Annotated in this window: 101 protein-coding genes, 2 tRNA genes and 2 pseudogenes (2 of these 105 running past the window's edge); 60 read left to right on the top strand and 45 right to left on the bottom strand. The window is 55.5% G+C overall.

Annotated elements, in window-relative coordinates:
• A protein-coding gene (locus AB8880_06225) for a peptidyl-prolyl cis-trans isomerase (protein ID XDZ66974.1) crosses the window boundary here: on the bottom strand, positions 1–1252 show its 5' portion. Its footprint begins 620 nt before the window's first position; 1252 of the gene's 1872 nt are visible here — the first part of the coding sequence; its start codon is at positions 1250–1252; its stop codon lies off the left edge, out of view.
• A gap of 196 nt (positions 1253–1448) precedes the next feature.
• On the opposite strand from AB8880_06225, the gene tpiA reads away from it, so the two are divergent.
• From tpiA to AB8880_06165, 12 genes are all read left to right on the top strand, one after another.
• Positions 1449–2192, top strand: coding sequence for a triose-phosphate isomerase (gene tpiA / locus AB8880_06220; GenBank protein ID XDZ66973.1), 744 nt, complete (start codon positions 1449–1451; stop codon positions 2190–2192).
• A gap of 61 nt (positions 2193–2253) precedes the next feature.
• Complete coding sequence (gene secG, locus AB8880_06215; protein ID XDZ66972.1) at positions 2254–2574, top strand: preprotein translocase subunit SecG; 321 nt, start codon at positions 2254–2256, stop codon at positions 2572–2574.
• Between the two features lie 56 nt (positions 2575–2630).
• Positions 2631–4259 carry a CTP synthase gene (locus AB8880_06210; protein XDZ66971.1) on the top strand — a complete coding sequence of 543 codons (1629 nt, stop codon included), beginning with the start codon at positions 2631–2633 and terminating at the stop codon, positions 4257–4259.
• A 31-nt stretch (positions 4260–4290) separates the two neighbouring features.
• On the top strand, positions 4291–5133 hold the full coding sequence (gene kdsA, locus AB8880_06205) for a 3-deoxy-8-phosphooctulonate synthase (GenBank protein ID XDZ66970.1): 843 nt from the start codon (positions 4291–4293) through the stop codon (positions 5131–5133).
• 18 nt (positions 5134–5151) lie between these two features.
• Entirely contained in the window at positions 5152–6417 is a 1266-nt protein-coding gene (gene eno / locus AB8880_06200) for a phosphopyruvate hydratase (GenBank protein ID XDZ66969.1), read from the top strand.
• Positions 6418–6517: 100 nt separating this feature from the next.
• Complete coding sequence (locus tag AB8880_06195; protein ID XDZ66968.1) at positions 6518–6829, top strand: septum formation initiator family protein; 312 nt, start codon at positions 6518–6520, stop codon at positions 6827–6829.
• A gap of 107 nt (positions 6830–6936) precedes the next feature.
• Positions 6937–7998 carry a pyruvate dehydrogenase (acetyl-transferring) E1 component subunit alpha gene (gene pdhA / locus AB8880_06190; protein ID XDZ66967.1) on the top strand — a complete coding sequence of 354 codons (1062 nt, stop codon included), beginning with the start codon at positions 6937–6939 and terminating at the stop codon, positions 7996–7998.
• Positions 7995–9377: a pyruvate dehydrogenase complex E1 component subunit beta gene (locus tag AB8880_06185; GenBank protein XDZ66966.1), complete on the top strand. Its 1383-nt coding sequence runs from the start codon at positions 7995–7997 to the stop codon at positions 9375–9377. Before pdhA ends, AB8880_06185 begins: the two co-directional genes overlap by 4 nt.
• A gap of 2 nt (positions 9378–9379) precedes the next feature.
• Positions 9380–10645, top strand: a complete 1266-nt coding sequence (locus AB8880_06180) for a pyruvate dehydrogenase complex dihydrolipoamide acetyltransferase (protein ID XDZ66965.1) — start codon at positions 9380–9382, stop codon at positions 10643–10645.
• 11 nt (positions 10646–10656) lie between these two features.
• Positions 10657–12057 (top strand): dihydrolipoyl dehydrogenase, encoded by a 1401-nt coding sequence (gene lpdA, locus AB8880_06175; protein ID XDZ66964.1) that lies wholly within the window; start codon positions 10657–10659, stop codon positions 12055–12057.
• Positions 12058–12085: 28 nt separating this feature from the next.
• Positions 12086–13081 carry a lipoyl synthase gene (gene lipA, locus AB8880_06170; protein ID XDZ66963.1) on the top strand — a complete coding sequence of 332 codons (996 nt, stop codon included), beginning with the start codon at positions 12086–12088 and terminating at the stop codon, positions 13079–13081.
• Positions 13078–13530 (top strand): type II toxin-antitoxin system RatA family toxin, encoded by a 453-nt coding sequence (locus AB8880_06165; protein XDZ66962.1) that lies wholly within the window; start codon positions 13078–13080, stop codon positions 13528–13530. Before lipA ends, AB8880_06165 begins: the two co-directional genes overlap by 4 nt.
• Here the strand turns inward: AB8880_06165 and AB8880_06160 are convergent.
• The 3 genes from AB8880_06160 to ispD are packed head-to-tail and all read right to left on the bottom strand — an operon-like array spanning position 13500 to position 15731.
• Positions 13500–14027 (bottom strand): CinA family protein, encoded by a 528-nt coding sequence (locus AB8880_06160; protein ID XDZ66961.1) that lies wholly within the window; start codon positions 14025–14027, stop codon positions 13500–13502. The two genes, AB8880_06165 and AB8880_06160, sit on opposite strands and share 31 nt — an antisense overlap.
• Complete coding sequence (locus tag AB8880_06155; protein ID XDZ66960.1) at positions 14024–14506, bottom strand: phosphatidylglycerophosphatase A; 483 nt, start codon at positions 14504–14506, stop codon at positions 14024–14026. The genes AB8880_06160 and AB8880_06155 overlap by 4 nt, the downstream gene beginning before the upstream one ends.
• Positions 14499–15731: a 2-C-methyl-D-erythritol 4-phosphate cytidylyltransferase gene (ispD, locus tag AB8880_06150; GenBank protein ID XDZ66959.1), complete on the bottom strand. Its 1233-nt coding sequence runs from the start codon at positions 15729–15731 to the stop codon at positions 14499–14501. The genes AB8880_06155 and ispD overlap by 8 nt, the downstream gene beginning before the upstream one ends.
• Positions 15732–15873: 142 nt before the next feature.
• Between ispD and dusB the strand changes: the two genes are divergently transcribed.
• The 8 genes from dusB (at position 15874) to hfq (ending at position 25939) form a co-directional block, all read left to right on the top strand.
• Complete coding sequence (gene dusB / locus AB8880_06145) at positions 15874–16896, top strand: tRNA dihydrouridine synthase DusB (GenBank protein XDZ66958.1); 1023 nt, start codon at positions 15874–15876, stop codon at positions 16894–16896.
• The gene (locus tag AB8880_06140; GenBank protein XDZ66957.1) at positions 16893–17981 is read left to right on the top strand and encodes a nitrogen regulation protein NR(II); all 1089 of its coding nucleotides are present in this window, start codon (positions 16893–16895) and stop codon (positions 17979–17981) included. The genes dusB and AB8880_06140 overlap by 4 nt, the downstream gene beginning before the upstream one ends.
• 2 nt (positions 17982–17983) lie before the next feature.
• Positions 17984–19501, top strand: a complete 1518-nt coding sequence (gene ntrC, locus AB8880_06135; GenBank protein ID XDZ66956.1) for a nitrogen regulation protein NR(I) — start codon at positions 17984–17986, stop codon at positions 19499–19501.
• A 210-nt stretch (positions 19502–19711) separates the two neighbouring features.
• Positions 19712–21922, top strand: a complete 2211-nt coding sequence (locus tag AB8880_06130; protein ID XDZ66955.1) for an ATP-binding protein — start codon at positions 19712–19714, stop codon at positions 21920–21922.
• A gap of 21 nt (positions 21923–21943) precedes the next feature.
• A complete protein-coding gene (locus tag AB8880_06125) occupies positions 21944–23320 on the top strand; it encodes a sigma-54-dependent transcriptional regulator (GenBank protein XDZ66954.1) in 1377 nt (458 codons plus the stop codon).
• Positions 23321–23332: 12 nt separating this feature from the next.
• Positions 23333–24709, top strand: a complete 1377-nt coding sequence (gene trkA, locus AB8880_06120; GenBank protein ID XDZ66953.1) for a Trk system potassium transporter TrkA — start codon at positions 23333–23335, stop codon at positions 24707–24709.
• Positions 24710–24739: 30 nt separating this feature from the next.
• Positions 24740–25594 (top strand): D-amino-acid transaminase, encoded by an 855-nt coding sequence (locus AB8880_06115; protein XDZ66952.1) that lies wholly within the window; start codon positions 24740–24742, stop codon positions 25592–25594.
• A gap of 75 nt (positions 25595–25669) precedes the next feature.
• Complete coding sequence (gene hfq / locus AB8880_06110) at positions 25670–25939, top strand: RNA chaperone Hfq (protein XDZ66951.1); 270 nt, start codon at positions 25670–25672, stop codon at positions 25937–25939.
• A gap of 15 nt (positions 25940–25954) precedes the next feature.
• Here hfq and mazG read toward each other — a convergent pair whose 3' ends face one another.
• The gene (gene mazG, locus AB8880_06105; GenBank protein XDZ66950.1) at positions 25955–26803 is read right to left on the bottom strand and encodes a nucleoside triphosphate pyrophosphohydrolase; all 849 of its coding nucleotides are present in this window, start codon (positions 26801–26803) and stop codon (positions 25955–25957) included.
• A gap of 79 nt (positions 26804–26882) precedes the next feature.
• Here mazG and AB8880_06100 point away from each other — a divergent pair, with 79 nt between their 5' ends.
• Positions 26883–27641 carry a DUF502 domain-containing protein gene (locus AB8880_06100; protein XDZ66949.1) on the top strand — a complete coding sequence of 253 codons (759 nt, stop codon included), beginning with the start codon at positions 26883–26885 and terminating at the stop codon, positions 27639–27641.
• 13 nt (positions 27642–27654) lie between these two features.
• On the opposite strand, the gene recG is transcribed toward AB8880_06100, so the two are convergent.
• On the bottom strand, positions 27655–29772 hold the full coding sequence (gene recG, locus AB8880_06095; GenBank protein XDZ66948.1) for an ATP-dependent DNA helicase RecG: 2118 nt from the start codon (positions 29770–29772) through the stop codon (positions 27655–27657).
• Between the two features lie 103 nt (positions 29773–29875).
• Here recG and AB8880_06090 point away from each other — a divergent pair, with 103 nt between their 5' ends.
• Both AB8880_06090 and mfd read left to right on the top strand, forming a co-directional pair.
• Positions 29876–30145, top strand: coding sequence for a succinate dehydrogenase assembly factor 2 (locus AB8880_06090; GenBank protein ID XDZ66947.1), 270 nt, complete (start codon positions 29876–29878; stop codon positions 30143–30145).
• On the top strand, positions 30146–33634 hold the full coding sequence (gene mfd / locus AB8880_06085; protein ID XDZ66946.1) for a transcription-repair coupling factor: 3489 nt from the start codon (positions 30146–30148) through the stop codon (positions 33632–33634). It abuts the gene before it with no gap.
• On the opposite strand, the gene AB8880_06080 is transcribed toward mfd, so the two are convergent.
• Positions 33631–34257, bottom strand: coding sequence for a DsbA family oxidoreductase (locus AB8880_06080; protein ID XDZ66945.1), 627 nt, complete (start codon positions 34255–34257; stop codon positions 33631–33633). The two genes, mfd and AB8880_06080, sit on opposite strands and share 4 nt — an antisense overlap.
• Positions 34258–34358: 101 nt before the next feature.
• Between AB8880_06080 and hflX the strand changes: the two genes are divergently transcribed.
• Both hflX and AB8880_06070 read left to right on the top strand, forming a co-directional pair.
• The gene (gene hflX, locus AB8880_06075) at positions 34359–35636 is read left to right on the top strand and encodes a GTPase HflX (GenBank protein ID XDZ66944.1); all 1278 of its coding nucleotides are present in this window, start codon (positions 34359–34361) and stop codon (positions 35634–35636) included.
• A 51-nt stretch (positions 35637–35687) separates the two neighbouring features.
• The gene (locus AB8880_06070) at positions 35688–36137 is read left to right on the top strand and encodes a glyoxalase (protein XDZ66943.1); all 450 of its coding nucleotides are present in this window, start codon (positions 35688–35690) and stop codon (positions 36135–36137) included.
• A 10-nt stretch (positions 36138–36147) separates the two neighbouring features.
• Here AB8880_06070 and AB8880_06065 read toward each other — a convergent pair whose 3' ends face one another.
• Positions 36148–37734, bottom strand: coding sequence for a phytoene desaturase family protein (locus tag AB8880_06065; GenBank protein XDZ66942.1), 1587 nt, complete (start codon positions 37732–37734; stop codon positions 36148–36150).
• Between the two features lie 140 nt (positions 37735–37874).
• On the opposite strand from AB8880_06065, the gene AB8880_06060 reads away from it, so the two are divergent.
• The 4 genes from AB8880_06060 to AB8880_06045 are packed head-to-tail and all read left to right on the top strand — an operon-like array spanning position 37875 to position 41872.
• On the top strand, positions 37875–39086 hold the full coding sequence (locus AB8880_06060) for an aromatic ring-hydroxylating dioxygenase subunit alpha (GenBank protein ID XDZ66941.1): 1212 nt from the start codon (positions 37875–37877) through the stop codon (positions 39084–39086).
• Positions 39083–39949, top strand: a complete 867-nt coding sequence (locus tag AB8880_06055; protein ID XDZ66940.1) for an ABC transporter permease — start codon at positions 39083–39085, stop codon at positions 39947–39949. Before AB8880_06060 ends, AB8880_06055 begins: the two co-directional genes overlap by 4 nt.
• Positions 39946–40761, top strand: a complete 816-nt coding sequence (locus tag AB8880_06050) for an ABC transporter permease (protein ID XDZ66939.1) — start codon at positions 39946–39948, stop codon at positions 40759–40761. The genes AB8880_06055 and AB8880_06050 overlap by 4 nt, the downstream gene beginning before the upstream one ends.
• Positions 40762–40768: 7 nt before the next feature.
• Positions 40769–41872 carry an ABC transporter ATP-binding protein gene (locus AB8880_06045; GenBank protein ID XDZ66938.1) on the top strand — a complete coding sequence of 368 codons (1104 nt, stop codon included), beginning with the start codon at positions 40769–40771 and terminating at the stop codon, positions 41870–41872.
• 82 nt (positions 41873–41954) lie between these two features.
• Here the strand turns inward: AB8880_06045 and AB8880_06040 are convergent, their stop codons facing one another.
• From AB8880_06040 to betC, 12 genes are all read right to left on the bottom strand, one after another.
• Positions 41955–43004 carry an extracellular solute-binding protein gene (locus AB8880_06040; GenBank protein ID XDZ66937.1) on the bottom strand — a complete coding sequence of 350 codons (1050 nt, stop codon included), beginning with the start codon at positions 43002–43004 and terminating at the stop codon, positions 41955–41957.
• Between the two features lie 64 nt (positions 43005–43068).
• A complete protein-coding gene (locus AB8880_06035) occupies positions 43069–44454 on the bottom strand; it encodes an aminotransferase (GenBank protein ID XDZ66936.1) in 1386 nt (461 codons plus the stop codon).
• Positions 44455–44458: 4 nt separating this feature from the next.
• Positions 44459–44872, bottom strand: coding sequence for a DUF6691 family protein (locus tag AB8880_06030; protein ID XDZ66935.1), 414 nt, complete (start codon positions 44870–44872; stop codon positions 44459–44461).
• A 10-nt stretch (positions 44873–44882) separates the two neighbouring features.
• Positions 44883–45320, bottom strand: a complete 438-nt coding sequence (locus AB8880_06025) for a YeeE/YedE family protein (protein XDZ66934.1) — start codon at positions 45318–45320, stop codon at positions 44883–44885.
• A gap of 85 nt (positions 45321–45405) precedes the next feature.
• Positions 45406–46338: a DMT family transporter gene (locus tag AB8880_06020; protein XDZ66933.1), complete on the bottom strand. Its 933-nt coding sequence runs from the start codon at positions 46336–46338 to the stop codon at positions 45406–45408.
• A complete protein-coding gene (locus AB8880_06015; GenBank protein ID XDZ66932.1) occupies positions 46338–46532 on the bottom strand; it encodes a hypothetical protein in 195 nt (64 codons plus the stop codon). Before AB8880_06015 ends, AB8880_06020 begins: the two co-directional genes overlap by 1 nt.
• Positions 46529–47464, bottom strand: coding sequence for a 3-hydroxyacyl-CoA dehydrogenase NAD-binding domain-containing protein (locus AB8880_06010; GenBank protein ID XDZ66931.1), 936 nt, complete (start codon positions 47462–47464; stop codon positions 46529–46531). Before AB8880_06010 ends, AB8880_06015 begins: the two co-directional genes overlap by 4 nt.
• 20 nt (positions 47465–47484) lie before the next feature.
• Positions 47485–48243, bottom strand: a complete 759-nt coding sequence (locus AB8880_06005; GenBank protein ID XDZ66930.1) for an SDR family NAD(P)-dependent oxidoreductase — start codon at positions 48241–48243, stop codon at positions 47485–47487.
• 111 nt (positions 48244–48354) lie between these two features.
• Positions 48355–49290, bottom strand: a complete 936-nt coding sequence (locus tag AB8880_06000; protein ID XDZ66929.1) for a 3-keto-5-aminohexanoate cleavage protein — start codon at positions 49288–49290, stop codon at positions 48355–48357.
• Positions 49291–49300: 10 nt separating this feature from the next.
• On the bottom strand, positions 49301–50086 hold the full coding sequence (locus AB8880_05995; protein XDZ66928.1) for an SDR family NAD(P)-dependent oxidoreductase: 786 nt from the start codon (positions 50084–50086) through the stop codon (positions 49301–49303).
• The gene (locus AB8880_05990) at positions 50083–51225 is read right to left on the bottom strand and encodes an SRPBCC family protein (GenBank protein ID XDZ66927.1); all 1143 of its coding nucleotides are present in this window, start codon (positions 51223–51225) and stop codon (positions 50083–50085) included. Before AB8880_05990 ends, AB8880_05995 begins: the two co-directional genes overlap by 4 nt.
• A 2-nt stretch (positions 51226–51227) precedes the next feature.
• Complete coding sequence (gene betC, locus AB8880_05985) at positions 51228–52739, bottom strand: choline-sulfatase (GenBank protein ID XDZ66926.1); 1512 nt, start codon at positions 52737–52739, stop codon at positions 51228–51230.
• 214 nt (positions 52740–52953) lie between these two features.
• On the opposite strand from betC, the gene AB8880_05980 reads away from it, so the two are divergent.
• The 4 genes from AB8880_05980 to AB8880_05965 all read left to right on the top strand — a co-directional run bounded on the left by AB8880_05980 (position 52954) and on the right by AB8880_05965 (position 58241).
• A complete protein-coding gene (locus AB8880_05980) occupies positions 52954–53949 on the top strand; it encodes a GlxA family transcriptional regulator (GenBank protein XDZ66925.1) in 996 nt (331 codons plus the stop codon).
• 165 nt (positions 53950–54114) lie between these two features.
• Positions 54115–55077 (top strand): ABC transporter substrate-binding protein, encoded by a 963-nt coding sequence (locus AB8880_05975; protein ID XDZ66924.1) that lies wholly within the window; start codon positions 54115–54117, stop codon positions 55075–55077.
• 55 nt (positions 55078–55132) lie between these two features.
• Positions 55133–56170, top strand: a complete 1038-nt coding sequence (locus AB8880_05970; protein ID XDZ66923.1) for an ATP-binding cassette domain-containing protein — start codon at positions 55133–55135, stop codon at positions 56168–56170.
• 16 nt (positions 56171–56186) lie between these two features.
• Positions 56187–58241, top strand: coding sequence for an ABC transporter permease subunit (locus tag AB8880_05965; protein XDZ66922.1), 2055 nt, complete (start codon positions 56187–56189; stop codon positions 58239–58241).
• Here AB8880_05965 and AB8880_05960 read toward each other — a convergent pair.
• The gene (locus AB8880_05960; GenBank protein ID XDZ66921.1) at positions 58238–59137 is read right to left on the bottom strand and encodes a DMT family transporter; all 900 of its coding nucleotides are present in this window, start codon (positions 59135–59137) and stop codon (positions 58238–58240) included. The genes AB8880_05965 and AB8880_05960 overlap by 4 nt on opposite strands.
• A gap of 8 nt (positions 59138–59145) precedes the next feature.
• Positions 59146–59757 carry a class I SAM-dependent methyltransferase gene (locus AB8880_05955; GenBank protein XDZ66920.1) on the bottom strand — a complete coding sequence of 204 codons (612 nt, stop codon included), beginning with the start codon at positions 59755–59757 and terminating at the stop codon, positions 59146–59148.
• A gap of 154 nt (positions 59758–59911) precedes the next feature.
• Between AB8880_05955 and AB8880_05950 the strand changes: the two genes are divergently transcribed.
• Positions 59912–60898, top strand: coding sequence for a quinone oxidoreductase (locus AB8880_05950; protein ID XDZ66919.1), 987 nt, complete (start codon positions 59912–59914; stop codon positions 60896–60898).
• Complete coding sequence (locus AB8880_05945) at positions 60898–61326, top strand: cupin domain-containing protein (protein ID XDZ67033.1); 429 nt, start codon at positions 60898–60900, stop codon at positions 61324–61326. Before AB8880_05950 ends, AB8880_05945 begins: the two co-directional genes overlap by 1 nt.
• A 69-nt stretch (positions 61327–61395) precedes the next feature.
• Here AB8880_05945 and AB8880_05940 read toward each other — a convergent pair whose 3' ends face one another.
• The 3 genes from AB8880_05940 to metC form a co-directional block, all read right to left on the bottom strand.
• The gene (locus tag AB8880_05940) at positions 61396–62439 is read right to left on the bottom strand and encodes an aldo/keto reductase (GenBank protein ID XDZ66918.1); all 1044 of its coding nucleotides are present in this window, start codon (positions 62437–62439) and stop codon (positions 61396–61398) included.
• 10 nt (positions 62440–62449) lie between these two features.
• Positions 62450–63529, bottom strand: a complete 1080-nt coding sequence (locus AB8880_05935) for a tartrate dehydrogenase (GenBank protein ID XDZ66917.1) — start codon at positions 63527–63529, stop codon at positions 62450–62452.
• A gap of 131 nt (positions 63530–63660) precedes the next feature.
• Positions 63661–64779, bottom strand: coding sequence for a cystathionine beta-lyase (metC, locus tag AB8880_05930; protein ID XDZ67032.1), 1119 nt, complete (start codon positions 64777–64779; stop codon positions 63661–63663).
• Positions 64780–65047: 268 nt separating this feature from the next.
• Here metC and AB8880_05925 point away from each other — a divergent pair, with 268 nt between their 5' ends.
• From AB8880_05925 to AB8880_05910, 4 genes are all read left to right on the top strand, one after another.
• Complete coding sequence (locus tag AB8880_05925) at positions 65048–66037, top strand: amino acid ABC transporter substrate-binding protein (GenBank protein XDZ67031.1); 990 nt, start codon at positions 65048–65050, stop codon at positions 66035–66037.
• A gap of 84 nt (positions 66038–66121) precedes the next feature.
• Entirely contained in the window at positions 66122–67339 is a 1218-nt protein-coding gene (locus tag AB8880_05920; protein ID XDZ66916.1) for an amino acid ABC transporter permease, read from the top strand.
• 1 nt (position 67340) lies between these two features.
• The gene (locus tag AB8880_05915; protein ID XDZ66915.1) at positions 67341–68786 is read left to right on the top strand and encodes an amino acid ABC transporter permease; all 1446 of its coding nucleotides are present in this window, start codon (positions 67341–67343) and stop codon (positions 68784–68786) included.
• A 21-nt stretch (positions 68787–68807) separates the two neighbouring features.
• Positions 68808–69596 (top strand): amino acid ABC transporter ATP-binding protein, encoded by a 789-nt coding sequence (locus tag AB8880_05910; protein XDZ66914.1) that lies wholly within the window; start codon positions 68808–68810, stop codon positions 69594–69596.
• Between the two features lie 18 nt (positions 69597–69614).
• Here AB8880_05910 and AB8880_05905 read toward each other — a convergent pair whose 3' ends face one another.
• The gene (locus tag AB8880_05905) at positions 69615–70469 is read right to left on the bottom strand and encodes a sulfurtransferase (GenBank protein ID XDZ66913.1); all 855 of its coding nucleotides are present in this window, start codon (positions 70467–70469) and stop codon (positions 69615–69617) included.
• 5 nt (positions 70470–70474) lie between these two features.
• A complete protein-coding gene (locus AB8880_05900) occupies positions 70475–71479 on the bottom strand; it encodes a cysteine synthase A (protein ID XDZ66912.1) in 1005 nt (334 codons plus the stop codon).
• Between the two features lie 165 nt (positions 71480–71644).
• Between AB8880_05900 and AB8880_05895 the strand changes: the two genes are divergently transcribed.
• Complete coding sequence (locus AB8880_05895; protein ID XDZ66911.1) at positions 71645–72166, top strand: histidine phosphatase family protein; 522 nt, start codon at positions 71645–71647, stop codon at positions 72164–72166.
• 30 nt (positions 72167–72196) lie between these two features.
• Here the strand turns inward: AB8880_05895 and AB8880_05890 are convergent, their stop codons facing one another.
• Positions 72197–73378, bottom strand: coding sequence for an acyl-CoA dehydrogenase (locus AB8880_05890; GenBank protein ID XDZ67030.1), 1182 nt, complete (start codon positions 73376–73378; stop codon positions 72197–72199).
• 95 nt (positions 73379–73473) lie between these two features.
• On the opposite strand from AB8880_05890, the gene AB8880_05885 reads away from it, so the two are divergent.
• Positions 73474–74631, top strand: coding sequence for a hypothetical protein (locus tag AB8880_05885; protein ID XDZ66910.1), 1158 nt, complete (start codon positions 73474–73476; stop codon positions 74629–74631).
• A 225-nt stretch (positions 74632–74856) separates the two neighbouring features.
• Here the strand turns inward: AB8880_05885 and AB8880_05880 are convergent, their stop codons facing one another.
• Positions 74857–75582, bottom strand: a complete 726-nt coding sequence (locus AB8880_05880) for an FkbM family methyltransferase (GenBank protein ID XDZ66909.1) — start codon at positions 75580–75582, stop codon at positions 74857–74859.
• 47 nt (positions 75583–75629) lie between these two features.
• Positions 75630–76280 carry an IS1595 family transposase gene (locus tag AB8880_05875; GenBank protein ID XDZ66908.1) on the bottom strand — a complete coding sequence of 217 codons (651 nt, stop codon included), beginning with the start codon at positions 76278–76280 and terminating at the stop codon, positions 75630–75632.
• 145 nt (positions 76281–76425) lie between these two features.
• On the opposite strand from AB8880_05875, the gene AB8880_05870 reads away from it, so the two are divergent.
• Entirely contained in the window at positions 76426–78783 is a 2358-nt protein-coding gene (locus AB8880_05870) for a tetratricopeptide repeat protein (protein XDZ66907.1), read from the top strand.
• 549 nt (positions 78784–79332) lie between these two features.
• Here the strand turns inward: AB8880_05870 and AB8880_05865 are convergent.
• Entirely contained in the window at positions 79333–81327 is a 1995-nt protein-coding gene (locus AB8880_05865) for a hypothetical protein (protein ID XDZ66906.1), read from the bottom strand.
• Positions 81328–81441: 114 nt separating this feature from the next.
• Here AB8880_05865 and AB8880_05860 point away from each other — a divergent pair.
• The 3 genes and pseudogenes from AB8880_05860 (at position 81442) to AB8880_05850 (ending at position 83800) form a co-directional block, all read left to right on the top strand.
• Positions 81442–81717, top strand: a pseudogene (locus tag AB8880_05860) (isoaspartyl peptidase/L-asparaginase).
• Between the two features lie 437 nt (positions 81718–82154).
• Positions 82155–82508 carry an HGGxSTG domain-containing protein gene (locus AB8880_05855; protein ID XDZ66905.1) on the top strand — a complete coding sequence of 118 codons (354 nt, stop codon included), beginning with the start codon at positions 82155–82157 and terminating at the stop codon, positions 82506–82508.
• Positions 82509–82691: 183 nt separating this feature from the next.
• A pseudogene (locus AB8880_05850) lies at positions 82692–83800 on the top strand (IS3 family transposase).
• Positions 83801–83959: 159 nt separating this feature from the next.
• Here the strand turns inward: AB8880_05850 and AB8880_05845 are convergent.
• Genes AB8880_05845 through AB8880_05835 form a run of 3 tightly spaced genes read right to left on the bottom strand, consistent with a single transcriptional unit; the run spans position 83960 to position 86065 of the window.
• Complete coding sequence (locus AB8880_05845; GenBank protein ID XDZ66904.1) at positions 83960–85069, bottom strand: AAA family ATPase; 1110 nt, start codon at positions 85067–85069, stop codon at positions 83960–83962.
• Complete coding sequence (locus AB8880_05840; GenBank protein XDZ66903.1) at positions 85069–85830, bottom strand: bifunctional DNA primase/polymerase; 762 nt, start codon at positions 85828–85830, stop codon at positions 85069–85071. Before AB8880_05840 ends, AB8880_05845 begins: the two co-directional genes overlap by 1 nt.
• Positions 85814–86065, bottom strand: a complete 252-nt coding sequence (locus AB8880_05835) for a helix-turn-helix transcriptional regulator (GenBank protein XDZ66902.1) — start codon at positions 86063–86065, stop codon at positions 85814–85816. Before AB8880_05835 ends, AB8880_05840 begins: the two co-directional genes overlap by 17 nt.
• 653 nt (positions 86066–86718) lie before the next feature.
• Between AB8880_05835 and AB8880_05830 the strand changes: the two genes are divergently transcribed.
• Positions 86719–87120 (top strand): carboxymuconolactone decarboxylase family protein, encoded by a 402-nt coding sequence (locus AB8880_05830; GenBank protein XDZ67029.1) that lies wholly within the window; start codon positions 86719–86721, stop codon positions 87118–87120.
• A 99-nt stretch (positions 87121–87219) separates the two neighbouring features.
• Here AB8880_05830 and AB8880_05825 read toward each other — a convergent pair whose 3' ends face one another.
• The 7 genes from AB8880_05825 to AB8880_05795 form a co-directional block, all read right to left on the bottom strand.
• Entirely contained in the window at positions 87220–88218 is a 999-nt protein-coding gene (locus AB8880_05825) for an aromatic ring-hydroxylating dioxygenase subunit alpha (protein XDZ66901.1), read from the bottom strand.
• Between the two features lie 163 nt (positions 88219–88381).
• Positions 88382–89536 (bottom strand): DUF6538 domain-containing protein, encoded by a 1155-nt coding sequence (locus tag AB8880_05820; protein ID XDZ66900.1) that lies wholly within the window; start codon positions 89534–89536, stop codon positions 88382–88384.
• 85 nt (positions 89537–89621) lie between these two features.
• Positions 89622–89696 (bottom strand) — tRNA-Asn (locus tag AB8880_05815).
• Between the two features lie 61 nt (positions 89697–89757).
• Positions 89758–90816 carry a tRNA 2-selenouridine(34) synthase MnmH gene (gene mnmH / locus AB8880_05810; protein ID XDZ66899.1) on the bottom strand — a complete coding sequence of 353 codons (1059 nt, stop codon included), beginning with the start codon at positions 90814–90816 and terminating at the stop codon, positions 89758–89760.
• Positions 90816–93050: a selenide, water dikinase SelD gene (selD, locus tag AB8880_05805; GenBank protein ID XDZ66898.1), complete on the bottom strand. Its 2235-nt coding sequence runs from the start codon at positions 93048–93050 to the stop codon at positions 90816–90818. The genes mnmH and selD overlap by 1 nt, the downstream gene beginning before the upstream one ends.
• A complete protein-coding gene (locus AB8880_05800) occupies positions 93047–93952 on the bottom strand; it encodes a DMT family transporter (GenBank protein XDZ66897.1) in 906 nt (301 codons plus the stop codon). Before AB8880_05800 ends, selD begins: the two co-directional genes overlap by 4 nt.
• A gap of 21 nt (positions 93953–93973) precedes the next feature.
• Positions 93974–95206, bottom strand: coding sequence for an MFS transporter (locus AB8880_05795; GenBank protein ID XDZ66896.1), 1233 nt, complete (start codon positions 95204–95206; stop codon positions 93974–93976).
• A 175-nt stretch (positions 95207–95381) separates the two neighbouring features.
• Between AB8880_05795 and AB8880_05790 the strand changes: the two genes are divergently transcribed.
• Together AB8880_05790 and AB8880_05785 are read left to right on the top strand one after the other, a co-directional pair.
• The gene (locus AB8880_05790) at positions 95382–96764 is read left to right on the top strand and encodes an MmgE/PrpD family protein (GenBank protein ID XDZ66895.1); all 1383 of its coding nucleotides are present in this window, start codon (positions 95382–95384) and stop codon (positions 96762–96764) included.
• A gap of 4 nt (positions 96765–96768) precedes the next feature.
• Positions 96769–98319, top strand: coding sequence for a trimethylamine methyltransferase family protein (locus AB8880_05785; protein ID XDZ66894.1), 1551 nt, complete (start codon positions 96769–96771; stop codon positions 98317–98319).
• Positions 98320–98344: 25 nt separating this feature from the next.
• On the opposite strand, the gene AB8880_05780 is transcribed toward AB8880_05785, so the two are convergent.
• Positions 98345–98418, bottom strand: a tRNA-Cys gene (locus AB8880_05780).
• 222 nt (positions 98419–98640) lie between these two features.
• On the opposite strand from AB8880_05780, the gene AB8880_05775 reads away from it, so the two are divergent.
• The 6 genes from AB8880_05775 (at position 98641) to AB8880_05750 (ending at position 107181) form a co-directional block, all read left to right on the top strand.
• The gene (locus AB8880_05775) at positions 98641–99306 is read left to right on the top strand and encodes a protein-L-isoaspartate O-methyltransferase (protein XDZ66893.1); all 666 of its coding nucleotides are present in this window, start codon (positions 98641–98643) and stop codon (positions 99304–99306) included.
• Positions 99296–100669, top strand: a complete 1374-nt coding sequence (locus AB8880_05770; GenBank protein XDZ66892.1) for a TolC family protein — start codon at positions 99296–99298, stop codon at positions 100667–100669. The genes AB8880_05775 and AB8880_05770 overlap by 11 nt, the downstream gene beginning before the upstream one ends.
• Positions 100670–100676: 7 nt before the next feature.
• Positions 100677–101336 carry a hypothetical protein gene (locus AB8880_05765; GenBank protein ID XDZ66891.1) on the top strand — a complete coding sequence of 220 codons (660 nt, stop codon included), beginning with the start codon at positions 100677–100679 and terminating at the stop codon, positions 101334–101336.
• Between the two features lie 97 nt (positions 101337–101433).
• Positions 101434–104070, top strand: coding sequence for a valine--tRNA ligase (locus tag AB8880_05760; protein ID XDZ66890.1), 2637 nt, complete (start codon positions 101434–101436; stop codon positions 104068–104070).
• A gap of 29 nt (positions 104071–104099) precedes the next feature.
• On the top strand, positions 104100–105821 hold the full coding sequence (ilvD, locus tag AB8880_05755; protein XDZ66889.1) for a dihydroxy-acid dehydratase: 1722 nt from the start codon (positions 104100–104102) through the stop codon (positions 105819–105821).
• Positions 105822–105996: 175 nt separating this feature from the next.
• Positions 105997–107181, top strand: coding sequence for an ankyrin repeat domain-containing protein (locus tag AB8880_05750; GenBank protein ID XDZ66888.1), 1185 nt, complete (start codon positions 105997–105999; stop codon positions 107179–107181).
• 227 nt (positions 107182–107408) lie between these two features.
• Here AB8880_05750 and xth read toward each other — a convergent pair whose 3' ends face one another.
• Genes xth through AB8880_05735 form a run of 3 tightly spaced genes read right to left on the bottom strand, consistent with a single transcriptional unit; the run spans position 107409 to position 108895 of the window.
• Positions 107409–108224 carry an exodeoxyribonuclease III gene (xth, locus tag AB8880_05745; GenBank protein XDZ66887.1) on the bottom strand — a complete coding sequence of 272 codons (816 nt, stop codon included), beginning with the start codon at positions 108222–108224 and terminating at the stop codon, positions 107409–107411.
• Entirely contained in the window at positions 108214–108576 is a 363-nt protein-coding gene (locus AB8880_05740; GenBank protein XDZ66886.1) for a HesB/IscA family protein, read from the bottom strand. Before AB8880_05740 ends, xth begins: the two co-directional genes overlap by 11 nt.
• Positions 108569–108895, bottom strand: coding sequence for a hypothetical protein (locus tag AB8880_05735; GenBank protein XDZ66885.1), 327 nt, complete (start codon positions 108893–108895; stop codon positions 108569–108571). The genes AB8880_05740 and AB8880_05735 overlap by 8 nt, the downstream gene beginning before the upstream one ends.
• A gap of 92 nt (positions 108896–108987) precedes the next feature.
• Between AB8880_05735 and AB8880_05730 the strand changes: the two genes are divergently transcribed.
• The 6 genes from AB8880_05730 to AB8880_05705 form a co-directional block, all read left to right on the top strand.
• On the top strand, positions 108988–109338 hold the full coding sequence (locus AB8880_05730; protein ID XDZ66884.1) for an ankyrin repeat domain-containing protein: 351 nt from the start codon (positions 108988–108990) through the stop codon (positions 109336–109338).
• A gap of 12 nt (positions 109339–109350) precedes the next feature.
• Positions 109351–110745 (top strand): ankyrin repeat domain-containing protein, encoded by a 1395-nt coding sequence (locus AB8880_05725; GenBank protein XDZ67028.1) that lies wholly within the window; start codon positions 109351–109353, stop codon positions 110743–110745.
• Between the two features lie 261 nt (positions 110746–111006).
• Positions 111007–112200 (top strand): deoxyguanosinetriphosphate triphosphohydrolase, encoded by a 1194-nt coding sequence (locus AB8880_05720; GenBank protein ID XDZ66883.1) that lies wholly within the window; start codon positions 111007–111009, stop codon positions 112198–112200.
• Between the two features lie 3 nt (positions 112201–112203).
• On the top strand, positions 112204–113928 hold the full coding sequence (argS, locus tag AB8880_05715) for an arginine--tRNA ligase (GenBank protein ID XDZ66882.1): 1725 nt from the start codon (positions 112204–112206) through the stop codon (positions 113926–113928).
• A gap of 5 nt (positions 113929–113933) precedes the next feature.
• A complete protein-coding gene (locus tag AB8880_05710; protein XDZ66881.1) occupies positions 113934–114899 on the top strand; it encodes an SPOR domain-containing protein in 966 nt (321 codons plus the stop codon).
• On the top strand, positions 114896–115343 hold the 5' portion of the coding sequence (locus AB8880_05705) for a ScpA family protein (GenBank protein XDZ66880.1). It continues 350 nt past the right edge of the window; only the first 448 of its 798 coding nucleotides appear in the window; the start codon lies at positions 114896–114898; its stop codon lies beyond the right edge, outside the window. The genes AB8880_05710 and AB8880_05705 overlap by 4 nt, the downstream gene beginning before the upstream one ends.

The raw sequence follows: 115343 nt of genomic DNA, 5'->3' as shown, positions 1-115343 counted from the left end.
CGCGGCCGTTGCGGTCCATGCCGGCGATGATGACAAGTTCCGCATCCGAGGATTTTGCCGCTTCCTCGATGGTGGCGCCGCTTGCCAGGGCATCTTCAAGGCTGGCAACACGCTGATAGACAAGATCGGTGGCTTGTTCACGCTTGAGTTCATCTTCAAGCTCCGCGCGGACATCATCGAGCGAAAGCACCGTTGCAGGCGTGACGCTTTCCACGAGAATGAGATGATGGCCAAGGGCGGTCTTGACCGGCCCGGCCCACTGGCCTTCGCTTGCGGAAAAGGCCGCCTCGGCCAGTTCTTCGGTGAGATCATCACGGCTGAGGGTGCCGAGGTCTGTATCATCCCCGTCAAGGCTTAGCATGTCTTTGGCGATCGCCGTGAATTCTTCGCCGCCATCAAGCCGTGAGCGGGCGGTGTCAGCATCACCGGCATCGGTAAAGATCATCTGGCGGAGTTTGCGTTCTTCCGGGGAGCGGTAGGTATCAATCCGGCTTTCATACGCGTCGTTGAGGCTCGCATCCGAAAGGGTCACCTTTTCCATCAGCACATCCGGCGACAGGACGGCCGCGGTTACATATCTGAGATCAGGGCTGTCAAAGCCTGAACTGTTTTCCGCATACCAGGCATTGAGCTCCGCCTCGCCCGGCGCCGGAACGGCGTCGATATCAACCGGAATATTGCCGACCGCAACGACACGATGCTCAAGCCGCCAGCGGGCCAGCTCTTCCGAAATCGAAGCAGGGTAGACAATCCCGATATTCAGTGCCGTCAGGACCTGATCCCGCATCAGCGCGTCATTGATATATTCAAGATACCGGGTTTCGGTCAGGCCGGCCCGGCTGAGCGCATCCTGAAATCGGATGACGCTGAACTGCCCGGCATCGTCGAGGAAAGCCGTTTCACGCCCGAGGGTATCTTTCTGCATCTTGCGGGTGACGGCAAGACCGATACGCTCACCTTCGGCCACGAAAAGGGCGCGGCGGGCCATTTCGGAGACGATATTGTTGAGCAGCCCCGAGGCGATGGCTTCGCTGTTGTTTGCACCGGGAAAATAGGTCCGGCGGGAGCGATCGAATTCTTCGGCAACCTTGAGCGGGGTGACATTGACATCGCCGATGCGGATCGCGCTGTCGCTTGTTGAAACAGCCCGGAACACATCACCAATACCCCACATGGCAAAGCCAACGGCAAGGGTGATGAGAAAAATACGCATGGGAAGAGATTTGGCGCCGGTGCGAAGAGAATTGAGCATGGAGTGACCCGTTGTCTTTCCTGGAATTGATAGAGATATTCTTCGTAAAACCTACCTAGCATGGCTGGCGCGTCAAGTCACGCGCAAGGGAGACTGAATGCATGTTTTGTTTCATCTTCTGCCCCCTTCCATCCGCGGGTGGTTTTCTGCCGGTTTTTTTGATAGACAAATAAACATAAAGGCAATGAGGGCAGTCATGATAATTGCAGGCAACTGGAAAATGAACATGAACCGTCAGGACAGCGCAGGGCTGATGGCGGATCTGGCGGCGTATCAGCGCGAGGCGGCAAAGCAGGTAAACATGATCGTCTTCCCGCCTGCGGTGCTGATTGATACTGTCGTTGCGGCAAATTATTCAGGTCAGATCGCTGTTGGCGGGCAGGACTGCCACGCCAGCCTTTCCGGCGCGCATACAGGAGATATAGCCGCCCCGATGCTGGTGGAGGCGGGATGCAGCTGGGTGCTCACCGGTCATTCCGAAAGGCGGGCTGATCACGGCGAGACGAGCGCGGATGTGGCAGCAAAGGCAGGTCAGGCGGTCTCTTGCGGCCTCAAGGCCATGATCTGTGTCGGCGAAACCCTTGCAGAAAGGGAAAGCGGTGCCGCCAATGACGTGGTTGAAACCCAGGTCATCTCTTCGCTTCCCGAAGGGGTGGCGGCATCTTCCGTTGCTGTCGCTTATGAACCTGTATGGGCTATCGGCACCGGCAAGGTCGCCAGCCCCGGGGATATCGAACTCATGCACGCGCATATCCGCGCGGTGCTCTGTTCTGTCTCATCGGAATACCGGGATGTGCCGATACTTTACGGCGGCTCGGTCAAGCCGGACAATGCCGCTGATATTTTCAGCCTGCCGGAGGTGGGCGGGGCGCTGGTTGGCGGGGCCAGCCTGAAAGCAGCGGATTTCATTGCAATCGCCCGGGCGGCAGAGGGCCGCTGATTTTACTGGCATTGACGCGGTGGATTGGCTATAACCGCCCGAGATTACAGGAGTTTCCATCATGATGACGATCATGCTGACCATTCATATCATCATTGCTGTTTCGCTTGTTGCCGTTGTGTTGCTTCAGCGCAGCGAAGGCGGCGGGCTTGGCATCGGCGGCGGCGGCCAGGGTGGCGGCTTCATGACGGCGCGCGGGACGGCAAACATGATGACGCGCCTGACAGCTATTCTGGCGGCATGTTTCTTTGTAACATCGATCGTGCTGGCGATTCTTTCCGGTGTCGACCGCAACGCCCCTTCAGTTATTGATGAGGTCATTCAGGAGAATTCATCAGTGCCTGCAATCCCTGCTGTACCAAGCGTTCCGACAGATCAGTAAAAAAACTTAAAATTAAGTCTCCCCGTTTGCCTTATCCTCTGATATAGGATACGTCCATGCCTCGTTTTGTTTTTATTACCGGCGGTGTGGTTTCCTCTCTAGGAAAGGGGCTGGCATCCGCAGCTCTCGGATCCCTGCTTCAGGCACGCGGATACAAGGTTCGTCTCCGCAAACTTGACCCATATCTCAATGTTGACCCGGGCACCATGTCGCCGACCCAGCATGGCGAAGTCTTTGTGACGGATGACGGCGCGGAAACGGATCTCGATCTCGGCCATTACGAGAGATTTACCGGCGTCCATGCCCGCAAGACAGATAATGTGACAACGGGGAAGATCTATTCCGACGTGCTGGCCCGGGAAAGGCGAGGGGATTATCTCGGGGCGACGATACAGGTCATCCCGCATGTTACCAACGCCATCAAGGAATTCGTTCTTGCCGATGTCGAGGAGGAGGATTTTGTCCTCTGTGAGATTGGGGGAACGGTGGGGGATATTGAATCCCTGCCGTTTCTGGAGGCGATCCGCCAGCTTGGCAATGAGTTGGGCCGGGGCAAGACATGTTTTCTGCATGTGACGTTGCTTCCTTATATTGCCGTTGCAGGTGAGTTGAAGACCAAACCGACCCAGCATTCGGTCAAGGAGCTGCAATCCGTCGGTATCCAGCCTGATATCCTTCTTTGTCGGACGCAGCAGGAAATTCCCCGCGAACAGCGTGAGAAAATCGCACTTTTCTGTAATGTCAGGCCAGAAGCGGTCATCAATGGCTGTGATGCCGAAAGCATCTATCATGTGCCGCTGATGTACCACAAGGAAGGTCTTGATATGGAGATCTGCCGGCATTTTGATCTGCCGCTGAACGCGCCGGATCTCAGCGTCTGGCAGCATATCGCCGATCGGATGCAGAACCCCGAAGGCGAAGTCAATATCGCGGTGGTGGGGAAATACACAAGCCTCCTGGACAGCTACAAGTCCCTTGCCGAAGCGCTGGTGCATGGTGGCCTTCACAACAAGGTCAAGGTCAATCTCGAATGGGTGGATAGCGAATTGCTCGAAACCGCTGAAAACCCAATCCACTTGCTCGAAAATGCCGATGGAATTCTGGTGCCGGGTGGTTTCGGTGAGCGCGGATCAGAAGGCAAGATCAAGGCCATCACCTTTGCCCGGGAAAAGAACCTTCCTTTCCTCGGGATCTGCTTCGGGATGCAGATGGCCGTGATTGAGGCGGCACGCAATCTTGCCGGGCTTCCCGGGGCAAGTTCAACGGAATTCGGCCCGACCGATGAGCCGCTTGTCGGCCTGATGACCGAATGGACACGCGGCAATGCACGCGAAACCCGGGGACAGGATGATGATCTGGGCGGCACGATGCGCCTCGGGTCCTATGACTGCGTTCTGGGGGCGGATACCCTTGCCCTGTCGCTTTACGGCAAGACATCTATTCAGGAACGTCACCGCCACCGGTATGAAGTGAACATCAATTATCGGGATCAGCTTGAAGCCACGGGGCTGAGCTTCAGCGGCCTGTCACCGGACGGGGTGCTGCCTGAAATTGTCGAGCGCAAGGATCATCCGTTTTTCATTGGAGTTCAGTTTCATCCCGAGTTAAAATCAAAGCCGTTCGATCCGCATCCCATTTTCCGGGGGTTCATCAGCGCGGCAAGGGATCGATCCCGTCTCGTCTGAAACCTGCTAGATCAACCTGAACAGGCAAATCATGGCGCAACACAAGACTCTTTCCATTGGCCCGGTTGTCTGCGGCAACACCTCTCCGCTCATGCTTATCGCCGGTCCGTGCTCCATCGAAAGCCGGGACCACGCGCTCGACATGGCCTCGGCGCTGGTGGAGATCTGTGCTGATCTCGGGATCGGGTTCATCTACAAATCCTCATTTGACAAGGCAAACCGGACCTCGATCAGATCAAGGCGCGGGGTTGGCCTTGAAGAAGGGCTCAAGATACTCGAAGCGGTGCGCGCGTCGCTTTCCGTCCCTGTTCTTACCGATGTTCACCTGCCGGATCACTGCGATGAAGTCGGTGCGGTGGTGGATGTGCTCCAGATACCGGCGTTTCTCTGTCGGCAGACCGATCTTCTGATCGCGGCGGCAAAAACCGGGCGCGCGGTCAATATCAAGAAAGGTCAGTTTCTGGCCCCATGGGACATGGATCATGTCGCCGCCAAGGTTGAAGATGCCGGCAACACCAATATCATGCTGACGGAACGTGGCACCAGTTTCGGCTATAATACGCTTGTCTCGGATATGCGCAGTCTGCCGCGCATGGCGGCAACCGGCTGGCCGGTGATTTTCGATGCCACCCATTCGGTCCAGCAGCCGGGCGGGCTTGGCGGCGCCTCCGGCGGACAGCGCGAATTCGTGCCGGTGCTGGCGCGGGCGGCGGTGGCGGTCGGTGTGGCGGGGCTTTTCATCGAAACCCACCAGGATCCGGATACAGCGCCATCCGATGGCCCGAATATGGTGCCGCTCAATGAGATGAGGGCGCTTCTTTCATCGCTGGTCGCGCTTGATCAGGTGGTTAAACATGGGGGCGGCAAGCCCTGAAGGAGTTGAGGGAAGATCATGGCAACAATCAGAGACGTCAGGGCAAGGCAGATATTTGATTCCCGCGGCAATCCGACGGTGGAAGTCGAGGTGGAACTGGGTGATGGTGCCCTCGGTCGTGCCGCCGTTCCCTCCGGTGCATCAACAGGCGCGTATGAGGCCGTGGAGCGCCGTGATGGCGGAAGCGCGTATAACGGCAAGGGCGTCACCGGGGCGGTTGAAGCGGTCAATACCGAAATCTTTTCCATTCTTTCCGGGCGCGATGCCACCGATCAGCAGGGGCTGGATCAGGACATGATCGAGCTTGACGGAACGGAGAACAAGGCACGTCTCGGGGCCAATGCAATCCTTGGGGCGAGCCTTGCTATTGCAAGGGCGGCGGCGATCTCGACCGGCCAGCCGCTCTGGCGCTATATCGGCGGGGTTCATGCTCACCTGATGCCAACGCCGATGATGAACATTCTCAACGGCGGTGCCCATGCCGACAACGCGCTGGATATCCAGGAAGTGATGATCATGCCTGTTGGCGCGCCCAGCTTTACCGAAGCTCTGCGCGCAGGTGCGGAAGTGTTTCACGCGCTCAAAGGTCTTCTGCATGATGCGGGCCTCTCGACGGCGGTCGGGGATGAGGGCGGATTTGCCCCGGCGATCGGCAGCACGTCCGAAGCGCTTGATTATGTCATGAAAGCCATCGAGCTGGCCGGACGCAGGCCCGGGGATGATGTCATCATTGCGCTTGATGCCGCCTCAACCGAATTCTGCAAGGATGGCGCCTATCATCTGGCAGGTGAAGGAAAAAAACTTGATACCGATGGAATGATTTCCTACTGGCAGGATCTGGCGGCGCGCTATCCCATTCGGTCGATCGAGGACCCGCTCGATGAAGATGACTGGGCTGGTTTTACCAACCTGACCGCGAAGATGGGGGAGGTGGTCCAGCTGGTTGGGGATGATCTCTTCGTCACCAATCCGAAGCGTCTCGCCCGGGGTATTGCGGAAAACGCAGGCAACGCGATCCTGATCAAGGTCAACCAGATCGGCACGCTGACGGAAACCCTTGATGCCATCGCCATGGCCGGGAATGCCGGTTTCGGGGTTGTCATATCGCACCGGTCCGGGGAAACCGAAGACAGTTTTATCGCTGATCTTGCTGTTGCTACCAATGCCGGGCAGATCAAGACCGGTTCCATGTCGCGCTCGGACCGGATGGCCAAATACAACCAGCTCCTGCGCATCGAGGAATCCCTCGGTCGCAACGCCCGATATCACGGGGCGATCCGTTAAGAGGATTTGGCGAAAGCACTTGACCCATCTCATGCCTTATGATTCACTTAATCTTGCGAATCGTTACAAATACACGATTCGCAGGTTTATGGAGGCTTTCATGGGGCGCGCAGCTTCTACCCGTCTTCGGGTATTCGGTTTCTGGGTACTGACCTTTTTCATTGCAGGTTATTTTACGGTACACGGGCTCGGGCTCGGCAATGAGCGCGGGGTGCTGACCATCGACAAGCTTAACCATGATATTGTTGATGCCCGGGCGCGGCTGGCGGATCTCGTGACGGAACGTGCGTGGCTTGAACATAAGGTCAAACTCGTCTCCCGGGATCAGATCGATGCGGATATTCTTGGTGAGCTCGCCAGGAAAGAAGGTGGTCTTTATGCCCCCGATGAAATCGTCATTGAGTTTAACTAGTTTAAGTTAACATACCTTAACTTATTGTTTTTAATAAATTAAAAAAGGTTGTAAATTATATCTTTTCAGGCATTCTGTAGTGGTGTTGTGCTACAGGAGGCCAGATCATGGCACGTTCAACCTCACCATCCAGAACTACCGCCAAAAAAGCGATCAAACGCAACCCGGGACGACCGGCAAAATCGTCCCAACTGCCGGAACCTGATGAGAAAACCCTTCTTCATCTTTATGAGCAGATGCTGCTGATCCGCCGGTTTGAAGAAAAGGCAGGTCAGCTCTATGGCATGGGGCAGATCGGCGGCTTCTGTCATCTCTATATCGGGCAGGAAGCCGTTGTTGTCGGCATGCAGTCGGTGGCGGACCCGAAGGATACGGTGGTCACCTCCTATCGTGATCATGGTCATATGCTGGCCTGCGGCATGGATGCCAACGGCGTCATGGCCGAACTCACGGGCAGGTCAGGCGGATATTCCCGCGGCAAGGGCGGCTCGATGCATATGTTCAGCCGGGAGAAGAATTTCTTTGGCGGGCATGGAATTGTCGGTGCCCAGGTGCCCATCGGGATCGGGCTTGCTTTCGCCCACCGGTATCGTGGCAGTGACGCGGTGTCGATGACCTATCTTGGCGATGGCGCGATCAACCAGGGGCAGGTCTATGAAAGTTTCAACATGGCCGCACTTTGGCAGTTGCCGGTGATCTTTGTCATTGAAAACAACCAGTACGGGATGGGCACGTCGGTTGCGCGTGCGGCAGCTGGCCGGGCGCTGGCGGATCGCGGCAAGGCCTACGGGATTCCGGGGATGCAGGTAGACGGCATGGATGTGCTGGCGGTGCGCACCGCCGGGGCTGAGGCCATTGCCCATTGCCGTGAAGGCAAGGGGCCTTATATTCTCGAGATGCAGACCTACCGCTATCGCGGGCATTCCATGAGCGACCCGGCCAAATACCGCACCCGGGAAGAAGTGGACGCCATGCGCAAGCAGCGTGATCCTCTTGACCAGCTCAAGGAACGGCTTGTCCGAAACGGCGTCAGCGATGAAAAACTTCGGGAAATGGACGCCAGGGTGAAGGCGGTGGTGACGGAATCCGCCGATTTTGCAATGAAGAGCCCTGAGCCGGATCCCGCCGAACTCTGGACCGATATTCTCATCGAAGGAGCCGCAGAATGAGCAGTCAGGTAACCATGCCGGCGCTGTCGCCGACCATGACCGAGGGCAAACTGACGAAATGGCTGGTCAACGAGGGCGATACCGTCCGTTCCGGCGACGTCATCGCTGAAATTGAAACCGACAAGGCGGTGATGGAAGTCGAGGCGCTTGATGACGGCATCCTTACCTCCATCGCGGTGGCAGAAGGAACCGAAGGCGTTGCCGTCGGCACGGTCATCGCCATGATCACGGGGGAGGGGGAGACAGCGGAAACCGCCCCTTCGTCCCCACCGGCAAAATCCGCCGCAAAAGAAGAAGCCGTGACGGCCGGGCCCGCAGCCTCATCCGCTCCGGCTCCAAAGCCTCAGGCTGCGGCCGTGGCGGCTGAACCGGTTGCCAGCGGCGCCAGCCATTCCATGACGGTTCGGGAAGCGTTGCGCGATGCCATGGCAGAAGAGATGCGCCACGATGAACGTGTCTTTGTCATGGGCGAAGAGGTGGGCCAGTATCAGGGCGCCTACAAGGTCACGCAGGGTCTTCTGGATGAATTCGGCCCGCGCCGCGTCGTCGACACCCCGATCACCGAAATGGGTTTCGCCGGGCTTGGTGTCGGGGCGGCGTTCGGTGATCTGCGTCCGGTAATTGAATTCATGACCTTCAACTTCGCCATGCAGGCGATTGACCAGATCATCAATTCCGCCGCCAAGACCTTGTACATGTCAGGTGGCCAGATGGGATGCCCGATCGTCTTCAGGGGGCCGAACGGCGCCGCGTCACGGGTGGCGGCCCAGCATTCGCAATGCTACGCCAGCTGGTATGCCCATTGCCCGGGGCTCAAGGTTGTTGCGCCCTGGTCGGCGTCGGATGCCAAGGGGCTGCTCAAATCAGCCATCAGGGATCCAAATCCGGTGATCTTCCTTGAGAATGAGGTTCTCTACGGCCAGAGTTTCGATGTGCCGGATGACAAGGACTGGCTCATCCCCATCGGCAAGGCGAATATTGTCCGGCCTGGCTCGGATATCACGATCACTGCTTTTTCCATCATGGTGGGAAAGGCGCTTGAAGCGGCGGAAATTCTTGCTCGTGAGGGGATTGAAGCGGAAGTGATTGACCTGCGCTCACTCCGGCCGCTGGATCATGAAACGATCATGCAGTCGGTCCGCAAGACCAACCGCATGGTGTCCTGCGAAGAAGGGTTCCCGTTTGCCGGGATCGGGGCGGAACTGATCGCGCAGGTGAACGAACAGGCCTTCGATTATCTCGATGCCCCGGTGGAACGGGTGACCGGCAAGGATGTGCCCATGCCCTATGCCGCCAATCTCGAAGCACTGGCGCTGCCGCAGGTGGAGGATATAGTCCGCGCCGCCCGGAAAGCCTGTTATCGCGGGAAGGAGTCCTGATCATGGCCATTATCACCATGCCGGCGCTGTCGCCGACCATGACCGAGGGCAAACTGGCAAGATGGCTGGTCAAGGAAGGGGATTCCGTCCGTTCCGGCGACGTTATTGCCGAAATAGAAACCGACAAGGCGGTGATGGAAGTCGAGGCGCTTGATGACGGCGTTCTTGCGCGTATCGGGGTTGCCGAAGGCACGGAAGGCGTCAAAGTCGGTGCCGCGATTGCCGAAATTCTTGCCGAAGGTGAAGAAAGCCGCTGGGGCGAGGCGGAGAGCACCGATCAGCCCCCGGAAAAAGCAGATCCGGCCGAACCTGCCGCGCAATCCGGCAAGCCCGCACATCCGGAAACTGCCCCCGCAACCGGGAGCGATAAAGACGGATCGAGCCGGATCTTCGCAAGTCCCCTAGCCCGCAGGCTTGCAGCGGAACGCGGGATCGATCTTGCGCTTGTCAAAGGCTCCGGTCCCCATGGCAGGATTATCCGCGCGGATATCGACGGGGCAGGTGCAGGCATGACGGCCTCACCAGGTATTGAGGCGATGCCCGCGGCGCCAGCTTTGGCCATGCCTGCTCCATCCCCGGTCGAGGCATCGACGCTTGTCGAGAACAGCCAGATGCGGCGGATCATTGCCGAAAGGCTTCAGCAGTCGAAACTTGAGGCGCCGCATTTCTACCTCAACATGGATATCGAAATCGAAGCCATGCTCGCGGCGCGCAAGGCGCTCAATGCCCATGCCCCCGAAGGGGTAAAGGTTTCGGTCAATGACATGATCATCAAGGCTGCGGCCGTGGCCCTGAAAATGGTGCCGGGCGCCAACGCCAGCTGGGAAGGCACTCATACACGGCTATATGCCCATGCCGATATCGCCGTTGCGGTGGCTGTCGATGGCGGGCTGGTGACCCCGGTTGTGGCAAGGGCAGAAGAAAAAGGGCTCTATGCCATCTCGCGGGAGATGGTTGACCTTTCAACCCGGGCCCGGGCGGGCAAACTTCTGCCTGAGGAATTCAATGGCGGCTCGTTCACCATATCCAATCTCGGGATGTACGGGATCACGTCCTTTTCAGCCGTGATCAACCCGCCGCAAGGGGCTATCCTCGCGATTGGCGCAGGGGAAGAACGTCCGGTTGCACGCAATGGCGAAGTAAAGATTGCCACCATGATGACCGCCACGCTTTCCTGTGATCATCGCGTGGTGGACGGAGCGATCGGGGCCCGGTGGCTCGCCGCGTTCAAGCAGGTTGTCGAAAATCCGGTTCTGGCACTTGGATAAAGGAAAAGATCATGACCAATCCACGCTATGATGTTGTTGTCATCGGCGGCGGCCCCGGCGGCTATGTCGCCGCGATCCGGGCAAGCCAGCTCGGCCTCGGCGCTGCGGTGATCGAACGTGAAAATATGGGGGGGATCTGCCTGAACTGGGGATGTATTCCCACCAAGGCCTTGCTTCGTACAGCCGAGGTCAAGCACCTGATCGAGAACGCCAAAGATTTCGGGCTTGAGGTCGGCCCGGTCACCGCCGATATCGATGCCGTGGTCAAGAGATCACGCAAAGTGGCAGCGCGGCTTTCGGCCGGGGTCAAGCATCTGATGAAGAAAAACTCCGTCACGGTATATGCAGCTTCGGCACGTCTTGGTGAGGCGCGGGCAGAGGGCCGTGAGATTCTGCTCGATACAGGTGAGGTGGTGATCGGCGGCGCCGTCATCCTTGCCACCGGCGCCCGCGCGCGGGAATTGCCGGGGATAGAGGTGGACGGCAAGGCAATCGTCACCTACCGCGATGCCATGACGCCGGGCACGATGCCGAAATCCCTGATCGTTGTCGGCTCCGGCGCCATCGGGATCGAGTTTGCCTCTTTCTATCAAGATATGGGCGCGGACGTGACGGTGCTTGAAGCCGTTGACCGTATTCTTCCTGCCGAGGATGCGGAAATATCTGCCATGGCGGCCAAGATTTTCACCCGCCGCGGCATTGATCTGAGGGCCGGCGTATCCGTCAAATCGGTCAAAGCGGGGCCGGACGGGGTTGACGCCGTGATCGATACGGGCGGCGAGACCGAAACCCTCAAGGCGGAACGGCTTATTCTCGCCGTCGGTATTGTTGCCAATACCGAAGAACTCGGACTTGAAGGCACTTCGGTTGAACTCGACCGGGGCCATGTTGTCACCGATGCGGCGATGCGTACCGGCGAGCCCGGTATCTATGCCATCGGTGATATGACCGGCGCGCCATGGCTTGCCCATAAAGCCAGCCACGAAGGGATCATTGCGGCCGAGCATATCGCCGGCATGGGGGCGGGCCATCCTCTCCGGCGTGAGGATATCCCGGGCTGCACCTATTGCCGCCCGCAGGTGGCGAGTGTCGGGCTGACCGAACAGGCGGCGCTTGATGCCGGTCATGAAATCAAGGTTGGCCGCTTTCCCTTCAAGGCCAATGGCAAGGCCATCGCGCTCGGGGATGACGACGGCATGATCAAGACCATTTTCGATGCCCGTACCGGCGCCCTGCTTGGTGCGCATATGATCGGGCCTGAAGTCACCGAGCTGATCCAGGGCTATGCCATCGCCCGTCAACTTGAAACCACCGAGGCGGAACTGATGGGGACAGTCTTCCCGCATCCGACACTTTCGGAAGCCATGCATGAATCCGTACTTGACGCCTACGGCAAGGCCCTCCATTTCTAGAGATATCAGATCCTGAGGAAATTTTTACATGGCGTCGCAACCCGAAGATATCGTCAAGTTTCGTGGCCAGGGGCTCAAGGGCGCGGCCCGGCATCCGGAAAAGGCACGCAATGAAGACAGGCCCCAGCCGCGCCGTCCGGAATGGCTCCGCGTCAAGGCACCGGTGAGCAAAGGGTATCTTGAAACCCGAAACATCATCCGCGACAACCAGTTGGTGACGGTATGCGAAGAGGCTGCCTGCCCGAATATCGGCGAATGCTGGCAGAAAAAGCATGCAACCATGATGATATTGGGCTCGGTCTGCACCAGGGCCTGCGCCTTCTGCAATGTTGCAACCGGACGCCCGGACCGTCTTGATGAGGGAGAGCCGGAAAGGGTGGCCGACGCCGTGGCGAGGCTTGCGCTTGCGCATGTGGTCATCACCTCGGTCGACAGGGATGATCTGCCCGATGGCGGCGCCGGGCATTTCGCCCGCACAATCGCGGCGGTGCGCGCGGCCTCACCCGGAACAACGGTGGAAGTCCTGACCCCCGATTTCCTGAAAAAGGACGGCGCGCTTGAGCTCGTGGTCGAGGCCAGACCAGATGTGTTCAACCACAATCTTGAAACCGTCCCCCGTCTTTATCCGTCGGTCCGCCCCGGGGCGCGGTATTTCGCCTCGCTTCGCCTGCTCCATGATGTCAAGGCGCTTGATCCCTCGATTTTCACCAAATCCGGGATCATGGTGGGGCTTGGCGAAGAACGGGAAGAGGTGGTGCAGGTCATGGATGACATGCGCGCAGCGGAGATCGATTTCATGACCATCGGCCAGTATCTTCAACCGACCCCGAAACATCACCCGCTTGACCGGTTCTGGACACCGGATGAATTTGCGAGCCTGAGCCAGCTTGGAAAAAGCAAGGGCTTTCTTCTGATCTCGGCAACACCCCTGACCCGATCCTCCTATCACGCCGATGAAGATTTTGCCGCCCTTAAATCTGCCCGCATGGAAAAACTGGGGCATAAGGCACCTCGTGCGACATGACCGTTCATCAGGAAACCCGCATCATCCCTCATCGCCCCGAAGATCTTTACGCGCTTGTCGCGGATGTGAAATCGTATCCGGAGTTTCTGCCCTGGTGCATGGCCGCCCGGATACGGGAGAAATCCGCCCACCGGCTTGTCGCGGATCTGATTATCGGTTTCAGATTTTATCGTGAGAAGTTCACCTCTTACGTTGATTGCAATCCGAAAACTCTTGAAATTAAAGTTGAATATGCCGAAGGTCCGTTTAAGTATCTGCAAAACTCCTGGGCATTTCATTCCCATGAAGAAGGGTGCCGGATTGAATTCTATGTTGATTTTGAATTCCAGTCCCGATTGTTTCAATCCGTGATTGAGACCTTGTTTTCGGAAGCGGTACGGCGAATGGTGCGGGCGTTCGAAGATCGCGCCGATGCGCTTTATCCGAGGCTGGATTCCGCCGCCAGCTGATCCCGCATCATCCGAAGTGCGTGGAGCGTCGCTGCCTGGCGCACTGCCTTGCGGTCACCATCGAAAATCTGTTTTTCGGCCGTGAGTATCTGCCGGTCTTCAATCTCCATCGCCAGCCCGAACCAGACAAGACCGACAGGTTTATCCCTCGAGCCGCCCCCGGGGCCGGCAATGCCGCTGGTTGCCACCGCCAGCCTTCCCTTGTGGCTGATTTTATCCGATTTAATCTGCTCTAGTGCCCCCGCGGCCATGGCCCGCACCACCTCAATACTGACCGCGCCATGGGTGGTGATGAGTTGGGGCGAAACACCGAGCATGGCGGATTTGGCCTCGTTCGAATAGGTGATGAACCCGCGATCCACCACTGCCGAGGATCCGGCAATATCGGTCAGGGCAGAGATGACCATGCCGCCGGTGCAGGATTCCGCTGTCGTGAGCAGAATATCCCGGGATTTGGCGGCTTCGAGCACGGCAGAGGCCAGATCAGCAAGGATCACGGTATCATCTCCCAGAGGCTTGCAGCCATGAAAACAACAACACCGGCGGCGATGCCTGCCAGCACATCATCGGCCATGACCCCGGCCGCTCCGGGGAGGGATTCGGCCCGGCGGATCGGGCCTGGCTTCAGAATGTCGAAAAGGCGAAACAGCAGAAATGAGCAGGCAACCGCCGCGAGATAGGGCAGGGAGAAATCCGGGGCAAGGGGAATGGCCATCATCGCCAGCCACTGGCCCACCACTTCATCAATGACCACCGCCCCGGCGTCATGCTGGCCGGTGCGCCGGTAATGCGCCCCGGCGGCCGAAAGGCCGATCACCGCCACAAGGGCCGTCGCGGCCACAAATCCGCCAAGGCTGAAGGCGTTGATGCAGGCAAGCCCGAGCAGGACCGCGACAAAAGATCCTGCCGTCCCGGGGGCGGGCAGGTGTCCGACCGGCCCCAGCGTCGCGATCCATAAAAGCATCCGGTCAGCCATCGGCTTTCCCCGGGAAATGGGCGGTGACGGATGCCATCACGGCGATACCTTCGCGCCGACCGGTAAAGCCAAGACCTTCGGAGGTGGTGGCCTTGACGGAAATCCGGTCCATGGAAAGATCGAGGATATCGGCAATCCGGCGCCGTATCGCGTCACGATGGGGGAGGATTTTAGGCACCTCGGCAATGATGGTCAGATCGGCAAGGGTGATAACGCCGCCCGCCTTGTCCACCCGGGCCCTGGCTTCCTTGAGAAAGGCAGCGCTGTCCTGATCTTTCCATTGCGGGTCCGAAGGAGGGAAATGCGTGCCGATATCACCATCGGATACAAGGCCGAACATTGCATCGGTGAGGGCGTGTAGCGCAACATCCCCATCGGAATGGGCATCAAAGCCGCGATCATGATCAAGCGCGATCCCGCCCAGCATGATCGGCCCGGCGGCATCGCTGAACCGGTGCACATCAAACCCGCTGGCACTGCGGAATTCACGAAAGGGGGTATCTGCCATGGGGGTGCTGTCCTCTGCTGATTGCGAATAGGGGCGGGGCCATGTCAGGGCGAGGCGTTCCGCCATCTCAAGGTCCTGTGCGGTGGTGATCTTGTTCAGAATAGGGTCACCGTCAACCGTGATCACCGTCTTTCCGGCATCTTCCAAAAGACTGCTGTCATCGGTCATGCTGGCACTGTTTTGGCGATGCAGGTCCAGAATAAGGGGGAAATCAAATGCTTGCGGTGTCTGGACCCGGGCAATGCCCTCCCGGTCCACCCGGCCGGTTACGATATTTCCATCCAGTCGTTTGAGACTGTCGGCAGGCGGCAGGACAGGAACCGCCGCCACGGCCCCTTTTTCCAACTCGTCCAGAAGGCTGGTGATCACCGATGCGGGAACAAAGGGGCGGGCGGCATCATGGATCAGCACATGTTGCGGCGCAGGTTCAATCCCTGCCAGCGCTTCAAGACCGTTTCGGACGGAATCGCTCCGTTCCGCCCCGCCTTCGGCAATGATCCAGCCGCTTCCCTTGCTTTGCCGGCGGGCTTCGTCCATGGCGTCCGCCGCGGCCACAACGACGCCGCCTGAGATCGAGGGATGGGCCATGAAAGCCTCAAGCGCATGACGCATGACCATGGCGCCGCCGATATGCCGCCAGGGTTTGGCAACCTCTCCGCCAAGCCGGGTGCTGCGCCCGGCGCAAAGCAGAACAACATGAACAGGTGGTGTTTTCATTCCGTCTTTATAGCGTGTCTTTGCGCTTTTGCCATCACCCGCTTTTACAGAGCCAAGGTTTGTCTTGCTCTATGGTGCAAGTGCCTATATTTTACGCACAGATTTTCTGCCTAAAATTTAGGCAGACCTGAAGGGAAATTCAATGCGTCGACCGCTTTCCATTGGCGATATCAACCTGCCAGCCCCGGTGATCCTGGCGCCGATGTCCGGCGTGACGGACTGGCCGTTCCGCCGTCTGGTGCGGATGCTTGGAGGCGGGCTTGTTGTCTCGGAAATGGTGGCCAGCACGGCGATCATCAGCGGCGTGAAGAGCGAAATGCGCAAACTTTACACCGATGCGGTGGCGGAATACCCGTTTTCGCTTCAGCTCGCGGGCTGGGATCCGGCAGTCATGGCAGAGGCCGCAAAGGTCGGGGCAGATATGGGGGCCGCGATCATTGATATCAACATGGGCTGCCCCGCGCGCAAGGTTACGGGCAAGCTTTCGGGATCAGCGCTGATGCGCGATGAGGTGTTGGTCGGGCAGATCATGAAGGCGGTCCGGGACGCGGTGGATATTCCCGTCACCGTCAAGATGCGGCTCGGCTGGGATGATCAGCGCCGCAACGCCGGCACACTTGCCCGCATGGCCGAAGATGAAGGCTTTGCCATGGTTGCCGTGCATGGCAGAACACGCTGCCAGTTCTATAAAGGCCAGGCGGACTGGGCGGCCATCGCCGAGATCAGGGATGCGATTTCCATTCCCCTTTTCGTTAATGGCGATATCGGCACGCTTGAAGATATTGACCGGGCAGTTGCGCTTTCCCGGGCGGATGGCGTCATGATCGGCCGTGCCGCCATGGGTCGTCCATGGTTCATCCATCAGGCAGGCTGTTATCTGAACGGGGAGAAGGTTCCGGATGATCCCACCCTTGCGGAGCGTCATGACATAATGCGTCGGCATCTTGATCTGATGTTGTCCCATTACGGTGAAGACGGCCTCAGGCTGGCACGCAAGCATATCGCCGCCTACACCAGAGGCTTGGCAGGATCGGCCCTGATGCGGCAGATCGCCAATAACACCGCCGATGCCAAAGCTGTTTTTGCAGCGCTGGATCTCTATTTTGAAAACATGCGCGCCGCCGAAACCGAGGAGAAAAAAAGAGACAGATGGGAAGCGGCATGATACCGGCAGTAGCTCACGCGAGGCCTGATCTGATCTCGGCCATCCTTGCCAGCCTCGTCTATCCCGTGGCCGTGATCGATGAGCGCGACTGTTTCATCTTTGTAAATTCCGCCGCCGAAGAGTTCTTCCGTTCAAGTATCGGCGTGATAAAGGGCCAGCCTCTTTCCTCCTACATTGCCGGTGATCATACGATCTACGCCATGCTAGGCCGCGCCCGGTCCTCTCGCGCCAGCGTCAGCGATCAGGGGATTGAGATCCTCTCCGATCGCCTTGGGCGGCGGCTGATCAATCTTCAGGTCACGCCGCTGGTTGATCACCCGGGCTATATGGTCATGGCCATTCAGGAACGCGCGCTGGCAGAACGCCTGCGCGGGCAGGAGCAGTTCAGGGGCGCGGCGCGATCCATGACCTCGATTTCCGCCCTTCTTGCCCATGAGATCAAGAATCCCCTTGCCGGGATACGCGGCGCTGCCGAACTCATCCAAAACCATCCCGATGGCGATACCGAAGCCCTGACCGGGTTGATCATGTCGGAAACCGACCGTATTGCCGCGCTTCTCACCCGGATGGAAAATCTTGCCGGCGGCAAGCCTATCGAACGAATCCCGGTCAATGTCCATGAGATCATCGATCACTGCATCAGGCTTGCGGAAAACAGTTTTGGCAAGGAACGCCGGATCAGGGCGAGTTTTGATCCATCGCTTCCGGCGGCACTCGGGGATCGTGATCTCTTGATACAAGCGTTATTAAACTTGATCAAGAACGCATGTGAAGCAACTGATAATAATGGGATAATAAAGATAAAAACCTATTACGATATCAGCGCCGGCTATGCGGTTTCCTCGGCCAGAAAAAAAACGTCATCGCCGCTGGTCATCGAGGTTGAGGATGACGGCGCCGGTATCCGCAAAGAGATGCAACCCTATATTTTCGATCCGTTCTTCACCAGCAAATCCAATGGCAGCGGTCTTGGCCTTGCTCTCGTGGCGAGCACGATTGCCGATCATGGCGGGACAATCGACGTCACCTCAACCCCGGGGCATACCTCATTCCGGCTTGGCCTGCCCATGGCAGGGGAGGCGTGATCATGGAGGCCGGAAAAATGACAGAACATGCGCGGATCCTTCTTGCCGATGATGATCATGCCATCCGACTTGTGGCAACGACCGCGCTGGAGAAAGCAGGCTATTCGGTTCATGCTGTCTCAACCCTTTCAGGGGTGATGGAGGCGCTGAGCCACGAGACATATCCGGTCCTTGTTTCCGATGTTGTCTATCCGGATGGGGATGCACTTGATGTGCTGCCGGAAATCAAGGCCAGCCATCCCGGGTTGCGGATCATCATGATGAGCGCAAGATCGACGCTGCTGACCGCGCTCAAAGCCCAGGAAGGTGAGGTTTTTGCCTATCTGCCGAAACCGTTTCCGCTGGATGATCTGGTGAATGCGGTGGCGGATGCGTACAGATCCATCCCCTCGGCAATGCCAGAAGATGGGGGGGCGGATACCGAAGGGGCGCCTGCGGGGAATGCTCAATTTGATCAGGGCCCGCTGATTGGACGTTCACCGGCGATGCAGGGGATTTTCCGCTCCATGGCCCGGCTGATCAACACCGATCTTTCGGTCATGATCACCGGCGAAAGCGGCACCGGCAAGGAAGTTGTTGCCCGCGCACTCCATGATCTCGGCCACCGCAAATCCGGCCCCTTTGTTGCCATCAACATGGCGGCCATTCCCCGTGATCTGATCGAATCCGAACTTTTCGGCCATGAGCGAGGGGCGTTTACCGGCGCGGATCGTCGCCATGAAGGACGTTTTGCCCAGGCCCGGGGGGGAACATTATTCCTCGATGAGATCGGGGATATGCCGCCCGAAGCCCAGACGCGGCTTCTGCGTGTCCTTCAGGATGGTGCCTATACCCGTGTCGGAGGACGTGAACTTCTGCGCTCGGATGTCCGTATCATTGCCGCAACGCATAAGGATTTGCCGGAACAGATCCGCTCCGGCCAGTTTCGGGAAGATCTTTACTATCGGCTCAATGTCGTGCCGCTCAATCTGCCGCCCTTGCGGGACCGGCCTGAGGATATCGCCGATCTTGCCAATCATTTTCTTGCCAGAGGTGCTCGTGACGGGCTGGCGGAAAAGGAATTCAGCCGTGATGCGCTTGACTTGCTGAATACCTTGACCTGGCCCGGCAATGTCCGTGAGCTTGAAAACCTTGTCCTGCGTCTTCTGGTGCTGGTGGATGATCCGGTGATCAAACCTGCCGATATCAGGGCATTGATGATCCAGCCTCAACGCAATGATGAGGATGATGCCGAAATGGTTGCCGGTTCCAGCCTGGCCTCGGCATCTCTTGCCGAATCCGCCCGCTTCCACATTGACAGGTATTTTCGCGCCCATGAAGATGATTTGCCTCCGGCCGGGCTCTACACGCGGATCATGGCTGAAGTGGAAAAACCGCTGATCGAGGAAACCTTGCGCGCGACATCAGGAAATCAGCTGAAAGCGGCTGATCTCCTCGGGCTCAACCGCAACACGCTGAGAAAGAAGATCCGTGAACTCGGGATCACCTTCACCGGCCAGCGGCGACAGGCGAGGAGGTGAGGATGGATGCACGCCGGATTTCCCCTTCCCATACAGGAATTTCAGGCCCATACAGGAATTTCAGGCCCATGCAGGAATTTCAGGCCCATGCAGGAATTTCAGGCCCATGCAGGAATTTCAGGCCCATACAGGAATTTCAGGTCTTGCCGCATCGCGCCTTCATTTGGCCGGAAACTGGTTTTATGACATGAATTCCAGTAAGGTAGTGGCATGAGCAACGTCAGCGATACCTCGGCATCAGGGGCAGATACGGGCATGATCCCGCGTCTTCGCACCTTTTTGATGACCGGAATGAATGAGCGCAGTCTTGCATATTTTTCAATTGGCGTTGCCCTTGTTCTCGGCGCCGCCACTTTCAGCCTTCTTTCGAGCGAGGATTTTCTCAATAACAAGAGCGATCTGGTCGGCCTCCTCATCGGCGTGGATATCCTTGCCGTCACGGTGCTGCTGTTTTTTGTCGGCCGCCAGGTATTGCGGCTTATCCGGGAGCGGCGAAACCGCCTTGCCGGCTACCAGCTGCACTGGAAACTGGTGACACTTTTCGGCGTCATTACCGTTTTTCCGGCGGTGATCGTTGTAGCCTTTTCCTATTTTGTGCTCGATTTTTCGCTTCGCGGCTGGTTCAACGAGCGCATATCCACGGCGATTAACGAAAGCGTGACCGTGGCGGATGCCTATCTCGAAGAACATGTGCTTTCCGTCCGTGGCCAGATCCTTGCCATGGCCAATGATATCAACAGGGAGGCAAGCTCGCTTTCAGGCAATCGCCGGGCGTTCGATGCGTTTCTCACCAACCAGGCAGGTGTCCGCAACCTTTCCGAAGCGCTGGTGATGGATTCCACCGGCCGCGTTATCGCCAATTCCAGATTTGCCTATGCCGTGACGTTTTCAAGCCTTGGTGAGGATTTCTATTCCAGCGCAAGAGATGGCGATGTTGCCATCACCCGCACCGATATCACCAACCGTATTCGCGCCGGTGTTCGGCTCAACCAGTTTGTTGACGCCTACCTCCTGGTAGGCCGCTTCATCGACCCGAACGTATCAGGTGCCGTTGACCGGACACAGACGGCGGTAACGGAATATCAGTCCCTCGATATCCGCCAGCTTGATCTCAAGGTAAGTTTTGCCATTCTTTTCGGCATGGTGGCGCTGTTGCTGGTTCTCGGCTCGGTATGGGTGGGGATCAACTTTGCCAACGCGATCATTCTGCCGCTTGGGGCGGTGATCCAGGTTGCCGAGCAGGTCCGTTCCGGCAATCTGGCCTCCCGGGTCCCTTATGTGAAAACCAATGACGAAATTGCCCAGCTTGGTCTTTCCTTCAACCGCATGCTCGAAGAGGTTGCCCGCAACAGGGAAGAGCTTGTTGAGGCCAACCGCCAGATCGATAAACGTCGTGAGTTTACCGAAGCGGTGCTGGCCGGGGTGTCTTCGGGTGTTATCGGGATTGATGAGAATAAATACATCACCCTGCCCAATCTTGCGGCTCTTGAAATGCTTGGCCTGACACGCGCCGAAACTATCGGCAGGAAACTGGTGGAGATCGTGCCGGAGTTTGAAAACCTTCTTGTTTCCGCGGGCAAGCCAGGTCGCCGCAACAAGGAACAGAATGTTGAGATCAACAGAAATGGTGTCCAGCGGAATCTGCTCGTCCGGGTGACCACCGAAACCGTGGCCAGACGCATTGTCGGCTATGTGGTGACGTTTGAGGATGTGTCCGAACTGCTCGATGCCCAGCGCAAGGCGGCCTGGTCGGATGTCGCCCGCCGCATCGCCCATGAAATCAAGAATCCCCTGACACCGATCCAGCTTGCCGCCGAACGCCTTGGCGCCAAATACACCCCGGATGAGGAAAACGCGAAGCAGGCGTTTTCCACCTATATCGACACCATCATCCGGCAGGTGGATGATATTGGCCGGCTGGTGAATGAATTTTCATCCTTTGCCCGGATGCCGGCGCCCCAGATGGCGTCCCATGATCTCGTCAAGATGGTGCGAGGCCAGATCAATCTCTTTGAAGCGGCAGAAAAGGACATCAGATTTACCGTTGAGACAAACGGCAAATCGCGGCTTCTTTTCACTTGCGATGACGGCATGATCCGGCAGGTCATCACCAATCTTGTCCAGAACGCGGTTGATGCCTTGCGTGATGCAGAGGTAAAAAAAGGCCAGATACATGTTGAAATATCCAGAGGTGCTGACAATATAGCACTCGTGATCCGGGATAACGGTCCAGGTCTGCCGCTTGATGATCATACGGATCTGACCGCACCTTATGTGACGATGCGGGAAAAGGGAACGGGTCTTGGTCTTGCGATTGTGCGAAAGATTGTCGAAGATCATTACGGCAGCCTCAGTCTTGCCAATGGGAGAAAAGGCAGGTTTTCCGGGGCTGAGATTACGATTGTCTTTCCTTCCCGCTAACGCTGTGACGGTACCAGGCGCATGAAACAGGACATTCTGATCGTAGATGACGAGGAGGATATCTGCCGCCTGACCAGTATGCTGCTGGAAGATGAAGGGTATCATTGCCGCACAGCCTCAAACGCCGCCGATGCGCGGCAGATCGTCAATACATTTCCGCCAGCACTGGTGATCCTCGATATCTGGATGGATAAATCCGATATGGATGGCCTCGAATTGCAGAAATGGCTGCGCAATCTATATCCTGACGTTCCGGCGATCATGATGTCCGGGCATGGGAATATTGAAACAGCGGTTCAGGCGATGAAAGACGGCGCCTTTGATTTTGTCGAAAAACCGTTCAAATCTGACCGGTTGATCCTTCTTGTTGAACGTGCGCTCGCCAAAGCCGCGCTCGAAGCTGAAAACCGTGAACTCAGGAAGAAGGCGTCGCTTGACGTCGATCTTGTCGGATCTTCGGCGGTCATGACATCGCTTCATCAGACAATCGAAAAGGTGGCGCAATCCAACAGCCGGGTGATGATCAGCGGTCCCTCGGGCAGCGGCAAGGAGATCGTCGCCCGCAACATTCATCAGCTTTCCGATCGCAGGAAGGGCAGGTTTGTTCTGGCAAATTGCGCGATGCTTTCCCCGGAACGGGTGACGGCGGAACTGTTTGGCACCGAAGGCGCCGATGGCCGCCAGCGTATCGTCGGTCTGTTTGAGCAGGCCAATGGCGGGACGCTCTATTTTGACGAAATCGGTGATCTTCCGCTGGAAACACAAGGCAAGCTTGTCCGGGCCGTACAGGATCAGCGGTTCCGGCGGGTCGGGGGCAGCCAGGAGGTCAGCGTTGACGTCCGGGTGATCAGCGCCTCGAAACTTGACCTTCAGGAAGAGATCAGGAACGGCAATCTCCGTGAAGATCTTTTCTATCGCCTCGGGGTCGTGCCGATGACCGTGCCGGCGCTGTCCCATCATAAGGAGGATATTCCTGATCTTGCGCGGCATTTTCTCAGGAAGGCCTGCGAAAGCCATGGCCGGAAACTTTCTTTTTCCAATGAAGCGCTGATGGCGATGCAGGTCTATAACTGGCCCGGGAACGTCACCCAGTTGCGCAACGTGATTGACTGGCTCATCATCATGGTTGACGCAGCCCCTGATAATTTGATCAAGCCGGGTGATCTGCCGCCGGATATCACCGGCAATTCCGTCAAAAATCAGGATGGCGGCATGGAATCCGTGGTCGGGCTTCCGCTCAAGGCCGCGCGGGAGCAGTTCGAAACCCGGTATTTGATATCGCAACTCTCGCGGTTTGATGGCAATATATCCAAAACCGCAGCATTTATCGGGATGGAAAGATCAGCCCTGCACCGAAAGCTCAAGAGTCTCAATATCAATCCCGAAGACAGTGACTAGGGGGGTCGCCTGATGAACATCATTATCTGTGGCACTGGCCAGGTTGGCATGTCGATCGCCGCCCATCTGGCTTTGGATAATAACGTCACCATTGTCGATACACATGCGGACAGGGTTCAGCGGGCGGCCGAAACAAGCAATCTGCGCGGCGTGATCGGGGTGTCGTCGCATCCGGATATTCTTGAGCAGGCCGGCGCCAAGGATGCCGATATGATCATCGCCGTGACCGATTCCGACGAAGTCAACATGGTGGCCTGTCAGGTTGCGCATTCGCTCTACAACACGCCGATGAAAATTGCCCGTGTCCGGGCCAGGTCCTACCTCAATCCGGTATTTGGTGATCTCTACAGCCCGGAAAATCTGCCGATCGATCATATTATCTCACCCGAAGCCGAAGTCTCTGATGCGGTCAGCCGTCGTCTTAGGGTGCCGGGGGCATTCGATGTTGCGAACATGTGCGACAACAGGGTCCGGATTATCGGTGTTCGCTGCACCAGTTCCTGCCCTATACTCGGCTCGCCCATTCGCTACCTGACCGATCTCTTCGAAGATCTCAAGATCACGATTGTCGCGATCCTCCGTGGCGGAGATGTGATCGTTCCCCGTGATGGTTCGGTCAAGATGAAGGAAGGCGATCAGGTCTATTTTGTCTGTGAGGAAAGTCACATGTCCCGGGCGATGGCGTCCTTCGGGCATGAAGAGCCGGAGAGCCGCAAGGTCCTGATCGCAGGCGGCGGAACGATCGGCAAGATGGTTGCCGCCGATGTGCTGCAGAAGATTGATAATTCACGCTGCACGATCATCGAGGAAAACAAGGAGATGGCAAATGAAGCCGCGCATCTCCTGCCGGATATCATGGTCATCCATGGCGACGCGCTTGATCCGGACCGGCTCAGTGAAGGCGATGTGGCGGATGCGGATACCTTTGTTGCCCTCACCAATGATGATGAGGTGAACGTCCTCTCATCACTGCTGGCACGTCGATTTGGTGCAACCCATACCGTCACGCTTGTAAATATGGCGAGTTTCGTGCCGCTGATCTCAACCCTGGGCGTGGATTCGGTTATCAATCCTCCGGCGATCACCGTCTCATCTATTCTGCGTCATGTTCGACGTGGCCGGATCAGGGATATCCACACCATCATCGAGGACAAGGGTGAGTTCATGGAAGTTGAGGCCATGCCGTCTTCGCCGCTGGTCGGGGTGCCGTTGCGGTCAGCCAATCTGCCCAAAAATGCGGCCGTGGGCGCGATCGTTCGCGGTGATGAGGTGATCACGGCGCGTGGCGACACGATGATTGAGCCCAACGACAAGGTGATACTGTTTTCTGCCCGTCATGCGGTACCCGAAGTTGAAAAACTCTTGTCGGTCCGCCCCGATTTCTTCTGATCTTTCTCAATTCTTCCAGGTGGTTGCGCCATGTCTCGAATAGCTTATGTCAACGGTCAATATCTTCCCCACACCCATGCCGAAGTGCATATCGATGATCGCGGGTACCAGTTCGGGGATGGCGTTTATGAAGTCGTATCGGTGATCAATGGCGTCTTGGCGGATGAAGACTGGCATCTGGACCGGCTTGAGTTTTCGCTTGGTGAGCTTGGCATTCCCATGCCGATGTCGCGTCCGGCGCTGAAAATCGTCATTCGCAATATCATCCGCATGAATTCGGTCACCTTCGGTCTTGTGTATTTTCAGGTGACGCGTGGGGTTATGCGCCGCGATCATGCCATCAACTCGGCACTGACCCCGCAGATGATCATGACCGCCAAGCATCTTACCTTCCCGGAACGTGACAGCACCCGCGCCGTCAAGGTGGTCACCGTGCCGGATCAGCGCTGGCAGCGGCGTGATATCAAGACAACCCAGTTATTGCCGAACTGTATTGCCAAGACAAAAGCGGTCGAGGCGGGCGCCTATGAAGCGTTGATGGTCGATGACACGGGCTATATCACCGAGGGATCAAGCTCGAACGCCTGGATCGTTACCAGGGAAGGTGAGCTTGTCACCCGGCCTGCCACCTACGATATCCTGAACGGAATCACCCGGAAAGCCGTGCTGGCCATCGCCGCGGAACGAAATCTGAAGATCGTGGAACGGGCCTTCACTCCTGATGAGGCGAAAGCCGCCGCCGAAGCCTTCGTGACCAGCGCATCATCGCTTATCACGCCGGTGGGCCAGATTGACGAGACAACCATCGGCGATGGCGAAGCCGGGCCGGTTTCCATGGCGCTCCGGCAGGCATATTTTGATCATATTTCCCAGGCTGCCGAATAATTCCATTCCCTGATAAAACGAATAATTTACATTTTTTTTAATAATGCGTAATATAGTGTTCAGGGGGAATACAATATGGCTACAGAGAAGAGCCACAATCTGCAGGAAATTTTCCTGAATTCCGTTCGCAAGGATCACATTGCCGTTACGGTGTTTCTGGTCAATGGTGTCAAGTTACAGGGAATTATCACCTGGTTTGATAATTTCTGTTTACTGCTGAAACGTGATCAACATGTCCAGCTGGTCTACAAACACGCCATTTCCACCATTATGCCCGCCGTGCCGGTGAACCTCATCGTGGACCCACAGGAGGAGCTGGGGGAACTGGAGCAACTGGAGGAGTGATGTAAATCCAGGGCGTCAGCCTTGGCTTTCCTCTCTCTTGGCTTGCGTCCACCATTCTTCCATTTCTGCAAGCGTGCTGTCTGGAAAACTCTTGCCTTGGCTTTTGGCAAGGCGTTCCATCACCGTAAAACGGTTGATAAATTTACGATTTGTTAAGTTAATTGCATGATCTGGATCAATCTGGCATTTCCGGGCCAGATTGATCACGGCAAAGAGCAGATCGCCGAGTTCCGCCTCAAGGGATTTCCTGTCCTTGGTATCGGCTTTCATCTCCATTTCAACCTCGTCAATTTCCTCCCGTATCTTGGCAAGTACATCGGCGGGGTCGGTCCAGTCAAAGCCGACTCGCGCTGCCCGTTTCTGGAGTTTGACGGCGCGGGTGACCGGCGGCAGGGTGCTCGCCACCCCGTCGAGTGTTCCCTTCTCTTTCTTGGCGTGGCGTTCGGCTTCCTTGATATCTTCCCAGGCCTTGCGTTGTTCGTCGCTGTCGCGATACCGGTCATCCCCGAAGATATGCGGATGGCGACGAATCATCTTTTCGGTGATGCTGTCGGCGATGGAGGCAAAATCAAAATGACCGGCTTCTTCCCCGATCCGGGCCTGAAAGACAACCTGAAGCAGCAGATCCCCGAGCTCGTCCCGGATGGTTTCAGGATTTCCCTCCTGGATGGCTTCGGCGACTTCATACGCTTCTTCGATCGTATAGGGGGAGATGCTCTCATGCGTCTGGTTGAGATCCCACGCACATCCCTTTTCAGGGTCTCGTAATGTTGCCATTACCGAGATCAGGGCTGTAAGATTTTTTTCGGCGTTGGTCCGCCCGGCTGGAGGGGGGGCGGCTGGAGGGGTTGTGTGATCAGTCATGGAACTTCCGCGATATGCCGTGTTGTATTGAGTCAGTTTTCGTCTATATACTAGATATATTCACGGATGGGATAAAGCCATGTCCATAAATGACTCCCCGGATGCGGAAAACAAAACCGGTACTTCTGTCTTCGGCTACCTGAGGCGCTGGTTTCTTGCCGGGTTTCTGGTAACGGCACCGATCCTGCTGACCGGCTACCTGACCTGGCTCATCATCGGCATTATCGACGGGTATGTATCGAATTTCCTGCCCGAGAACCTGAACCCGCAGACCTATGTTGATTTCCCGCTTCCAGGTTTCGGGCTGATCATCGGTGGATTGACGATCATTATCATCGGGGCACTGACCACCGGATTTCTGGGCCGTTCCCTGTTGCGTTTTGGTGAACGCATGCTGAACGGCGTGCCGGTGATCCGGTCTGTCTATGGCGCGACCAAGCAGATCATGGAAACGGTAATGGCCAGCCAGTCTGATGCGTTCCGTGAAGTGGTGCTGATCGAATATCCGCGGCGCGGCATATGGGCAATCGGTTTTGTGACCGGTACCACCCGTGGTGAAGTCCAGAACATGTCAAAGGAACAACTGGTCAATGTGTTTGTGCCGACAACGCCGAACCCGACGTCAGGATTTCTCTTGTTTTTCCCGCGCGAGGATCTCATCACCCTTGAAATGGGGGTGGAAGAGGCGGTCAAGATGGTTGTCTCCGGCGGTATTGTGACGCCGAGTGACCCTCGGGCTGACCGCAAGCCGAAAGCTCTTTCATCCATGAAAACCGCCGCAAAAACACCAGCCCGGAAAAAATCAGGGCCACGGACAAAAGCATCACCCAAAAGCTGATCCGGCCGGAAGATTATCCCCCGGATAGATACGTCACCGCCATGTCACGTTCAAACAGCGCAAGCAGGGTCTTTAGCCGCTGTCCTTGAGCGCCGGTCAGAGTCGGGTTTTGTTCGATGACCGCAAGCACCTGATCACGCGCCAGTTCCAGAAGATCTCCATGATAGGCCAGATCCGCCAGCTGGAAATCAGGGTCACCGGATTGACGTCGCCCGAGCACTTCACCGGGGCCGCGAAGTCTGAGATCTTCTTCGGCAATGCGGAATCCGTCGTTGCTCTCCCGCATGATGTTGAGCCTTGCCTTGGCGGTATCTGAAAGCGGTCCCTTATAGAGCAGAAGACAGTTGGCGCTTTCCTTGCCCCGGCCCACGCGCCCCCTCAGCTGATGCATCTGGGCAAGTCCAAAGCGTTCGGCATGCTCGATGATCATGATGCTGGCTTCGGGAACATCGACGCCAACTTCAACCACCGTGGTGGCGACGAGCAGCTGGCTTTCGCCGGATCGGAAGTCTTCCATGGCGGTCTCGCGCATTTCGGCATCCATACGTCCATGCACAAGCGAAATTTTCGTTTGCGGCAGGGCGGCTTTCAGCATGATATGGCGTTCTTCCGCCGCGGCCACGTCAAGCACATCGCTTTCATCCACCAGCGGGCAGATCCAGTACACCCGCTGGCCGTTGCCAAGTGCCACCCGCAACCGGCCGATGACATCATCGACGCGCTCAAGGGGCAGGGCGGTGGTGGTGACCTCCTTGCGGCCAGGCGGCTTTTCGTCAATTCTCGAAGACAAAAGATCGCCATAAGACGTCATGGCAAGTGTTCTCGGGATCGGCGTTGCCGTCATGACCAGCACATCGACGCCTCGACCCTTTTCGCCAAGCACAAGACGTTGCCTGACCCCGAAACGATGCTGCTCATCGACCACCCCAAGGGCCAGATCGTGGAACGTGACGGTATCGGTCAGCAGAGCGTGGGTGCCGATGACAATGGGGATGCTGCCATCGGCAAGCCCTTCGAGAACGGCCCGCTTTTCCGCTGCCTTCATCTTGCCCATGAGCAGGCCGGGCACAAGCCCGAGCGGGGCAAGCATTCGGGTGAGTGTCTGGTGATGCTGGCGGGCAAGTATTTCCGTCGGCACCAGCATCGCCGCCTGGCTTCCGGCTTCCACGGCATTGAGCATGGCCATCAGCGCAACCAGTGTCTTGCCGGAGCCGACATCTCCCTGGATCAGGCGGAGCATCCGGTCCCCCGAGCGCTGATCGGCCTCGATTTCCGTCACCACCCGTTGCTGGGCCCGGGTCAGCTCGAAAGGCAGGGAGGAGAGCAGTTTTTCCCGCAGTGCCCCGTCACCTTCGATGATCCGTCCTGTCTGCCGGCTTGAGCCGAGGCGCACCAGCGCCAGTGCCAGCTGATTGGCAAGAAGCTCGTCATAGGCGAGCCTTGCCCGGGTCGGGCTTCCCGGCAGCACATCCGCCTCTTTCTTCGGGGCATGGACTTCACGCATCGCCGCATCCCAGGAAGGCCAGTTGAACCGGGCAAGGATATCCGCATCGATCCATTCCTCAAGTTGGGGGATACGTTCAATGGCGGCTGCCATGGCCCGGGCGAGGAGTTTTGCGGTCAACCCGGCCGTCAGGGGATAGACAGGCTCGAGCTGCGGCAGCTGTTCGGCTTTTTCCGGTGCCACCACATGATCCGGATGCGCCATCTGGATTTTGTGCTGAAACCATTCAGCCCGGCCGCTGATGATGCGTTTGGCGCCGATGGGCAGCAGTTTTTCAACATAATCCCCCCGGGCGTGAAAAAAGATGATATCCAGCACCCCGGTGTCGTTTTGCGCTGTCACCCGCATCGGCCGCCGGCTTCCCTTGGGGGGCTTGTCGTGGCCGGTGATCGTCACTTCAACGGTGATGACACTGCCATGTTCCACCATATTGAGCGGCGGACGTTTTGTCCGGTCAATAAGGCCCACAGGCAGATGCCTCAGCAGATCAATGACAAGACCGCCCATCCGTTTTTCGAGCAGTTTGGCCACCTTGTCGCCGACACCTGGCAGCGCGGTGACCCGGGCGAAGAGGCGAAACAGCTCTTCGGGTCTCCTGAAATGCTGAAAATCTGCCGGTGTCGTCACGGCGATTTGCCCTCCATCCTTAAGGGATGTCTTGCTATTTCCCCCTCGCATGTTAGATCATAATTGCATGGAGCGCATCATCTCTTGAGTATCTGACACTGACATGACCGAAACCCACACCCAGCGCGTCCGCCGATTGATCTATCGATCCGCCTATACCGGCACCAGGGAGACCGATCTGCTTCTTGGGGGATTTGCCCGTGATGTTCTGCCCGGGATGGATGCGGCAGGTCTGGATGCGTATGAAGAGCTTCTTGACGCGGGCGATCCGTCGATCTGGGCCTGGGTCAGCGGCCAGGAAGATCGCCCCGAGGGCATGGAAAATCCTGCCCTTGATGCGTTGATCCGCTGGTCGCGGGAGCAGCACCGCTAGATGTTTTCCTATTTCGATGAATGGCAGAAGGCGTCTTCGGGCAATCTGTGGGGTGTTCCGGACGGTGCCGATGCGCTGGCACTGAAAGCACTTGCCGATACCCATGGCGGGCAGGCTGTCCATGTCGGTCTTGATGATGCCGGACTTGCCCGGATGCGGGCATCGCTTGAGCTGGTGGGCGTAACCGAAGATCAGATCCTGACATTTCCAGCCTGGGATTGTCTGCCCTATGACCGGATCTCACCCAATGGCATCATCACCGGCCAGCGGCTCAGCTGTCTTGCCGCGCTCAACTCAGCCCCTGATGCGCCGCGCTTTGTCCTGACAACGATCAATGCCTGGCTGCAAAGGGTGCCGCCACCGTCGCATTTTCAAGGGGCATCCCTGCATCTGGCCGCAGGCGGCAATCTGTCGCCCAAGGATATCAGCCAGTTTGCCATCCAGCATGCCTACCGCCGGGCGGATACGGTTCGCGAAGCAGGGGAATACGCCATTCGCGGCAGTATTGTCGATATCTTTCCGCCGGGCGCCGAAGATCCGGTTCGGGTTGATTTCTTTGATACCGAAATAGAAACAATCAAGAGATTCGATGCCGAAACCCAGCGCAGCATGGATAAGGTGGAGGCGGTCACCCTGCATCCGGTGAGTGAATTTATCCTGGATGAAGCGACGATCACCGCCTTTCGTGGCCGCTATCGGGAGTTGTTCGGTGCCGACGCCACGCGCGACCCGCTTTACCTCTCGGTGAGCGAGGGCAGGCATCACCCCGGGATGGAGCAGATGCTGCCGCTGTTTCACGATATGCTGGTGCCGTTTTCCGCCTATATCGGCCGCAAGCCTGTCCTGATCGACCCGGATGTTCCGCAGGCAGCGGCGCAACGGCTGGCCCAGATCGATGATTTCTTCACCGCCCGCCGGGAGGCGAGCGAGGACGCGGAAACAGAACTTGTCTGGCGGCCGCTGCCACCGGAAAGCCTCTACCTTTCCTCAAAAGAATGGGAAAGCCGGAAAGATGCGCGGGTCTTCCACCAGCTCAGCCGCTTTTCGCGTCAGGAAGGCGAGGCGGGCGAGGGATTTGATCTTCAGGGGCGCCGCGGCACCATTTATCATACCGCGGCAACCGAAAGCCGTCTTGCCGGGGAGGCGTCATCGATCTCGCCCAGCCGAGCGGTGGCGGAAGCTGCGGTTGAACTTGCCCGGGATAATATCGTTCTACTCGCCGCCTCTACCGAAGGGGCAAGGGTGCGGATGGATGAACTGATTGCCGAACATCTTCCCGCCAGGCTTGCCATTCATCCGGTGGCGGATTTCCTTTCTCTTGAGAAGGGGAAAGTCCATTCCGTCATCTGGCCGATTGAAGACGGTTTTGTCCTGCCCGGATGCGTGGTGATTACGGAAAAGGATATTTACGGCTCCCGTATCGCCCGCCCGCAAGGCAAGCGCCGCCGGGCGGAAAATTTCCTGCGTGAAGTCTCCAGCCTCGCGGTAGGTGATTTCGTTGTCCATGTCGATCACGGCATCGGCCGCTATGAAGGTCTTGAGAAGATCACCACCGGCGGGATAGACCATGATTGCCTGCTGATTGTCTATGCCGGTGGCGATAAACTCTTTCTGCCGGTGGAAAATATCGATCTTCTGTCTCGCTACGGCAAGGAAGGGAGCGACGCCCAACTGGACCGGCTTGGCGGCGCCTCCTGGCAGGCCCGCAAGGCGCGGATCAAGGGCCGGGTTCGTGATATCGCCGATCAGCTTATCAAGGTTGCCGCCCTCCGGCAGACCGCCACCTGTGAGCCGATACTCCCCGATGCAGGAAGTTTTGCTGAATTCTGCCAGCGCTTCCCTTACGCGGAAACAGATGATCAGCTCGATACGATTGGCGATGTCATGGATGATCTGGCATCCGGCCGGGTCATGGACAGGCTGATCTGCGGCGATGTCGGGTTCGGCAAGACCGAAGTAGCCATGCGGGCGGCTTTCGCCGTGGCCATGGCCGGGTTTCAGGTTGCGGTGATCACGCCGACAACGCTTCTCGCACGCCAGCATGGCAAGACCTTTAAGGATCGGTTTCAGGGCTTTCCCCTGCGCATCGGTGTGTTGTCGCGGATGACAGGTTCAGGGGCGGCAACCCAGCTCCGCAAGGATATCGCGACCGGTGATTGCCAGATCATTGTCGGCACCCATGCCCTGCTTTCGAAATCGGTGTCCTACAGCAATCTCGGGCTTGTCATCGTCGATGAAGAGCAGAATTTCGGCGTGACGCAGAAAGAGCGGCTCAAATCCCTCCGCGGGGATATTCATGTCCTCACCCTGAGCGCGACGCCCATACCCCGGACCTTGCAGATGGCGCTCAGCGGCGTGCGGGAGATGTCGATCATCGCCACCCCGCCGGTGGACCGGCTTGCCGTCCGCACCTCGGTGGGGCCGTGGGATCCGGTGGTCCTGGCCGAAGCCATCCGGCGTGAGCGGTTTCGCGGCGGTCAGGTGTTCTGCGTCTGCCCGAGGATAGATCATCTTGAGCGTGTCTACACAAGGCTTCAGACAATGGTGCCCGAAGCCCGAATCATCACCGCCCATGGCCAGATGCCGGCAGCTGATCTTGACGAGGCGATGACGAATTTTGGCGAAGGTGGCGGCGATGTCCTTCTTTCCACCAATATCATCGAAAGCGGAATTGATATCCCTTCGGCCAATACGATGATCATTCATCGCGCCGATATGTTCGGCCTTTCCCAGCTCTACCAGCTCCGTGGCCGCGTCGGCCGCAGTCGCCAGCGGGCCTATGCCTTCCTGACCACGGACCCGACGCGTCTGCTGACCCCGAATTCCCGCCGCCGGCTTGAGGTGATGCAGACCCTTGACGCCCTCGGCGCCGGGTTCTCTCTCGCCTCATATGATCTTGATATTCGCGGTGCTGGCAATCTTCTCGGCGATGAGCAATCCGGCCATGTCCGCGAAGTCGGGGTTGAACTCTATCAGGAAATGCTGAAAGAGGCGGTGATCGCGGCCAGGATGGGAGAAGGGGATGGCGAGCCCGAAGACAAGGCTTGGTCACCTGTCATCAATCTTGGCGCGGCGGTCTTGCTTCCCGACAGTTATGTTGAGGATCTCACGGTCAGGCTCTCTCTCTACCGCCGGATTGCGGCACTTGAGACCATGGAAGAGCTTGATCAGCTCTCGGCGGAACTTGTCGACCGCTTCGGCCCGATACCTGATCAGGCCCGCAATCTTCTTGATACCATCACCATCAAGATCCTCTGCCGGATGGCCAATGTTGTCCGGATTGACGCCGGACCCAAGGGGTTGAGCCTGTCGTTCCGCAACAACACCTTCCCCAACCCGGAAAGGCTGATCGGTCATATCGCCTCAAAGGCAGGGCGGTTGCAACTCGCCCAGGATCATCGGCTGGTGATGAAACAGGCCCTGCCCCTGTCAAGCCGTGCCAGAGTCATTCGCGAACAGCTCCAGGAGCTTGTCGCCCTTACCGTCTAGGGAGAGGTTTTCTGGGCAATGGCTGCATCAATAAGAGGAAGAAAGGATTCCGGTGGATGTGCCCCGGAAATGGCCCATTGATTTTCAAAGACAAAATACGGCACCCCCTGGATACCGAGGCGGGCAGCTTCACCCAGATCTTTTTCGAGTTTGCGGCGCAGGCTTTCGCTCGCCGGATGAGGTATCTGATATCGCTTGGCAAGATCGCCAAGAAACGCATCATCACTGATATCGACACCCTTCTGGAAATAGGCGTGAAATATGTCCCCCTTGACGTCATTGGCCGCCTTGTCTGCCCCGAGCACAAGCAGAAGGGCCGGGCGGCTGTCCGGTGTCCGCTTGATCGCGTCAAATTGAAAAACGATCCCGGCATCTTTGCCGGTGGCGGCAATCCGCGCATAGAAACTCGGCCCGGCATTGCCAAACTTGTTCTGGATATAGGTTTTACGCTCCATGCCTTCGGGGGGCATGTTCGGGTTGAGCAGAAAGGCACGCCAGTTGATCTTGAGCGTAACACCGCCATGCAGCAGGGCGGCATCTTCGAGCCGTTTCTTGCCGATCATGCACCAGGGGCAGATGACATCGGAAAAAATATCCACGCTTATGGTTGTTTTCATGCTCATCCGTCGTATCCTCATGGCGTGATGCGTTTTCTGCCTAACATATATCCGGGCGATGATGGAAAGATTTTTCTCCGTCACGCTCGAGTCGCGAGGAATTAACCATGGGACAGGCAATTGCCTATGTCATTCATCCCGATAACCGGCTTGAGCCTCTGCCCCGGCCGCCGGAAACATGCCTTGAGGAGGCTTGCGGGCTGGTGGAGGCCATCGGGCTTGCGGTTGGATTTGCGGATATCACGTCGGTGAACCGGCCCCGTGCCGGAACATTCATCGGCAAGGGATACGCCGATATGCTGAAAGAACGCGCCGCCGAAGATGATGATCCCCTGATTGTCATCAACACCGATCTTGCCCCGGTTCAGCAGCGCAATCTTGAAATGATCACCGGCTGCAAGGTGATCGACCGCACCGCGCTCATCCTTGAGATTTTTGGCGCCAGAGCCAGCACCCATGCCGGGCGGCTTCAGGTTGAACTTGCCGCCCTCAGCTTTCAGCGCAGCCGTCTGGTTCGGAGCTGGACCCACCTTGAACGCCAGCGTGGCGGCGGCGGGTTTCTCGGCGGGCCGGGGGAACGACAGATCGAACTTGACCGGCGGATGCTGATGCAGCGCGTCCTGCAGATCCGAAAAGAGCTTGAGGATGTGGAACGCACCCGCCGGCTTCAGCGGCAGAACAGGGGCCGGGCGGAAACCCCCACTCTTGCCCTGATCGGCTATACCAATGCGGGCAAATCAACGCTTTTCAATGCGTTGACCGGGGCAGGGGTGTTGTCAAAGGATATGCTTTTCGCCACCCTTGATCCCACGATGCGGGCGGTCAGGCTTGCCTCATCCCGCAAGGTTGTGCTGGCCGATACGGTCGGGTTCATCAGCCAGTTGCCAACCGAACTTGTTGAGGCATTCAAGAGCACCCTCGAAGAAGTCGTCTCGGCTGATCTGCTTCTTCACGTCCATGATGCGTCCTCACCGCTGCTGCTTGAGGAAGCCGATGATGTGTTCGGGGTGCTCCAGGATCTTGGCATTGATGAGCAGATGCTGGCAACAAGAGTGGTCCATGTCTTCAACAAATCGGATCTTGCCGGCGAGATAGCCGCTGCGGTCCATGAGCGGTTCCGGAAGCCGGTGATGATCTCGGCCCTGACCGGTGACGGCATCGCCGAGCTTGAACAGCGGATCGAACATGTCTTGTCGATACAGGATCAGGTCATTAAACTGAAACTGCCGCCGGGAGAAGGCGCAGCCCGGGCCTGGCTTTATGCGCAGGGCCGGGTGCATGATGCAATCATGCAGGATGATGGCTGGGAGGCGGTCGAGGTCACGCTGTCCAAGGCGGATTTTGCGCGGTTTTCTGCCCGCTGGCCGGAAATTACGCTGAAATAGAGTTGCTCAAACAGAGCTGCTGAAACAGAGCTGCTGAAATAGAGATATGGCATGGATTTCAAGGAGATAGAAGCAGATGATCTCGGGCGCCGCCTGAAAGGGATGGGGATCAATATCCTGTGCCCGGCGCCGCTGGTTTACGCGCCGTCGCTGGCACGGGTGATGGGGCTGGAACTCATCCGCGTTGATGCCTTTTTTGCCCTTCTTTCCTGGGCATCGCCCCCCGATATCACCAGCCTGATCCAGATACATGCAGACAATACCTACGCCAGCAATCCCTATCATGCCTTTCTTGGCGAAGGGCAGGTGCGCGGTCTCGGGGTCGAGCTGCGTCTTTACGCCGTTGATCCGGACGCCGCCGCCACCAGGGCTGAGGCCGAGGAAGGATGGACGGTCCTGCAACATGCCACCGACAAGGAGCACGGCATAAGGGAGGCCTTCATTCTTGACCCGCTTGGTTATTGCTGGGTGCCGAGCCTGCCGCTGCAGGCCCGGTTATGAGCGGCTGAACTCAGAGATCACGCAACACCGCTTTTGCGCAGTTTCGCCCGGGCAGGCCACTCACCCCGCCACCCGGATGCGCGCCGGAGCCGCCAAGATAAAGCCCGCGTATCGGCATCCGGTAATCCGCCGCCCCCACCACGGGCCGCATCGCATAGAGCTGGTCAAGATGCAGCGCGCCATGGAAAATATCACCGCCAACCATGTTGAGTTTGCGTTCGATATCAAGGGGTGAATTGATCTGTCTTGCGATGATGGATTGCCGGAATCCGGGGGCAAATTCCTCAATCGTATCGATTACCGTATCGGCGGCTTCATCCCGGGCATCATCCCAGCTCCGCCCATCGGGAAGGTGCCGCTGGAAATGCTGACAGAACAGACTCATGACATGGGCGCCTTTCGGGGCCAGGCTGTCGTCAAGAAGGCTGGGGATGCAGAATTCGATCACCGGCTTTCGGGCCCAGCCATGGGTGCGGGCATCATCATAGGCCTGTTGGATATAGGCGATTGATGGCATGACGTTGTTCGAGCCGTTCAGCATCATCTCCGGCGGCGTATCCAGCCCTTTGAGGGAGGAGAATTTCGGCAACTCGCTGATCGCCAGATTCATCCTGAAACTGCCTGATTCGGAACGATATCCTTTGATCCGGCGGCTGAAATCACCGGGCAGGTCATCAAACGCGATGATATTGCCGAAGAGGATTTGCGGATGGCAGTTGGCGATAACACTTCGGGCCCGGATTTCCTCACCATTGCCGAGGCGAACGCCGTCGATGCGGCCGGCATTGATCAACGCGCCCGTGACGTCGGCCTCGGTGCGGATTTCAACCCCTCTGGCCCGGGCGGAACTGGCCATGGCTTGTGTTATCGCGCCCATCCCGCCCCTTGCATGGCCCCAGGCACCGGTCTTGCCATTGACCTGACCGAAGACATGATGCAGCAGCACATAGGCCGTGCTGGGGTGATACGGGCTGACAAAATTGCCGACGCTGCCGCTATAGGCCATCGTGCCCTTGAGAATATCTGTTTCAAACCACTGATCAAGGTAATGCCCCACCGATTTGGTCATGAGCTCGGCGAGATGGGCACGGTTTTCCAGCGAGGCTTTGGCAAGCACCCGGCCGGTGGCAAGCGCGTCCGAAATCTGGCTGAAAAGCGATGAGGTGAGATTATAGGGCGTGGCCCGCATGAGCGGCCTCAGAATAGCGCAGATATCTTCCAGTAACTCATCAAGCCGGGCATAGTTTTCGGCGTCATTTCTGGAAAATTTCGCAATTTCGCGGCAGGAATCCTCGAGTTTCTGGGGAAGCCACAGATGACCTTCCGGGCCGAAGGTGATCGATGCACCTTCTCGCGGGATAATGTTGAGCCCGTGCTGTTCAAGATCAAGATCACGGATCACTTCGGGATCAAGCAGGCTGACCACATAGGAAAATTCGGAATTCCGGAATCCGGGGGCAAATTCGGTGGTCAGCGCCGCCCCGCCGATCACATCACGTCGTTCCAGTACCAGCACGGATTTCCCCTTGCCGGCAAGATATCCCGCCGCGGTCAGCCCGTTATGGCCGGCGCCGATAATAATCGCATCATATATCATCTGATTTTCCCTGTTCTGCCATCAGCCCTTGGCGGCATGGATAAGTTATGCTGAAAAAAACCGTGCTGGCATATTTTTCGATACCGGGTATGATTATGAAAACCTAACCGATGAATTGCAAGTAACCTTAACGAAACGTCATGGATACACATTATCAGCATAATGTCACCGAAGGCAGGGAAGGCCTGCCTGGCTGGTGCTACACCAACCCGGAACTGTATGAGTTGGAATGCAACACCCTTTTCCGCCAGTACTGGCAGCTGGTCTGCCATATATCGGATCTGCCCTCGCCCGGGGATTTCATTACTTTTGATCTGGTCGGCGAACGTGCCTTGATTATCCGCGGGCAGGATGGTGTTGTCCGCGCGTTTCACAATCTTTGCCGCCATCGCGGCTCACGTGTGGTGGCAGAAGAAAAGGGGAATTGCCCCGGGGTGGTGACCTGTCCCTTCCATGCCTGGAGTTTTGAGCTTGATGGTCGTCTTCGGTCCCCGGCAAAACCGCGCAGTTTTCCTCAACTGGACCCGGTGGAATGGGGGCTGAAACCCGTGGAGATGGAAATCTGGCACGGTTTCGTCTTTATCCGGTTTCAGGAAGGCCCCCAGCCGTCGATTGCAAAAGTATTGAAGAGGTTTGAGCGCGAAGCATCGGCCTATCATCTGGAAGACCTTTGCCCGTCCGAAGATGGCATCTACCTGATGGAAAACGCACAAGTGAACTGGAAATCCGTCCGTGATGTGGATAATGAAGGCTACCATGTTCCCATGGCTCACCCCGGCCTGCATGATCTTTATGGCAAGGATTATGTTGATGATGCCATGGTCGGGGACACGTTCCGGTCGGTCGGGGTGCTGAATGATGGCCCGGCACGTCTCTGGTCGGTCAGGAACTACCGGAAGCTTCTCGATCATCTGCCCGAACCCTGGAGGAGCCTGCCTCGGCAATGGGTGTATATGGGAATTTATCCCAACAGCGTGCTCGCCCTTTATCCGGATTCGGTGATCTTCTATCAGGATATTCCGCTCGGGGTGGATAAAACCGCCATCCGCGGTGCGATCTACCGCCGGGCCGATGAGGATCGCGTTACCCGTGCCGCCCGGTATCTTTCATCGCGGATTGACAATCTTACCGCCGAGGAAGACCGCATGCTGACCGTCTGGGTGCAGGAAGCCATCCAGTCAAGCGCCTTTGACGGGGTCATTCTTTCTGATCTCGAAAGCGGCGTGCGCAGCTACCATGACAGGTTGCGCAAGGCCATGCCCGTCATGGCCCGAGAAGAAGAGCCCCCGGCCGGAACGCTCTTGGAGTGCAATCAATCTCTTGCTGAAAATCAGGATGGAAAATACGGATGAAATCATGGTTTTCGCGGGAGACCCGATCGGGACTTAAACTGATTGCCGGGCCGTTCGGCTTTTCGCTTCTGTTGCTGGCCGCACCATTGCTCATGATGCTGCTGCTCAGTTTCTGGACACAGAACTATCTTGATCTTGATCGCACGCTGACCATGGCGAATTATGAAGAAGCCTGGTCTCATCCTGTCTACCGGATGTTGATGCAGCGCTCGCTCGTCATCTCATTCCTGGTGACACTTTCAACGGTCGTTCTCGCCTTTCCCATGGCGTATTTCATTTCCTTTTACGGAGGGAGACGGAAATCGCTGTGGATTTTTCTGATCACGATTCCCTTCTGGACAAGCTATCTTCTGCGGATTTTCATGTGGAAAATCATCCTCGGTTATAACGGGGTGCTGAATTCCACCCTGCAATGGATGTCTCTCATCGATGAGCCGCTCACCTTCATCCTCTACAATGCCAATGCCGTGGTGATTTCCCTCGCCCATGCCTGGGCGCCCTTTGCCATTCTGCCGATCTATGTTGCGCTTGAGAAAATTGACCGCTCGCTCCTTGAAGCTGCCCGTGATCTCGGCGATACCGCGTTCCGCCGGTTCATGCGGATAACCCTGCCGCTGGCCATGCCCGGGATCATCGCCGCATCGCTGATCGTCTTCATCCCCACCATCGGTGACTATATCACGCCCAAACTTGTCGGCGGCACCGACGGGCTGATGATTGCCAACATGATCCAGGTTCAGTTTTCCAAGGCAAACAACGCCCCGCTCGGCGCCGCGCTTGCCGTGTCCGCGATGTTGATTGTCGGCATGATCGCGGCGTGTTTTGTCTTCCTCAATCGGCGCTATCTCCGGAGGCAGGTATGATGAGCTCACCCAGATATCTGACTGTTTTTGTCGGCGTTTATCTTGTTTTTCTCTACGCGCCGGTGGTGTTGTTGCCGTTGTTTGCGTTCAATGACAGCGCCATCATCGCCTTTCCGCTCAAAGGGTTCAGCCTCAGATGGTTCGAAGGTCTTCAGCATGAGAGCACGTTGATCGTGGCGCTTAAAAATTCGCTGATCGTGGCGCTGTCGGCATCGGTGTTGAGCACCTGTTTCGGGGTGCTCGCGGCCCGGGCGGCGGCGCGATATGATTTTCTCGGCAAGAAGCCGATGATGTCCTTCCTGATGCTGCCTCTTGTCCTGCCGGAGATCATTGTCGGCGTTGCTCTGTTGATCGTGCTGGTGCAGCTCGGGATCGAGCTCAATGTCTGGACCGTCATTCTCGGGCATGTCCTGATCTGCATGCCCTTTTCGATCGCCATTCTTCTTTCCGCCTTCAACAACATGGACAAATACCTCGAAGAAGCATCGCTTGATCTTGGGGCGACGCGGCGGGAAACATTTTTCCGGGTAATCCTGCCCCTGGTCATGCCGGGGCTGATATCGTCCCTGCTGATCGGGTTTACGCTTTCGCTTGATGAGTTCATCATCGCGTTTTTCCTTACCGGAACAGAGCCGACGCTGCCGGTCTATATCTGGTCGCAGCTCAGGTTCCCGTCAAAACTGCCCGGCGTGATGGCTTTGGGTTTCATCATGCTCGTCCTGTCGTTGATCCTGCTGACTTTGGGGGAGTATTACCGCAAGAAGTCAGCCGCACTGATCGGGGCAGGGTCACAAGGAATTCAGAAGGGATAAAGAAAACATGGGTGTTTCTACTGATACACGGCCGATGGTGGAGCTTCAATCCGTCCAGAAGTCCTTTGGCGAAGTCCGCGCCGTCAATGGCGTCGATGCCGTCATAAGGGAAGGCGAGTTTTTCTCCCTTCTCGGGCCGTCCGGCTGCGGCAAGACAACCCTGCTGCGTCTGATCGCCGGATTTGAGCATCCTGATGCGGGCAGCATCGTCATTGCCGGGCAGAACATGGATCAGGTTGAACCCAATCATCGCCCCACCAACATGGTCTTTCAGTCCTACGCGATCTTTCCGCATCTCAATGTTCAGGAAAACGTGGCTTACGGGCTGCAGAAGCAGAAACTCCCGAAACAGGAATTGCTGGCGCGGGTGAATGAGATGCTCAGCCTCGTTGATCTCGAAGGGTATAACACTCGTCCTGCCCATGCTCTTTCAGGAGGGCAGCGCCAGCGAGTGGCGCTCGCCCGTGCCCTGATCATGAAGCCGAAGGTCCTTCTCCTTGATGAGCCGCTCTCGGCGCTGGATCGCAAATTGCGGGAGCAGATGCAGGTTGAGCTCAGAAATCTGCAGCGCACCGTTGGGATCACCTTCATCCTGGTGACCCATGATCAGGAAGAGGCACTCACCATGAGTGACCGGATCGCCGTCATGTTCAATGGTGAGATTGCCCAGCTTGCCACGCCCCAGGTTCTTTATCGCCGCCCATTGGATAAACGCATCGCCTCCTTCATCGGGATCATGAATTTTATCGATGGGACGCTCAAATCGGTGACGAAGAAGGGCATTGATATCGATGCAGGCCCCCTCGGCAGCATGACCATCGCCCCCGATCAGATGCCTCTTCCTCTGGCACCGGGTAAGGTGTCCATCGGCATACGGCCTGAAATGCTGACCGTTCTCTATTCATCCAAGGACAAGGCCGAAATTGAGGTTTCGGGCACGATTACAAATACAGGATATTACGGCGACATGACCTATTATGACGTTGCCGTGGATGGTCTTGACAGGGAAGTTACGGTATCGATGCGCAACACCGCCGGCCGCCGGGTTCTCGATATAGGTGAGAAAACAAGGCTTGGCCTTGGCCGGGAATCGCTTCTCTTGTTGGGTTGACAGGCCGCCCGCCGATAATCTCCGGATTTCCGGCATAAAAAAGGCGGGGATAACCCCGCCTTTTCCTTGTTGCTGAAAATCCTCAGAACCCGGCCTTGATCAATTCGAATTCCTTGATCATCTTCTCCCGCATTTCAGGGGAGATCGGTGCCTGCCAGAGCGTGTTCTTGGAATAGCTCTCGAGCGTGCCAAAGCCGTTTTCCTCACCAATGGCGTCCATCACTTCACCGTTGGAATGGCCATAACCCCATTCGGTCACGATGTAGTTGGCGGAACTTTCTTCAAGCCAGGCATTGAGGAAGTCATAGGCCTTGTCCTTTGACCCATTGCCGTCTTTGAGCATGACATAACCGCAGACCCAGGTGGAGGATCCTTCCTTGGTATCGCGATTCATGCCGACCGGCACCCCTTCGGATTCAAGGATAACCGCCACTTCGTTCCAGGACCAGGACAGGAGAATCTCGCCACTGGCCATCAGGCTGCGGACTTCAGCGCCGTCCTGCCAGTAGGTGCGGACATTCTTGTGAACTTCGCGCAGGAAAGCGGAGGCCTTGTCAAGGTCAGCCATGGTGGCCTTGTTCCAGTCCGTTACGCCGGTGGCAAGAAAGCCGAGCGCATAGGCATCATCAACGTTGTCAACAACGGAAATTCGCCCGGCGAATTTGGGATCGGCAAAAGATTGCAGCGTTGCAGCTTCGGATTCGGAAACCAGGTCCGTGCGGTAGGTGAGCGCTGTTGCGCCCCAGTCCACCGGCATCACCCATTGCTTGCCGCCCACATTGAAGCCTTCCATGTTTTTGAAATTCGGGATCACCTTGTCCCAGTTCTTGAGCCGTGATGTATCGATCGGCTCGATAATGCCGGCTTCGCGCCATTTGATCACCGACTGCGAGCAGGGATGGCCAAGATCAGCCTTGAAACCTGCCCGAATTTTCTGAAAAGCTTCTTCTTCATCGGAAAAGAAGGAATAGGTCGGCGCATCACCATGCTTGTCGACATAAGCCTGGAAGAAGTTCGGATCTTCATAGCCAGCCCAGTCAAAAACGACGAGTTCACTATCGGCGGCAAGAGCAGCGCCTGACAAAGACACCACCGCCACCGCCGACATCAGAGTTTTTCTAAATACATTCATTTCAGTTCCTCCCGGATTAGATGGGTTTATCCTAGCATGGATAGGGGCGGCAACAACTGAAAATTTAAGGCAGCATTTCCGCCTGAACTTCTTCTATCGCATCATCAAGAATATCAAACATTGTATCGATTTCTTCTCTGGTGATGACCAGCGGCGGTGAGAAGACGCACATATTGATGATGGGCCGTACCAGGAGGCCGCGTTTTTCCGCAGCCACATCCATGCGGTGCCCGAATTCAAGATCAATGGGGAGTTTCACGCTTTCAGGGCTGCCGGGCGCGGCGGCACCTTCAAGACAGCCAAGCAACCCCATCCCGCGCGCATCGCCGACGATCCGGTGCTTTTCCCCGAGCTGCTTGAGCCGGTCCTGAAAATGTGGCGAGATCTCGCGCACATGCCGGAGCAGGTTTTCATCTTCGATGATATCCATGTTCTTGAGCGCGGCGGCGGCAGAAACCGGATGGCCGGAATAGGTATAGCCGTTTGAAAACAGGATACCGTCGTTTTCCTCATCCTGAATTTCCGCAAGAAGGCTGTCGGAGAAGATCGCCGCCCCCATGGGAACATAGCCCGAAGTCAGCCCCTTGGCGCAGGTGATGATATCCGGCGTGATGCCGAACACCTCTTCCGAGGCAAACCAGTGACCAAGTCGGCCGAAACCCGTGACTACCTCATCCGAGATATAGAGCACATCATATTTCCGGCAGATTTCAAGACATCCCTTGTGATATCCTTCCGGCGGGACGATCACCCCGCCCGAGGCAAGGATGGGCTCGGCGATGAAGGCCGCAACTTTGTCCGGCCCGGTTTCGAGGATCATGTTCTCCAGGTCAGCCAGTTTTTCATCCCGCCAGGCCTCGAGACTCATCCCTTGAGGGCGGATATAAGGGTTCACATTGGGCAGAAAGCGGACCATCTCCTTGTTCGTGTCAAGAAACCTGCGGTCACGTTCCTTGCCTGAAACGCTGGCCGAAAGATAGGTGGAGCCGTGATATCCCTTTTCCCGGGCAATCGTGATCTTCTTTTCAGGCCTGCCTTTGATATTGTTGTAGAAATGCACGAATCTGAGCGCTGTATCCACCGCCGATGATCCGCCTGTTGTAAAGAAGACGGTATTGAGGTCCCCCGGCGTTTTCTCGGCAATGCGTCTGGCAAGGATGCTCGAGGGTTTTGTTGCCGATGTCCATGGACTTGAATAGCCAAGCTTGCTGGCCTGATTTGAAATAGCCAGGGCCATCTCTTCCCGGCCGTGCCCGATATTGACGCACCACATGCCGCCAGGTCCGTCGATCATCCGGCGCCCATCGGGATCGGTCATGTAGATACCCTTGGCTTCATGGATAATACCCAGGTCAGCGTTTTCCACCCCCATGGATTCCCAGGGATGAAAAACATGATCGTTATCCCATTTCTGGATATCCTTTGGCCGGACGCGATTGGTATCAGTCATGGGTTTACATCCTTCTTTTGATAACACGTCCCAGAGCAAGACCGGCAATCATGAAAAACAGAAAACCGATACCGTCACCGGGGTTGAGCAGGGCAGATGCCAGCGCCGGGCCGGGGCAAAGCCCGGACACCCCCCAGCCGATGCCGAAGAGGACCGCGCCAATCACCAGGGGGCGATCAATCATGTTGCTGGTGGGAAGCTGGAAGGCATCGGTGAAGAGAGGCTTGCTGCGACGCATCGCAAGACGATAGCCAATCCCGCTGACAATAACACCGCCACCCATGACAAAGGCAAGCGAAGGATCCCAGAGGCCGAAAATATCAAGAAACCCGATCACCTTGGATGGGTCCAGCATACCGCCGAGGGCGAGGCCGACACCAAAGAGAATACCCGTGATGAGTGAAGCAAAAAGAACCATGGCGATATCCTCAAAAAACGTGACGAACAAGACCGACGGTAACGACGGCACTGGCCATGAAAATCATCACGGCGACAATCGAGCGGATGGAAAGCCGCGCCATCCCGCAGATACCGTGACCGGAGGTGCAGCCCGAACCGATAGCGGTGCCGAGGCCGATGATCAGCCCGCTTGCCATCAGCCAGAAACCGGAGGCGGCAGGGCGGATTTCAATGGCATCCCCCGTCATCTGCATCACAAGGAACGGGCCGAGGATGACGCCGATGACGAAAACAAGGCGCCAGCTGCGGTCACCTGGCTCCATGCCGGGGCTGACAAGCCCGCCCATAATGCCGCTGATCCCCATCACCCGGCCATTCAGAAGGAGCAGCAACAGCGCCGCAAGCCCGATAAGCACCCCGCCGGTCAAGGACAGGTAGGGCGTGAAATGATCAAGATCGATCTGCATGAAAACCTCAGGAGTTAAATTAACGTCATGATTATGAAACGCGCCAGCAATAAAGACAAGAGCCAGTCTTCAGCGGCAGGCCGGATCATCCCTGCCGCCGGGCAAGGGTTTCCCTTCGTGCATGCAGCCGCTCCCGCCAGAAGGTGAACATCCCCGAGGCGATGACGATGGCAGCACCGAGCATGGTGGTGGGGCGGAGTTCTTCCTGAAAAATGACAATGCCGATCCCGCTGGCAAAAACCATCTGCAGAAAGACAAAAGGCTGCACCCGGGAGGCCTCGGTCAGGTCCAGCGCCCGGATCATCAGGTAATGCCCCAACGCACCGGTGATGCTGAGGATCACCATCCACATCCAGTCAATTGAGGACTGCATCGGGTCCCAGAAAAACGGGCCGATCAGGGTGATGGTGAGCGCACCGCTGATACCGGTCCAGAAAAAGCTTGTCTCAGGCTTGTCGAACCTCGCCACATAGCGGGTGGCAATGTTATAGAGCGCGAACATGACGGCAAAACCCAAGGGGAAAAGCGAGGCCGGGGTGAAAATGCTGCTGCCGGGCTGCAGGATGATCAGCACGCCGGTGAACCCGGTGCAGATGGCAAGCCATCGCTGCAGGCCGACCTTCTCCCCGAGCAGGGGAACAGACAGGGCGGTTACCATCAGCGGGTAGGAGGCAAAGACGCTATGGGTGTTGATCAGGCCGATATGCCCGAAACTCCAGACAATACAGCAGATCTGGATCACCAGAAGGACACCGCGGAAAATCTGTACCGGCAGTACCGCTGAACGTGCAACAGCGGCGATACCGCCGGGCTTCCGCATGCTGATGGCCAGGACAAAGATCCCGAACACCCAGTACCGGACCATGACGATGAAAAAGACGCTGTAGCTCAGCGCAAGATATTTGGAAATCCCGTCCTGGGTGGCGAAGACCACCACGGCACAGATGAAAAACAGGCTGCCCAGCGACGCCTGTGCGCCGGAAGAGACGGCGGGCAGGGACCTCGATGGTGATGACATCAGCCCGGACTTTCAGGTGAGGTTTCTGTCTTGATCAGGCTGCGGGCACCGCAAAGCGGGCAGTGCATCGGCTTGGCATCGATATTTTCCTTGAGATTCATGGTCGGATATGTCCAGTAAAAGCTGCACTCCCCGCAGGTCAGGTGCCAGATGATTTCCATGCTCGCGCGGATAGGCTTCGGCGCTCCGGTCATGACTGTATTCCCTTCAAGGCTTTCATGCTGGCGATGAGTTTAGCATCACGTTCAGCCGAAAGGGTATCAAAATCACGGCCGTCTTCTTCTTCACGGATACCCCGCTCCAAGAGGTCAATCACTTCAGGTGTCAGGTCAGGCGTGCCCATGGAATCCCACCAGCTGCGGAAACTCGGCCCGTATCTCTCGCAGAAGGTTTTCATGCCGCCGCCACCGGATCCAAGGCTGAACAGCATATGCGGCCCCATGACCGACCATCTGAGCCCCGGCCCCGCCGTCACCGCCTTGTCGACATCTTCGACGCTGGCCACGCCCTCGGCCACCAGGCTGATCGCCTCACGCCAGAGCGCGGCCTGCAGACGATTGGCAACATGGGCGGGAACTTCCTTGTTCACGCGAATGGTGACCTTGCCGCAGGACAAGTAAAATTCTGCCGCCCGATCAAGCACGCCTCCGGCGGTATTTGCGTTGCCGAGCAATTCCACCAGCGGGATCAGATGCGGCGGATTGAAAGGATGGCCGACAATGAGCCGGGACGCATCTTTAAGCCCGGCCTGCATATCACCGAGAAGCAGACCGGACGAACTCGTCGACAAAACAGCATCTTCCCCAAGGGCAGGTTCTATTCGCTTGTAGGTTTCATGCTTGATCTCAAGACGCTCGGGCACGCTTTCCTGAATGAAGCCGCATCCCTCGACCGCCGCGGCGGGATCACCGACAAAGCGGATGCGTGAAGGCGAGGCGCCATCGGTGATGCTTCCCAGCTCTTCAAGATGCCCCCAGGCCTTTTCGATATAGCGTTTGGTCAGGTTTTCGTTATCTGGATTGGGATCGTAATTGACCACCTCACGGCCCGAGGCAAGAAACAGGGCACTCCAGCTTGCCCCTATAACTCCTGATCCGATAATTCCAACTCTATCAATATCTTTCATTATATATCTCGTAAAAAGGATTAACTTAACTCGGGTCGGATAGGGGTGGCGGCGACGAGCCCGCCATCAACCGTCAGGGTCTGGCCGGTGACAAATTGCGCTTCATCGGAAAGCAGCCAGGCAACGGCGGCGGCGATATCTTCGGGTTTGCCAAATCTCCCGGCGGCATGGCGGTTGAGTGCGTCCGCCCGTGCTTTTTCCGGATCAGATGCGAGGGCAAAGGCCGCATCCGCCATGCCGGTCATGATCCAGCCGGGGCAGACCGCGTTGCACCTGATCCCGTCCTTGCCATGATCCACCGCAACCGATCGTGTCAGTCCATGGACGAAAGCCTTCGAAGCATTGTAGAGCGCCATGGAAGGATCGGCGTGATTGCCGGAGATGGAGCCGATATTCACGATACTTCCGCCGCCACCCCGGATCATCAGGGGGATTGCGGCACGGATGGTGAGGAACACGCCCTTGGCGTTTATCCCCATCACCTCGTTCCAGTCTTGATCGGTGGAATCCGCCACCGTCTTTTCCACCTGGACACCGGCATTGTTGACGAGCAGGTCAAGGCGTCCATACGTCGTCTCGATATGGGTGAAAAGCACCGATACATCGCCGCTGTCGGAGACATCGGCCGAAATCCAGTCCACTTCCCCCGCAAGATTGCCCGGCCGCGGGCCACGCCCGCAGGTAATCACCCTGGTCCCGTCGGCGGTGAGGCGCTGGACAATCCCGGCCCCGATGCCGCGGCTGCCGCCCGTCACAAGTGCTGTTTTCCCTTCAGGCATGGGCGGCGTGCTCCGGCTCAAGTCTGGTCATGGCCGATCATGACATGACGTGCCATGATCTCCATGGAAGAGCAGTTCGGTATCATCAGACATGGTTTCCCCTTGTTTCTTCTAGAAACCAACCGCATCGCCACCTTTGAGCGCCAGTCGCTGCCTGGCTTCTTCAGGCGTGGCGACCGTCAGCGACAGATCTTCGACAATGCGGCGGATCTTGCTGACCTGATCGGCGTTGCTCCGGGCAAGTTCACCCTTGCCGATATAAAGGCTGTCTTCGAGACCGACCCGCAGATTCCCGCCAAGCAGTCCGGCGGTGGTGGCAAACCCCATCTGGTTTTTGCCCGCAGCGAGCACCGACCACTCGTAATCATCACCGAAAAGGCGGTCAGCGACCGTGTTCATATGGACAAGATTATCGATCTCCGCGCCCGCACCGCCAAGGATGCCATAGATCAGCTGCAGGAAGAACGGCGGCTTGATCAGCCCCTTGTCGACGAAATGCGCCACCGTATAAAGATGGCCGAGGTCATAGCATTCCATTTCGAACCTGGTGCCGTGACCTTCTCCTAAATCTTTAAGTACAGTTTCAATATCATTGAAAGTATTCTTGAAAATGAAATCCTTTGTCATGCCGAGAAATTCAGGCTCCCAGGCATGATTCCACTCGCTGTATTTTTCCAGCATCGGGAAGATACCGAAATTCATCGATCCCATATTGAGCGAGGCCATCTCCGGGCTTGCCCGCCGTGCTGCTGCCAGTCGCTGGTCAAGGGTCATGCCGAGCCCGCCGCCGGTGGATATATTGATCACCGCCTCGGAACTTTGCTTGATCACCGGCAGAAACTGCATGAAGACATCCGGATCAGCGGTGGGTTTACCTGTTTCAGGGTCGCGTGCATGCAGATGGATGATCGACGCCCCGGCATCGGAGGCGGCAATCGCATCAGCGGCGATCTGTTGCGGGGTCACGGGCAGATGCGGTGACATGGTCGGGGTATGAATGCCGCCGGTAACCGCACAGGTGATGATAACGCTTTTTGCTTTTGCCATGGTACTCCTCCTAAAATCTCATTTGCTGAACCTGGGCGGTCAGGCCGCCGTCAAGAACCCAGAGCTGCCCCGAAGCATAGCGTGCCTCGTCACCAGCAAGCCAGTTTACCAGCCCCGCCACATCATCGGGGGTGCCATAGCGCCGCATCGGGTGCACATCACGGACGGCCTGCTGCAGGCTTTCGATATCACCGCTGTCACCAAAGAAACTCTGCAGCATCGGCGTGTCGATATATCCCGGGCAGATGGCGTTGACGCGGATACCTTCGGGGCCGTAATCGCAGGCCATGGCACGGGTGAGGGCATGGACAGCGCCCTTGGTCGCGCAATAGGCGGCAAGGCCCGGATCGGCGATAAATCCGTCATAGGAGCCGAAATTGATGATCGAGCCGCCGCCGGCGTTCCGCATCAGGTTCAGGGCATGTTTGCTGACAAGAAACGTTCCGGTGACATTGACGGCAAAGATATGATTCCATTCTTCAAGACTGGTATCTTCGATGGTTTTTTCAATCTCGATCCCGGCGGCATTGACAAGGATATGGATCTTGCCGAATTCAGCTTCCAGCGTTGAGATTGTCGCGCGAATGCTGGCATCATCGGTGATATCGGTATGGCAGAAGCGCACCCCATCCGGCAGGTCACCTTTCGGGCGTTGGCGATCTGTTGCAATCACCGTTGCGCCTTCGCGGGCAAGCCGGGCGCAGATCGCGGTGCCGATCCCGCCTGTTCCGCCGGTCACCAGGGCGATCCGGCCTGCAAGCGGGGCGGAAGCTGCTGTTTCCCTCTCGGCCGTCATGCGAGTTTCTCCCCCAGATAGGCTTTGCGGATCAGGCCGTGGAAATGATGGACGGCATGCTCGCTCAATCCGGAGCCATCCGGGTCAACCATATATCGGCCCTGCTGGTAAGCCGGGGTCTGCATGCCGCGCTGCACGCTTTCCACAAGGCCGATATCCTCGGGCTGGAGAACATCATCAATAAATCGTATCGCGTCCTTCTCTTCATCCACCAGATCAGCGCTTTCAAAGAAGAAGTCGAATTCTTCATAGGTTTCTTCCGGCCCGTCCGGGTAAAACCGCCAGACCATGAAATTGCCCCGCCCCGGGTAGCGCATCAGCGTCGTATTGGGCCAGAGATACCATACCGCGTGATCGGTAACCCTCGCGCCATCGGTACGGTAGGCCTTGTTGTCGCTGCGTCCGGCCTTGGCCATGTGGCTTGAATATATCCCGTGGGTTTCGACCTTGTAGGTATCCATTTCGATAAGCGTACAGAAATCCTGATGCGCCACCGGGCAATGGTAGCATTCAAGAAAATTATCGACCACCGATTTCCAGTTCGCCTTGATCCTGTAGGTCAGCCGGTGGGCGAATGTCAGCTGGCCCAGATCAGGTGCATGCTGCATGATCTCCTTTGCCAGATTGCCCGATTGCTCGGCGAGCGGCGGTGCCTGCGGGTCAAGATTGACAAAGACAAGATGGCAGAAGGTTTCAATCCGGACCGGATCAAGACAGAAATCCTCAGGGTTGAAATCCTCGATGAAGCGGGATTGCCGGGCTTCAAGAAACCGTCCGTCCAGATCATAGGACCAGGCATGATAGGGGCAGATCACCCGTTTTGTCTGGCCGCTGCCGTTGAGGAGTTCATGCCCGCGATGCTTGCAGACATTATAAAAGGCGCGCAACTCGCCATCCTTGCCGCGGATGGCGACAATGCTCTGGCCCTGAATGTTCATGGCGACATACTGGCCGCACTCTCGCAAGGTTTCCTCATGGCAGAGGAATTGCCAGGAGCGATGGAATATCTCTTTTTTCTCCACTTCGAGCCAGCGCGGATCGATATAGGCATCCTTGTGCATGGAAAGTGAGCGGGCAGGGCGGTCATCCCAGCCGTTGAACAATCTTTCCGCCGTCATGGCGATTTTATCTCCGGGCATGGTCATTTCCTTGAAAACGGCGGGAATCTGGTCTTCTCGGCGGCCACCGTCCAGTCCATATGGTTGCGGACATATTCGTTTGCGGCATCACGATGCGGCTGGTAATCCCAGGAGGTCAGCCTGCCTTCCTGCATCGCCTGATGCACCGCCCGGCGCTGGCGCTGGGTGGCAATGACGTTTTGACGAATGATATCACTGTTCCATCGCCGGGCAACCTCCTCGGCAAAGGTGGCGGCTTCGGCGGCGTAGCCCGGGTCTGTGGCCAGGTTGTGCCGTTCATCGGGATCTTTTGCAAGATCATAGAGTTGCGGCGGGTCGATATCGCAATGGATATATTTCAGGTGACCGCGGCGGATCATGTAGATCGGATGCGAGGCACATTCCGCGCAATATTCCCCGATCGCTTCATCCTTGGAGTCGCTTCCCCCCGTGGCAACCGGCCAGAGCGAGCGTCCATCCACCGGCATGCCGAGATCAGGTGCGATACCGGCAATATCATTGAGGGTCGGCAGAATATCCACAAGGGAGCAGGCGCTGTCCACGCGCTGATGCTGTATCCCCGGCCCGGCCATGATCAGCGGCACCCGGGCGGAATGTTCAAAGAAATTCATCTTGTACCACAGCCCGCGCTCACCGAGCATGTCACCATGGTCGGCGGTGACGATGACAACCGTGTTCTCGCGAAGGCCCGCTTCTTCGAGGGTTTTAAGCAGCTCCCCCACCTTGCTGTCAAAATAGGAGGTATTGGCGTAATACGCCCGGCGCGCGGTGCGGATTTCATCCTCGCTGACGCTGGTCCGGTCAGCTTCGATCCCGTGCATGAGCCGTTTTGTATGGGCATCCGCCTCAGGAATGTCGCCGGGCATGTCGATCTCCACATCCTTGTAAAGCCCCCACCATTCCGGGCGGGCGACATACGGATCATGGGGGTGGATGAAACTTGCAACCATGCAGAAAGGGGCGACCTTTTCCATGGCATATTCGAAAATCTTGCGGCGAGCGAAAAACGCCACTTCCTCATCATATTCGATCTGAAACGTGGTGGCGGCTTCCCCGGCTTCCTTGACCGAGTCCATATTGTGATACCATTTGTCGATGCGCTCATCCGGCATCTCCCAGTCCGGTGTCCAGGCGTGGTCGGAAGGGTAGACATCGGTGGTGATGCGCTCTTCAAATCCGTGCAGCTGGTCCGGGCCGACAAAATGCATCTTCCCCGAAAGGCAGGTGCGATATCCGGCCTGGCGCAGATAATGCGCAAAGGTCGGGATCGAGGCTGGAAATTCCGCCGCATTGTCATAGGCGGCAATCCGCGTGATGAGCTGGCCCGACATGAAACTGAACCGCGACGGGGCGCAGAGCGGTGAGTTGCAATAGGCGGCATCAAATCGGCTGCCACGGCTGGCCAGCGCCTCCATATGCGGGGTTTTGACGATAGGATGACCATAGGCACCGGTAAATTGCGGCGCCAGCTGGTCAGCCATGATGAGCAGTATGTTTGGCGGCGATGAACTCATCTTTTTTTCCTCAAGAAAAAAGGGTGAAACCGGGCACATATATTGGCGCGGTCCGATACACTCTTTGATATTGGGTGAAAACCTGCCTTGCCACATGTAATAAATCGCCATATAAATGACTTATTCAGACATGTGCTTGGCCTGAAGTCACCCTCTTGGCAGGGGATGGGGGGACAGGGTTCCGCCGGCCGCAAGGATTGCTCAAATGCGGATCATGGATGCGAAAACAACCCGGATCGGCATGATCCTTGTGCCGGATTTCAACCTGCTCGCGGCAACAGCCTTTCTTGATGGGTTTCGCGCCGCCAATTATCTTTCAGGCATCCGTCTTTACGAATGGACGATACTGTCCCCTTCCGGATCGTCGATCAGGGCAAGCAACGGGATGGTCATGGCGGCCGGGCCACTCGATCAGCAGAATTTGGCTGATGTGTTTGACATGGTGGTGGTCAATTCGAGCTGGACTCCCGAAGCGCATCGTTCGCCGCAGCTGTTCAACTGGCTGCGTCAGCAGGCCCGGGCCGGGGCCAGACTGGGCGGGCTTGATACGGGTGTATTCCTTCTTGGCTATGCGGGGCTGCTCGGTGAGGCGCGCTATGTGGTCCATTTTGAACATATCGCCGCCCTTAGGGAAATCTTTCCGGATATAAATATCGATGCGGGACTGTTTAGTCTTGAAGCGTCGCGCTTCAGTGCCGCAGGCGGGGTGGCGACGCTCGATCTTGCCCTTACCATGATCGGCGAAGTTCATGGTGCTGATCTGGCGCAGGCGGCTCAGTCCTATGTCTTCCATGAACGCATCCGGACAGGGGTGGAACGCCAGACCGATTTCCACATGTCCGGCGGCGGTTTTGTTCCCCGGATTCTTGCCGAGGCACTGAATATCATGCAGTCACATCTCGATCAGCCGCTGAAAATCAGCGAGATTGCCCATAAGGCCGGTATCTCCCAGCGTCAGCTGGATCGGATATTCGTTCAGTATACGGGCCAGTCCCCGGTGCGAAATTATCTGGAAATCCGCCTCTCGCATGCGCATCGGCTGGTCACCCAGACCGATTTGAACCTGCTTGAGGTTGCCGTCGCAAGCGGGTTTTCCTCGCGTGAGCATTTCTCCCGCGCCTATAAAAAGAGATTTGGTCTCACGCCTTCGGCAGGCCGTCTTCAGGGCAGAACACCATTTCAGTTCCGCGCCGACATCCCGCCTCGCTAGCCAGGCAGGGCAGATAAGGGGGTTGCCCCGGCGCCTGTTTTCGGTAAGCGGGAAATGCATGAATATATTTTTACTTGCAAGAAGGGGATTTGTAAGGAACGATCAGGTTTATGAATGTGTCGTAAACACTATCCAACCATAAAAGTTAACAGGGAGATTTGAAGAATGTTAAAAACCACCATCGCTGCGATGGCCCTCGGGGTTTCAGTTGCCTTTACTGGCGCGGCGTCCGCACTTGATATGGGATCGGAGAAACCAATCAAGCTTGCGATCAATGAATGGACAGGTCAGCATCTATCAACCCGTGTTGCCGGGGCAATTCTGGAACGTGCCGGATATAGCGTTGAATACGTGACCGCCGGTTATGGCCCGCAGTTCATTGCTCTTGGAGAAGGTGATCTTCACGCCACGCTTGAGATCTGGACCTCCAACGCACCAGGTCAGTTCAACGAAGCCGCCGATGCCGGCAAGGTGATCGATATCGGTGATCTTGGTCTTGATGCACGGGAAGGTGTTCTCTACCCCGTACACATGAAGGAAATGTGCCCGGGCCTGCCAAGTTGGGAAGCGCTCAATGCCTGTGCGGCGAAATTTGCCACCGTCGATACGCTCCCCAAGGGACGATTGCTTGATTACCCGGCGGATTGGGGCTCACCCGGCAAGGACCGTTTTGAAGCCATCGGTATTGATTTCACCGCCGTTCCGGCCGGTTCCGAAGGGGCGCTCATCACCGAGCTTGAGGCGTCCATCGCCAAGAAATCCCCCCTTGTCATGACCTTCTGGCAGCCGCATTGGGCGCTGGCCGAATACGATACCGAATGGGTTGCCCTTCCTGCCGGTACCGATGAGTGCTATTCGGATGCCTCCTGGGGCGTCAATCCGAACGCCACCGGCGATTGCGATTTCAGCCCGACGCGCATCTTCAAGGTCACCTGGTCCGGCATGGCTGACACCTGGCCGATGGCCGATGCCATCCTCAAGATGTACACGCTTGATGCCACCAGCCAGCAGAACATGATGGCGGCGGTTGATAGCCGTGGCGAGGATATCAACAAGGTCGTTGCGGCGTATATCGATGCCAATGCCGGCTCCATCGATGCGATGATTTCCAAAGCGAAATCCATGTAACTTGAGGGGGCGGCCGCGTGCCGCCCCTTTTTCCTCTGCCTCAGGGCAAAAGCATATGACCGAACACCAAGCGAAGATAGAATGCCGCGGGGTCTGGAAGATCTTTGGCGAGCGGGCGGAAAATTCATGCCGCGAGATCGCCGCCCGGAACGGCACCGCTGATGAGATGGAACAGGCCGCGCTGGATCATGGCGGCATCATCGGCGCGCGGGAAGTCAGTTTTGACGTTGCGCCGGGGGAGCTCTTTGTCATCATGGGGCTTTCTGGCTCCGGCAAGTCGACCGTTCTGCGCAGTATCGCCCAATTGCAGCGCCCCACGATCGGGGAGGTTCTCTTTGATGGTGCGGATCTTGTTGCCATGGGTGAAGAGGCGTTGCGGGATATCCGCCGCCGGAAAATGGGCATGGTGTTTCAGCATTTCGGGCTGGTGCCCCATTTCACGGCCCTGCAGAATATCGCTTTCCCCCTGAAGGTTCGCGGGGAGGATCAATCCACCCGCGACGCCAAGGCACGGGAAATGCTTGAACTGGTGGGTCTTGAAGGTCGCGGCGATGCCTTCCCGAATGAGCTTTCCGGCGGCCAGCAGCAGCGGATCGGCATTGCCCGTTCGCTGGCGGTTGATCCTGAACTCTGGCTTCTTGATGAGCCGTTCAGCGCGCTTGACCCGTTGATCCGGCGGCAGCTTCAGGATGAACTCCTTGATCTTCAGGCCAGTCTGCGCAAATCCATCATCTTCATCACCCATGATTTTGCCGAAGCCGTCCGTCTTGCAGACCGGATCGCCATCATGCGCGATGGAAGGATCATTCAGCAGGGCAGCGCCGCCTCGCTTCTGCTTCATCCGGCAGATGATTACGTTCGGTCGTTCGTGCGTGATGTGCCGCGCCTGCAGGTCCTGAAGCTAAAGGATATCATGACCCCGGCTTCGCGCATCAGGACTGACCTTGCCCTGCCCATGACCGCCTCGCTTGAAGAGGCCATGCTGGCGATGGGTGATGGCGGGGACCGGATCAAGGTTTGCGATGAAAAAGGCCAGACCATCGGCAAGGTCATGCGCGCTGACATTCTCGCCACCGTTGCGGCCAACCAGTAAAGGAGGCGGGTGTCCAATGATTGCCGATCGGAAACTGCTTCTTGCCATGGCGGCAACAATGCTTGCGGCCCTGGCCATTCTTCTGCCCGAAACGCTGCCGCTCCTCTCTCTTGCACCTGTTCCCGGGGCGGAAACGCTGGCCGATGCGATCAACCGGGGTATTTCGCTTTTTGTCGATGTCTTCAAACCCGGGCTGCGCTTTGTGGCCGGACTTGTCGATGCGTCGGTCCGCGGGCTTCAGTCCTGGCTTCACGCCGTCCCCTGGCTTGCCCTCGTTGTGGCCTGCGGGGTGCTGGGTTTGAGGCTGAAATCCCCGACGCTGGGCGCGTTTTCGGCCCTGGCCGTCCTCTACATGGCCCTCTCGGGGCACTGGTTCAAATCCATGAACACGCTGGCCATGGTCGGGGTATCGGTGCCGCTTGCCCTTATCTTTGGCTTCGGGCTTGGCGTGCTTGGGGCGAAATCTCGCCGCGCCAATCTGGTGCTTCAGCCCGCCCTTGATCTGATGCAGACCATCCCCACCTTTGCCTATCTTGCCCCGCTGGTGGTGCTTTTCGGCTTCGGTCCGGTGCCCGGCGTGCTGGCCAGCATGATCTATGCCGCCCCGCCGATTACAAGAAACGTGATGCTCGGGCTGCGTCAGGTGCCGCTGGAATTGCGTGAGGTTGCCGATATTTCCGGCGCGTCCGCCTGGCAGCGGTTCCATTCCATCGAACTTCCCCACGCCAAACAGCAGATCCTCGTCGGCGTCAACCAGACGGTTCTTGCCACCCTTTCCATGGTGATCATTGCCGCGGTTATCGGCGGGTTTGATGATATCGGCCGCGAAGTGCTGGTCGCCACCAACAAGGGATCTGCCCGTTTTGGTGAAGCGCTCGGGGCAGGGATAGTCATCGTGTTGCTGGCGGTGGTGATTGACCGGCTGACAAGGGCGGCGGCCGAGCCCTCCGCCCCCGGACACCGGCGTCAGCTCACCCTTGGTGATCTTGCGCTGGTCATTGGTGCAGGGGCGCTTGGTGTCGTTTTTGCCGAAAATCTCGATACTCTTGCGGTCAATACGGCCATGTCGCTTCGCGAGGCGGAGGCGGGAATAAATTCAAGCCTCAACGGGTTCATCCGCGAATACGGGATGGCGCTTGACCGGATCAAGAACACCGCCCTTGTCTACGTGCTTCTTCCCATGCGCATCGGTCTTACCCAGGCTATCCTTCCCTTTACGTGGGGGGTTGATTTCACCCCGATGATGAAGTTTCTCTATCTCGGTTGTGTTGGCCTCCTCAGCCTTTATCTCTTCACCCGCCAGCGTATCGCCTCGGCGGTGCTGATCGCCGCGACCGGTCTTGTTCTCTATCGCGGGTTCACCTTTCTGCCCTGGTGGGTGGTGGTGCCCACCGTCGCCTGGCTCAGCTGGCGTTTCGCGGGCTGGAAGTTTGCAATTTCTTCTGTCCTGATGATGCTTTTCATCACCTGGGCCGGTCACTGGCAGGATGCGCTCTATTCGGTCTATCTCTGTTCGGCGGCGGTGCTTGTCTGTCTTGTTGTCGGCTGCCTTCTCGGGGTCTGGGCGGCAAAATCAGATACGGTGTCGCGCATCATGCAGCCGATCAACGACACCCTGCAGTCGATCCCGCTTTATATCTTCCTCATTCCGGCGGTAGCGCTTTTCCAGATCAATGAGTTCTCGGCGCTGGTGGCAATCGTTCTTTATGCGATCGTGCCGCTGATCCGCTATACCGAACACGGGCTGAGGAACGTTCCCGCCACCCTGATTGAGGCTGCAACCGCGCAAGGATGCTCACGGCTTCAGAAACTTCTCTTCATCGAACTTCCCGTGGCACGGCCAAGCATCCTTTTGGGCCTGAACCAGACGGTGCTTTTCGCCCTTGCGATGCTGATCATCGCCGTGCTGGTCGGGGCGAGGGGGCTTGCCGAGCAGGTGAATATCGGCCTCCGTGATGCGAATACGGGCCTCGGCATGACGGCGGGGCTTTCCATGGCCTTTATCGCCATCATCGCGGACAGGATCCTGCGCGGATGGGCGGTTGAACTTGGCGCCAAAAGCGATCTTTAGGCGTCGTTGTCTCTGGCTTCCGCCATCGTCACCAGCAACGCGGTCAGGATGATCAGGCCGGCGCCGATCCACTGGCTGAAGATCATGGGTTCATCCAGCAGCAGATACGCCGTCAGAATGGCAAAGAAGACCTCGGACAACATCAGGATACCGATGATCGCAGGCGAAACATATTGGGCAATCCGGCAGATCAGAAGAAAGACCGGCATGAACACCACCGTCGATGCGATAAACGCGACCGGTGTTGCCCGCAAGAGCACGTCAACGGACGGCGTAGCTTCGCCCACGGCAATGATGCCGAGCACCGCCACGACAGAGCCCAGAATATACTGCATCAGCGTGATGCCGCCGATATCGGCTTCGGGGTAGCGGCGGATCGCCACCGTACCGACAGACCACAGCACCCCCGCCACCAGCCCGAGCAGGTCCACGGGCTCGATACTCAGCGAGCCTGGCGAAATCCCCATGATCATGGCGCAGCCCGTGAGCCCGAGCGCATTGCCCAGCCACAGAACAGGGCGGTTTTTCTCACCAAGAAAGGCCATCCCCATCAAGGTTGACCAGACAGGGGTGAGGTAGAAGATCAGCGTCGTCTTGGTCACCGAGCCGACGATCAGCCCGATGATATAGAGCATGAACCCGGCACCGATGGCCCCGCCGGCAATGAAGTAGACACGCCAATGCCGGCGGTCCCGCAACAGAACCGGCCCATAGATCACCCCGAGAATGGGGATGGGCATGATCGTGTAATAGAGACTGGCCCAGATCCCGCCCATGCCGGCGGCTTCGATCGCCCGAAGCGGCATCCACAGAAACCCCCAGATCGAGGAGCCCAGAAGAACAGTGATCATCGCGGTCTTCTTGCTCAGTTCTCTCTTCAGGAGGGCGTGGATCATGGCGCTGTCTATGCTGGTTTTCTGGCCAGAAGCTGCACGGTGGCAGCTTCGCCCTGGTGGCGTGGTCCTTCGGCGAGAAAGCGCCTCAGTTCCTGAAGGAAAAGAATATCAAATCCGTCAAAATCATGCTTCAGTTTTTCTGCCGTCAGCAGCATTTCAGGTTTTTTCGGCCCGCCGGAGCCAAGCGGGATCTGATCCGGGGTATATCCTTCAAAGACCAGCAGCCCGCCCGGCTTCAGGCAGGTCCGTATCCGCTCGACAAAACGGGCATGATCATCGGGGTAGAAATGCATGAATGAGACAATCACCAGATCATATTCCTCCACCCCCCAGTCCCAGTCGAAAAGGTCACCGGTATGGGCGTTGATCTCAACGCCATTGGCCCGGGCGAGCGCATGGGCCTTTTCCACCGCCAGATCGGAGACATCGACGCTGGTGACTTCATAGCCGAGCCGCGCCAGATGCACGCCGTTCCGGCCCTCGCCATCTGCCGGCGCAAAAGCCTTCATCCCCCGGCGGGCAAAAGGCGTGACGGCCTTGATGAAATCATTGGCTTCGGTGCCGAAAATGTAATCTGGCTTCTGATAGCGTTCGTTCCAGAATGCGGCGGGATCACCCATGGTCATAAACTCCATAATTAAACTCTGTTTCCGGTTGCTTCTCCCCGGCGTTGAATCATCACATCTTCAAAATCCCCACCCATGGCACCGCTGCCATTGACCGGGGACATTACCTTCCCATATCGTATTAGCACGGAATGATCAGGAGACAATCATGGCATATGCAATTTGCGCGGATACCCCCGGCGGTGTTGAGGTTCTGGAATGGCGGGATATCCCGACACCTGATCCGGGTCCGGGTGAAGTTCTCATCCACCAGACAAAAGTCGGGCTCAATTTCATCGACGTCTACATGACCAACGGCGTCTACCCTTTTCCCGAAGACGGCCCGCAGATCCCCGGGGGCGAGGCCGCTGGAATTGTCGCCGCGATCGGCGAAGGCGTGACCGGTTTCAAAATTGGCGATCGCGTAGCCTACACGACCCCCAATGGTGCTTACAGGGAAGAACGCGTGATGCCGGCGAACCGATTGGTCCGCCTTCCCGATGATATCTCCGATGAAGTCGCGGCGGCGGCGATGCTCAAGGGGATGACGGTGGAATATCTTCTCAACCGTTCCTTCAAGGTGGATGCCTCGAAAAAAGTGCTCTTTCATGCGGCGGCGGGCGGCGTCGGGCTTATTGCCGGGCAGTGGCTAGGGCATCTCGGGGCGTTATCCATCGGCACCGTTGGCAGCGATGAGAAGGCCGAGCAGGCGAAAGCTGCCGGCTACACCCATGTCATCAATTACAACAGCACGGATTTCGCCGAAGCCGTCCGCGAGATCACCAGGGGTGAAGGCGTCGACGTGGCCTATGACAGCGTTGGCCAGGCCACCTATCCGAAAACCCTGACCTGCATCAAGACCTTCGGCCTTTTCGTGTCCTTCGGCCAGTCAAGCGGGGTGATCAGCAATCTCGCCATGGCGGATTTTGCCAAGAATGGCTCACTTTATGCCCAGCGGCCAACGCTCTTCAATTTCATCGCCACCGCCGAAAGCCTTGCCGAGGTATCGGGGAACATGTTCGGGATGCTGGCAAATGGCCATGTCCGGATCGATATCAATCAGCGTTATGCCCTTAAAGACGTCCCCAGGGCGTTTGAGGCGCTGACCAGCCGCCGGACAACCGGCGCAACCGTTTTCGATACCGGGAGAGGATGATGGCATCGCAACTCTGGAAAGGGCAGGCCTTCACCGTCAGTCACGCCGATGGGGGAGGGATTGCAAAAGGCGGATTTACCGGCGGGTTGCGGGCATTTTTTGAATATCGCGATCTTGGCATAAAGGACGCGACGAGCGGGAAATACGCCGCCCATGTGATCCGCGCCGTACCCGGCCGCCATGCTGAGCCGAACTGGCATATTCATGATCTCGATTTTCAGATGATCTATATCCTCAAAGGCTGGGTGACCTTTGAATACGAAGGTGAGGGGGAGGTGACTTTCCGCCCCGGTTCGGCAGCGCTGCAACCGCCGGGGATCCGCCACCGTGAAATCCGCCACAGCGATGATCTGGAACTGATCGAAATCACCTCACCGGCTGAATTCAAAACAGAACTGGTGGACCCGCCCGAAAGCGCTGGGGAGTGATCCGCGGGGAGTGATCCGCAGGATATGGGCCCTTTCCCGAGGCGTTTTTTGAGCCTGATTTAGTGCCGCTTAATATGGCAGCGGGTGGGCGCGGTGCGCGTCGTTGATCGCGCCCATCACGTCTTCGCCCAGCACCAGATCCTTGCCCTTGATAATGCGCTCCAGCTGCTCAAGGCTTGTTGCCCCGAAAATTGCCGAGGTCATGAAAGGCCGCTGCTGGCACCAGGCAAGCGCCATATGCACCGGGTCAAGGCCGTGTTTATCGGCGATGGCAAGATAGGAATCGATGGCAGGCCAGATGCGGGGATTGATCCGTCCGCCGAGGCTGTCATTGATGCTCCGGCGTGATCCGGCCGGCGTATCTCCCCCGCTGTACTTGCCGGTGAGAAGCCCGGCCGCAAGCGGCGAGAAGGCCAGCAGGCCGACATCTTCATGATGGCTGAGCTCCGCCATATCGGTATCGTATAGACGGCACAGGAGGCTGTATTCGTTCTGTATTGATTGCATGCGCGGGTATCCATGCGCTTCGGCGATCTGCAGCCAGCGCATCGTCCCCCAGGCGCTTTCATTGGAAAGCCCCACATGGCGAACTTTCCCCTCTTTGACAAACTTGTCGAGGGTTTCCAGCACCTCGATCATATTGGCGGCAACGGCCTCGCTGTCCTGAGCGGAGGGATCAAAGGTCCAGTTCTGCCGGAACATGTAGGAGCCGCGGTTCGGCCAGTGCAACTGGTAAAGATCGATATAATCTGTTTGCAGCGACCGGAGGGAGGAGGCGAGCGCCTGTTCAAGGGTTTCCCGGGTGATCGGTGCGCCGTCACGGACATTCATGTTGCCTTCGCCGGTGATCTTGGTTGCCAGCACGATCTTGTCTCTTTTGCCGGAGCCGGCAATCCAGGTGCCGATGATGCGTTCGGTCTCGCCCTGGGTTTCCTTTGACATCGGCGTTGTCGGATACATTTCGGCGGTGTCGATAAAATTGATGCCATGGTCAAGGGCCATGTCGATCTGGGCATGACCTTCGGCTTCGGTGTTCTGGGTGCCCCAGGTCATGCTGCCGAGTGAGAGCGACGATACCTTGAGATCGGTCCGGCCAAGCTGGCGATAATCCATTGAAATTCTCCTAGTTTCGGGCGACGTGTTCGGCGATGGCGGCGGCAGCGGTGAGGGTATCGGCCTCGCCGCCGAGATCACCGGTCCGGTATTTCGGGTCAGCCAGGGTGACTTCGATGGCCTCGACAATGGCCTTGGCGGCATCGGCATGGCCGAGATGTTCAAGCATCATGGCCCCGGCCCAGATCTGGCCGGTGGGGTTGGCGATACCCTTGCCGGTGATATCCGGCGCCGATCCATGAACAGGCTCGAAAAGCGACGGGAATGTCTTTTCGGGGTTGATATTGCCCGAAGGCGCAACGCCGATGGTCCCGGTACAGGCCGGGCCGAGATCGGACAGAATATCACCAAATAGATTTGAGGCGACAACGACATCGAACCAGTCCGGATGAAGCACGAAATTGGCGGTCAGGATATCGATATGATATTTGTCCCAGGTGACATCGAAATAATGTTCGGCCATGGCTTCCACCCGTTCATCCCAATACGGCATGGTGATGGAAATCCCGTTCGATTTGGTGGCCGATGTCAGGTGTTTTCGCGGCCGTGATCGGGCAAGATCAAAGGCGAATTTGACCACCCGGTCCACGCCATGGCGCGACATGACGGTTTCCTGAATGACAACCTCGCGTTCGGTATCCGGGAACATGCGCCCCCCGATGGAGGAATATTCGCCTTCGGTATTTTCCCGCACGATATAGAAATCGATATCCCCGGGCTTGCGTCCGGCAAGGGGGGAGGGCACCCCGGGCAGAAGGCGCACCGGCCGCAGATTGACATATTGATCGAATTCACGCCGGAACTTGATCAGCGATCCCCATAGCGAAATATGGTCCGGAACGGTTTCAGGCCAGCCCACGGCCCCGAAGAAAATGGCGTCATCCCCGCTGATCTGTTCCTTCCAGTCATCGGGCATCATCTGGCCGTGTTCCTCGTAATAGGCACAGGACGCAAACTCATGATGGGTGTAATTGAGATTGACCCCGAACCGCTCGCAGGCGGCATCCAGCACTTTGAGCGCCGCGGGAACCACTTCATTGCCGATCCCGTCACCGGGTATCACCGCAATGTTATACTGATTTTTACTCATGGATGAACTCACGAAGGAAGAAGCGATTGAAACCGGAGCCATTGGCAGCTCCGGGTAGAGAGTATAGCCTCAATCCCTGTCAATCAAGTCAGGGAGATATCATGCCAGGCACCTGAAAATGCCGCCGCCGTCTATCTTGCTTTCCGCATCCGCTCGAATCCGGCGGCCAGATCCGCCAGCAGATCATCCGTATCCTCAAGCCCCGCATAGATCCGCATCAGCCGACCATCGGGCAGGGACGTGACCGAACGCTTCAGATGACCTTCGCTGATCAGGCTTTCATGCCCGCCCCAGGAAGCGCCGATGCCAAAAAAGCACAGATCATTGGCCATCACATCCACCGCCGCATCGGGAATATCCTTGTCGAGCACGAAGCCGAAAAGGCCGCTCGCGCCGGTAAAATCACGTTTCCACCAGCCATGCTGGGGGTGGCTTTCAAGCCCCGGATGGAGCATCGCGGTGACTTCGGGCTGCTGTTCAATCCATCTGGCCAGTGCCAGCCCGTTTGCTTCGGACTGCCGGAGCCTGAGCGCCATCGTCCGCATTCCCCTCAAGGCCAGATAATGATCATCAGGCGCCACGCAAAGACCGATATTTACCGTATATTGCCGGATGCGCCGCGCCGTTTCCCCCGATGAGGCCACAAACCCGATACTGACATCGGAATGGCCACTGATATATTTTGTTCCAGCCTCAATTATCACATCAATTCCATGACCTACCGCATTAAAATAAAATGGTGTTCCCCAGGTATTGTCGCAAGCGGTAAGGAGCCCGTGCTGCTTTGCCAGCGCCACCAGGGCGGTGGTGTCCTGCATCTCGAACGTAAGGCTTCCCGGGGTTTCGATATAAAGCAGGCTGGTATTATCGGTTATCATCGCGGCAATGGCGCTGACATCGGCAAGCGGATCATAAAAGTGAGGTTCGACGCCGATCTGCGGCAGCACGACTTCGGCAAAACGTCGCCCCGAGCCATAAAGACTATCAGGGAAAAGCACGCGCTCACCGCTCTTGACCACGGCCAGAACACCGGTGGTGATCGCCGCAAGCCCGGAAGGCACCGCAACCGCATCGTCACTGCCGTATAATCCCGCAACCGATGACTCAACCGCGTCGGAAGTGGGGGTGCCGAGGCGGCCATAATCGTATTTGCCGCGGCGCTGGCGGTAATCGTCCAGTGTTGCTTTCATTATAGTGGACGTATGATACACGGGAACATTGGGGATTCCGTGGTTTTCATGTGGCTTCATGCCGGCGTGAACAGCATAGGTGGCTTTTTTTGCTTGGGTGTCTTTCATCATGCCCTCGGTTGTTTTTTTTCGTGTAATTAAAAACATTTAAGCTAAAAACAGTACCTAAGAACTACTCCAAACTAATGATTTTAGTCAAAAATTTATTGTCAATCACGCGTAAATCAGATTATTCTGCGCCCTACAGGGTCATTTGACCCAGACAAAACAAACTAGGGAAGATATTATGAAAAAACTGACAACCGCTATTGTCGGCGTTGCAGGTCTTATGCTTGCATCCAATGCCATGGCTGGCAGCCATGGTGATAGCACACTCGCACAAGTGAAGGCGAAAGGTTTCGTCCAGTGTGGGGTGAGCCAGGGTCTGCCTGGTTTCTCCAATGCGGACGATTCCGGCAACTGGACCGGTCTTGATGTTGATCTTTGCCGCGCTGTTGCTGCCGCTGTCTTCGGTGATGCCAGCAAGGTCAAGTACTCGCCGCTTTCCGCAAAGCAGCGTTTCACCGCGCTGAGCTCGGGCGAAGTCGATATCCTGTCCCGGAACACCACCTGGACCATGACACGTGACACCCAGCTGGGCCTGAACTTCGCCGGCGTTAACTACTACGACGGTCAGGGCATGATGGTTCCAACCGCTCTTGGTGCGACTTCCGCCCTTGAACTGGACGGCGCCAACATCTGCACCAACACCGGCACCACCACCGAGCTGAACATCACGGATTATTTCCGCGCCAATAACATGAGCTTCAACCTTGTTGCCTTTGAAAAGGCTGACGAAGTTGTTGCCGCTTATGATGCGGGACGCTGCGATGTCTACACCACCGACCGTTCCGGTCTTGCCGCCCAGCGTGGCAAACTGACCAACCCGGATGCCCATGTCGTTCTGCCGGAAATCATTTCCAAAGAACCTCTTGGCCCGGTTGTTCGTCAGGGTGATGATCAGTGGTTCAACATTGTGCGTTGGTCGCTCAATGCCATGATCAACGCAGAAGAAATGGGTATTACCTCTGCTAATGTTAACGCCACCCAGTACAACAAGGTAACACCTGGTGTTGCTCGTCTTGTTGGCAAGGAAGGCAACTTTGGTGAAGAACTGGGTCTGTCCAATGACTGGGCCTATAACATCATCAAGCAGGTTGGCAACTACGGCGAAAGCTATGAGAAGCACGTGGGTGAGAACACCCCGCTCAAGCTTGCCCGTGGCGTCAATGCCCTGTGGACCAAGGGCGGCATCATGTATGCCCCGCCGATTCGCTAATCACGCGCATCACTGAACGTACCGCCTGGCAATATTGCCAGGCGGTATTTTAATTAAGACAATCCAACACATGGATTTTGAAAAATGAACTCAGATAAATCGCTTTTGCTGAAGTATCTTTACGATACACGGACCCGAAGCATTATCTTCCAAGTTCTCCTTATTCTTTCGCTTGTTTTCGGGTTCTGGTGGATCGTGGATAATACGGCCGTGAACCTGCAGGCGCAGAACAAGTCGGTGGGGTTCGGCTTCCTGACCCAGACCGCGGGCTTCGCCATTTCCGATACATTGGGCACCTGGCTTTTTGATTACGAGGTTGGCACGTCAACCTATCTGGATGTCTATTTCATCGGTATTGCCAATACATTCCTTGTGGCTTTCCTCGGGATTATTTTTGCCACCATTCTGGGCTTCACCTTTGGCATCATGCGTCTTTCGCAGAATTTTGTTTTCCGCGCCTTTTCGACGGTCTATATCGAACTCACCCGCAATATTCCTCTGCTGGTGCAGCTGTTCTTCTGGTATTTCGCGGTTCTTCGCTCCTTGCCCAACGCCCGCGGCAAGGTTGATATCATTCCCGATGTGATCGGCATCAACATTGTCGGCCTCTACCTGCCATCGGCCATTCCCCAGGATGGGTTTTCCCTCACCATGTGGGCTTTTGCCATCGCCGTGGTGATCACCTTTTTCATGAATCGCTGGGCGACGAAACGTCAGCAGGAAACCGGCCGGATCTTTCCGGCTTTCTGGGCCGGGCTTGGCCTTTTGATCGGCCTGCCGCTGATCGTGTTTCTTGTCTCCGGCAGCCCGCTGGTGGTTGAATATCCTGAATTCAAGGAAACCGGACCAATTCTCAAACGCGGTTTCCAGAAAGGTGCCGGCATGGTGCTGGTGCCTGAAATGCTGGCCGTCTGGCTTTCGCTTTCGCTTTACACCGCCGCCTTTATTGCTGAGATTGTGCGGGCCGGGATCATGGCGGTCAACAAGGGCCAGACCGAAGCGTCGCTGGCGCTGGGGCTGAAGCCGAACCCGATCCTGCGTCTGGTGATTATCCCGCAGGCGATGCGGGTGATCATTCCGCCGCTGACCTCGCAATATCTTAATTTGACCAAAAACTCATCGCTGGCCATTGCCATTGCCTATCCTGAACTTGTTTCGGTCTTTGCCGGAACCGCGCTCAACCAGGTTGGCAAGGAAATTGAGATGATCTTCATGATGATGAGCGTCTATCTGACCTTCTCCATCCTGACCTCGATTTTCATGAACTGGTTCAATGCTCGCGTCAAACTGGTGGAGAGATAGGATGGCCAGGAAAAAAACGACATCCTCCATTGCCTTTGTCCGTACCGAGGCTGCACCGCTTTTACCGCCGCCGGCATCGCAGACAGGTGCGCTCGGCTGGCTGCACAGGAATATTCTCGCCAGCATGACGGATTTCTCATCTCCGGTTGCGGCGATCAAATCTCTGCTTATGGCGTTTTTCACGCTGCTCATAGGCTATGTGGGTATCACGCAGATTATCAGTCTTGTTGACTTTGCCTTCATTTCGGCGGTGTGGACAGATCCGGACGGGCTGAAACGCGAAGCCTGCTGGACCGTGGATCAGGGCGGGGAGCTGCCCTCGGGCTGGCATGGCGCATGCTGGCCGTTCGTCAAGGCGAAGTTCAAGTTCCTGATGTACGGCCCCTACGATATCGACCAGCTCTGGCGCGTCAACCTCACAGGTATCATCGGTCTTGTTGCGCTGGCCTGGCTTCTGATCGAACCTCTGCCATTCCGCCGCTATGTTGGGATTTTCCTGCTGACGGTCTATCCGGTGCTGGCGATCATCCTGCTTTACGGCAAGCTTGATCCCTCATCCGCGACGCTCAGCATCCTGACTCTCGGCGGTATTTTGAGCCCGACCCCCACCACCCTGATGGCCCTGATCCTGATCGGGCTGGGGCTGATGACGGTGGCGCGTCTTGGCGCCATGGGCAGGCTTGATCGCCGGATTGAAGATCACGCCAGAAAGATCGAGCTTTCCGGCTGGTTCGTGATCGGTTTTGCCCTCATCTTTGCCCTTTTCGCCGAAGGCTACGGGCTTGACCGTATCGACACCAATGACTGGGGCGGGTTGATGATCACGCTGGTGGTGGCGATCACCGGTATTGTGGCCTCGCTGCCTCTCGGGATTCTTCTTGCCCTCGGGCGCCGGTCCACCATGCCGGCGGCGCGGATCATCTGTACGGTCTTTATCGAATTCTGGCGCGGTGTGCCGCTTATCACGGTGTTGTTCATGGCGTCGGTGATGTTGCCGCTGTTCCTGCCGGAAGGGGTGAATTTTGACAATCTTCTGCGGGCGCTTGTCGGGGTGATGCTGTTCTCGGCGGCCTATATGGCCGAGGTGGTGCGCGGCGGCCTTCAGGCTATCGACAAGGGGCAGTTCGAAGGCTCATCGGCGGTGGGGCTCACCTACTGGCAGTCGATGCGGCTGGTGATCCTGCCGCAGGCGCTGACCCATGTCATCCCGGGTATTGTCAACACCTTCATCGGTCTTTTCAAGGATACAACACTGGTGAGCATCATCGGTCTTTTCGATCTGCTCGGGGCAGGGCAGTCGGCGCTGGCCGATGCCGCCTGGGCCTCGCCGGTGCAGAGCCACAGCATGTATCTGTTCATTGCCGCGATTTTCTTTGTCTTCTGTTTTGGCATGTCGCGGTATTCAATCTTTATGGAAAACAAGCTTAGCCGCAGCCGCAGGCACTAGGTTGAGCCAAGGGAGCTTCTCATGTCCAAAGGTGAACAATCAGCCATAGATCGCTCAAGAATGACGGTAAGCGATGAGATCGTCGTTTCCATGAAGGGGGTCAACAAGTGGTTTGGTCATTTTCATGTGCTGCGCGACATCAATCTCGAAGTTCAGAAGGGGGAGCGGATTGTTGTCTGCGGGCCCTCCGGTTCAGGCAAATCCACGCTGATCCGGTGTCTCAACCGGCTTGAGGAACATCAGCAGGGCGATATCCATGTCCACGGGATTGAGCTGAACAGAGACCTCAAGAACATTGAGGAAATCCGCCGTGAAGTCGGGATGGTCTTTCAGCATTTCAATCTCTTTCCCCATCTGACCATCATGGAAAACTGCACCCTGGCACCGATCTGGGTGCGCAAGATGCCCAAGAAAGAGGCCGAAGACATTGCCATGACCTTCCTTGAGCGGGTCAAGATACCGGAACAGGCGTTCAAATATCCGGGCCAGCTTTCCGGTGGCCAGCAGCAGCGCGTGGCGATTGCCCGCGCCCTGTGCATGCAGCCTCAACTCATGCTCTTTGATGAGCCGACGTCAGCCCTTGATCCGGAAATGATCAAGGAAGTGCTCGATACGATGGTCTCGCTTGCCGAGGATGGCATGACGATGATCTGCGTGACCCATGAAATGGGCTTTGCCCGCAAGGTCGCCAACCGGGTGATTTTCATGGATGAAGGCCAGATCATTGAGCAGAACGAGCCCGAGGAATTCTTCAACAACCCGCAGAGTGACCGGACCCAGCTGTTCCTCAGCCAAATCCTCAATCACTGAATCTGCGGCAGTTTCGGCTTACTGCTCAACCGGGCAATCCGGGCGGCTTCCCCATTCGCTCCAGGAGCCGTCATAGATCGCCACGTCCTCACGCCCGATCATGGCCAGCCCCAGCGCCAGCCCGCAGGCCGTCACCCCTGAACCGCAGGTGGTCACGACAGGTGTGTCTTTATCAAGAATGCTGAAAATCTCTTCAAGTTCGGGAAGATCCTTGATCAGCCCGGTGTCACGGTCGATGAGGCTGCCGATGGGGATGTTGATCGCCCCGGGCATGTGGCCGGAAGCAAGCCCGGGCCGTGGTTCGTCTTCGGTACCGGCAAAACGGCCGCGCGAACGGGCATCGACAACCTGCCGCTTGCGTTGAGCCGCCGGCACGTCAACAAGTCGCCGCATCGCCCCGAGCATCATCACGCCGTCATTGCCTCTGGGCTCATCGCAGGTAAACTGGCTGGCCATAAGCGATGGGATTTGCGATCCATGCTCGGTCGCGCCGCCCGCTTTCATCCAGGCGGTGAGGCCGCCATTCAGCACCCGCACATCCCCATGGCCGAAATACCGGAGCATGTACCAGGCCCGGGCCGAGGAATAGAAAGGCGAATCATCATAGACAATGATGGTATCTTCATTGCGGAGACCGAGTGCGCGCATATGACGCTGGAATACCGGCGCCGTCGGCATCGTATGGGGCAGCTCGGCGGTGGGATCGGCGATCGTGTTGATATCAAAGCGTATCGCGCCGGGGATGCGGCGTTCGAGATACTCGGCCTCCGGATCACGGCCCGAATTGGGCAGATGATAGCTTGCATCAAGAAAGACAACGCCGTCCTGACCCAAAAGCTTGATCGCATCATGTGCTGAAATAAGAGGGCTCATCGTGATCACTCCAGCCAGGTGGGGATGGGAAGGCTTTTTTCCCGGAGGAATTCGGGATTCCAGATTTTCGACTGATACCGCTGGCCGCTGTCGCAGAGAATGGTGACAATCGTATGGCCGGGCCCGAGATCCCTCGCAAGCCGGATAGCCCCCGCGACGTTGATGGCACTGGAGCCGCCAAGCAACAGGCCTTCATGGATCAGCAAATCATGGATAAGCGGCAGGGCTTCAAGATCGCTTATGCGATATTGGGTATCAATCGGCGCCATGGCGAGATTGCCGGTGATGCGCCCCTGACCGATCCCTTCACTGACCGAGTTTCCTTCGGCCTTGAGCTCGCCATGGGCATAGTGATTGAAGAGCGCCGAGCCTTCCGGATCACTGAGCGCGATGGTGATATCGGGGTTTTGCTCCTTCAAGTAGCGGCCGATACCGGCAATCGTGCCGCCGGAGCCGACCGAACAGGTGAACCCGTCGATCCTGCCGCCGGTCTGCTCCCAGATTTCCGGTCCGGTTGAAGTATAATGACCATGCTGGTTGGCGATATTGTCGAACTGGTTGGCCCAGATGACGCCGCCTTCATGCTGCGCTGCCAGCTCATTGGCAAGTCGTTCGGAATAGCGGACGTAATTATCCGGATTCTTGTAGGGAACCGCTGGCACGAGGCGAAGATCGACCCCGAGCAGGCGCAAGGCGTCCTTTTTTTCCTGGCTCTGGGTTTCGGGCATGACAATGACGGATGTATATCCCCGCGCATTGCCGCACATGGCAAGGCTGATGCCGGTATTTCCGGCCGTGCCTTCGACAATCATCCCGCCCGGTTTCAGCTCACCGCTTTCTTCGGCTCGCTCAATGATGCCGCGGGCGGCGCGGTCTTTCACCGATCCGCCTGGGTTCATGAACTCGGCCTTGCCGTAGATCATGCAGCCGGTCGCCTTGCTTGCACCTCTCAGCTGGATCAGCGGGGTGTCGCCGATGCTTTCCAGAAACCCGGGATATATCTTGGCCATATGCGATGCTCCATCAATGTGTTGAGGTGTTTTAGAACAGATTGCGTGTCGTGACAAACCCTGACCTCACCACAGGGAAAAATTTACTCCAAACGGGTATTTTTGATGAAAACTCTTTTTTGATCGGCCGTCATGGGGCAAGATACTCGGGTGAGGGAGGCTGGAATGGCGCGATTATTCATTTTTCGCCATGGCAAGACTGAATACACATCCCCAAGTGGTCATGATCGTGACCGCCGGCTTGTTTCACGCGGGGTACGCAACTCCATCCAGATGGCGGAACTGATGCAGCAGCATATGCCGCTCCCTGAAGTCATTCTCGTCTCTCCTGCCGTGCGGACATCCCAGACAGCCGATGAAGTGATGGGTGTTTTCGGCCCCGGGCCTGAAGTCATTCAGGATGACCGGCTATATCTTGCCGATGGCGACACGCTTTTTGAGGTGATTACCACCCGCGCCGCCGATGCCCGGGTTGCGATGGTGATCGGGCATAATCCGGGGCTTTTCGTTCTTGCCCATCTTCTGATGGCCGAAGATGGCAACAGGGCGTCCAAATCGGTGTCCGATTTTCCCACCGCCGCCCTGGCCGATCTTGTATTTGAACCCGAAACCTTCAGGGATCTTGAATACGATACCGGCCAGATGCTGTCGCTCCTGCGGCCCCGTGAACTCGGCTTCAACACCTGATACGGGCCGGCATCTTTGCCGAATTTTCCCCTACATGAACGCCTGAAGCCCGGTCTGGGCGCGGCCGATGATGAGCGCATGCACATCATGGGTACCTTCATAGGTGTTCACCGTTTCAAGATTGGCGGCGTGGCGCATGACGTGATATTCCTCCGAAATGCCGTTGCCGCCATGCATATCCCTTGCCATGCGGGCGATATCGAGGGCCTTGCCGCAGGAATTTCGCTTGACGATGGAAATGTTTTCCACCGGGCAGGTGCCTTCATCGAGCATCTGCCCGACACGAAGACAGGATTGCAACGCAATGGTGATTTCCGTCAGCATATTGGCCAGTTTCAGCTGGATGAGCTGGTTTGCCGCAAGCGGACGGCCGAACTGTTTGCGATCAAGCGTATATTGACGCGCGGCATGCCAGCAGAATTCAGCGGCCCCCAGGACCCCCCATGAAATGCCGTATCGTGCCTTGTTAAGGCAGGAGAACGGGCCCTTGATTCCTTCGACCCCGGGCAGAATGTTTTCCGCCGGAACAAAAGCCCCGTCCATCATGATCGAACCGGTCATGGAGGCGCGCAGCGAGAGTTTTCCCTTGATCATCGGGGTGGTGAACCCGTCACCAGCCTTGTCGCGTTCAACGATGAACCCCCGGATCACGCCATCAAGCTTGGCCCAGATAATCGCGATATCAGCAATCGGCGCGTTGGAGATCCACATTTTTGAGCCGGTAAGCGCATATCCGCCGTCAACCTCTTCCGCCCTGGTGATGAGCGATGCGGCATCTGAGCCGTAATCCGGTTCGGTGAGGCCGAAGCAACCGATCTTCTCACCCGTGGCAAGTGCTGGCAGCAGGCGTTGCTTCTGCTCTTCGGTGCCGAACGCGTTGATCGGGTGCATGACAAGCGATGACTGAACGCTCATGGCGGAACGGTAACCGCTGTCGATTCGCTCGATTTCCCGTGCAGCCAGCCCATAGCAGATATGGTTCATGCCGCCGCCGCCATATTCTGCCGGAATGGTTGGCCCCAGCAGGCCCATTTCACCCATTTTCAGCATGATGGAACGGTCAAATCCCTCTTCGCGATAATCCTCGATCACCCGCGGCAGAAGCACATCTTCCGCGAAGCGGCGGGCGCTGTCCCGCACCATCCGCTCCTCGTCGCTGAGTTGCTGGTCAAGAAGAAAGGGATCATCCCACTGAAATACAGGTTTAGCCATCATATGCCCTCCATAATGACCACAACTTATCCATGGCTGGACATAAAGGCAATATGTTGAAACAATGGAAATCCGGAAAACTGGAGATTGCCCCCGTGATTAAAGCCCTTCATATTCTCGTTGTTCTCGGATGCATGCTTTTATCTTCCATTGCCCATGCGGGCAGTCTCACCTACCGGGGAGGTGAGATCGAATACAAATCCGGCTATATGGATCCCGAAACCTTCAATGGCAAGATCAGGGACGTGGTCTTTCATCTCAATACCGGAGATATCGCCTATGCCGATTATCTCCATATCAGGACAACGCCGCTCGAGTATCCGGAGCGTCTCCGCATCGATACATTCGAAGTGCAGAATTTTACCTTTGAGAATACCGATGGGATTATCGCCCTGTCCAGCATGGACTGGTCCGGCCTCGAATTGCGCGGCACGTCACCGAATATAGCAAAGATCATCAATGGCGAAACCTTTGAAGACGACATTCTTCTTTTCGGGGATGTCCTTCTTGAAGGTCTTTTCATGGATTTTCAGGATGAGGGGATCGTGACCGTGAACAGGCTTGATCTTTCCACGCTTCAGGTGCCGCTCGGGGTGCTTGAAAACCTGCCCTTGCAGGAAGGCACGCTGGTGATTGATCAGCTTGTCATCTCCCCGGCCAGCGCGAGTTCGGAATTTGCCCGTGAACTGGCTGATCTCGGCCTTGAGCGTCTGGTAATCGATGCCCGCATGGAATCCGCCTTTGACCAGATGGCAGACCGGGTCAACACCCTGACCGACACCGATATCACCATCGAAGGTCTTGGCACGGCAAGGCTGATGATCGATATCGGGTTTCTGAACTCGACGCTACAGATGCTTGATGCCGTTCTGCGTTCGCCTGACATGTCTTCATCCGAACAGATGGGCGCACTCATTCTTTCAGGCGGGCTTTTCAACAAAGCAGAAATTACGATCACCGATACAGGCTTTCTGCCGCTGGCGTTTTCATCCTACCGGGAGCAATCCGGATCAGGCCGAGATGAAGCGGTGGCCGAAATCATGGAACAACTGGCCATGACAGCAGGTCTTTACGCCCCCAGAAGCTACACGCTCTTTGCTCCGGCGATTGAAGATTTCCTGCACAAGGGCGGCACCATCAGTTTTTCCATGCGGCCATCGGGCCCGACGCCGTTCTCGTCTTTTCTTGGTTTCGCCGCCGCCCCGGATACCGCGGTCACCCTCCTGGGCACGGATATCCGCCACTACCCGTGATTATCAAGAACTTAGATCTTCAGCCTGAGTACCTAAGGGGCAGTTATTCTGATTAATATGCTCAAAATAAAGAAATGGTGTATTTTGTGAGTTAAGGAAATGGATGGAGTAATATTACATATTTTTAGCAAAATGATACTTTAGTGATTTGCATGAAAAACGTATTTGGAATGTGTATAAAAAGCACCTTAAATTTAAACTTATTTTTTAAATGAATTAAGATTATCAATCTTTCTTCCACCAGATTACAGGCATAAATATATCTGCGTTTTGTTTTACATTTTTCTGATCTAATGTATGTGGAAGATTAATTTTCTTGGAGGAGATGAATTTATCTATCAAATCTTTTCTAATAAATGTGATTTCCAGAACCCTCGGAACTTCTATTTTTTCATATTCAGCAATTCCACAACAATTATTTGGATGAACATGGCAAATGACAAAGTTTTCAAATATCTTTTCAAATATACTGCTTATCATTTTTAGAAAATGATGCTGAAAAATTAATTGCCAAGAATGAAATTCGATAACCATTACGCTAAATCTAGAAAGTGTTTCAGCTGACTCGTAAATTAGGACATCATACTCTCCTCCCTCAATATCCATTTGAAGAAGCAATCCATTTTCATCACCATTAAGACTATCATTCATCCAATCTTTGAGTGTAATGAAATCACCATTTGACCTGTTACCTAAATATTTTTTTATAAAATTAAAATCGTCGTTAGATAGGGGCGAATTATCTACGCTTGCATCGGCCATGAAAGATTTTATTCGATTAGTTTTGCTTAATTCGTCTTCAAAATTAGCGGTGTCAGATACACCTGGGCTGAAACAATGGCTTATATCATTTCTAACATCTGGAATTAAATAACCACCATCTCCTTTACCCCCAACTCTGATAAGGTCTAGAGATACATAGTTATCTCTAAACCTTTCAATAAAGGCCATAACAGCATTAGGATTTAGAGAATTGTTTAAGGGGCTGTACCAGATAACTAGCCCATATGTTTGTTAACCCATTGTTTGACTTGTTTTAATTGCGTCTGTGGTGATGGGTTGTTGAATCGCCACTCGCACTCCTTTAAAAATAGCGGAAAATGCTTGGCAGGAATACCGTTAAATTTACGCATATGCCGTTTCGCCTGGTTCCAGAAGTTCTCAATGCCGTTAATGTGGTTTTTCTTATCTGCAAACAATACTGAATGATTAATGCGGTAATGCTTAAATTCAGATACATCAAGGACATTGTATCCACGCCAGCAATCTGAATATACGATGCTATCAGGCATAATACGATCTTCTATGATAGGTATAAGCGTTTGACCTGACGCATCTGGAATGATCTGTGTGTAAACCTTACCGCCACGTTTGAGGATACCAAACACAGGAACTTTGCCCGCAGAACCTCGCCCGCGTTTGCCTTTACGTGTGCCTCCAAAGTAACTCTCATCCACCTCAAATTCACCTGAAAGCACATCGTTATTTTGCGTCTCAAGGGCGATGATTTCCCGCAGACGATGAAAGTAATATGCTGCTGTTTTGAAGTTTACACCCACCAAATCAGCGGCACATCTCGCCGTCGTTCCCGCAACATAATGCTCCATCAATTTAGTCTGCTTCAATCGGCTTAATCTGCTCTTTCTCATCACTATACCTATAACTTGTACTAGTTATCTGGTACAGCCCCAAAAATTATTATTCTAGTTTATGTGTGCTTGAAGTCCGCATATGTACTTCGCTCAAATATCGACAATCACCAATAAATAAAGTTACATTTAACTTATAAAGGGAGTGATAATTAAACAAAATGCAACATTTCTGACAAACCACGTTTTCATCATCGAAATACTTCAACAAATGAAAAAAAATGAAAAAAAAATTCAGGAATTAATTCTTCTTTTTCAACAAGGAAAAACAGTTCAGGCATTTGATCTAGCGCTTTCCTTAAGCAGGAAGCATTCAAATATTCATCCTGTTTTTGAGATACTCGGATTAACAGCAGCGCAACTTAAAAGGTTTGATATCGCGGAAAAGGCATTTAACCGCGTAATTCTTCTGAAGCCAGATTATGCGCAAGCCTTCTACAATCTTGGCAATGTACTCCTGAGCTGCGGTAAACTTGAACAGGCCGAAGCAGCCTATGCCGACTCCATCAGGAAAAGCCCGGGTTTTCTTGATGCCTACATGAATTTGGGGAAGTGCCTCATCAGGCAAGAGAAACACGATCAGGCCATTGAGATATTTGATAAAGCATTGAGATTAAATAAAAATCTTGCTGAAGCCCATAGCCGGAAAGGTGTCGCTTTTTATCACTTGGGTGATATTTCACAAGCAATCCTCCAGTTCACAAAAGCCCTTGAGATCAATCCGCAAAATGCGGGAAGTTATTTCAACAGAGCTAAATGCCATAAGGAAACAGGCAGGTCTGATCTGGCGATTGATGATTACAAAGCCGCAATCAACATCCAGCCTGCCTATCCGGAAGCGCTGAACAATCTTGCAATTATTCTGAATGAACAGGGCTTTTTTCAGCAATCCATCAAATATCTTGAAAAATCCATTGCCGTTGACCCGACCTATTATTTCGCCTTCAACAATCTTGGCAATTTTTATAAGGAAAAGAAGGAACTTGATCAGGCGGTTCAATTCTACATTAAAGCTATTCATGCAAATAAGGACAATTATGAAGCCTATTACAACCTTGGCGAAACACTCGAGGGGCAGGATAAATTTGAACAGGCTCTCTCTTCATTTCAGAAATCGCTCAAGATAAATCCTGATTACCATAAATCCCGAATTGGTATGATGTCTCTTAACAGGAAAATGTGCGAATGGGCGGATTTCGAAAGTGATCAACAATTATTGGCGGTAATTGATGTTAAATCATCTCCGATACCTACACACATGCTGCTTTCAATGGAAGATCATCCCGAACGACAAATGGATCGGTCAAAATCCTATGCTGAAACTATTAAACCCAAAACCCTGCCGTTAACGAGGGCTCCCCAATCATCTGCCGGCAAGAAGATACGCGTCGGGTTTTTCAGCGCGGATATCAAAGATCATCCGGTGCTGCATATGACATCTGGGTTGTTCCGGGAATACGACCGTTCAACACTTGAAGTTCATCTTTTCAGCTTTGGTTTGCCTGATAACAGTGATATCCGCGAAGAGGCCGCAAAGGATGTTGATGTTTTTCATGATCTTCATGAATTGCCAGAAAATGAGATAATTATTGTCGCCCGGAACCAGCAACTCGATATTGCGATAGATATGATGGGGTATACGAAAGACGCAAAAATCGGCCTTTTTGCTCAGCGCCTCGCCCCCGTCCAGATAAACTATCTTGGATACCCGGGAACACTGGGAGCAGGGTATATTGATTACATGATTGCAGACCGCCATGTCATCGGCGACGGCCAGGAGAAATTCTACTCCGAACATATCATCCATATGCCCGATACGTTTTTCCCATCGGATAATTTGCGTGAAATTGCCGCTGATCCGAAAACAAAATCCTATCATGGCCTGCCGGAAGATAGTTTTGTCTTCTGTTGTTTTAACAGCAGTTACAAAATCAGCCCCGAGGAATTCGATATCTGGATGCGGGTGATGAAAAAGATACCCGGAAGTGTGCTCTGGCTACCCGATGGGCATGAGCGGACGGTCAACAACCTCAGAAGAGAAGCGGAAAACAGGGAAGTTAATGGGGACCGGCTCATCTTTGCCGGCAGAATCCCGGAGATGCGTGATCACTTGGCGCGCCTCCAGCATGCTGATCTTTTTCTCGACTGCTTTAACTACAATGCCCATTCCACCGCGAGCGATGCGTTATGGGCAGGTGTCCCGCTGGTTACAAGACCAGGGGAGCAATTTGCCGCCCGTGTTGCGTCAAGCCTTCTTTATGCGTTGGGGCTTGATCAGTTGGTGACAAAATCATCCAAGGAATATGAAGACCTCATTCTTAATCTTGCCAAGGATAAAGATAGATTGCAGAAGATCCGTGAAACACTTGCTGCAAACAGGAAAACGCACCCTTTATTCGATGCGAAAAGATATGCCAGAAATTTTGAAAAGGGGCTTGAGAAAGCCGTCGATGCATATCAGCGCGGGATAAAAAAACAGCATATTTTCGTGACTGGGGATTAGCGTCGGGAAACATTCTTCTGTCCCTCATCTGTTTCCCCGGCTCGAAACCGTCCCGCAAAAAATTGAAAGTAAGGAAAATGGCTCCCCGGGACGGTGGAGAACCCCGCGTGGCGTTGCCACGCTGCCATTGATAAAGGAGGCGGCTCGAAACCGTCCCGCAAAAAATTGAAAGTAAGGAAAATGGCTCCCCGGGACAGAGTTCGAAGCCTATACATAGCACCATTTCAAGACTGTTTCCAGCAATATCAATATCTTAGCAGGGCCAGCGTATTGGTCAACTATCAAAACCTTACCTGCAACCTTACCTGAACCCAGGGCCAAGGATCGAGGGACAAGTTTCAGCCATCAATGAGCCAAGTTTAGAGCATCATGGGCCAAGGTTCGGGGGCCGAGGACCTTGGAACTAAGACTTTGGACCTCGGACCTCGGATCGGGGTTGTAGGGTGATGTCGTAGTGTAAAGAAGGCAAGTTCACAAACATTATGAATGGGCCGTAGTATTGACACTTTGACGTAAAATCACGAGGTTGGGTGAAAGGTAGGTTCTAAGTCACACCAAATCTTTAACTGTTATATCCTGATATTGAGTTTTTTCAATATAAGCATTAACGGCCTGTCTCAAACCATCTTCAAAGTTTCTTGCATAACGGTTCGTGTCAAATAAAGGGTGGTTCAATTTATTCGAAGAAAGTTTATCTTTTACTGCAGAAAGTTTTACTGGGTTTAAAGCCAATTCTATTATCTTATTCTCATAATCTTTTTCAGTGAAAGTAATGAGTTCAGCCAACCCGACAGCGTTTAAAAGACTTGAAGCAACCCTGGCTGCATACTGTTTCCCTTGTTTTGTTACAATGGGAAGTCCTGCCCATAACGCATCACTGGCTGTCGTATGCGCATTGTAATTAAAGGTATCTATAAACAAATCAGCATGTTGAAGCCTTTCCAGATGTTCTGATAAGGAGGGCACTCTTTCTGCAAAAATAATTCTGGCTGGATTTACCCCTCGTTTTTCTGCCTCTTTTTTCAAGTTATCTTCTGCCAAGTTATTTGATTTCAACAGCCACAAGACACTTCCATCGACTTTCAATAATATTTTCATCCAAATATCAAATTCTGATGAGCTGATTTTATTAGTATTATTGAAGCAACAAAATACAAAACCTTTTTCAGGTAAACTGTTCCCAGCTTTATCTGTTTTGTCTGTAGAAAACTCCCTCAGGTTATCATTGGGCTGAAAACAATGAGGCATATAAATAATCTTTTCAGAATAAAATTTTCTGTATGTATCAGGAATAATAATTTTATCGGCAATGATGTAATCAATAAAATCTGCACCCATTGTGCTTGGATAACCTAAGAAGTTTATCTGAACCGGTGCAATCCTGTCCTTGAACAAGTTTGATCGTGAGTGTGCAGTATATCCATTAAGATCTATGGCAACATCTAAATCATGGCTCCTTACTAAATCTACAACATCTTCATCGAGATCACTTTCAATATCGAAGAAATGGTCAACAAGTTTTGCAACCTTTCTTTGCATAATTCTTTTTGAGTCATTCTTATAACTGTAAATATAAATTTCGTTTTTAGTCTTATCATACTCCCTCAATAGACCCATTATCAAATACATAACAGGGTGTTCACGAATGTCAGAACTGAAAAAACCAATTTTCAGTTTTTGTTCCGGGTTGTGTGATTTATCTATTTTGAATGTATTTTGATATTTAAATTTTAACTTTGCCCAATTTAAGGATCTCTTAAATTGACCCTCCGGACAATCTTCAATTGAAATCATGGGAAGAGGAGTTATAGCTTCGGACGTAATACCTAATTTGGATGAAATGTAATTTTTATAATTTAAAAATGTCCAGTCACAATTGCTAAGGCAACGATTAATCCATTCAACTTCTATTATAGGGTTGTCCGGAAATCGTATTTTTGCATTTTTCAAAATATCCTGTGAATTTTTCAGATCATTATTCATTGAATATGCAAGAGAGAGAGTAATATAAGGTTTGTAATCATCCGGATTAAGTTTTATTGCAGTAACGCTATCTTTAATGGATCTTTCAGTATTCTGAAGTGAGAGATGAATAGTGCCTCTGTTTGCAAAATATCTGTAATCATTATTATTTATATTAATTAAATTATCATAGATTTCCAATGCTTCTGAAAACTTATATTGTTTTTCCTTAACTAAGGCGATTCCATAATTAAATTCAATATTTTCCGGATAAATCCTGTTGCCTTCAGAAAAAATGTTTAACGCTTTAGATATTTGCTCTCTTTCAAATAAGAGATTGCCGAATGTCAGCAACAAATCCGAATTAAATTTATTAGACTTAATTGAATTATATAATAGCTCATATGCCTGTTCTGGATTACTGGTTTTAATTTTGCAAATACATACTGCATTGAAAATGTCTAGGTTATCTGGAAAAACCTCATACAACTTCTCAAATTCAACTAAAGCATCAAAGTAAAGTTCCTGTTCAATAAAGGCTTTCCCCTTTTCATATATTTTTTGAGCATCGATTTCTAACATTAAATACATATCTTTCTTTCGGGAAAAATAACTAATATGTTGTTTCATATATTTTTATAGTTATTTCAACTATAAACAATTTAATCGTCCTAAAAACCGCACACTAAAGGTACTTTCGGTGCTGTCGAAAGTAATAAAGAAGGAAACTTTGCGGTAGAGACGTCAAATGGTGGTACACCATTTAAACCTCTGGGTGGGGTGAGTGATACACCAATATATGGTGCCGGATTATTTGCTGAAAATAATATGGGTGCTTGTTCAACACCTGGCTGGGGCAAGTTTATAGCCAAAGTATTGCTATTACATTTGGCGGTAGTAAAGTCGGATAGGATAAGTTCAGCTAAAGAGTTATCCAAAAAGTCTCCTCAGCCAATGGGGCGGGCGGATTAATCCTGCTGGATAGTTTGGGCTTGCCAAGTATACATTATAATACAAATAAAATAGCATTTTGCTACAGTGACCCAACTTCAGGTGAAATTGTGAGTGGGCTTTTAGTTATAGAAGGTTGTATTAGTATTGCGCCTCAGTTTTGTTTGTATTGGCGAAGCCAGACATTTATTGCAGTTTGTGGTTGTTTGGTGCTGTGGAACCATTCGGCGTAAAGGACTTCTCGTCTAGAACCTGTTTAGACTAACCTAAGCCAGCCTATGGTTTTTGGCACTAAACTAGACATATCTCACAATGGTATAAAGCTTTTCAGCATTTCATAATCCAGGTGCAAGTAGCGGCGGTTGTATTCCCCCACCAAATATTACACTAAGTAATCCAACCCTTCTGACCCCAATAAACATGCGGTATGATAATACCTCATATTCGGGGTATTTTGAATGCTAACAAAAGACAATGTAACCATCGGTGTTGAATGGCGTTTCGGGGCAGATTGGCCCGGACAGAGATGCGGTGCCAAGACCAGAAAGGGGACTGCTTGTCAGCGTCCTGCTAACAAAAGGAATGGGCGTTGCAGAGTTCATGGAGGTGCCAGCACTGGTCCAAGGACCGAGGAAGGACGCACTCGGATCTCTGAGGCCAACCTGCGTCACGGGAGATACACCAAGGACAAGTTAGAGAAGCGTCGTGAGAATGCTGCTCAGGGTCGGGAGATCAGGAAGGAACTTCGCCAGATAGAACGTGAATTAATTGCTGGAGGTATATTAGAAAGAAATTGGAAAGATAATTTATGAAGTTAGTTTCTTGAGCCATGTAACGATGAGATTTTCTATGAATCCCTCCCTTTCCTAAAGGCCATGATATAACCAAATTATCTTTTATATGTTCAGGCTGTTCAGTGTTCATCCCCCCTTAATGGGGGTGTCTTAGCCCCGTAAAACTGTGCCATAATTTGATAGAGACGGAGGATCGAAATTATGGCTAGGAAGCGTTATACGGACGAAGATATTTTGAAGCTGTTACGTGAGATTGAAGTTCATATTCATGGTGGCATGGATGTTGTTAGCGCTTGTCGCAAGGCAGGAGTTTCGGACAAAACCTATTACGGCTGGCGCAAGAAATTCGGCGGCATGGGGCGGTCTCAGCTCAGCGAGATGAAGTCGCTGCAAAAAGAGAATGATCGGCTCAAAAAGATTGTAGCGGAACTTGAGTTGGACAAGTTGATCTTGAAGGAAAGCTTGGATTTTTTAAAGCCAAAGGTCTGACGCAAGAGCAACAACGTCAGGCCGTCATTCATACAAGACAAAAGCTCAACACATCTGAGCGACGAACATGCAAGGTCTTGGATATTGCTCGTTCAACGCTGAACTACAAGGCGGTTCAGCACGATGATGATGCCCTACGCTTGGCCATGATGAGATTGGCCAAGGCGTATGGCCGCTACGGCTATCGGAAGATAACTCAGTTGCTGCAGATCGAGGGCTGGAAGGTCAACCACAAGCGAGTAGAACGATTATGGCGTGAAGAAGGGTTGCAACTTCCACAGCGTCACAAGAAACGAAAACGCCTGTATCACAAAGACAGCTCTGTCATCAGGCTAAGACCTCAGCATTCAAATCATATTTGGTCGATTGACTTTGTCCACGATAAGCTAACAAATGGACGCAGCTACAAAATGCTGACCGTTATCGATGAATACACACGAGAAGCTTTGTGCGTGGCCGTCAGGCCGAAGATGAATGCCAATGACGTGCTGGACGTATTGTTTGATCTGATCCTTAAGCGAGGAAAACCAAGGTTCATCAGATCGGACAACGGCCCCGAGTTCATTGCAGAGCATCTTCAAACTTGGCTTAGGAAGGTTGGCATCGAGCCAATCCAAATCTATCCAGGCTCGCCTTGGGAAAATGGCTATAACGAGCGCTTCAATGGCACGTTACGCAATGAAGTGCTAAACGCAGAATGGTTCCACACTGTCCATCAAGCGCAAACTGCAATCAATGTATGGCTCCGCCAATACAATCACATCAGACCACATCATGGACTAAATATGCGACCGCCCGTACCTGAAACACTAGTAGAGTAATCGAAAATTAGTGGCACAGAAAATTGGGGCTAGACAGGGGATGAACTGAACGCTGGTGTTCAATCGTATGTTCATTTCTGAACATAGTTATAACCATTGGACATATTGGTTTTCGCTATGACAAATAGGATGCTTGAACATTCATTTGAACAATTTTGTTCAAAACGGTAAATCGTCCTCCTGAACATCCCCTAATCCCTTTGGCAACTTAAAACGGGTTGGCCAAATTTGGTGAAGTAAGTATTCACCGTCATGATTTAATACATAACTGTTTTTTACAGGTTGAAGTAGTCCAGACAACCTCAATTTTTGGATTGCTTCATTAACTGAACCAACAGCCATTTCAAGATCTTTAGCGATCTTTCTCTGAGGTGTATGCCCATTTTCTTTTAGATATCGGAGAACTAAGTGATGTTTTTCAATAAAGTCGTTTTCTTCTTCGCAATACAACTCAGTCCCATGTTCTATGTCATGACGTAGTAAAATTGTACCATGGTCAGGTCTTGGCCTTTTACCCCTTAATTTGGTGAACTTAAACTCAAACCTTTGTTCACCAGGCATTGTCACTCTCTTTTTATCAGGCTCCTTAAGATGGATGATAAAGTCCATTGGCACCTCGATTATAGATGCTCCTCTTTGTTGCCCACTTTTACCCGCATGATGAACAATAATGACGGTATGACCAAGATGCCTAAGTGAAATTAGCCAATCTAATAACGACTGGGCTTCACTATTATCATTTTCGTTTATACCTCTTCTTAAGGTTGATAAGTTATCAAGCACGATCACCTGGGGGCGACACCCTTTGTTCTCTAAGTCCTGTAACAAATCATTGATGGCGTTTTGTTCTGACCTTTCATCAAGACAAATTGGAACCCCATCCCTATAAAGAGTCTCTGATGGCAAGAGATACAAACCATCAATTGGTTTTTTGGCTAGGCTCTGGAACCTCTCTTTTATCTCTGCGAGTGCCATTTCACCATCTACATAGAGAACACCTTGTTTGCTAGATATAGGCCAGCCTAAAAACTGTTTGGCCCCTCCAGCTATTGCAATTGATAAGGCCATACAGAACCAACTCTTACCATGACCTCGTTCAGCATATACCATTCCAAAACTATCTTTAGGCATCCACGACCCAATGAGATACTCACGAGGCGGAATATTCATCACTTGAAGTTCAGAAAAAGAAACGACGTATTTAGAGAGATCTCTGGGAGTTTCTAAATTTTTATTAGCAAGATTGTCTAACTCTGAAACAATATTCATTATACCCCCTCCCTTTTTCTTATTGAGTTGAAAACTGTGAATACCTCTCTGCTATCTAACGGGGGTCTAAAACATGTTTTGTTGATGTGGTGGACCATCTCTAACACAACTTCAGGCTCATATTTTTTCATCAAAAAGCCGCAGCGTCTTGTTAGTTCTACGTTCCGAGAGCCTTCCTCTATTGGACGTAACAACTCTTTTGCGACAGTACTGGCTTGAGAGTATCGACGAACTTTGGTTCGTTTGAGCAAAGTTTTCAATTCATGGATCATAGGATAGTCATTGTTAATAACTCGCTGCTTGTCGCAGAGCCATTGATATTCCCCCAAACTAGATACGCTCCCTGCTCCAATCACATAACCACCATGTGAGCGAATATCTAAGCCTAACCCTAATCGCCCTGCAGAACATGGGTAATAGTCATCACCAGTTGAAATATATAAATGTAACCCTCCACTCGGGGTTAGTACCGCTGGGTAGATAGATAAACGTTGAAGCCCAAGATCCTCTGCAGTTTTAAATCCATCCTTGTTTTCCCTTTTGTCAATATCAACAACTGTTAGTCCATTGACCGCACCAGTTGGAACTCCAATCATTGCACTAGGCCAAGGAGTAAATAGTTTAATAATCTCCTCTGGCTTATTAGAGGCCATTTGTTGCCAATTTGAAATGAATGGATGTTTGTTGCTGGGGTTGGCGGGAAATACCCGCCAACCAAATTCTGTTGCCATTTCAATGGCTACATTAATTGGAGATTTCATTTTCAATCTCCTCTAGATGCTTGCCTTTGAAATACCACAAAACATCCAATGCAAATTGTCCATAATTACCTCTGATCCAGTCATTGACAGCATCTGCATCAAAAACAGGCTCTCTTGCAGGACATGGAAGAGGTTCTGGAAAACCCTCTTCCTTTATCCAGCGTTTAATTGAATCAGGATGACAATTGAATTCACGACACACGTCAGAACGTGTAACAAGGTTAAAAATACCCATGGCAAATCTCCGTGGCCCTAATTGAGCCAATAAGGTTTATATGTAATGAGATCTGCGTCGCATTTAATGAGCCGCGGTAGCATACGTTCACCGCTACTGCGTGATTTTGATTAGGTTCACGAAACCATACACGGTTGCTCAAATCGTATATCCAATTGTATCCCAGAAAACTAATAATGTGGACCCCCTATAGGCATTTTTTTTCAAATAAATTTACTCCACACTATCTCCCTCCATCCATCCCCCCGCAGTCTTACTCTAGAACCAAGCCCCTGCATTCAGGGGGTGCCCCATGGATGAATTTACTGGATCCTCCCCAAAACCCCCAAGTAACCCCGATCCAAGGTCCAAAGTCTTAGTTCCAAGGTCCTCGGCCCCCGAACCTTGGCCCATGATGCTCTAAACTTGGCTCATTGATGGCTGAAACTTGGCCCTCGATCCTTGGCCCTGGGTTCAGGTAAGGTTGCAGGTAAGGTTTTGATAGTTGACCAATACGCTGGCCCTGCTAAGATATTGATATTGCTGGAAACAGTCTTGAAATGGTGCTATGTATAGGCTTCGAACTCCGTCCCGGGGAGCCATTTTACATGAACCAAGATCCAAGGACCGAGTGCCAAGTGACTGTTTCCAATGGATTTCAAAAAGGCTGTAAAATGTCCACCTTATCTCGTCCCACGAACCCCGAAACTGACCCCCGAGTAAAAGCCGTTTTTGATGATATAAGAGCCACACGGGGTAGCGATTTCATCAACAATCTTTGGCACTATCTCGCTTTTAACCCAGAACTACTTGAAACAATATGGCGAGATGTAAAAGCAGTAATGGCTACACCCAGTAGCCTTGACCCTATGACTAAGGAGTTAATATACGCGGCTGTTTCGATAGCAAATAGCTGTGATTATTGCATTCATTCACATACGGCTGCGGCTAGATCAAAAGGTATGACGGATGAACAATATGCGGAGTTTCTCTCAATCGTATCTCTCGCAGGCCGAACAAATCACCTCTTGAATGGCATTAAAGTGCCTGTTGACCCAGAGTTTGACCACTCTTAACGCGGGGATATTTCTTCCATCCATCTTGCTTTGACGTTGAGGTCATAGCCTTTGCCATAGCGTTGGCATATGCCTTTAGTGGTCCAGCCACCTATGGCATCAAGCCCTAGCCTCTATCAACTTTTGCTGAAAATATGCGACCCCAGCTTCGTGGCGTGGTGAAAGTGGCCCTGACCTGTACCCACCACTCTCATAGTTTTTTTGAACGGCAATGCAGACTTCAAAATCCTCTCGTATCACCTCAAGGTTATCAGCTATGACCTTTGCACGCTTAGATGCATTATTTTCAGAAATATCCTCAAAATAAAAATTATAAATCAACTCTGTTTGATGATGATTAATCGGATTAATTCGGGATGTGTTCATGCCCCCATCAAATAGAGATAAAGTCCAATTTGGCCACATCCATAACCATTTGCCGCGATAGAACAATCCTTCACGAGGTGGCGCCGTCATTTTTACCATCCCATCCAAAGCAACAGTTTCAAATTTTTCAAATTCGATTGCGCTATGAAATTTAGGATGGATACCGGGAATATGATATCCTTCAACAAAATTATCGGTATAGATTTTCCAGTTGGCATCAAATACCAATTTTTCTTCTTGCACCCACTTGTACTGTTCAATAGGTTCATTTTGTAGTTCAGATGCGAGCGTACCTAATTGATCCTCAAGCGCTTTTTCTGGTGATAGTGAAATAAATAAAAATCCACGCCACTCACATAATTCTACTTGATCAAGAGACCAATCACTTTTCTTAAAATCCGGATCGTCTCCCCACCACGGAACATTTAAAAGAGAGCCATCGTCTTGCCAGACCCATTGATGGTATGGGCAGCGTATGGTTTGGCAGCGCCCTGTTCCTTCTGGCAATAATCGAGCACCGCGATGGCGGCAAACATTGCGAAATGCACGAATTCCGTCTTTAGTCATAACAGCAAAAACTTTGTTTCCCGCGATTTCAGTGGCAATATAATCGCCTCGGTTTGTCAATCGAGAAGAGGGGCAAAGTAATTGCCAGCTAGATTTAAAAATCTTATCCACATCTGATGCGTGAATGGCGGGAGAGATATAGTTGATAGGATCGAGGTTTTTCATAAGTTTTCTTTACCCGTTCATGATATTGCAAAATTATCATACATATTGATAACGTTCAAATATGGGTAAATAACCCAAAACCTTTTGGCAAATGAGTTCCATGCGCCAACTGCCATGCACCAAGTACCAGATGTCAAGTGACTGTTTTATCGGGGTTCAATGATTAAACTTGGATTATTAATTGCCTCATCCACTTTGCTTTGACGTTGAGGTCATAGCCTTGGCCATAGCGTTGGCCTATGCCTTCGGTTGTCCAGCCACCTATGGCATCTACAATGTCAGAAGGGCATTCAACCGCTCTGAGACGATCTCTGAGGCTGTGACGGAAGGAGTGGATGACACATCCTTCTGGTAGCCTTGGCTTAAGCCATTTGTTGAGGGCTGCACTGGCTGAGTTGGCATTGCACTTATCTGAGTTGCAGTATTTGGGGAAGGCAAACTCTGTCTCCTGAGCCTTTATCTGCTCTGCTGCCCATAGGGATGCACCTATCAATGGTATCTCTCTGGTGCTTGAGGAAGTCTTCAGCCTACGCCATGGGTGCTCTCTAAGGCTGATGTGAGGGATATTGGTATCTAGAATGATATCTGAAGAGAGCAGGCCGCAGGCTTCTGACAGCCTCATGCCCGTATCACTGATCAGGGCTATCAACCAGCGCGGTTCATCATCAAGGCTTCTGCATTCCCCTTGGATCTGTCTGATGACATCAACGGGAACAGGCTGTCTCTCCTTACTCTTGTTGTCTTCAGGAATGAAGGTTCCGTTGAACACATTGGTCATAGCAAGCCCATGTTCTTTTATGGCCAAGTTCATAATTGCCCTTACAGATGAGAAGACCCGTTTAACGGAGGAAGAGGACATTCCCCGCTCAAATAGAAAGTCCCTGAACCGTCCAGCATCTGCTGGTTCAAGACCATTTAGGACATCATGGCCAACGCACTCAATCAGATAACGAATGCTTCGGTTAGATACTTCAAAGAAGAGTTTACTCTTCCCCGTTCCCCTGAGCCGTTGATACAGGGCTAATGCATCAGACAAACTCACTTCAGTTGTACTTGCATTATGAGATTTGTCTGGAAAAACACTAATTCCCAGCTCACGGGAATAGATCATCTCCATCCTGATGCTATCCCAGTATCGTTCCAGTCGATCGGAGAGTGCAGCAGCAGACTTGGCTGCTTTTGCCTCTGACTTTGTCCGAAGGGAGACTTCAATCTTTTTCTTGTTAAACCGATGACGGAGATCCGAAGGCACCGCCCTCGAAAAGTAAAAAGTATCGTTTCTTTTGTAAAAGTATACCGGAGACCTTACCCACACCATAGAACACCAAACTCCTGTACCCGAACATTAATCGTTTGGAAACAGTCACTTGGCACTCGGTCCTTGGACCTTGGTTCATGTAAAATGGCTCCCCGGGACGGATTCGAACCGCCGGCCAAGCGATTAACAGTCGCTTGCTCTACCGCTGAGCTACCGGGGAACACGGTGAAAATGTCTTAGACAAGATCGGCCCGGGATGCAAGACCGAAAACATATTTTTTTCAATCCCGGCTCATTTCCATCCGAACCAGAACTTTCTTTGCCAGCGACGGCATGGCGGCATCGGTCAGCGCCTCGGCCCTGATTTCGCCGAGATCAGCTCCGGCCCGTCGGGCGCCGGTATTCGCATAGGCCGGATCATAGTGCTGCTCAATGAGCGCCCCGACAAGCTCATGCCACTGCCCGTTTCGGGCAAGCTTACGCCAGCTTTCACAGATCTCACGGCCGTGCCGCTGGATCATGCCGTCAAAGAGGCGGTCCAGCCCGGATGGATTATTGATCAGATGCGCGTAATCCCGGATAAGGAATTCCACCCGGCTTTCCCGTGATGCGGTGATCGTGATCTGCGGGGATTGCTGCATCCTCTGCCAGAGCATTCGCGGAATATGGCAGGATCCGATGCGGCTGCTTTCCGCCTCGATGAGCACTGGCCGTGCAGGATCAAGCCCTGCCATGACATCAAGAAGGCAGGTTTCAAAAAACCGCTGGCTGGGTTGCTCCTGCCCCGGTTCATGGCCGAGCAGGGAGCCGCGATGCCGGGCCAGCCCTTCAAGATCAATGACCTGTCCACCCACAGCCTGTACCGAGCGCAGGATCCGGGTTTTGGCCGTGCCGGTCGCGCCCTTAAGGATGATGAGATCAAGATCAGGGGAGATCTGGTCAATCGCATCCATCACATTCTTGCGATATCGTTTATAGCCGCCATCAAGCACGGTGACGAGCCAGCCGATTTCGGCCAGAATACGCGCCATGGAGCCGGACCGCTGGCCGCCACGCCAGCAATAGATCAGCGGCCGCCAGTTGGTGTCATGCGCCCCGAGCCTCGCCTCGATATGCCGTGCGATATTGACCGCCGCCAGTCGCGCCCCGAGCTTGCGGGCCTCAAAGGGGCTGACCTCTTTGTATATCCGGCCGACTTCGGCACGTTCCTCGTTATCCAGAACCGGCAGGTTGATCGCGCCCGGGATATGATCATCCTCGAATTCGGCCGGGCTGCGGGCATCGATGATCACCCCCTCATGAGATTTCCAGTCTTCGGTTGTAAGAATAGGCGCGACCATCAGCCGCGTATCCGTATCTGGCCCAGGCCGTCATCCCGGACACGCCCGATTTCGGCGAGGAAGATGCCTTCTTTTTCAGCCTCCTCCATGAGGGTGCCGATACATCCCCGGGGAACAACGGCAAGAAGCCCGCCTCCTGTCTGCGGGTCATGATAAAGGCTTGTATCGATCTCGCCAAGGGGGAGGAGCGGGGCTGATCTTTCATTCATCCCGGCAAGAGAGGACCGCACGCCCTGTCCTGCCAGCGCCGTGACGCCCGGAATTACCGGCAGGGCGTGATGGTCACATTCAGCGGAAAAACCCCGCCCGTCTTCCCGATCAAGAAGGGAACGCAAATGCCGGGCCAGCCCGAACCCGGTCACGTCCGTCATCATGAACGGCCCGTGCCTCGCAAGAAGCGCGGCGGCCCCGCCATTTGATAGCGACATGACATCGATGGCTTTCCGGCGGATCTCTCCATTCGCGCCGTCAATACCCCGTGCATGTGCCGCCATGATCATTCCTGTGCCGAGGGGCTTGGTCAGCACAAGGCCGTCGCCGTCCTTGACCTCCGCGAGCGTGAGATCATCCGGCCGTGTTCCGGTGACCGAAAACCCAACCTGAAGGGCATGGCTTTCCGATGTATGCCCGCCGACAAGCCGGGTATTTTCTTCCGCCAGAGCCAGCATGGCGCCTGCCAGTATCTGGGTGATGTCATCCTGCTGCAGCCGTGCCAGCGCCGGCGGCAGGGTCAAAAGCGCCAGCGCATTGATGGGGGTGGCGTTGCTGGCATATAGATCACTCAGGGCATGGAGCGCGGCAATACGGCCAAGAAGAAAGGGATCATCCACCATCGCCGTCAGCGCATCGATGGATTGAACCATGACCATACCGCCTATCTCGGTCATTGCGCTGTCTTCGGTGATAGGGGATTTTTCGGTCATTCCGGGCGCAATCTCGTTGAGATGATTGCGCGCTGCCGCCAGCGCCTGATCAAGGGACGCCCATCCGGCTTTGGCGGCACAGCCAAGACAGCGCATATCGGCGAGCGCCGGATCCTCGCCCTCGCCTGTGATCTGTCGGGCAAGTTGAGGGGGTGGCGGCGCTGGCATTTCCCTCATTGCGGAAAACCTCTTCATGAACCGTCGGTCAATCCATTCCTTGAGATGCCAGCCCGCCGCCGAACCCGGCACCACCAGATTGCCCCTGACGGCAAGAGCCCGGCCACCGCCGGTCCCGACAAGGGCAAGATAGTTCCGTTGCGGGTGCCAGGATTTAAGCCGCTGGCCGAGAAGCGCGCGGCGGAGATTTTCGGCAAGATAAGGGCCGGCCCTGACGGCAAAAACCCCGGCTTTCGGCCGCCTCTCTGCTTCAAGCGTGGCAATGTCACCGGCGGCGAATATCTCCGGATGACTGATGGATTGCAGGCTTCGGTTGACCGCAATGAACCCGCGCTCATCAAGGGCAAGGGACGTGCCGGCAAGCCAGGCCGGCGGCGATGCCGGGGTAATGACAAGGATGAGATCAGCCGCCAGTCCCTCATCCCCGTCGAGTATCGCCATCCCGGGTTCGACCCGGTCAAGGGAGGTCTGAAGGCGAACATCAATGCCTCTTGACGCAAGCTCCCGTTCCATCATCCGTGATGCCGCCTGCGGGTATTCCGCCGCCAGCCGTTCCCCGCGATGGACCAGCGTGATCCGGGCCCTGCGCGTGCCGGTGACATTCAGTCGCTCATCAAGGGCAAGAGCTGTCTCAACCCCGGCCGCGCCGCCACCCGCGAGCAGCAGATGCGGGGCGTCCATATCCGGGTCAAGCACGGCATCGAGGCGCGGGAGCAGGGTTGAGATAGGCTTGATGCCGATGGCGTGTTCTCTCGCCCCGGTGATGGCGTCCAGATCGGTGCTGGCCCCGATATTGATCGACATGAGATCATAGCTAAGCGGCGGCCTTCCCTTGATGCCGATCGTTCGTGCTTCCGGGTCGATGGAGGAGATTTCATCATGGATGAAGCGCGCCCCGGCATGGCGGGCAAGATGGCTCAGATCAAGGGTGATCTCTTCCCGGCCATAAACACCTTCGATATATCCGGGCAGCATGCCGGAATAGGGGGTCATGACATCCCGGCTGATCAGCGTCAGGCGCAGGCCGGGCATCGGCGCCATGGCAAATTTCTTCAGCACCGCAATCTGGGCATGACCACCCCCCACCAGCACGAGGTGACGCAAATGAGGCGTGATGGGGGAGGGAGTCATCATGGCGCTGTCGTGTTCACGGGGGTAAGCTCGATGATCAGCACCGCCACCAGGATCAGGAACGCACCGAGAATGGCAATCGACGCCATGGCCTGCCCGAGGATCATCCAGCCGGCAAGGGCGGCAAACACCCCTTCGAGGGACAGAATGATTGCCGCCGCCGCATTGGATGCACGTTTCTGGGCAAGGAGCTGGAAGGTGAATCCGGCCCCGATGGAAAGCACCCCGGTGAAAAGGATTTCCGGTAGTGCCGGGACCATGGCGGCCAGGCTGAAAGGTTCGGTCAGGATCATGATCATCAGGCATAGCATAGTTGTTATGGCACTCTGGGCAAAGGCCAGTTGAAACGGCGCCGCTGTTTCCCTGACGCACCAGCCGACGAGCATGATATGCCCGGCCCAGAAAAACGCCCCTAAGACGACCAGCACATCGCCGAACACAGCGTCTTCAGGCGATGCGCCGGACATCAGCCATGATCCGGCCATGAAGACCAGCACCGCCAGCCAGCGATAAAGAGAGATATTGTCACGGAAAATCACCAGCCCCATCAGGGGAACCAGCGGCACATAGAGCGTGGTGAGAAAAGCGGTATTGGCAACACTGGTAATGCCGAGGCTGATCTGCTGCAGGAGCGAGCCTGTCGCCATCAGCACGCCGAGCATCAGCACCGGCAGCGCAAGCGACCGGCTTTTACCGCGTCCTTTATCACGCACAAGCCCGGCAAGAGAGACTTTCCGCGCCTCCCATATGGCAAGCGGCAGGATGGCCAGCGCACCGGCCAGAAACCTCCAGAAAGTGAAGCCATAAGGCCCCAGCGTTTCCATCGCCGTTGTCTGGAAAACAAAAGAAACCCCCCAGATAAGGGCGGTCAGCATCAATAGAAAATGGGCAAGAAGTTTCATCATTAAGGCCTGTTGGCCCGTACTTTAGCGGTGTTTTCTCGAATTGCGCAAGATCGAGTTGATAAACAGCGTTGTGCGGGGAATATACCGATACCGCGTGGTGTACCGGGTGACCGGCCGGATGCTCATCCGCCAGAAACTGTAGATGATCAGGATGACATGTATCATGCCGATGAACCGGAACATCGATCCGGCCCCGTAGGCGCCGATCAGATAGCCGTTGATGACCGGGCTCACAATCGCGCCAAGCGAATAGAGAAGGATCAGCGACGCCGAAAGATCAACAAGATCACCCGGTTTGGCAAAATCATTCGCATGGGTGGCGCAGACGGAATAGATCGGCATCGTGGCAATGCCGAAGAAAAACGCGCTGATATATCCGATCATGGGCTCATCCATGGCAAGACCGGTGGCCAGGCTGGTGGAAAAACAGACAAAAATGGCGGCGATCGAGAACCCCATCAGAACATGGCGGCGGTTGTATCGGTCCGTGATATATCCCGCCGGCAACTGGATTGCGGCCCCGCCGATCACCCCCATCACCAGATAGAGGGCGGTTTCAGATGCCGTGAGGCCGATCTCGGTGGCGTAGACCGGGCCGACCATCCGGAACGCGGCCATCGTGATACCCGCCGTCACCACCCCGATCCCGGCCAGAGGCGACAGACGGAGGGCGAAAAAAGGACGAAACCCTTGCTGGGCCGGCATTTCCGGAGGCGCGGATTGCGTCAGCGCCAGCGGCAGAAGGCTGAGGCAGGCAATCATCGCGATGATGTTATAGGCAATATACGTCCCCGGCTCGAGGGTGGCGATGATCCCTTGCGCAAGAATGGTCCCCGACATATCCACCACCCGATAAACCGAAAACACCCGGCCGCGGTTGCTTTTGACCAGTTTGGCCTGAAGCCAGCTTTCGATCACGGTATAGGCCCCGGCAATGGCAAACCCCGTCAACATCCTGAGCAGGCACCAGAACCACAGGTTGATGAAGATCGGGTGCAGGATGGCGGAAATCGCGCTCGCCGCGGCCATGACCGCAAAGGTGCGCGAATGGCCGGAACGCCGGATCAGAAAAGGATTGATCAGGCAGCCGAGAAAGAGCCCGATAAAATGCGCCGAGCCAAGCAGGCCGATCTCACCGGGTGAAAATCCATGGATCTGCCCCGACAGGGCATCGAGCGGGCCGAGCGACCCGCTGCCTATCTGAATGAAAAGAACCGATATGAAAAGAGCAGATAATGATATCAGGAGTGACATGACCAATGTCCTGTTCTTATCTCACCTATTTGCGTAATGGCGACAGAATTCAAGTGAAAACGACCGAAGGAGGGGAGTTTTATTCCTTTTGGCGACTTCTGGACAATATGCGTCCTAAGCCGGATAATTTTTGCCTCGATTTGGGCAAGCCTTGATTGGGGAGAACATTCTTCTGATGGCGGCAGAAAAACACCTTTTAAACTTCCTCCATGATCTTGATCTGCAGGATATCAAAGCAGAAGCCCTGCACCAGTCGAGGCGTTGCCTTCTTGACCTCATCGGGGTTCTTGCCGCCGGAACAACAACGCCACTTGCGCGGATCATCAACGATCATGCCGTATCGCATTTCGGCCCTGGCATTGAGGGCGGCGGGCTTCTCGGGGATGGCCGCATCGCAAGCCTGCCGGGCATTGCTCTTGCCGGCGGAATGACGATCGACTCCATCGATGCCCATGATGGCATGAAACGCACCAAGGGACATGCGGGCTGCGGGGTTCTGCCTGCTCTTGCCGCATACCTTCAGTCCGGCAAGGCCCCGGCCTCGACTCCGGCCCCGACTCTGGCCACCGCTCCGGCAAGGGATGAAGATCTGCTGGCAGGGCTGATCATCGGGTATGAGATTGCCATCCGTGCCGGGATTGCGCTTCATCGCACCGCCGCCGACTATCACACGTCGGGCGCCTGGGTTGCGCTTGCCGCCGCTGCCATCGGCTGCCGCTTCAGGGGGTGTTCCTCACGCCAGACCCTGGAATCTCTCGGCATTGCCGAATATCACGGCCCGCGCAGCCAGATGATGCGGACAATCGATCACCCGACCATGGTCAAGGACGGATCAGGCTGGGGGGCGATGGCCGGGGTATCGGCCTGTCTTCTTGCCGAAGACGGATTTACCGGCGCCCCGGCGCTGACCGTCACCTCACCGGAAGTGGCTGATCTCTGGGATGATCTGGGCTCGACCTGGCATATTATTGATCAATATATCAAGCCCTGGCCGGTCTGCCGCTGGGCACAGCCTGCAGTCACCGCCGCGCTTGATCTTAGAAATGAGTTTAATATCAACCACGATAACATTGAAAAAATTAAAATATATTCCTTCCATGAAGCCGTAAGGCTTGCCTGCCGCATCCCGGAGACCACCGAAGAGGCGCAGTATTCACTTCCCTGGCCGGTGGCGGCTTCGGTGGTGGATGGCGTGCTCGGAACACGCCAGATCAGCGCACCGTTTGATGATCCGGCCATCACGCGTCTTGCCCTGGGCATGGAACTTGCGGAAGACGACGCCCATAACGCGGTCTTTCCTGAGCATCGTCTTGCCCGGGTTGAGATTTTCACCCGCGACGGCAAGCGATATCTTTCGGCGGATACCGCCGCGACCTGGGATCCGGAAGCCCCGCCGTCGGATACCGAGATGGAAGAAAAATTTCATGCCCTGGCTGATCCGGTGATGGGGACTGAACTTGCCGGAAACATCCGCCGCCATGTCTGGGCCATGGGTGAGGGAGGTCACGCCGCGCCCTTGCTGGCACTGATCACGTCACCGTTCGGCAGGGACAGGTGAAGCGATGGCGCAGGAGAGGGAAAGACGATCACGTCGTCGCGGCAATGGCAAGGAGGCTTCGCCCGCCTCACCGATATCAGGGCAGATGCCGTTCCAGCCTCTTTCAAATACCCGTTACCTGATCGAACCCCTTAGCGCGGATCAGATCGAGGCGGTGCATGAAGCATCATTGAAGATCATCAGCACATTGGGAATGCGTGTTCTCAGCGCCACGGCCCGGGCGCATCTCCGCGCCGCGGGCTGCATGGTGGATGAAACAGAAGAACTGGTGCGGATGGACCCTGCCTTTGTTGAGGAAATGGTCGCCAAAGCCCCGCCTGAATTCACCCTGACGCCGCGTGATCCGGCAAAAGCGCTTCGGATAGGCGGCGCGTCAATCAATTTCGGGCTGGTTTCGGGCCCGCCGAATGTCCATGATTGCCTGCGCGGGCGGCGTCCGGGAACGCTTGCGGATTTCAAGGACCTGATCCGCCTCGGGCAGAGTTTCAACGCTATTCACTTCATGGGCAATCAGACACTGGCAACCACCGATCTTCCCGCCAATACCCGCCATCTGGATTCGATGCTTGCGACGATCCTTCTCTCCGACAAGGTCACCTCATGCATGTCGATCGGGGCTGCGCGGGTCGAGGATGCGGCAAGGATGCTGGCGATCGGGCGCGGCCTCAGCCTGGATGCCCTAAAGGATGATCCCTCCGCGATGACGAATATCAACGTCAATTCCCCGCGGGTGCTGGATCAGGAAATGTCCGATGCCGCCCTCAAACTTGCGGAACTGGGCCAGGCGATCATCATCACGCCCTTCACGCTCATGGGGGCGATGACGCCGGTGACTTTTGCCGCCGCGCTGGCCCAGCAGAATGCCGAAGCGCTTTTTACCATCGCCCTGATTCAGAGCGTTCATCCCGGCGCCAGAATTGTCTATGGCGGCTTCACCTCGAATGTCGACATGAAAAGCGGCGCGCCCGCCTTCGGGACACCGGAGAATTGCCGCGCCAATATGGCCGGTGGGCAGCTGGCCCGTCGCTATGATCTTCCCTACCGGACAAGTGCCTGCAACGCGGCCAACACCGTTGATGCGCAGGCCGCCTATGAAACCCAGATGGCGCTCTGGGGAGCGGTCACCGGGTGCGGCAACCTGATCTACCATGCGGCGGGCTGGCTTGAAGGCGGGCTGGTGGCATCGATGGAAAAACTGGTGATTGATGTGGAAATGCTCCAGATGATGATAAGCCTTGTTTCTCCCGCCGGTTTCAGCGATGAGGATTTTGCCCTTGAGGCGATGGCTGATGTCGGGCCCGGCGGTCATTTTTTCGGCACCGCCCACACGCTTGCGCGCTACCGGGAGGCGTTTTACGCTCCCATGGTCAGCGACTGGCAGAATAACGAGAACTGGGCCGCGGCCGGGGGCCTGTCCGCAACCGAACGTGCCATGGCTATCTGGCAGGATATCCTCAAATCCTTTACCCCGCCCGCCATCGATGAAGCAATCCGCGAAGAGCTCGAAGCCTATGTCGCCCGCCGCAAGGAAGAGATCGGCAACGGCGAGCCTTGATCAGAAATTAAAGGGGATCTGAACTTGGAGGCCCGGACCGGAATCGAACCGATGTTCACGGATTTGCAGTCCGCTGCATAACCACTCTGCCACCGGGCCTCTTGAGTGCGGGCATTTTCTACCCCATGCACCCTGAGGCGTCAACAAACTTCCCCTCAGCAGGGTACGGAAAATTAGAAGCTCGTTGCGGGGAGATGGTGCATCTTGCCCGGAGGACGGGATAAAAATTGATTCACGCTTCTGCATCTTCGGTCTTTTCATATTTCCGGGCATCCGGTATGTTCCGCTTGATAAATATCCTGTCGCTGAAGGGAAGACTCCATGTCCGTTTTTGAAGATCGCCGCCGCCTCATGGTGGAATCCCAGCTTCGCACCAACAAGGTGACCGATATCCGGGTTCTTGAAGCGTTTGAAGAGGTGCCGCGGGAGAAATATGTGGGCAGGGACACCGCCGATCTTGCCTATATCGATGAAGATCTGATGCTTGATGGCGGCAGATTCATCCTTGAGCCCATGGTGTTTGCCCGCATGGTTCAGGCGCTGGAGCTCAAACCCGCGGATATCGTTCTGGATCTCGGGGCCGCGCTTGGCTACAGCACCGCCATCCTCTCACGCTTCGTGCAGTCCGTCGTCGGGATCGAATCGCATGAAGAGATCGCCGCCAGGGGCCAGAGCAACCTTATCGAAAGCGGGGTGGATAACGCCGTGGTTCTGCACGCGGATCTGACCGAAGGTTTCCGCGCCGAATCTCCCTATAACGCCATCATCATCGAAGGCTCGGTCTCGACGGTTCCTGACGCTGTTCTGGGCCAGCTTGCCGAAGATGGCAGATGTGTTACCATTCTTCGCGATGCACCGAACGGCCCTGGCCGGGTGGTGAAATATGTTCGCGCCGGCAACAGCTTCGCCCATTCCGTTCTTTTTGATGCCTATTCACCTTTTCTGCCTGAATTTGCAACCGAGAAGGGGTTCGACTTTGCGGTATAATCTCAAGGAATTCTCACTTGTTCCGCTCATGCTGGTGTTCGGCCTGTCACTTTCCTCGGGTGCAAGCCAGGCTGGCGACATTCTCGAAATCGAGTTGCAGAAAGCGGTTGAGCAGTCCGATGTGCTGGCCGCGGCGCGGCAGGCGGTGCTGGCGGCCAGGGAAGATATCGTCATCGCCAGATCATCGATGGATCTTTCCGCCACGCTTTCGGCGACCGGCACCGCAAGCCAGCAATCCACCAGCGACGCCGATTTCAAGAAAAACGATTCCGCCAACCTGACGGTGACGATGACCAAACCTCTTTATGATGGTGGTCTTGCCGATGCCAGGGAAGGCAATGCCGGGCTTCTCCTCGATATCGCCAGAACCTCGCTTGGCAAGGCAGAGCAGCGCGTTCTTCTTGAAAGTCTTTCCGCCTATATCGTTCTGGCCGCGGCCCGGGACAGGCTTGAACTTGAAAAGAGGAATCTTGCCCGCCTAGAAGAACATCTCAAGGCAACAGAACTCAAGCTCAATCTTGGGGAAAGCACGCCGACCGAACTTGCCGGCACCCGCGCCCGTCTTGCCCGCGCCAGAGCAAGCCTGATCGAGGCAGAAACCAGTCAGGCGAATGCCGAGGAAACCTATCGCACCCGGATCGGCACGCCGCCGGCGGAACTTTCCATGCCTGACCTGCCCGCCGGTCTGCCGGCCTCCGCACCCGAAGCCGGGCAGATTGCCGAGCAGCAGAATCTGGATCACCGCCTTGCTCTCCTGAATGAGAGGGTGTCCCGCAAATCCCTTGACGTGCTGGTGGCCCAGGTCCGGCCGACGGTGGATTTCAGCCTCTCCGGGCTCACCACCGAAGCCACGACCGATGCAGGTGACAAGGATAGCGTTTCGGCCAGGATCACCTTGTCGATGCCGCTTTTCCCCAGTTCGTCCGTTAGAAGTTCGGCCCGGGCCGCGGTGGCGGAGCATCGGGCGGAGATTTTCAACCTCGAAGACAGCCGCCGCCAGACCATTCTTGCCGGTGAAAATGCCTGGCGTGATTTTGCGTCAAACTCGGCCATCATTGACGCCCATAAGGCGGAACTCGAAGCGGCGATCCTTGTTCGCAACGGCACGCAGAGTGAAGTATCCTTTGGCCTGAAAACCTTTCTTGACCTGCTTGATGCCGAACAGGATGTGGTCAACGCGGAATTGAATCTGCTCATCGCCAATCGGGATCAGGTGCTCTCCGCCTTTGAGCTTCTGGCCAGCATGGGCAGGCTTTCAGCCACGGATCTCGGTCTTGAAGGTCTGTCTCCGGTGGATGATCTGGCACCGGCCGTAAACCCGCTTGTGGCACGGCCTTTCCCGGCGCTTGATTACCCGGATTGATGAAATCATGGCGGCGATCGGGCAGGACATGAAAAGACACAAGGATACTGCACCCATCCTCCTTCTTCAGGATATCGTCCGCCCGGGAAACTTCCTTCCTCTTGCCGAGGACAAGATCATCACCACCCATGTGCCTGGCCTCGGCAATCCCGTTCAGTCGCCCGTTCAGTCAGTGGAAGATGATATATCCACATCTCTTCGCCGGCTTGCACAGGATGGATCCACGGGTGAGGTGCGGCAAGCCGGCACGGACATCTCCGATGGTGTTCGCGCCATCATCAAGGATGAACTTTCAGGCTGGATCAGGAAAAACGTCCCTGTTCTTATCCGTGAAGTGATGGCAGAAGAAGGGCTCGAACTCAAGAAGACCTCCAGCCGCAAATCCTCCAGCCGCAAATCCTCCAGCCGCAAATCCTCTGCCAGCAAATCCCCTGCCAGTGCAGGTGCATCTTCTGGAACGTCACGGAAACCGAAAACCAACAGCACAACCGCCAGAAAACAGGCCCGGAAATCCGCCGCCGGAAAAACAGCTCCCAAGACCCCGAAACAGGCCTCAAAAAAAACACCCAAAAATGCCCCCAAAAAGGGCATCGAAAAAACCATGACCACGGCGACCAAAAAGGCCGGCAAGAGAGGCCGGCCACCGAAAGCAACAACCCTAGATTGATGACATTACCCCCGGCATGACCTTGGCCTCTTGGCAAATCAGCCCAATCTCATTAGAACAACCCATTGACCGCGCAATTCGATAGCCTGAGGCTGATATGCTAGATAAAACCTATGATCCGAAACAGTTTGAAGCGGCATGGTACGAACGCTGGATGAAGGAAGGCAGTTTCGCCTGCGATCCGTCGAGTTCGGCTCAACCCTATACGATCATGATGCCGCCGCCGAATGTCACGGGCTCGCTTCATATCGGCCATGCGCTGACCTTCACGCTACAGGATATTCTGATCCGCTATCATCGCATGACCGGCCGGGATGCGTTATGGCAGCCTGGCACGGATCATGCCGGTATCGCCACCCAGATGGTGGTGGAGCGCATGCTCAATGCCGAGGGGATTGATCGCCGTGATCTCGGGCGTGAAAAGTTCATTGAACGTGTCTGGCAATGGAAAGACCACTCCGGGGGAACGATCAGCCGCCAGCTGCGCTCGCTTGGCGCATCCCCGGACTGGCCGCGTGATCGCTTTACCATGGATGAGGGCTTGTCGAACGCGGTGCGGAAAGTCTTTGTCGATCTTCATCGTCAGGGGCTGATCTACCGCGACAAGCGGCTGGTGAACTGGGACCCGAAACTCCTGACCGCGATTTCGGATCTTGAAGTTGAACAAAAGGAAGTCCAGGGCAATTACTGGCACCTCAACTACCCGATCGAAGGCGAGGAGGGGGCTTTTATCACGGTTGCCACCACCCGCCCGGAAACGATGCTCGGTGATACCGCGGTTGCGGTCCATCCCGATGATGCGCGGTATCGTCACCTTGTCGGCAAGAACGTCATCCTGCCCATTGTCGGCCGCCGGATTCCGATCGTGGCCGATGAATATTCAGATATGGAAAAGGGATCAGGCGCGGTGAAGATCACCCCGGCCCATGATTTCAACGATTTCGAGCTTGGCCGTCGCCATAATCTGCCGATGATCAACATCCTCGATGCCGAAGCAAGGCTCAACGAGAACACCCCCCCAGACTGGCAGGGACTTGACCGGTTTGATGCCCGCAAACGTGTCATCGAAACCTTTGAAAGCCTCGGGCTTCTGGCTGAAGTGACCGAGACAACCCACACCGTTCCCCATGGCGACAGATCAGGTGTTCCGGTGGAACCCTGGTTGATGGATCAGTGGTATGTGGACGCCCACACCCTGGCCCGGCCGGCGATCAAGGCCGTCGAGGATGGCCGGACCCGGATCGTCCCCCAGCGATGGGAGAAAACCTATTTTGAATGGATGCGCAACATCCAGCCATGGTGCGTGTCCCGCCAGCTCTGGTGGGGGCACCGTATCCCGGCCTGGTATGGTCCCGATGGCACGCCCTTCGTGGCGATGGATCAGGAGGAAGCGGAGGCGCTTGCCCATGCCCATTACGGCAAGGCGGTCCCCCTCAATCAGGATGAAGATGTGCTCGATACCTGGTTTTCATCAGGGTTATGGCCGTTTTCAACCCTGGGATGGCCGGAAGAGACCGAGGAGGTCAGCCGCTATTATCCGGGTGATGTGCTGGTCACCGGATTTGATATCATCTTTTTCTGGGTTGCCCGGATGATGATGCTCAGCATGCATTTCATGAATGGCGAAGTCCCGTTCCGCGATGTCTATATCCATGCCCTTGTCCGCGATGAAAAAGGGCAGAAAATGTCCAAATCCAAGGGCAACGTGATGGATCCACTCGAGCTCAGCGACAAATACGGTGCCGATGCGCTGCGCTTTACGCTGGCGGCCATGGCCGCCCAGGGCAGGGATATCAAACTTGCCGAAAGCCGTATCGAGGGCTATCGGAATTTCGCCACCAAGATCTGGAACGCCTGCCGCTTTCTTCAGATGAATGGTTGCGATGCGGGCATGGAGGTTGATCTTGCCGCCGTGAATGAGCCGGTCAACCGGTGGATTGTTCATGAACTTGCGGAAACAGGCCGCAAAGTTTCGTCTTCCATCGAAGAATACCGCTTCAACGAAGCGGCCGATGCGATCTATAAATTCATCTGGAACAGCTATTGCGACTGGTATCTTGAACTGATCAAACCCCAGCTTGCCGAAGAAGACACCTCAAGCAAAGAGACCCGCGCCGTAGCCACCCGCGTCATCGCCGAGGCTATCCGGATGCTGCATCCCATGATGCCGTTTCTGACCGAAGAGCTCTGGCAGAAGGTGTTCGGCAATTCCGGGATGCTCATCACCTCGCGCTGGCCTGACATCTCCACCGGCGACAACAGCAAGGCAGCGGCCGAAATCGGTTTCATCGTCGATCTGATCACCGCCATCCGGTCAATCCGGAATGAGATGAATGTGCCGGTTGCGGCCAAGCCTGAACTTGTCCTGCCATCGGGGGATGAGACGCTGCGCCGGCGGGTTGAGGGCAATCTGGCCTCGGTCCTGCGTCTGGCCCGGGTTGAGGAGGTAAGTTTTGCCGAAACCATGCCCGCACAATCGGCGCAAGGCGTTGTCGACGGGATCGGTTTTGCCCTGCCGCTGGCCGGTATTCTCGATTTTGACGCCGAGCGCGCCCGCCTCGAGAAGGAGATCACCGCGGTTGAACAGGAAATACGCAAACTTGAAGGAAAGCTTGGCAACCCCGGCTTCATGGCCAAAGCTCCCGAAGACGTGATTGAAGAAAACCGCCGCCGCCTGGCGGAGGAAAACGAAACTCGTGCCCGGCTTTCGCTTGCCCGGGATCGTCTTGGCTGATTATGCTGACACATGATATGGAGGACAACATGACAAGCAACTGGGATAAATCCAAACTCCCGAGCCGGTATGTATCGGTCGGCCCGGAACGTGCGCCGCACCGTTCCTATTACTACGCCATGGGCATGACCGAAGAGGAGATCAATCAGCCGCTGGTCGGCGTTGTGTCCACCTGGAATGAGGCTGCCCCCTGCAACATTACGCTGGATCGCCAGGCCAAGGCCGCAAAGAAAGGCGTTGCCGATAACAAGGGCTCCCCGCGTGAGTTCACCACCATCACCGTGACCGACGGGATTGCCATGGGGCATCAGGGCATGAAATCCTCGCTGGTCAGCCGCGAAGTCATCGCCGATTCCATCGAGCTGACGGTCCGCGGCCATTGCTATGATGCGTTGGTCGGTCTTGCGGGATGCGATAAATCCCTGCCCGGGGTCATGATGGCCATGGCCCGGCTCAATATCCCGTCTGTTTTCATGTATGGCGGCTCGATCCTGCCGGGGCGGTTCAAGGACAGGGACGTGACCGTTCAGGACGTGTTTGAGGCCGTGGGCGCCCATGCGGCGGGGAACATGTCGGATGAAGACCTGCATGAGCTTGAATGCGTCGCCTGCCCGAGTGCCGGGTCCTGTGGTGGCCAGTTCACCGCCAATACCATGGCCTGCGTATCGGAAGCGATCGGTCTTGCCATCCCGGGATCAGCCGGGGCGCCGGCGCCTTACGAAACCCGGGATGAATACGCCTATCATTCCGGCCGGGCGGTGATGGAGCTTCTCAAGACCAATCTTCGTCCCCGGGATATCCTGACCCGAAAGGCTTTTGAAAACGCCGCCACCGTTGTCGCGGCATCGGGTGGATCGACGAATGCCGGGCTTCATCTGCCGGCGCTGGCAGCGGAATGCGGCATTGATTTTGATCTTCACGATGTGTCGGAGATCTTCAAGCGCACGCCGTATATTGCTGATCTCAAGCCCGGCGGCCGCTACGTTGCCAAGGACATGTTTGAAATCGGCGGGGTGCCTGTTCTGCTCAAGGCGCTTCTAGATGGCGGCTTCATCCATGGTGACTGCATCACCGTCACCGGCAAGACCATGGCGGAAAACCTCCGCCATGTGGTGATCCCGAAAGATCAGGACGTCATCTATCCCACCACCAGCCCGCTTTCGCCCACCGGCGGGGTTGTCGGCCTGCGGGGAAATCTTGCCCCCGAAGGCGCGATCGTCAAGGTGGCGGGGATGAAGAATCTCGTCTTCACCGGCACGGCCCGCTGTTTTGACTGCGAGGAAGATGCCTTCGCCGCGGTGGAGCGCCGCGACTACAAGGAAGGTGATGTGATTGTCATCCGCTACGAAGGCCCCAAAGGCGGCCCCGGCATGCGGGAGATGCTGGCCACCACCGCCGCCATCTATGGCCAGGGGATGGGCGACAAGGTCGCGCTGATCACCGATGGCCGGTTTTCAGGGGCGACACGCGGGTTCTGTATCGGCCATGTCGGCCCGGAAGCTGCGGTAGGCGGGCCCATCGGCCTGCTCAAGGACGGCGATGTGATCACCATCGACGCGGAGAATAACACCATCACCGTTGATCTCAGCGATGCCGAGCTTGAATCCCGCCGCAAGGAATGGACCCCGCGGGAAACCGATTACCAGTCGGGAACGCTCTGGAAATACGCCCAGACCGTCGGCTCAGCCGAAAAGGGCGCGATAACCCATCCCGGCGCCAGATCGGAAAAGCACGTCTACGCCGATATCTAGGTCTACGCCGATATCTGGGCGGGGATCACCCCCGACAGAGATGAAAAGGCCAGCCCCGGGGCTGGCCTTTTTCTCTTTCCGCCCCCTTGCCTTAACCATTTATTAACCGTTCTTGTGCTAGTCTTGGCCGGCAAACTCGGCACATCAGGCCGGGTATCAATGGGAGGATGGGGCGATGCGATATGTTTTCGCCATGGCGCTGGCGTCGGCATTGCTTCCGGCAGGTCCGGGCGCGGCGGCAGCGGATTGCGGCAATCTTTGCGACAGGAAATGGTGGAACACGGCAGACGTGGTGGCGCTTGAAAAGGAGCTTGCCCTCGGCGCCGCGGTCAATGCCCGCGATGAACGCGGGATGACGGCGCTGCATTGGGCGGCCCGCAAGGGCACGCCTGCGGCAATTTCAGCGCTGGTCGGTTCCGGCGCGGAGATTGAGGCGCGGGACAATAAAGGCCGGACCCCGCTTCATTGGGCGGCTTGGCAAGGCAGGCCTCAGAACATTCTTGCGCTTGTTGAGACTGGTGCAAATGTTAATGTCAAAGATAAACAAGGGCTTACTCCCCTTCATCGTGCTGCCGCTTATAGCAAACCTCATAACATTAGTGCACTTATTGAGGCTGGAGCAGAGATCAATGCACAAGATAAAGATGGATACACCCCGCTTCATAAGTCGGCAGTGGCGATTCATTGGTTACTCTTCAGAGGCAGACCCCAAAACATCCGCACACTTGTCGAAGCCGGAGCGGATATCAATGCCGTCGACAACGAGAATGGCGGTACTCCTCTTCATAGTGCGGCAGAAGACGGCACACCTGTGGATATCAGAATGCTTATCGAAGTCGGAGGGAAGACCGAAGTCCGTGACAAGAATGGAGCCACTCCGCTTCATTGGGCGGCGAGGCGTGGCTCCAGCAACATCATCGCACTCATTAAGAGCGGGGCGGAAGTCAATGCCCGAGATAAGAATGGCTGCACCCCGCTTCATTTGGCTGCGTTTTCTAACACGCTTAAACCCATATGTAAACTCATCAAGGCCGGGGCAGATATTAGGGCGCGGACCAAAAATGGCCATACCCCGCTTCATAGGGCGGCGGAATCATACATGCCCGAGAATATCCGTGCACTCATCGAGGCGAGGGCGGATATCGAAGCCCGTGACCAGGATGGCTGGACCCCGCTTCATAGGGCGGCGGCGGCAGGCAAGCCCGAAAACATAAGCACACTTGTCGAGGCCGGAGCAGATATTCGGGCACGGACCGAAGATGACCTTCTACCCGTGGATCTGGTTGAGGGAAATGTCAAGTTTGGAGGCGAAATAAAGGGCTCGGATATGTACCGAAAACTTAACGAAGCCCGACATTGACCCCGCACCCCATCGCTTGCCTCGCCCGCCACATCAGGTCACGTCAGGGGCGGGCACCCCATCACTTGCCTCGCCCCACCGCATTGTCCCGATCACATCGGGTCACGTCAGGGGCGGGCACCCTCACTTACCAAGCCCCCCACACCGTGGCCCCCCCCCGCATCGACCCCCGCACCGTGCCCACCACATCGACCCCGCACCGTGGCCCCCGCATCAAAACCCCACCCTCATCCGGTGGTGAGGCGGCACCAGACAGGGGTATGGTCGCTGGCGCGGTCATTGCCGCGCGGGGTTTTGTCGATTCCGGCTTCGCGCATCCGGTCCATGGCCTCGGCATTGGCGAGGATATGGTCGATCCGGATGCCGTGATCTTTCTGCCAGGCACCGCCCTGATAATCCCAGAAACTGTAGGCGATGGCGTTCGGGTCAAGGCCACGGAAGGCATCGGTATAGCCGAGCCAGCACATCCGCCGGAACAGCGCCAGCGTTTCGGGGTGGTGCAGGGCATCGCCCTTCCAGGCGTCGATATCCCAGGCATCCATCGCCCCGGGGATGATATTGAAATCACCGAGGAAGATCACCGGCCGCCGCGCCTGGTTGAGCCCGTCGGCATATTCGGCGAGTTTCTTCATCCAGTCGAGTTTATAGGAAAGTTTCGGATGGATTGAGCCGTCATCGGCCAGCGTCGGGTTGCCGTTCGGCATGTAGAGCCCCGCAAGCGTGACATCGCCCAGCCTGGCTGAAATGAAACGCGCCTGTTCCTCACTTCCCTGATCAGGGGCATCGGGCAGGCCGCGGCGGATATCCTCAAGCGGTATCCGGGTTGCGATGGCAACGCCGTTATAGGTTTTCTGGCCATGGACATGGCAGGTATATCCGGCCGCCTCGAACATCTCCCGCGGGAAGGCGTCATCGACGCATTTGATCTCCTGCATGAAGAGGATATCGGTGCCCGAGGTCTTGAGCCAGTCCACCACCTGCGGGGCACGCACCTTGATGGAATTGACATTCCAGCTGGCGATGGTGACGTGATCAGATGGCAAAGGACGTTCCACATCCGCAGGAGGCGGTCGCGTTCGGGTTTGAGACCTGGAAATAACTGCCGATCAGTTCCTGCACATAGTCAAGTTCACTGCCGGCGAGAAATTCGAGCGACATCTCATCGACCACGACACGGACAGGTTTACCGCCGCTATCGGCGAGGTTGAGCACCTGGTCATCTTCGGCCGGGGCGTCATCGATGCTGAAACTGTACTGGAACCCGCTGCATCCGCCGCCCAGAACGGCGACACGGAACACGTCGCCCTCTTCCTGTTCGAGCAGGAAGGAAACCCGGTCGATCGCCTGAGGCGTCAGGCGGAAATCGGTGCGTGGTGAAGTGGTGATGTCATCCATGGCGCGTCACGATCCTGAGATTGGTGATATATTGAATATAATGCTTCGGGCCATCGGCCGCAAGTTGCGCGGGGTGCTTCTTTTGCAGGTGCTCGGGTTGCGAGGTTGCGTTAGCGCGGGCGGCTTCTTTTCCGGCGGCCCGGAGAGCTTCTTTTGCGTTAGCGCGGGCGGCTTCTTTTCCAGCGGCCCGTTTTTCTTCTTTTGCGGGTGCTCGGGGGCAGGGGGCATCTTTTGTGATTGCGTGAATGCTTCTTTTCCAGCAGCCCGGAGAGCTTCTTTTGCGGGTGCGGGCGGCTTCTTCTCCGGCGGCCTGAACCACGCCTTTTCCCTTAACTATTTCTTAATCATCCCCGTGCTACCCTTGATCAAAAGATCCACACGGATCAACAAAAAGAACAAAGGAGGGGGGAGATGCGATCACTCTTGAAACTGACGCTGGTAATGGCGTTCATGGCCCCGATACTCATGCTGCCGGTGGCGGCAAAGGCGGAATCCTGCGGCAATCTCTGCAGCAGGGAATGGTGGAAAAGCGCCAGCATTGAAACGCTACGGCAAGAACTCACAAACGGCGCCAACGTCAACGTCCAAGGCAAGAATGGTGCCACCCCCTTGCATTATGCGGCTGGACATGGAACGCCCGAGACCATTTTAGCACTCATCAAGGCGGGGGCGAAGATCGAGGCGCGCAGTCTGTTTGGCTCAACCCCGCTACATTGGGCGGCTGAATCAGGCATTCCCGAGAATATCCGTACTCTCATCTAAGCCGGGGCAAAGATTGAGGCCCGTGCCGGTGGTGGCATAACCCCACTTCATCGGGCGGCACAATTTGGCACGCCTGAGAACATCCGTGCACTCATCGAGGCCGGGGCAGAGATCGAAGTCCGAGACAAGTATCGGAACACCCCGCTTCATGATGCGGCGGAGTACGGTATGCCTGAGAATATCCGCGCACTCATTGAGGCTGGTGCGGAGATCGAAGCGCGGGCAGAAAATGGCGCCACCCCGCTTCATAGGGCGGCGGGATCAGATATGCCCGAAAATATCCGTACGCTTGTCGAAGCCGGGGCAGATGTTAACGCCCGCGATAAGTATGGCGCCACGCCACTTTATGATGCGGCGGTAGTTGGTACACCCGAGAACATCCGTACACTTGTCAATATAGGGGCGGAAGTCAACGCCCGAGACATGAATGACCTCACCCCTCTTCATTTCGTAGCACAACACGGCACACCTGAAAACATCCGGCCTCTTGTCGAGGTTGGAGCTAATATCAATGCACGCGACAAGTATGGCGCCACTCCGCTACATAAGGCGGCAGGTGAAGGCAAACCAGAGACAATCAAGGAACTCATTAAAGTTGGAGCGGATGTAAATGCCCGCGACAATGATGATGCCACCCTACTTCATTGGGCTGCAGCATTCGGCACGCAAGAGCATATCCACGTACTTGTCAATATCGGAGCGGATGTAAATTCTCGCGAAAGGGATGGTGCCACCCCACTGCATTGGGCGGCGGGATTAGGTGCGCTCGAGATAATCCGTGCGCTTATCGAGGCTAAGGCAGATATTAATGCTCGTAACAAATATGGCCACACCCCGCTTCATTATGCGGCTAAATCAGGCACGTCACAAAATATTCGTTTCCTAATCAAAGAGGGAGCAGAGGTCAACGCCCACGACAAGGGTGGCGTCACCCCATTGCATTATGCTGCGGTATCCGGCACGTCACAAAATATTATTACGCTTGCCGAGGCTGGGGCTGTTATAGAGAGTTGGGACAAGGATGGCTGGACTCCGCTTCATCATGCGGCGGTAGGAGGCACAGCACAAACCATCCGCGCGCTTCTCAAGGTCGGGGCAGATATCGAGGCCCGCAACAAGAATGGTCAAACCCCGCTTCATAGGGCAGCGGGATTAGGTACACCACAAACCATCGAGGCATTAGTCAAGGCTGGGTTAGATATCAATGTTCGGGACAAACTTCGCCGCACGCCGCTTCATTATGCAGCGAGAGATGGCACGCCTGAGAATATAAAGGCGTTGCTTCAAGCCGGGGCGAATATAAAAGTCCGTGCTTTGAATGGCCTTCTACCCGTCGATCTGGCTGAGACAAACGACAAGGTCAAGGGTACGGACATGTACTGGGAACTTAACGAAGCCAGATATTAACGGCCACCACCACACCCCACCATCCCCCGAGGAGGTCTCGCGCCACATCAACCCGCACATCAACCCACCCCACCATCCCCCGAGGAGGTGCCGCTCACCCCAAGCCACGCCCCACACCCCCATTGAAATCCCCCGCGTTGCCCCCGCCATCGGCGTTGCCCCCCGCTCGTGACTCCCCCGCCGTGTAAATCGCGTGATAAAGGCATTGCCCAAAGGGGGGGTAAAACGGTATGGTCGCGGCATCACCTCAAGAGAACGCGCATGACCGAGCATCATCCCATTCTGGCAGAATATGCCTCCGATCACCGGCAGTCCCGCGGCCGGCAGATTGCGGTGCCGGATCGCGATGCGCATGATCCGCGCAGCCCCTTTCAGCGTGATCGTGACCGCATCATCCATTGCGGCGCTTTCCGCAGGCTCAAGCACAAGACCCAGGTCTTCATCTACCATGAAGGTGATTATTTCCGCACCCGGCTGACTCATTCGCTTGAAGTCGCCCAGATCACAAGGGCGATTTCCCGCCAGCTCGGGATTGATGATGATCTCGCCGAGGCCATCGCCCTTGCCCATGATCTCGGCCACACTCCCTTCGGCCATGCCGGGGAATATGAGCTTGACGCCGCCATGCAGGGGGCAGGCGGGTTCGATCATAACGAACAGACCGTCCGTATCCTCACCAGCCTTGAACATTGCTACGCTGAATTTGACGGCCTCAACCTGACATGGGAGACCCTCGAAGGCGTGATCAAGCATAACGGGCCCATTGATCCCGAAGCCATCCGCCCGACGGTGATGGAACTCGATGCCGGCATGAATTTCGGCCTTGATACCTACGCGAGCCTCGAAGCGCAGGTGGCCGCGCTTTCCGATGATATCGCCTATCTTGCCCATGATTGCGATGACGGGATAAGGGCCGGCCTCCTTGATCCGGAGCTGATGCTTGATCTGCCGCTGGCCGGGCCGGTGCTGGCAGACCTTAAAAAGCGCTACGGCAGGCTTGAAACCTCGCGTCTTGTCCATGAATTGACCCGCCGCCTGATCAGCGATGCGGTGACCGATCTGGTCAGGGAAACCCGCCGCCGCCTTGATGAAATCGCCCCGAAATCCGCCGATGATATCCGCGGGGCAGGGATGCCGGTTGCCGCCTTTTCCCCCTCCATGGCAACGGATCTCGATACGCTCAAATCCTTTCTTTTCCGCGCCGTCTGGCGGCATTACAAGGTCAACCGGATGACGAGCAAGGCCCGCCGCGTCACCCGCCAGCTTTTTGATCTTTTCATGGCCCAGCCGAATGTCCTGCCCGGGGACTGGCAGCAGATCGACGGCCGCGCTCTTGCCGACTTGCCGGAAGAGCAAAAGGCAAGGCAGATTGCCGATTATATTGCCAGCATGACCGACCGATACGCTATGATGGAATACGAACGCCTTTTTGATCTTGGACCGATCCTGAGATAAGTGATGAACATCTATACGCATTTTGAAACCGAAATACGCGCCATCCTTGACGATCTGGTCAGCAAAGGTGCTCTTGCCGATGGCCTTGCAATCACCTCCGTCGGGTGTGAGGCGCCGCGCGACCCTTCCCATGGGGATCTTGCCACCAACGCCGCCATGGTGCTGGCGAAATCGGCGGGGATGAAGCCTCGCGATCTGGCGGAGATGATCACCGCACCGCTTCAACAGGTTGACGGCATCACGGGGGTTGAGATCGCCGGTCCCGGATTTATCAATATCAGGCTTGATCCTGCGATCTGGCGGGATACGCTTGATGCCTGTCTTGCCGCCGGTGAGGATTGGGGCAGGTCCGATATCGGCACAGGACAGAAGGTCAATGTCGAATATGTTTCGGCAAACCCGACCGGCCCGCTTCACGCCGCCCATGCCCGCGGTGCCATCATCGGCGACAGCCTGGCCGCGCTTCTGGAAAAGGCCGGATTCGAGGTGACCCGCGAATATTACATCAACGATGCGGGCACCCAGGTGGATACGCTCGCCCGCTCCGCCTATCTAAGGTATCGGGAAGCCATGGGGGAGGATATCGGCACCATCCCCAAAGGGTTCTATCCCGGGGAATATCTGATCGAAACAGGCCGCGCTTTTGCCCAGGCCCATGGGGAACGCTACATGAACGCCCCGGAAGAGGAATGGCTGCCGGTGGTGCGCGCCTTTGCCATTGAGGCGATGATGGCCGATATCCGGGAAGATCTGGTCCGTCTCGGCATCAGGATGGATGTGTTTTCTTCCGAACGCGCGCTTGTAGAAAACGGGGCGGTGGAAAAAACCATGGATGAACTGGCCCGGAGAGGCCTGATCTATGAAGGCGTTCTTGATCCCCCCAAGGGCAAGATCCCCGATGATTGGGAGCCGCGAGAGCAGACCTTGTTCCGTTCCACCGATTTCGGCGATGATATTGACCGGCCGATCCGCAAATCCGATGGCACCTGGACGTATTTCGCCTCCGACGTGGCCTATCATCTTGATAAACTCTCGCGCGGGGCGGGGCGGCTGATCAATATCTGGGGGGCGGATCACGGCGGCTATGTCAAAAGGATGCAGGCTTCGGTTGCCGCCCTTTCCGGCAGGAAGGATGCGCTTGATGTGCGGCTCTGCCAGCTGGTCAATCTGATGGACAAGGGCAAGCCGGTCAAAATGTCGAAACGTGCGGGGACATTCGTCACCCTTTCCGATGTGCTTGACAGCGTCGGCAAGGATATCCTCAGATTCATCATGCTGACCCGCCGCAGCGATCAGGCCATGGATTTCGATTACGCGAGGGTGACCGAACAATCTCGGGACAACCCTGTTTTCTATGTTCAATATGCCCATGCAAGGGCCTCGTCGGTATTGCGGCAGGCCGGCGGCCGGATCGAAGACAGGGTTGATCTCTCCCCCCTTAAGGATGAAGCGGAAATGGCGCTTATCCGTCTTCTGGCATCCTGGCCGCGGATGGTTGAAAGCGCGGCCATCGCGCATGAGCCGCATCGCATCGCCTTTCATCTCAATGATCTTGCCGCGGCTTTCCATACGCTCTGGAACAAGGGCAGGGATGATCCGTCCTTGCGTTTCATCCTTGAGGATGATCGTCCCGCAACCATGGCAAGGCTGCGTCTTGTCGATGCAACGGCATTGGTGATCCGCTCGGGACTTGCTATGCTTGGCGTCGAAGCTGCGGAGGAAATGTAGTCCCCATGACGGATCAGGATCAGGCCAGCCCGAAAAACAGAAGCTTGTTGACCATCCTCCTCCTGGCGGTAGGGATGGCCATGGCTGTTGTCGGTGTTGTGCTCTTGATTGTCGATGATGAACGGGATACGCCGCTGGTCATTCTGAAAGCCGATACCTCCCCCTATAAGGTCGAACCTGAACATCCGGGCGGGCTTACGATCAACAGCCAGGACAGCCCGGTCATGTCGCTTCTCGAAAAACAGCAAGACGACAAGACAGGCACCGAAGTCCTCCTACCGCCGGAAAGCGAGCCTGAACTGCCGCCGATTGCGGTTGATAACGCAACGCAGACCACCGCCGCGACCGCCGCCTCTCCGGCCTCCCCGGAACCTGCGGCAGCTTCCGCCGCCCCTCCCGAGCCGTCGTCCAGTCAGCCTGTGGCTGCCCCGGCTGAACCCGCCCAGCCTGAGGCTACCCAGCCCGAGGATGCCCCGGCAGAACCTGTGGCTGCCCCGGCAGAACCTGTGGCTGCCCCGGCTGCAACAGTCTCGACTGAAACAGTCTCGACTGAAGCCACCCAGCCTGAATCTGCCCAACCTGCAATCGCCCCGGCCGCAACAGTCTCAACTGAACCAACCCAGCCTGAATCTGCCAAGCCTGAAAATATCGATGATGCGGTTGAATCCGTGCTCAACACGCCACCTGAAACCCTGCCCAAGAAACGTCCCCGCAGTCAGGATGGCGAGCCCTATTTTGTCGTTCAGTTTGCCGCGTTCAAGACCGAAAAAAGCGCCAAGACCACGGCGGCCCTTCTCAGCCAGAAACATGCCGAGCGCCTCAACGGGGTTGAGCTTGGCCATATCAAGCGCGGGGAGTACTGGCGGGTGGTGTCGGATCCGATGCTGCGCGCCGAAGCCGCCCGGCTCTGCAATACCCTGCGCTCGGTAGGGCAGGACTGCATCACCAAACTTCTGGAAGATACGCCATGACCGGGAATGATGATTTCACCGCCCCGGTGCAGCCCGTGGTCAGTTCGGATGGCCAGATGGCCCTGTTCGTGACGCTGGACGGGTTTGAAGGTCCGATTGATCTTCTTCTTTCCCTTGCGCGTGAGCAGAAGGTGGATCTCGCCAGACTTGCCATCCTTCCCCTGGCAGAGCAGTATCTGGCCTTCATCAGTTCCGCCCGTGATCTTGATATCGAAATCGCCGCCGATTATCTGGTGATGGCGGCCTGGCTTGCCTATCTCAAATCCCGGCTTCTTCTGCCTGATCCCGATGCGGATGAGCAGGAAGAGACCATCGACATGGCCGATGCGCTCAAATTTCAGCTCATGCGTCTTGAAGCGATGCAGAAAGCCGGCCCTCGTCTCATGGCCCTGCCGCGTCTCGGCCAGGAACGACATACAAGCGGCCAGCCCGAATATTTCTCGC

Source organism: Alphaproteobacteria bacterium LSUCC0684, assembly GCA_041228335.1.
Lineage (GTDB): Bacteria > Pseudomonadota > Alphaproteobacteria > Puniceispirillales > UBA1172.
This window is presented reverse-complemented; position numbering and strand designations above follow the sequence as displayed.

Excerpts from the sequence above, each read along its gene's own strand:
- AB8880_06010 (XDZ66931.1), bottom strand. The coding sequence starts at position 47,464 with ATGAAAGATATTGATAGAGTTGGAATTATCGGATCAGGAGTTATAGGG.
- AB8880_05975 (XDZ66924.1), top strand. The coding sequence starts at position 54,115 with ATGTTAAAAACCACCATCGCTGCGATGGCCCTCGGGGTTTCAGTTGCC.
- lipA (XDZ66963.1), top strand. The coding sequence starts at position 12,086 with ATGGCGTCGCAACCCGAAGATATCGTCAAGTTTCGTGGCCAGGGGCTC.
- AB8880_05875 (XDZ66908.1), bottom strand. The coding sequence starts at position 76,280 with ATGAGAAAGAGCAGATTAAGCCGATTGAAGCAGACTAAATTGATGGAG.
- AB8880_05900 (XDZ66912.1), bottom strand. The coding sequence starts at position 71,479 with ATGGCCAAGATATATCCCGGGTTTCTGGAAAGCATCGGCGACACCCCG.
- AB8880_05970 (XDZ66923.1), top strand. The coding sequence starts at position 55,133 with ATGACCGAACACCAAGCGAAGATAGAATGCCGCGGGGTCTGGAAGATC.
- AB8880_06035 (XDZ66936.1), bottom strand. The coding sequence starts at position 44,454 with ATGACTGATACCAATCGCGTCCGGCCAAAGGATATCCAGAAATGGGAT.
- AB8880_05710 (XDZ66881.1), top strand. The coding sequence starts at position 113,934 with ATGACGGATCAGGATCAGGCCAGCCCGAAAAACAGAAGCTTGTTGACC.
- AB8880_05940 (XDZ66918.1), bottom strand. The coding sequence starts at position 62,439 with ATGGATTATCGCCAGCTTGGCCGGACCGATCTCAAGGTATCGTCGCTC.
- AB8880_05990 (XDZ66927.1), bottom strand. The coding sequence starts at position 51,225 with ATGCCCGGAGATAAAATCGCCATGACGGCGGAAAGATTGTTCAACGGC.
- AB8880_05800 (XDZ66897.1), bottom strand. The coding sequence starts at position 93,952 with ATGATGAAACTTCTTGCCCATTTTCTATTGATGCTGACCGCCCTTATC.
- mazG (XDZ66950.1), bottom strand. The coding sequence starts at position 26,803 with ATGACTGATCACACAACCCCTCCAGCCGCCCCCCCTCCAGCCGGGCGG.
- AB8880_06060 (XDZ66941.1), top strand. The coding sequence starts at position 37,875 with ATGGATACACATTATCAGCATAATGTCACCGAAGGCAGGGAAGGCCTG.
- AB8880_06020 (XDZ66933.1), bottom strand. The coding sequence starts at position 46,338 with ATGTCATCACCATCGAGGTCCCTGCCCGCCGTCTCTTCCGGCGCACAG.
- eno (XDZ66969.1), top strand. The coding sequence starts at position 5,152 with ATGGCAACAATCAGAGACGTCAGGGCAAGGCAGATATTTGATTCCCGC.
- AB8880_06015 (XDZ66932.1), bottom strand. The coding sequence starts at position 46,532 with ATGACCGGAGCGCCGAAGCCTATCCGCGCGAGCATGGAAATCATCTGG.
- ilvD (XDZ66889.1), top strand. The coding sequence starts at position 104,100 with ATGACAAGCAACTGGGATAAATCCAAACTCCCGAGCCGGTATGTATCG.
- hflX (XDZ66944.1), top strand. The coding sequence starts at position 34,359 with ATGGGACAGGCAATTGCCTATGTCATTCATCCCGATAACCGGCTTGAG.
- AB8880_05925 (XDZ67031.1), top strand. The coding sequence starts at position 65,048 with ATGCTTGCATCCAATGCCATGGCTGGCAGCCATGGTGATAGCACACTC.
- AB8880_06180 (XDZ66965.1), top strand. The coding sequence starts at position 9,380 with ATGGCCATTATCACCATGCCGGCGCTGTCGCCGACCATGACCGAGGGC.
- AB8880_05730 (XDZ66884.1), top strand. The coding sequence starts at position 108,988 with ATGCGATCACTCTTGAAACTGACGCTGGTAATGGCGTTCATGGCCCCG.
- AB8880_05905 (XDZ66913.1), bottom strand. The coding sequence starts at position 70,469 with ATGAGCCCTCTTATTTCAGCACATGATGCGATCAAGCTTTTGGGTCAG.
- mfd (XDZ66946.1), top strand. The coding sequence starts at position 30,146 with ATGTTTTCCTATTTCGATGAATGGCAGAAGGCGTCTTCGGGCAATCTG.
- AB8880_05775 (XDZ66893.1), top strand. The coding sequence starts at position 98,641 with ATGTCCGTTTTTGAAGATCGCCGCCGCCTCATGGTGGAATCCCAGCTT.
- AB8880_05960 (XDZ66921.1), bottom strand. The coding sequence starts at position 59,137 with ATGATCCACGCCCTCCTGAAGAGAGAACTGAGCAAGAAGACCGCGATG.
- betC (XDZ66926.1), bottom strand. The coding sequence starts at position 52,739 with ATGAGTTCATCGCCGCCAAACATACTGCTCATCATGGCTGACCAGCTG.
- AB8880_06050 (XDZ66939.1), top strand. The coding sequence starts at position 39,946 with ATGATGAGCTCACCCAGATATCTGACTGTTTTTGTCGGCGTTTATCTT.
- AB8880_05920 (XDZ66916.1), top strand. The coding sequence starts at position 66,122 with ATGAACTCAGATAAATCGCTTTTGCTGAAGTATCTTTACGATACACGG.
- AB8880_05945 (XDZ67033.1), top strand. The coding sequence starts at position 60,898 with ATGGCATCGCAACTCTGGAAAGGGCAGGCCTTCACCGTCAGTCACGCC.
- secG (XDZ66972.1), top strand. The coding sequence starts at position 2,254 with ATGATGACGATCATGCTGACCATTCATATCATCATTGCTGTTTCGCTT.
- AB8880_05820 (XDZ66900.1), bottom strand. The coding sequence starts at position 89,536 with ATGGTGTGGGTAAGGTCTCCGGTATACTTTTACAAAAGAAACGATACT.
- AB8880_05950 (XDZ66919.1), top strand. The coding sequence starts at position 59,912 with ATGGCATATGCAATTTGCGCGGATACCCCCGGCGGTGTTGAGGTTCTG.
- AB8880_05935 (XDZ66917.1), bottom strand. The coding sequence starts at position 63,529 with ATGAGTAAAAATCAGTATAACATTGCGGTGATACCCGGTGACGGGATC.
- AB8880_06090 (XDZ66947.1), top strand. The coding sequence starts at position 29,876 with ATGACCGAAACCCACACCCAGCGCGTCCGCCGATTGATCTATCGATCC.
- AB8880_06040 (XDZ66937.1), bottom strand. The coding sequence starts at position 43,004 with ATGAATGTATTTAGAAAAACTCTGATGTCGGCGGTGGCGGTGGTGTCT.
- AB8880_06000 (XDZ66929.1), bottom strand. The coding sequence starts at position 49,290 with ATGGCAAAAGCAAAAAGCGTTATCATCACCTGTGCGGTTACCGGCGGC.
- AB8880_05720 (XDZ66883.1), top strand. The coding sequence starts at position 111,007 with ATGACCGAGCATCATCCCATTCTGGCAGAATATGCCTCCGATCACCGG.
- AB8880_06005 (XDZ66930.1), bottom strand. The coding sequence starts at position 48,243 with ATGCCTGAAGGGAAAACAGCACTTGTGACGGGCGGCAGCCGCGGCATC.
- ntrC (XDZ66956.1), top strand. The coding sequence starts at position 17,984 with ATGGAGGCCGGAAAAATGACAGAACATGCGCGGATCCTTCTTGCCGAT.
- AB8880_05740 (XDZ66886.1), bottom strand. The coding sequence starts at position 108,576 with ATGGATGACATCACCACTTCACCACGCACCGATTTCCGCCTGACGCCT.
- AB8880_06195 (XDZ66968.1), top strand. The coding sequence starts at position 6,518 with ATGGGGCGCGCAGCTTCTACCCGTCTTCGGGTATTCGGTTTCTGGGTA.
- lpdA (XDZ66964.1), top strand. The coding sequence starts at position 10,657 with ATGACCAATCCACGCTATGATGTTGTTGTCATCGGCGGCGGCCCCGGC.
- AB8880_05880 (XDZ66909.1), bottom strand. The coding sequence starts at position 75,582 with ATGGCCTTTATTGAAAGGTTTAGAGATAACTATGTATCTCTAGACCTT.
- mnmH (XDZ66899.1), bottom strand. The coding sequence starts at position 90,816 with ATGGTCGCGCCTATTCTTACAACCGAAGACTGGAAATCTCATGAGGGG.
- AB8880_05995 (XDZ66928.1), bottom strand. The coding sequence starts at position 50,086 with ATGACGGCCGAGAGGGAAACAGCAGCTTCCGCCCCGCTTGCAGGCCGG.
- argS (XDZ66882.1), top strand. The coding sequence starts at position 112,204 with ATGAACATCTATACGCATTTTGAAACCGAAATACGCGCCATCCTTGAC.
- AB8880_06125 (XDZ66954.1), top strand. The coding sequence starts at position 21,944 with ATGAAACAGGACATTCTGATCGTAGATGACGAGGAGGATATCTGCCGC.
- AB8880_05895 (XDZ66911.1), top strand. The coding sequence starts at position 71,645 with ATGGCGCGATTATTCATTTTTCGCCATGGCAAGACTGAATACACATCC.
- AB8880_06080 (XDZ66945.1), bottom strand. The coding sequence starts at position 34,257 with ATGAGCATGAAAACAACCATAAGCGTGGATATTTTTTCCGATGTCATC.
- AB8880_05835 (XDZ66902.1), bottom strand. The coding sequence starts at position 86,065 with ATGGGTATTTTTAACCTTGTTACACGTTCTGACGTGTGTCGTGAATTC.
- AB8880_06100 (XDZ66949.1), top strand. The coding sequence starts at position 26,883 with ATGTCCATAAATGACTCCCCGGATGCGGAAAACAAAACCGGTACTTCT.
- AB8880_06140 (XDZ66957.1), top strand. The coding sequence starts at position 16,893 with ATGATACCGGCAGTAGCTCACGCGAGGCCTGATCTGATCTCGGCCATC.
- AB8880_05910 (XDZ66914.1), top strand. The coding sequence starts at position 68,808 with ATGTCCAAAGGTGAACAATCAGCCATAGATCGCTCAAGAATGACGGTA.
- AB8880_05765 (XDZ66891.1), top strand. The coding sequence starts at position 100,677 with ATGGCGGCGATCGGGCAGGACATGAAAAGACACAAGGATACTGCACCC.
- AB8880_05955 (XDZ66920.1), bottom strand. The coding sequence starts at position 59,757 with ATGGGTGATCCCGCCGCATTCTGGAACGAACGCTATCAGAAGCCAGAT.
- AB8880_05915 (XDZ66915.1), top strand. The coding sequence starts at position 67,341 with ATGGCCAGGAAAAAAACGACATCCTCCATTGCCTTTGTCCGTACCGAG.
- AB8880_05855 (XDZ66905.1), top strand. The coding sequence starts at position 82,155 with ATGCTAACAAAAGACAATGTAACCATCGGTGTTGAATGGCGTTTCGGG.
- AB8880_06210 (XDZ66971.1), top strand. The coding sequence starts at position 2,631 with ATGCCTCGTTTTGTTTTTATTACCGGCGGTGTGGTTTCCTCTCTAGGA.
- AB8880_05795 (XDZ66896.1), bottom strand. The coding sequence starts at position 95,206 with ATGTCACTCCTGATATCATTATCTGCTCTTTTCATATCGGTTCTTTTC.
- AB8880_06165 (XDZ66962.1), top strand. The coding sequence starts at position 13,078 with ATGACCGTTCATCAGGAAACCCGCATCATCCCTCATCGCCCCGAAGAT.
- ispD (XDZ66959.1), bottom strand. The coding sequence starts at position 15,731 with ATGAAAACACCACCTGTTCATGTTGTTCTGCTTTGCGCCGGGCGCAGC.
- AB8880_06070 (XDZ66943.1), top strand. The coding sequence starts at position 35,688 with ATGGATTTCAAGGAGATAGAAGCAGATGATCTCGGGCGCCGCCTGAAA.
- AB8880_05965 (XDZ66922.1), top strand. The coding sequence starts at position 56,187 with ATGATTGCCGATCGGAAACTGCTTCTTGCCATGGCGGCAACAATGCTT.
- pdhA (XDZ66967.1), top strand. The coding sequence starts at position 6,937 with ATGGCACGTTCAACCTCACCATCCAGAACTACCGCCAAAAAAGCGATC.
- AB8880_06185 (XDZ66966.1), top strand. The coding sequence starts at position 7,995 with ATGAGCAGTCAGGTAACCATGCCGGCGCTGTCGCCGACCATGACCGAG.
- AB8880_05830 (XDZ67029.1), top strand. The coding sequence starts at position 86,719 with ATGTCCACCTTATCTCGTCCCACGAACCCCGAAACTGACCCCCGAGTA.
- AB8880_05750 (XDZ66888.1), top strand. The coding sequence starts at position 105,997 with ATGCGATATGTTTTCGCCATGGCGCTGGCGTCGGCATTGCTTCCGGCA.
- AB8880_05825 (XDZ66901.1), bottom strand. The coding sequence starts at position 88,218 with ATGAAAAACCTCGATCCTATCAACTATATCTCTCCCGCCATTCACGCA.
- selD (XDZ66898.1), bottom strand. The coding sequence starts at position 93,050 with ATGATGACTCCCTCCCCCATCACGCCTCATTTGCGTCACCTCGTGCTG.
- AB8880_05845 (XDZ66904.1), bottom strand. The coding sequence starts at position 85,069 with ATGAATATTGTTTCAGAGTTAGACAATCTTGCTAATAAAAATTTAGAA.
- AB8880_06045 (XDZ66938.1), top strand. The coding sequence starts at position 40,769 with ATGGGTGTTTCTACTGATACACGGCCGATGGTGGAGCTTCAATCCGTC.
- AB8880_05840 (XDZ66903.1), bottom strand. The coding sequence starts at position 85,830 with ATGAAATCTCCAATTAATGTAGCCATTGAAATGGCAACAGAATTTGGT.
- AB8880_05865 (XDZ66906.1), bottom strand. The coding sequence starts at position 81,327 with ATGTTAGAAATCGATGCTCAAAAAATATATGAAAAGGGGAAAGCCTTT.
- AB8880_06155 (XDZ66960.1), bottom strand. The coding sequence starts at position 14,506 with ATGGCTGACCGGATGCTTTTATGGATCGCGACGCTGGGGCCGGTCGGA.
- AB8880_06030 (XDZ66935.1), bottom strand. The coding sequence starts at position 44,872 with ATGGTTCTTTTTGCTTCACTCATCACGGGTATTCTCTTTGGTGTCGGC.
- AB8880_06065 (XDZ66942.1), bottom strand. The coding sequence starts at position 37,734 with ATGATATATGATGCGATTATTATCGGCGCCGGCCATAACGGGCTGACC.
- hfq (XDZ66951.1), top strand. The coding sequence starts at position 25,670 with ATGGCTACAGAGAAGAGCCACAATCTGCAGGAAATTTTCCTGAATTCC.
- AB8880_05890 (XDZ67030.1), bottom strand. The coding sequence starts at position 73,378 with ATGGCTAAACCTGTATTTCAGTGGGATGATCCCTTTCTTCTTGACCAG.
- AB8880_06115 (XDZ66952.1), top strand. The coding sequence starts at position 24,740 with ATGTCTCGAATAGCTTATGTCAACGGTCAATATCTTCCCCACACCCAT.
- AB8880_05760 (XDZ66890.1), top strand. The coding sequence starts at position 101,434 with ATGCTAGATAAAACCTATGATCCGAAACAGTTTGAAGCGGCATGGTAC.
- kdsA (XDZ66970.1), top strand. The coding sequence starts at position 4,291 with ATGGCGCAACACAAGACTCTTTCCATTGGCCCGGTTGTCTGCGGCAAC.
- AB8880_05980 (XDZ66925.1), top strand. The coding sequence starts at position 52,954 with ATGGATGCGAAAACAACCCGGATCGGCATGATCCTTGTGCCGGATTTC.
- AB8880_05785 (XDZ66894.1), top strand. The coding sequence starts at position 96,769 with ATGGCGCAGGAGAGGGAAAGACGATCACGTCGTCGCGGCAATGGCAAG.
- dusB (XDZ66958.1), top strand. The coding sequence starts at position 15,874 with ATGCGTCGACCGCTTTCCATTGGCGATATCAACCTGCCAGCCCCGGTG.
- trkA (XDZ66953.1), top strand. The coding sequence starts at position 23,333 with ATGAACATCATTATCTGTGGCACTGGCCAGGTTGGCATGTCGATCGCC.
- metC (XDZ67032.1), bottom strand. The coding sequence starts at position 64,779 with ATGAAGCCACATGAAAACCACGGAATCCCCAATGTTCCCGTGTATCAT.
- AB8880_06055 (XDZ66940.1), top strand. The coding sequence starts at position 39,083 with ATGAAATCATGGTTTTCGCGGGAGACCCGATCGGGACTTAAACTGATT.
- AB8880_06025 (XDZ66934.1), bottom strand. The coding sequence starts at position 45,320 with ATGCAGATCGATCTTGATCATTTCACGCCCTACCTGTCCTTGACCGGC.
- tpiA (XDZ66973.1), top strand. The coding sequence starts at position 1,449 with ATGATAATTGCAGGCAACTGGAAAATGAACATGAACCGTCAGGACAGC.
- AB8880_05790 (XDZ66895.1), top strand. The coding sequence starts at position 95,382 with ATGGCGGCAGAAAAACACCTTTTAAACTTCCTCCATGATCTTGATCTG.
- AB8880_06130 (XDZ66955.1), top strand. The coding sequence starts at position 19,712 with ATGAGCAACGTCAGCGATACCTCGGCATCAGGGGCAGATACGGGCATG.